General features: G+C 71.9%; 102 protein-coding genes, 1 pseudogene and 1 riboswitch (1 of these 104 cut by a window edge). Of the genes and pseudogenes, 47 read left to right on the top strand and 56 right to left on the bottom strand.

Translation table 11 applies throughout. The features are described 5' to 3' along the window. The 3 genes in view from trmFO to gluQRS are tightly spaced (at most 22 nt apart) and all read left to right on the top strand, a layout consistent with a single transcriptional unit that may run on beyond the window. Window positions 1-437 carry the end of a methylenetetrahydrofolate--tRNA-(uracil(54)-C(5))-methyltransferase (FADH(2)-oxidizing) TrmFO gene (gene trmFO, locus DRV84_RS07285; RefSeq protein ID WP_115979227.1) on the top strand. The gene continues 919 nt to the left of window position 1, outside the view, so 437 of the gene's 1,356 nt are visible here — the last part of the coding sequence; its start codon lies off the left edge, out of view; the stop codon is at window positions 435-437. A 22-nt stretch (window positions 438-459) separates the two neighbouring features. Further along, on the top strand, window positions 460-1,074 hold the full coding sequence (locus DRV84_RS07280) for a class I SAM-dependent DNA methyltransferase (RefSeq protein WP_115979226.1): 615 nt from the start codon (window positions 460-462) through the stop codon (window positions 1,072-1,074). Next, a complete protein-coding gene (gluQRS, locus tag DRV84_RS07275) occupies window positions 1,071-1,970 on the top strand; it encodes a tRNA glutamyl-Q(34) synthetase GluQRS (RefSeq protein ID WP_115979225.1) in 900 nt (299 codons plus the stop codon). Before DRV84_RS07280 ends, gluQRS begins: the two co-directional genes overlap by 4 nt. 45 nt (window positions 1,971-2,015) lie before the next feature. Here the strand turns inward: gluQRS and hisI are convergent, their stop codons facing one another. Next, window positions 2,016-2,372, bottom strand: coding sequence for a phosphoribosyl-AMP cyclohydrolase (hisI, locus tag DRV84_RS07270; protein ID WP_115979224.1), 357 nt, complete (start codon window positions 2,370-2,372; stop codon window positions 2,016-2,018). A gap of 66 nt (window positions 2,373-2,438) precedes the next feature. Here hisI and DRV84_RS07265 point away from each other — a divergent pair, with 66 nt between their 5' ends. Further along, window positions 2,439-2,891 carry an iron-sulfur cluster assembly scaffold protein gene (locus DRV84_RS07265; protein WP_115979223.1) on the top strand — a complete coding sequence of 151 codons (453 nt, stop codon included), beginning with the start codon at window positions 2,439-2,441 and terminating at the stop codon, window positions 2,889-2,891. 235 nt (window positions 2,892-3,126) lie between these two features. Here the strand turns inward: DRV84_RS07265 and DRV84_RS16145 are convergent, their stop codons facing one another. The 5 genes from DRV84_RS16145 to sciP form a co-directional block, all read right to left on the bottom strand. Then, window positions 3,127-3,249 carry a hypothetical protein gene (locus tag DRV84_RS16145; protein ID WP_275668736.1) on the bottom strand — a complete coding sequence of 41 codons (123 nt, stop codon included), beginning with the start codon at window positions 3,247-3,249 and terminating at the stop codon, window positions 3,127-3,129. Window positions 3,250-3,352: 103 nt separating this feature from the next. Continuing rightward, window positions 3,353-5,443 (bottom strand): ATP-dependent DNA helicase RecG, encoded by a 2,091-nt coding sequence (gene recG, locus DRV84_RS07260; protein WP_115979222.1) that lies wholly within the window; start codon window positions 5,441-5,443, stop codon window positions 3,353-3,355. After that, a complete protein-coding gene (ligA, locus tag DRV84_RS07255) occupies window positions 5,440-7,719 on the bottom strand; it encodes an NAD-dependent DNA ligase LigA (RefSeq protein ID WP_115979221.1) in 2,280 nt (759 codons plus the stop codon). Before ligA ends, recG begins: the two co-directional genes overlap by 4 nt. Window positions 7,720-7,804: 85 nt before the next feature. After that, window positions 7,805-8,536 (bottom strand): response regulator transcription factor CtrA, encoded by a 732-nt coding sequence (gene ctrA, locus DRV84_RS07250; RefSeq protein ID WP_115979220.1) that lies wholly within the window; start codon window positions 8,534-8,536, stop codon window positions 7,805-7,807. A gap of 107 nt (window positions 8,537-8,643) precedes the next feature. Then, on the bottom strand, window positions 8,644-8,916 hold the full coding sequence (gene sciP, locus DRV84_RS07245) for a CtrA inhibitor SciP (protein ID WP_115979219.1): 273 nt from the start codon (window positions 8,914-8,916) through the stop codon (window positions 8,644-8,646). A gap of 120 nt (window positions 8,917-9,036) precedes the next feature. On the opposite strand from sciP, the gene mnmA reads away from it, so the two are divergent. Then, window positions 9,037-10,182, top strand: coding sequence for a tRNA 2-thiouridine(34) synthase MnmA (gene mnmA, locus DRV84_RS07240; RefSeq protein WP_115979218.1), 1,146 nt, complete (start codon window positions 9,037-9,039; stop codon window positions 10,180-10,182). Window positions 10,183-10,388: 206 nt separating this feature from the next. On the opposite strand, the gene DRV84_RS07235 is transcribed toward mnmA, so the two are convergent. The 4 genes from DRV84_RS07235 to DRV84_RS07220 are packed head-to-tail and all read right to left on the bottom strand — an operon-like array spanning window position 10,389 to window position 14,664. Further along, entirely contained in the window at window positions 10,389-11,597 is a 1,209-nt protein-coding gene (locus tag DRV84_RS07235) for a beta-ketoacyl-[acyl-carrier-protein] synthase family protein (protein WP_115979264.1), read from the bottom strand. Window positions 11,598-11,605: 8 nt separating this feature from the next. Beyond that, entirely contained in the window at window positions 11,606-11,884 is a 279-nt protein-coding gene (locus DRV84_RS07230) for an acyl carrier protein (RefSeq protein WP_115979217.1), read from the bottom strand. A gap of 38 nt (window positions 11,885-11,922) precedes the next feature. After that, entirely contained in the window at window positions 11,923-13,020 is a 1,098-nt protein-coding gene (gene lpxD, locus DRV84_RS07225; RefSeq protein WP_115979216.1) for a UDP-3-O-(3-hydroxymyristoyl)glucosamine N-acyltransferase, read from the bottom strand. Between the two features lie 30 nt (window positions 13,021-13,050). Continuing rightward, window positions 13,051-14,664, bottom strand: a complete 1,614-nt coding sequence (locus tag DRV84_RS07220; RefSeq protein WP_115979215.1) for a L,D-transpeptidase family protein — start codon at window positions 14,662-14,664, stop codon at window positions 13,051-13,053. 319 nt (window positions 14,665-14,983) lie between these two features. Here DRV84_RS07220 and mepK point away from each other — a divergent pair, with 319 nt between their 5' ends. From mepK to DRV84_RS07205, 3 genes are all read left to right on the top strand, one after another. Further along, complete coding sequence (gene mepK / locus DRV84_RS07215) at window positions 14,984-15,556, top strand: peptidoglycan L,D-endopeptidase MepK (RefSeq protein ID WP_115979214.1); 573 nt, start codon at window positions 14,984-14,986, stop codon at window positions 15,554-15,556. 274 nt (window positions 15,557-15,830) lie between these two features. Next, complete coding sequence (locus DRV84_RS07210) at window positions 15,831-16,688, top strand: HTD2 family dehydratase (RefSeq protein ID WP_115979213.1); 858 nt, start codon at window positions 15,831-15,833, stop codon at window positions 16,686-16,688. 1 nt (window position 16,689) lies between these two features. Continuing rightward, window positions 16,690-17,925: a CoA transferase gene (locus tag DRV84_RS07205; RefSeq protein WP_192881404.1), complete on the top strand. Its 1,236-nt coding sequence runs from the start codon at window positions 16,690-16,692 to the stop codon at window positions 17,923-17,925. Here the strand turns inward: DRV84_RS07205 and DRV84_RS07200 are convergent. From DRV84_RS07200 to DRV84_RS07180, 5 genes are all read right to left on the bottom strand, one after another. Beyond that, window positions 17,910-18,599, bottom strand: coding sequence for an ABC transporter ATP-binding protein (locus tag DRV84_RS07200; protein WP_115979212.1), 690 nt, complete (start codon window positions 18,597-18,599; stop codon window positions 17,910-17,912). The two genes, DRV84_RS07205 and DRV84_RS07200, sit on opposite strands and share 16 nt — an antisense overlap. Then, window positions 18,599-19,357 carry an ABC transporter ATP-binding protein gene (locus DRV84_RS07195; RefSeq protein WP_115979211.1) on the bottom strand — a complete coding sequence of 253 codons (759 nt, stop codon included), beginning with the start codon at window positions 19,355-19,357 and terminating at the stop codon, window positions 18,599-18,601. The genes DRV84_RS07200 and DRV84_RS07195 overlap by 1 nt, the downstream gene beginning before the upstream one ends. Continuing rightward, a complete protein-coding gene (locus DRV84_RS07190; protein WP_115979210.1) occupies window positions 19,350-20,333 on the bottom strand; it encodes a branched-chain amino acid ABC transporter permease in 984 nt (327 codons plus the stop codon). Before DRV84_RS07190 ends, DRV84_RS07195 begins: the two co-directional genes overlap by 8 nt. 1 nt (window position 20,334) lies before the next feature. Beyond that, window positions 20,335-21,255 (bottom strand): branched-chain amino acid ABC transporter permease, encoded by a 921-nt coding sequence (locus DRV84_RS07185; RefSeq protein WP_115979262.1) that lies wholly within the window; start codon window positions 21,253-21,255, stop codon window positions 20,335-20,337. A 96-nt stretch (window positions 21,256-21,351) separates the two neighbouring features. Beyond that, window positions 21,352-22,491 (bottom strand): ABC transporter substrate-binding protein, encoded by a 1,140-nt coding sequence (locus DRV84_RS07180; protein ID WP_115979209.1) that lies wholly within the window; start codon window positions 22,489-22,491, stop codon window positions 21,352-21,354. 303 nt (window positions 22,492-22,794) lie between these two features. On the opposite strand from DRV84_RS07180, the gene guaA reads away from it, so the two are divergent. The 7 genes from guaA (at window position 22,795) to DRV84_RS07145 (ending at window position 29,766) form a co-directional block, all read left to right on the top strand. Next, window positions 22,795-24,360 (top strand): glutamine-hydrolyzing GMP synthase, encoded by a 1,566-nt coding sequence (gene guaA / locus DRV84_RS07175; RefSeq protein WP_115979208.1) that lies wholly within the window; start codon window positions 22,795-22,797, stop codon window positions 24,358-24,360. A gap of 84 nt (window positions 24,361-24,444) precedes the next feature. Further along, the gene (locus tag DRV84_RS07170) at window positions 24,445-25,317 is read left to right on the top strand and encodes a DMT family transporter (protein WP_115979207.1); all 873 of its coding nucleotides are present in this window, start codon (window positions 24,445-24,447) and stop codon (window positions 25,315-25,317) included. Window positions 25,318-25,465: 148 nt separating this feature from the next. Next, window positions 25,466-26,329: an ATPase gene (locus DRV84_RS07165; protein WP_115979206.1), complete on the top strand. Its 864-nt coding sequence runs from the start codon at window positions 25,466-25,468 to the stop codon at window positions 26,327-26,329. Window positions 26,330-26,370: 41 nt separating this feature from the next. After that, the gene (locus DRV84_RS07160) at window positions 26,371-27,294 is read left to right on the top strand and encodes a homoserine O-succinyltransferase (protein WP_115979205.1); all 924 of its coding nucleotides are present in this window, start codon (window positions 26,371-26,373) and stop codon (window positions 27,292-27,294) included. Beyond that, a complete protein-coding gene (locus DRV84_RS07155) occupies window positions 27,284-28,237 on the top strand; it encodes an alpha/beta fold hydrolase (RefSeq protein ID WP_192881403.1) in 954 nt (317 codons plus the stop codon). The genes DRV84_RS07160 and DRV84_RS07155 overlap by 11 nt, the downstream gene beginning before the upstream one ends. A 40-nt stretch (window positions 28,238-28,277) precedes the next feature. Continuing rightward, a complete protein-coding gene (gene ppk2 / locus DRV84_RS07150; protein ID WP_115979203.1) occupies window positions 28,278-29,156 on the top strand; it encodes a polyphosphate kinase 2 in 879 nt (292 codons plus the stop codon). Continuing rightward, complete coding sequence (locus DRV84_RS07145; protein ID WP_115979202.1) at window positions 29,149-29,766, top strand: TetR/AcrR family transcriptional regulator; 618 nt, start codon at window positions 29,149-29,151, stop codon at window positions 29,764-29,766. The genes ppk2 and DRV84_RS07145 overlap by 8 nt, the downstream gene beginning before the upstream one ends. A 58-nt stretch (window positions 29,767-29,824) precedes the next feature. Here the strand turns inward: DRV84_RS07145 and rpsI are convergent, their stop codons facing one another. The 8 genes from rpsI to dusB form a co-directional block, all read right to left on the bottom strand. Beyond that, entirely contained in the window at window positions 29,825-30,310 is a 486-nt protein-coding gene (rpsI, locus tag DRV84_RS07140; protein ID WP_115979201.1) for a 30S ribosomal protein S9, read from the bottom strand. Beyond that, window positions 30,310-30,774, bottom strand: coding sequence for a 50S ribosomal protein L13 (gene rplM, locus DRV84_RS07135; RefSeq protein ID WP_115979200.1), 465 nt, complete (start codon window positions 30,772-30,774; stop codon window positions 30,310-30,312). The genes rpsI and rplM overlap by 1 nt, the downstream gene beginning before the upstream one ends. Before the next feature lie 169 nt (window positions 30,775-30,943). Next, window positions 30,944-31,921 carry an SLAC1 anion channel family protein gene (locus DRV84_RS07130; protein WP_115979199.1) on the bottom strand — a complete coding sequence of 326 codons (978 nt, stop codon included), beginning with the start codon at window positions 31,919-31,921 and terminating at the stop codon, window positions 30,944-30,946. Between the two features lie 358 nt (window positions 31,922-32,279). After that, complete coding sequence (gene ntrX, locus DRV84_RS07125) at window positions 32,280-33,704, bottom strand: nitrogen assimilation response regulator NtrX (protein ID WP_115979198.1); 1,425 nt, start codon at window positions 33,702-33,704, stop codon at window positions 32,280-32,282. Further along, window positions 33,701-35,968 (bottom strand): sensor histidine kinase NtrY-like, encoded by a 2,268-nt coding sequence (locus DRV84_RS07120; RefSeq protein ID WP_420852968.1) that lies wholly within the window; start codon window positions 35,966-35,968, stop codon window positions 33,701-33,703. Before DRV84_RS07120 ends, ntrX begins: the two co-directional genes overlap by 4 nt. 111 nt (window positions 35,969-36,079) lie before the next feature. After that, entirely contained in the window at window positions 36,080-37,462 is a 1,383-nt protein-coding gene (locus tag DRV84_RS07115; protein WP_115979196.1) for a response regulator, read from the bottom strand. Beyond that, window positions 37,462-38,538, bottom strand: a complete 1,077-nt coding sequence (locus DRV84_RS07110) for a two-component system sensor histidine kinase NtrB (RefSeq protein WP_115979195.1) — start codon at window positions 38,536-38,538, stop codon at window positions 37,462-37,464. Before DRV84_RS07110 ends, DRV84_RS07115 begins: the two co-directional genes overlap by 1 nt. Then, the gene (gene dusB, locus DRV84_RS07105) at window positions 38,535-39,521 is read right to left on the bottom strand and encodes a tRNA dihydrouridine synthase DusB (protein WP_275668735.1); all 987 of its coding nucleotides are present in this window, start codon (window positions 39,519-39,521) and stop codon (window positions 38,535-38,537) included. Before dusB ends, DRV84_RS07110 begins: the two co-directional genes overlap by 4 nt. A 175-nt stretch (window positions 39,522-39,696) precedes the next feature. On the opposite strand from dusB, the gene DRV84_RS07100 reads away from it, so the two are divergent. From DRV84_RS07100 to DRV84_RS07090, 3 genes are read left to right on the top strand one after another with little or no spacing between them, the layout of a single operon-like run. Continuing rightward, a complete protein-coding gene (locus DRV84_RS07100; RefSeq protein WP_115979193.1) occupies window positions 39,697-40,821 on the top strand; it encodes a bifunctional 2-C-methyl-D-erythritol 4-phosphate cytidylyltransferase/2-C-methyl-D-erythritol 2,4-cyclodiphosphate synthase in 1,125 nt (374 codons plus the stop codon). Next, window positions 40,818-41,315 (top strand): phosphatidylglycerophosphatase A family protein, encoded by a 498-nt coding sequence (locus DRV84_RS07095; protein ID WP_115979192.1) that lies wholly within the window; start codon window positions 40,818-40,820, stop codon window positions 41,313-41,315. The genes DRV84_RS07100 and DRV84_RS07095 overlap by 4 nt, the downstream gene beginning before the upstream one ends. A gap of 11 nt (window positions 41,316-41,326) precedes the next feature. Beyond that, window positions 41,327-41,803, top strand: a complete 477-nt coding sequence (locus DRV84_RS07090) for a CinA family protein (protein ID WP_115979191.1) — start codon at window positions 41,327-41,329, stop codon at window positions 41,801-41,803. Here DRV84_RS07090 and DRV84_RS07085 read toward each other — a convergent pair. After that, window positions 41,761-42,252, bottom strand: coding sequence for a type II toxin-antitoxin system RatA family toxin (locus DRV84_RS07085; protein WP_115979190.1), 492 nt, complete (start codon window positions 42,250-42,252; stop codon window positions 41,761-41,763). The genes DRV84_RS07090 and DRV84_RS07085 overlap by 43 nt on opposite strands. Before the next feature lie 74 nt (window positions 42,253-42,326). Here DRV84_RS07085 and hpt point away from each other — a divergent pair, with 74 nt between their 5' ends. From hpt to DRV84_RS07060, 5 genes are all read left to right on the top strand, one after another. Continuing rightward, window positions 42,327-42,863 carry a hypoxanthine phosphoribosyltransferase gene (gene hpt / locus DRV84_RS07080; protein ID WP_115979189.1) on the top strand — a complete coding sequence of 179 codons (537 nt, stop codon included), beginning with the start codon at window positions 42,327-42,329 and terminating at the stop codon, window positions 42,861-42,863. Beyond that, window positions 42,863-43,051 (top strand): hypothetical protein, encoded by a 189-nt coding sequence (locus DRV84_RS07075; protein ID WP_115979188.1) that lies wholly within the window; start codon window positions 42,863-42,865, stop codon window positions 43,049-43,051. Before hpt ends, DRV84_RS07075 begins: the two co-directional genes overlap by 1 nt. A 104-nt stretch (window positions 43,052-43,155) precedes the next feature. After that, the gene (locus tag DRV84_RS07070; protein ID WP_115979187.1) at window positions 43,156-43,623 is read left to right on the top strand and encodes a c-type cytochrome; all 468 of its coding nucleotides are present in this window, start codon (window positions 43,156-43,158) and stop codon (window positions 43,621-43,623) included. 9 nt (window positions 43,624-43,632) lie between these two features. Beyond that, window positions 43,633-44,514, top strand: coding sequence for a cytochrome c (locus tag DRV84_RS07065; RefSeq protein ID WP_115979186.1), 882 nt, complete (start codon window positions 43,633-43,635; stop codon window positions 44,512-44,514). 140 nt (window positions 44,515-44,654) lie between these two features. Continuing rightward, the gene (locus tag DRV84_RS07060; protein ID WP_115979185.1) at window positions 44,655-45,659 is read left to right on the top strand and encodes a GlxA family transcriptional regulator; all 1,005 of its coding nucleotides are present in this window, start codon (window positions 44,655-44,657) and stop codon (window positions 45,657-45,659) included. Between the two features lie 95 nt (window positions 45,660-45,754). Here DRV84_RS07060 and DRV84_RS07055 read toward each other — a convergent pair whose 3' ends face one another. Further along, window positions 45,755-46,885: a PQQ-dependent sugar dehydrogenase gene (locus tag DRV84_RS07055; RefSeq protein WP_115979184.1), complete on the bottom strand. Its 1,131-nt coding sequence runs from the start codon at window positions 46,883-46,885 to the stop codon at window positions 45,755-45,757. A 143-nt stretch (window positions 46,886-47,028) separates the two neighbouring features. Here DRV84_RS07055 and DRV84_RS07050 point away from each other — a divergent pair, with 143 nt between their 5' ends. From DRV84_RS07050 to DRV84_RS07025, 6 genes are all read left to right on the top strand, one after another. Further along, entirely contained in the window at window positions 47,029-48,210 is a 1,182-nt protein-coding gene (locus DRV84_RS07050) for an ABC transporter substrate-binding protein (RefSeq protein WP_115979183.1), read from the top strand. Window positions 48,211-48,304: 94 nt separating this feature from the next. Continuing rightward, entirely contained in the window at window positions 48,305-49,093 is a 789-nt protein-coding gene (locus DRV84_RS07045; RefSeq protein WP_115979182.1) for an ABC transporter ATP-binding protein, read from the top strand. Then, complete coding sequence (locus tag DRV84_RS07040; protein WP_115979181.1) at window positions 49,090-49,914, top strand: ABC transporter ATP-binding protein; 825 nt, start codon at window positions 49,090-49,092, stop codon at window positions 49,912-49,914. The genes DRV84_RS07045 and DRV84_RS07040 overlap by 4 nt, the downstream gene beginning before the upstream one ends. Before the next feature lie 102 nt (window positions 49,915-50,016). Continuing rightward, window positions 50,017-51,027, top strand: coding sequence for a branched-chain amino acid ABC transporter permease (locus DRV84_RS07035; RefSeq protein ID WP_115979180.1), 1,011 nt, complete (start codon window positions 50,017-50,019; stop codon window positions 51,025-51,027). Beyond that, window positions 51,024-52,358 (top strand): branched-chain amino acid ABC transporter permease, encoded by a 1,335-nt coding sequence (locus DRV84_RS07030; RefSeq protein ID WP_115979179.1) that lies wholly within the window; start codon window positions 51,024-51,026, stop codon window positions 52,356-52,358. Before DRV84_RS07035 ends, DRV84_RS07030 begins: the two co-directional genes overlap by 4 nt. A 379-nt stretch (window positions 52,359-52,737) precedes the next feature. Continuing rightward, window positions 52,738-53,349, top strand: a complete 612-nt coding sequence (locus DRV84_RS07025) for an invasion associated locus B family protein (protein ID WP_115979178.1) — start codon at window positions 52,738-52,740, stop codon at window positions 53,347-53,349. A gap of 12 nt (window positions 53,350-53,361) precedes the next feature. Here the strand turns inward: DRV84_RS07025 and lpxB are convergent, their stop codons facing one another. From lpxB to pyrH, 13 genes are all read right to left on the bottom strand, one after another. Then, on the bottom strand, window positions 53,362-54,513 hold the full coding sequence (gene lpxB, locus DRV84_RS07020) for a lipid-A-disaccharide synthase (RefSeq protein ID WP_115979177.1): 1,152 nt from the start codon (window positions 54,511-54,513) through the stop codon (window positions 53,362-53,364). Beyond that, window positions 54,513-55,409: an LpxI family protein gene (locus DRV84_RS07015; RefSeq protein ID WP_115979176.1), complete on the bottom strand. Its 897-nt coding sequence runs from the start codon at window positions 55,407-55,409 to the stop codon at window positions 54,513-54,515. Before DRV84_RS07015 ends, lpxB begins: the two co-directional genes overlap by 1 nt. A gap of 4 nt (window positions 55,410-55,413) precedes the next feature. Continuing rightward, on the bottom strand, window positions 55,414-56,199 hold the full coding sequence (gene lpxA / locus DRV84_RS07010; RefSeq protein WP_115979175.1) for an acyl-ACP--UDP-N-acetylglucosamine O-acyltransferase: 786 nt from the start codon (window positions 56,197-56,199) through the stop codon (window positions 55,414-55,416). Further along, window positions 56,196-56,666: a 3-hydroxyacyl-ACP dehydratase FabZ gene (gene fabZ, locus DRV84_RS07005; RefSeq protein WP_115979174.1), complete on the bottom strand. Its 471-nt coding sequence runs from the start codon at window positions 56,664-56,666 to the stop codon at window positions 56,196-56,198. The genes lpxA and fabZ overlap by 4 nt, the downstream gene beginning before the upstream one ends. A 59-nt stretch (window positions 56,667-56,725) precedes the next feature. Further along, entirely contained in the window at window positions 56,726-57,400 is a 675-nt protein-coding gene (locus tag DRV84_RS07000) for an OmpH/Skp family outer membrane protein (protein ID WP_115979173.1), read from the bottom strand. Between the two features lie 4 nt (window positions 57,401-57,404). Further along, window positions 57,405-59,726: an outer membrane protein assembly factor BamA gene (gene bamA, locus DRV84_RS06995; RefSeq protein ID WP_115979261.1), complete on the bottom strand. Its 2,322-nt coding sequence runs from the start codon at window positions 59,724-59,726 to the stop codon at window positions 57,405-57,407. 101 nt (window positions 59,727-59,827) lie between these two features. Beyond that, complete coding sequence (locus tag DRV84_RS16140) at window positions 59,828-59,962, bottom strand: hypothetical protein (RefSeq protein WP_273524586.1); 135 nt, start codon at window positions 59,960-59,962, stop codon at window positions 59,828-59,830. A 75-nt stretch (window positions 59,963-60,037) separates the two neighbouring features. Further along, window positions 60,038-61,381 carry an RIP metalloprotease RseP gene (gene rseP / locus DRV84_RS06990; RefSeq protein ID WP_115979172.1) on the bottom strand — a complete coding sequence of 448 codons (1,344 nt, stop codon included), beginning with the start codon at window positions 61,379-61,381 and terminating at the stop codon, window positions 60,038-60,040. Between the two features lie 10 nt (window positions 61,382-61,391). Beyond that, the gene (gene dxr / locus DRV84_RS06985) at window positions 61,392-62,567 is read right to left on the bottom strand and encodes a 1-deoxy-D-xylulose-5-phosphate reductoisomerase (RefSeq protein WP_115979171.1); all 1,176 of its coding nucleotides are present in this window, start codon (window positions 62,565-62,567) and stop codon (window positions 61,392-61,394) included. Then, window positions 62,564-63,352 carry a phosphatidate cytidylyltransferase gene (locus DRV84_RS06980; RefSeq protein ID WP_115979170.1) on the bottom strand — a complete coding sequence of 263 codons (789 nt, stop codon included), beginning with the start codon at window positions 63,350-63,352 and terminating at the stop codon, window positions 62,564-62,566. Before DRV84_RS06980 ends, dxr begins: the two co-directional genes overlap by 4 nt. A gap of 4 nt (window positions 63,353-63,356) precedes the next feature. Next, window positions 63,357-64,118, bottom strand: a complete 762-nt coding sequence (locus DRV84_RS06975; RefSeq protein WP_115979169.1) for an isoprenyl transferase — start codon at window positions 64,116-64,118, stop codon at window positions 63,357-63,359. A gap of 4 nt (window positions 64,119-64,122) precedes the next feature. Next, window positions 64,123-64,689: a ribosome recycling factor gene (gene frr, locus DRV84_RS06970; RefSeq protein ID WP_115979168.1), complete on the bottom strand. Its 567-nt coding sequence runs from the start codon at window positions 64,687-64,689 to the stop codon at window positions 64,123-64,125. A gap of 53 nt (window positions 64,690-64,742) precedes the next feature. Continuing rightward, on the bottom strand, window positions 64,743-65,471 hold the full coding sequence (pyrH, locus tag DRV84_RS06965) for a UMP kinase (protein WP_115979167.1): 729 nt from the start codon (window positions 65,469-65,471) through the stop codon (window positions 64,743-64,745). A gap of 107 nt (window positions 65,472-65,578) precedes the next feature. On the opposite strand from pyrH, the gene miaA reads away from it, so the two are divergent. The 6 genes from miaA (at window position 65,579) to DRV84_RS06935 (ending at window position 74,121) form a co-directional block, all read left to right on the top strand. Next, the gene (gene miaA, locus DRV84_RS06960) at window positions 65,579-66,475 is read left to right on the top strand and encodes a tRNA (adenosine(37)-N6)-dimethylallyltransferase MiaA (protein WP_192881405.1); all 897 of its coding nucleotides are present in this window, start codon (window positions 65,579-65,581) and stop codon (window positions 66,473-66,475) included. Between the two features lie 119 nt (window positions 66,476-66,594). Continuing rightward, entirely contained in the window at window positions 66,595-67,413 is an 819-nt protein-coding gene (locus DRV84_RS06955) for an AraC family transcriptional regulator (protein ID WP_115979165.1), read from the top strand. Window positions 67,414-67,595: 182 nt separating this feature from the next. After that, window positions 67,596-69,266, top strand: a complete 1,671-nt coding sequence (locus DRV84_RS06950; protein ID WP_115979164.1) for an ABC transporter substrate-binding protein — start codon at window positions 67,596-67,598, stop codon at window positions 69,264-69,266. Window positions 69,267-69,373: 107 nt separating this feature from the next. Next, window positions 69,374-70,438 (top strand): ABC transporter permease, encoded by a 1,065-nt coding sequence (locus DRV84_RS06945; protein ID WP_115979163.1) that lies wholly within the window; start codon window positions 69,374-69,376, stop codon window positions 70,436-70,438. A gap of 15 nt (window positions 70,439-70,453) precedes the next feature. After that, window positions 70,454-71,920, top strand: a complete 1,467-nt coding sequence (locus tag DRV84_RS06940; protein ID WP_115979162.1) for an ABC transporter permease — start codon at window positions 70,454-70,456, stop codon at window positions 71,918-71,920. Window positions 71,921-72,036: 116 nt separating this feature from the next. Continuing rightward, window positions 72,037-74,121, top strand: a complete 2,085-nt coding sequence (locus DRV84_RS06935) for a dipeptide ABC transporter ATP-binding protein (protein ID WP_115979161.1) — start codon at window positions 72,037-72,039, stop codon at window positions 74,119-74,121. A 30-nt stretch (window positions 74,122-74,151) separates the two neighbouring features. Here the strand turns inward: DRV84_RS06935 and DRV84_RS06930 are convergent, their stop codons facing one another. After that, window positions 74,152-74,739, bottom strand: a complete 588-nt coding sequence (locus DRV84_RS06930; RefSeq protein WP_115979160.1) for a lytic transglycosylase domain-containing protein — start codon at window positions 74,737-74,739, stop codon at window positions 74,152-74,154. Between the two features lie 124 nt (window positions 74,740-74,863). On the opposite strand from DRV84_RS06930, the gene ssb reads away from it, so the two are divergent. Together ssb and DRV84_RS06920 are read left to right on the top strand one after the other, a co-directional pair. Further along, window positions 74,864-75,343 (top strand): single-stranded DNA-binding protein, encoded by a 480-nt coding sequence (gene ssb, locus DRV84_RS06925; protein WP_115979159.1) that lies wholly within the window; start codon window positions 74,864-74,866, stop codon window positions 75,341-75,343. A gap of 146 nt (window positions 75,344-75,489) precedes the next feature. Then, entirely contained in the window at window positions 75,490-76,572 is a 1,083-nt protein-coding gene (locus DRV84_RS06920) for a site-2 protease family protein (RefSeq protein ID WP_115979158.1), read from the top strand. A 293-nt stretch (window positions 76,573-76,865) separates the two neighbouring features. On the opposite strand, the gene aroB is transcribed toward DRV84_RS06920, so the two are convergent. Together aroB and DRV84_RS06910 are read right to left on the bottom strand one after the other, a co-directional pair. Further along, window positions 76,866-77,981 carry a 3-dehydroquinate synthase gene (gene aroB, locus DRV84_RS06915; protein ID WP_115979157.1) on the bottom strand — a complete coding sequence of 372 codons (1,116 nt, stop codon included), beginning with the start codon at window positions 77,979-77,981 and terminating at the stop codon, window positions 76,866-76,868. Further along, window positions 77,978-78,523 (bottom strand): shikimate kinase, encoded by a 546-nt coding sequence (locus DRV84_RS06910; RefSeq protein ID WP_115979156.1) that lies wholly within the window; start codon window positions 78,521-78,523, stop codon window positions 77,978-77,980. Before DRV84_RS06910 ends, aroB begins: the two co-directional genes overlap by 4 nt. A gap of 110 nt (window positions 78,524-78,633) precedes the next feature. Between DRV84_RS06910 and DRV84_RS15775 the strand changes: the two genes are divergently transcribed. From DRV84_RS15775 to DRV84_RS06895, 4 genes are read left to right on the top strand one after another with little or no spacing between them, the layout of a single operon-like run. Further along, complete coding sequence (locus DRV84_RS15775; protein ID WP_192881402.1) at window positions 78,634-78,783, top strand: hypothetical protein; 150 nt, start codon at window positions 78,634-78,636, stop codon at window positions 78,781-78,783. After that, a complete protein-coding gene (locus tag DRV84_RS06905) occupies window positions 78,773-80,314 on the top strand; it encodes a hypothetical protein (RefSeq protein WP_239995011.1) in 1,542 nt (513 codons plus the stop codon). Before DRV84_RS15775 ends, DRV84_RS06905 begins: the two co-directional genes overlap by 11 nt. Further along, on the top strand, window positions 80,311-81,243 hold the full coding sequence (locus tag DRV84_RS06900; RefSeq protein ID WP_115979155.1) for a tyrosine recombinase: 933 nt from the start codon (window positions 80,311-80,313) through the stop codon (window positions 81,241-81,243). Before DRV84_RS06905 ends, DRV84_RS06900 begins: the two co-directional genes overlap by 4 nt. 58 nt (window positions 81,244-81,301) lie before the next feature. Further along, window positions 81,302-82,618, top strand: a complete 1,317-nt coding sequence (locus tag DRV84_RS06895; protein WP_115979154.1) for an HlyC/CorC family transporter — start codon at window positions 81,302-81,304, stop codon at window positions 82,616-82,618. A gap of 9 nt (window positions 82,619-82,627) precedes the next feature. On the opposite strand, the gene DRV84_RS06890 is transcribed toward DRV84_RS06895, so the two are convergent. The 4 genes from DRV84_RS06890 to cysS all read right to left on the bottom strand — a co-directional run bounded on the left by DRV84_RS06890 (window position 82,628) and on the right by cysS (window position 87,029). Further along, the gene (locus DRV84_RS06890) at window positions 82,628-83,401 is read right to left on the bottom strand and encodes a squalene/phytoene synthase family protein (protein WP_192881401.1); all 774 of its coding nucleotides are present in this window, start codon (window positions 83,399-83,401) and stop codon (window positions 82,628-82,630) included. Between the two features lie 5 nt (window positions 83,402-83,406). Further along, the gene (locus DRV84_RS15770) at window positions 83,407-83,721 is read right to left on the bottom strand and encodes a DMT family transporter (RefSeq protein ID WP_192881400.1); all 315 of its coding nucleotides are present in this window, start codon (window positions 83,719-83,721) and stop codon (window positions 83,407-83,409) included. Window positions 83,722-83,779: 58 nt separating this feature from the next. After that, window positions 83,780-85,402: a citramalate synthase gene (cimA, locus tag DRV84_RS06885; protein ID WP_115979152.1), complete on the bottom strand. Its 1,623-nt coding sequence runs from the start codon at window positions 85,400-85,402 to the stop codon at window positions 83,780-83,782. A 151-nt stretch (window positions 85,403-85,553) separates the two neighbouring features. After that, window positions 85,554-87,029: a cysteine--tRNA ligase gene (gene cysS, locus DRV84_RS06880; RefSeq protein ID WP_115979151.1), complete on the bottom strand. Its 1,476-nt coding sequence runs from the start codon at window positions 87,027-87,029 to the stop codon at window positions 85,554-85,556. A 446-nt stretch (window positions 87,030-87,475) separates the two neighbouring features. Here cysS and DRV84_RS06875 point away from each other — a divergent pair, with 446 nt between their 5' ends. Continuing rightward, window positions 87,476-88,666, top strand: a complete 1,191-nt coding sequence (locus DRV84_RS06875) for a DEAD/DEAH box helicase (protein ID WP_115979150.1) — start codon at window positions 87,476-87,478, stop codon at window positions 88,664-88,666. A gap of 269 nt (window positions 88,667-88,935) precedes the next feature. Here the strand turns inward: DRV84_RS06875 and DRV84_RS06870 are convergent, their stop codons facing one another. From DRV84_RS06870 to metZ, 8 genes and pseudogenes are all read right to left on the bottom strand, one after another. Next, the gene (locus DRV84_RS06870) at window positions 88,936-90,402 is read right to left on the bottom strand and encodes an NAD-dependent succinate-semialdehyde dehydrogenase (RefSeq protein ID WP_115979149.1); all 1,467 of its coding nucleotides are present in this window, start codon (window positions 90,400-90,402) and stop codon (window positions 88,936-88,938) included. A gap of 126 nt (window positions 90,403-90,528) precedes the next feature. After that, window positions 90,529-91,716, bottom strand: coding sequence for a methionine adenosyltransferase (metK, locus tag DRV84_RS06865; RefSeq protein ID WP_115979259.1), 1,188 nt, complete (start codon window positions 91,714-91,716; stop codon window positions 90,529-90,531). Window positions 91,717-91,757: 41 nt separating this feature from the next. Further along, a pseudogene (gene metH, locus DRV84_RS06860) lies at window positions 91,758-95,458 on the bottom strand (methionine synthase). 134 nt (window positions 95,459-95,592) lie between these two features. Next, a complete protein-coding gene (locus tag DRV84_RS06855) occupies window positions 95,593-97,284 on the bottom strand; it encodes a glycine/sarcosine N-methyltransferase (RefSeq protein ID WP_115979148.1) in 1,692 nt (563 codons plus the stop codon). 424 nt (window positions 97,285-97,708) lie between these two features. Then, complete coding sequence (locus DRV84_RS06850) at window positions 97,709-100,807, bottom strand: efflux RND transporter permease subunit (protein ID WP_205026727.1); 3,099 nt, start codon at window positions 100,805-100,807, stop codon at window positions 97,709-97,711. 13 nt (window positions 100,808-100,820) lie between these two features. Beyond that, window positions 100,821-101,969, bottom strand: coding sequence for an efflux RND transporter periplasmic adaptor subunit (locus DRV84_RS06845; protein ID WP_115979146.1), 1,149 nt, complete (start codon window positions 101,967-101,969; stop codon window positions 100,821-100,823). A 92-nt stretch (window positions 101,970-102,061) separates the two neighbouring features. Then, window positions 102,062-103,156, bottom strand: a complete 1,095-nt coding sequence (gene folE2, locus DRV84_RS06840; RefSeq protein WP_115979145.1) for a GTP cyclohydrolase FolE2 — start codon at window positions 103,154-103,156, stop codon at window positions 102,062-102,064. A gap of 165 nt (window positions 103,157-103,321) precedes the next feature. After that, complete coding sequence (metZ, locus tag DRV84_RS06835; protein ID WP_115979144.1) at window positions 103,322-104,503, bottom strand: O-succinylhomoserine sulfhydrylase; 1,182 nt, start codon at window positions 104,501-104,503, stop codon at window positions 103,322-103,324. 64 nt (window positions 104,504-104,567) lie between these two features. After that, window positions 104,568-104,645: riboswitch (SAM riboswitch) on the bottom strand. Between the two features lie 114 nt (window positions 104,646-104,759). On the opposite strand from metZ, the gene DRV84_RS06830 reads away from it, so the two are divergent. Continuing rightward, a complete protein-coding gene (locus tag DRV84_RS06830; protein WP_115979143.1) occupies window positions 104,760-105,671 on the top strand; it encodes an alpha/beta hydrolase in 912 nt (303 codons plus the stop codon). A 22-nt stretch (window positions 105,672-105,693) separates the two neighbouring features. Continuing rightward, window positions 105,694-106,401 (top strand): glutathione S-transferase N-terminal domain-containing protein, encoded by a 708-nt coding sequence (locus DRV84_RS06825; protein ID WP_115979142.1) that lies wholly within the window; start codon window positions 105,694-105,696, stop codon window positions 106,399-106,401. A 137-nt stretch (window positions 106,402-106,538) separates the two neighbouring features. Here DRV84_RS06825 and DRV84_RS06820 read toward each other — a convergent pair whose 3' ends face one another. Continuing rightward, window positions 106,539-107,159 carry an inner membrane-spanning protein YciB gene (locus DRV84_RS06820; RefSeq protein ID WP_115979141.1) on the bottom strand — a complete coding sequence of 207 codons (621 nt, stop codon included), beginning with the start codon at window positions 107,157-107,159 and terminating at the stop codon, window positions 106,539-106,541. Between the two features lie 75 nt (window positions 107,160-107,234). Here DRV84_RS06820 and DRV84_RS06815 point away from each other — a divergent pair, with 75 nt between their 5' ends. After that, window positions 107,235-107,780, top strand: a complete 546-nt coding sequence (locus DRV84_RS06815) for an MgtC/SapB family protein (protein WP_115979140.1) — start codon at window positions 107,235-107,237, stop codon at window positions 107,778-107,780. A gap of 240 nt (window positions 107,781-108,020) precedes the next feature. Here DRV84_RS06815 and ftsY read toward each other — a convergent pair whose 3' ends face one another. Then, on the bottom strand, window positions 108,021-109,343 hold the full coding sequence (gene ftsY, locus DRV84_RS06810; protein WP_115979139.1) for a signal recognition particle-docking protein FtsY: 1,323 nt from the start codon (window positions 109,341-109,343) through the stop codon (window positions 108,021-108,023). Between the two features lie 380 nt (window positions 109,344-109,723). Between ftsY and DRV84_RS06805 the strand changes: the two genes are divergently transcribed. Both DRV84_RS06805 and DRV84_RS06800 read left to right on the top strand, forming a co-directional pair. Beyond that, entirely contained in the window at window positions 109,724-110,575 is an 852-nt protein-coding gene (locus tag DRV84_RS06805) for an isochorismatase family protein (protein WP_158547764.1), read from the top strand. Between the two features lie 102 nt (window positions 110,576-110,677). Then, window positions 110,678-111,076, top strand: a complete 399-nt coding sequence (locus tag DRV84_RS06800; protein ID WP_115979137.1) for a hypothetical protein — start codon at window positions 110,678-110,680, stop codon at window positions 111,074-111,076. A 58-nt stretch (window positions 111,077-111,134) separates the two neighbouring features. Here DRV84_RS06800 and DRV84_RS06795 read toward each other — a convergent pair. Next, the coding region (locus tag DRV84_RS06795) for an exodeoxyribonuclease VII large subunit (RefSeq protein WP_275668733.1) at window positions 111,135-111,532 on the bottom strand (398 nt) is incomplete at its 5' end.

Here is a 111,532-nt window from a genome sequence, read left to right as displayed (position 1 = left end):
AGGAGGCGCGATTCGCCCGCCTCGGCGGCATCCACCGCAACACCTTCCTCAATTCGCCCACGCTCCTCGACGACCAGCTCCGCCTGCGCGCGTTGCCCAACATCCGCTTCGCCGGGCAGATCACCGGGGTGGAGGGCTACGTCGAGTCCGCGGCGATGGGCCTCCTCGCCGGGCGCCTCGCCGCGGCCGAGATCCTCGGTCAGGCGCTGCCCACCGCGCCGGCCGACAGCGCCATGGGCGCGCTCGTACATCACATCACCGGCGGCGCGGAGGCCAGGACCTTCCAGCCGATGAACGTGAACTTCGGTCTCTTCCGCCCGGTCGAGGGCCTCAAGGGCGGGCGCAAGGGCCGGCGGGAGCGCTACCGCGCCTACACCGACCGCGCCAAGGCGGCCTGGCGCGCGTGGCTCGCGGGGGCGGCGCTGGACGCCGCGTGACGCGCCGGTTAGGCTCGCGTGCATGACACAGGGATTTCTCGACAGAGTGTATCGCACCCAGGGCGCCGAGGAGACCCGGCGCCTCTACGACGACTGGGCGACGCAATACGACGCCGATCTGCGCGCCGCCGGCTACGCCACGCCGCGCCGCGTCTCCGAGGCGCTCGCCGGCGCGATCGACGACCCCGCGCGGCCGATCCTCGACTTCGGCTGCGGCACCGGCCTCTCCGGCGAGGCGCTGGCCGAGGCGGGTTTCACCACGATCGACGGGGTGGACGTCTCCGAGGGCATGCTGGACGTCGCCCGCGCCAAGGGCGTCTACCGCGCCCTCGACGCCGTCGGCGACGACGACGCGATGACCGACCGCGCCGGGCGCTACGCCGCCGCCGCCGCCATCGGCGTCATCGGCTCGGGCGCCGCGCCGCTCGCCGCCTTCGACCGCGTCTGGGCGCTCCTGCCCGCGGGCGGGCTCTTCGCCTTCTCCTTCAACGACAACACGCTGCAGGACCCGGCCTTCGAGGCGCATGTGACCGCCCTCGTGGAGCGCGGCGCCGCGCGCGTGCGCCACCGCGAGCACGGGCCCCACGTGCCGGCCGAGGGCGTGGGCGCCCTCGTCTACGTCCTCGAGAAGGCGTGAGCCTCCGCACCCGCTTCGCCCCCTCGCCCACCGGCCCGCTGCACCTCGGCCACGCCTATTCGGCGCTGCTCGCCCACGACACGGCCCGGGCGGCGGGGGGCACCTTCCTCCTGCGCCTCGACGACCTCGACCAGAGCCGCGCGCGCCCGGAATGGGCCGCGCTGATCGAGAGTGACCTCGCATGGCTCGGGCTCACATGGAACGGCCCGGTGCTGCGCCAGTCCGACCGCCTGCCGCGCTACCGCGCCGCGCTCGCCGCGCTCTGGGACCGCGGCCTCCTCTACCCCTGCCACTGCAGCCGCCGCGACATCGAGGCCGCCGCCTCCGCGCCGCAGGAGGGCGCGCCCCTGCACGGCCCCGACGGGGTGATCTACCCCGACACCTGCCGCCCGGCGCAGCCGCCCGGGGGCCCGCTCCCCGAGGGGGTCGCGCTCCGCCTCGACATGACCCGCGCCGCGGCCGCGGCGGGGCTCGACGTGACGCCGCTCTGCTACCAAGAGACCGGCGTCGCGGACCCTCCGGGGCCGCTCGGCCCCGACCATTTCACGCGCGCGATCGGCGACGTCGCCCTCGCCCGCCGGGGCCTCGGCGCGTCCTACCACCTCGCCGTCGTGCTGGACGACGCCGATCAATCCGTCACCCATGTGATCCGCGGCGCCGACCTCGCGTCCGCGACGCCGATCCACGTCCTGCTGCAGCGCCTCCTCGGCCTGCCGACGCCGATCTACCACCACCACCGCCTGATCCGCGACGAAACCGGCCGGCGCCTCGCCAAGCGCGACGACGCCCGCGCCATCGCCGCCTATCGGGCCGAGGGCCGCACGCCGGCCGATCTCCGCGCGCTGGTGCGCCTCTCCCCGCCCCATCATCTTGGCCCAAATACTCTCGGGGGGTGAGGCGGCGAAGCCGCCGAGGGGGGCAGACAGCCCCCCTCCTCCGGCTCACCCGGGCGCCATGATCTCCACCTCCGCGCCGTCCCGCACCGCGGTGTAGAAACAGCTCCGCCGCCCGGTGTGACAGGCCGGCCCGGTCTGGCGCACCCGCAGGAGCAGCGTGTCGCGGTCGCAGTCGAGGCGCATCTCCACGAGCTCCTGCACGTGCCCCGAGGTGGCGCCCTTCTCCCAGAAGGCCTGCCGCGAGCGCGACCAGTAGGTGACGCGCCCGGTCTCCAGCGTGCGCGCCACCGCCTCGGCGTTCATCCAGGCGAGCATCAGCACCTCGTCCGTCTCGGCGTCCTGCGCGATGGCGGGGATGAGGCCGCGCGCGTCGTAGCGCAGCGTCGCGGGGTCGAAGGACATGGCATTTTCCTTTGGCAATCGCTCGGGCGGCGCCTAAGTATGCGCGAAAGACCCGATGGGGAAGCCATGAGCGCCGAGTCCGACCTGATCCAGCTCTATTCCGGCCGCATCCTCGCGCTCGCGGCCGACATCCCGCATACCGACCGCCTCGACGCGCCCGACGCCAGCGTGAAGAAACGCTCGCCGCTCTGCGGCTCCACGGTGACCGTGGACGTCACGCTCGAGGACGGGCGCATCGCTGCCTTCGGGCAGGACGTGAAGGCCTGCGCGCTCGGGCAGGCCGCCGCGGCGGTCGTGGGGCAGAACGCCATCGGCCGCACCCGCGCCGAGATCGAGGCGGCGCGCGACGCGCTCCGGGCGATGCTGAAATCCGACGGCCCCGCGCCGCCCGCGCCCTTCGACGGGCTCGAGGTGCTGCGCCCCGCGCGCGACTACAAGAACCGCCACGCCTCGATCCTCCTTGCGGTCGAGGCGACGGCGGAGGCCGTGGCCGAAGCCGAGGCGGCGCGCTGCGTCTGAGCCGCCGCGCCCGGCCCGCGCGCGGCTCGAGCCCGGGGCCGGCAAGACAGGGGCCGGCGAGACAGGCCGCCCGGCGCGACCGCTATCCAGCCAAAAAAACTACTCAACAAAAAAAACCGCCGCGCGTCCCGTGGGACGGCGGCGGAAAGGGACGATCCGCTTGGGGACAGGCAGACCCGGCGGCGCGCTCGGGGACAGGCGCGCCATGCCGCCGGGCCGCGGATCGCGAGGCAGCTCAGAGCGGTCCGGGCAGATGCAGCGCCCCGATCAGGAGCACCGTCAGCGCGACGAGGCCGGCCATGTCGGCGACGACCGCCCCCGGGGCGCGGCGAAGGATCGTTGCGAGGTGGGTCATCATCGCGGTCGCTCCATCTGCATTCGTGTTATCGATTTGTTCTCATATCTCGACCGCGACGTAAAGAACTTTTTGCGAACATCCGCGAACGAAGGCGGAATGACCCTCAGCCCACCGACAGCAGCCGGATCGCCTCGTCCTGGCGCATGAGCCAGAGGAGCACGCGCGCCGCCTCGCCGCGCGCGCTGCGCAGCTCCGGGTCGTCGGCGAGGAGCCGCCGCGCGTCCGACTGCGCGACGGACATGAGCCCCGCCTGCCGCTCCATGTCCGCGATGCGGAACCGCGGCAGGCCGGATTGCGCCGTGCCGATCAGGTCGCCCGCGCCCCGGATCTCCAGATCGACCTCCGCGATGCGGAACCCGTCCTCGGTGTCGCGCAGCGTCGTCAGCCGCCGCGCCGCCGTTTCGCCGAGGGGCGGCTGGTAGATCATGAGACAGGTCGAGGCGCCCGCGCCGCGCCCGACGCGCCCGCGCAGCTGGTGAAGCTGCGCGAGACCGAAGATCTCGGCGCGCTCGATCACCATGATCGTGGCGTTCGGCACGTCCACGCCCACCTCGATCACCGTGGTCGCCACGAGGACGCTCGTCTCGCCGCGCTGGAAGCGCGCCATGGCGGCGTCCTTCTCCTCGGCCGGCATCTGCCCGTGGACGAGGCCGACGACCCCTTCCCCGAGCGCGGCGCGCAGCCGCTTGAAGCGTTCCTCGGCCGCCGTGAGGTCCACCGCCTCGCTCTCGTCGACGAGCGGGCAGACCCAGTAGGCCTGCCGCCCCTCGGCGACCGCGCGGCGCAGGTGCTCGACCACCTCGCCCATGCGCTCGGTCGAGACCATGGCGGTGCGGATCGGCTGGCGCCCCGGCGGTTTCTCGTCCAGCACGCTCACGTCCATGTCGCCGTAATGCGCGAGCGCGAGGGAGCGCGGGATCGGCGTCGCCGTCATCACGAGCATGTCGGCGCCCGCGCCCTTGCGCCCGAGTTCCAGCCGCTGGCGCACGCCGAAGCGGTGCTGTTCGTCCACGATGGCGAGGCGCAGATCGTGGAAATCCACGTCCTTCTGAAAGACGGCATGCGTGCCGACGAGCACCTCGATTTCGCCGGCGGCGAGGGCGCGCAGCTTCTCCGCCCGCGCCGCGCCCTTGTCGCGCCCGGTCAGGAGCGCCATGCGCACGCCGGCCGCCTCGGCGAGCGGGGTGAGCGCCTCGAAGTGCTGGCGCGCGAGGATCTCGGTGGGCGCCATCATCACGCCCTGCCCGCCCGCCTCCACCGCGATCGTCAGCGCGAGGAAGGCCACCAGCGTCTTGCCCGCGCCCACGTCCCCCTGCAGGAGCCGGCTCATCCGCTGCGGGCTGCGCATGTCGTCGGCGATCTCGGCGAGCGCGCGGGTCTGCGCGCCCGTGGGCCGAAAGGACAGGCTGTCCAGCACCTTGCGCTGCAGCGTTCCGGTGCCGTGCGTCTCCCGCCCGCGGCCGCGGCGCACCCGCGCGCGGGCGAGGCCGAGGGTCAGCTGATGCGCCATCATCTCGTCGTAGGCGAGGCGTTCGCGCGCGGGATGCGTGGCGGCGAGGTCCGCCTCCCCCTGCGGCGCATGCGCGCTTTCGAGCGCGGCGCGCCAGTCGGGCCAGCCGGCCTCGGCTTTCTGCAGCGGGTCGATCCACTCGTCGAGCTCCGGCGCGCGGGCGAGCGCGGCCTCGGCCGCCTTCGCCATCGTGCGCTGCGTCAGGGCGCCGGTCAGCGGATAGACCGGCTCCACCTCCGGGATCTCGGCGGCGGCCTCGGGCGCGACGATGTGGTCGGGATGCACCATCTGCGCCATCCCGTCGTAAAGCTCCACCCGCCCGGAAACGAGGCGCCGCGCCCCCGGCGGCAAGACCCGCTGCAGGTAATCCGGGCGCGCGCGGAAGAAGACCAGCTGAAACGCGGTCTCGGCGTCCTCGACCTCCACCCGGTAGGCGCCGGTCTTCGTCCGCGGCGCGCGGTGCGCGCCGACCGTCACCTCCACCGTCAGCACGCGCGGCAGGTCCGCGCCCCGGATCGTCGCGCGGCGGCGCCGGTCGATCACCGAATGCGGCAGCGTGAAGAGCAGGTCGCGCGGCCGCGCGATGCCCCCCTTCTCGAGCGCCTGCGCCGTCTTGGCCCCCACGCCGGGCAGCGTGTCGAGCTCCGCGAAAAGCGGGAAGAGCGGCTCCGGCCGCCCGCTCATGCCTGCCCGATCAGCGCGAGCCAGCCGTCCTCGTCGAGGGTCTCGACGCCGAGCTCGGCGGCCTTCTTCGCCTTCGACCCGGCACCCGGCCCGGCGACGAGGAGATCGGTCTTGGACGAGACCGAACCCGAGACCTTCGCGCCGAGGCTCTCGGCGCGCGCTTTCGCCTCGGCGCGGGTCATCTTTTCCAGCGTGCCGGTGAAGACGACCGTCTTGCCGGCGACCGGGCTGTCCTCGGTCGCGGGCTGTTCGGCCGGCTGGACGTCGAGATGCGCGGCGAGCCGGTCGATCGAGGCGCGCTCGCGCTCCTGCGCGAGGCTCTTGACGAGCGACCGCGCGAGCACCGGGCCGACCCCGTCGACCGCCATCAGCGCCTCCCACGCCGGCCCCTCCTCGCCGGCGGCGGCGTCCATCGCCTCGAGGAAGGCGCCCCATGTGCCGTAGGTGCGCGCGAGAAGCTGCGCCGCCGTCTCCCCCACGTGGCGGATGCCGAGGGCGAAGATCAGCCGCTCGAGCGGGATCGCGCGGCGCGCCTCGATCGCGGCGAAGAGGTTGGCGGCGCTCTGCGCGCCCCAGCCGTACTGCCGGGCGAGCGGCGTGCGACTCCTTTCGGCGAAGCGCGCCGCGACGGCCTCGCGCTCGAAGGTCTCGAGCCCGAGCGCGGCGGCCAGCGCCGCGCGCGCCTCCGCGCGTTCCTCGCCCTCGAGGCGGTCGAGCACCTCATCGGCCGTTATGAGCGCCTTCTCGCCGGCGGCGTCGCGCGCGGCGAGCGTGAAGATGTCGGCCGGCTCGCGGATCCAGGCGAGGCGGTAGAACGCCTCCACCTGTTTCGCGCCGAGCCCCTCGATGTCGAAGGCGCCGCGCGAGACGAAGTGCTTGAGCTTCTCGATGGCCTGCGCCGGGCAGATCAGCCCGCCGGTGCAGCGGCGCACCGAATCGCCCTCCTCCCGGATCGCGTCGGAGCCGCAGGCGGGGCAGGTCCTGGGGAACTCGTAAGGCACCGCGTCGGCGGGCCGGCGCGCGAGGTCGACATCCGCGATCTTGGGGATCACGTCGCCCGCGCGGTAGATCTGCACCCAGTCGCCCGCGCGGATGTCGCGCCCCTCGCGGATCGGGTTACCGTCGGCGTCGCGCCCGGCGATGTAATCCTCGTTGTGCAGCGTCGCGTTGGAGACGACGACGCCGCCCACCGTCACCGGCGTCAGCCGCGCGACCGGCGAGAGCGCGCCGGTGCGGCCCACCTGAATGTCGATCGCCTCGAGCCGGGTCCAGGCGAGCTCGGCCGGGAACTTGTGCGCGAGCGCCCAGCGCGGCGTGGTCGAGCGGTAGCCGAGCCGCTCCTGCAGGGTCAGGTCGTCGACCTTGTAGACGACGCCGTCGATGTCGTAGCCGAGCGTCGCGCGCTGCTGCTCGATCGCCGCGTAATGGGCGAGCATCGCGTCGGGGCCGTCGCAGAGCGCGGTGAGCGGGTTGACCGGAAAGCCCAGCGCGCCGAGCCGCGCGATCGCCTGCATCTGCGTCGCGGCGAGCGGCGCGGAGAGCTGCCCCCAGCCGTAGGCGAAGAAGCGCAGCGGGCGGGCGCGCGTCACCTCCGGGTCGAGCTGGCGCAGGCTGCCGGCGGCGGCGTTGCGCGGGTTGGCGAAGCGCTTGTCGCCGCGCTCGGCCTGACGGGCGTTCAGCGCCTCGAACTCGGCGTGGCTCATGTAGACCTCGCCGCGCACTTCGAGGATCTCCGGCGCGCCGTCGAGGCTCTCGGGGATCTCCGCGATGGTGCGGACGTTGCGCGTGACGTCTTCGCCCTCCGTGCCGTCGCCGCGCGTGGCCGCCTGCACCAAGCGCCCGCCCTCGTAGCGGATCGAGAGGCTGAGCCCGTCGATCTTGGGCTCGGCGGTGAAGGCGAGCGGGTCCTCCGGGCCGAGGTTCAGGTAGCGGCGCACGCGCGCGTCGAACTCGGCGATCTCCTCGCGCTCGAAGGCGTTCTCGAGCGAGAGCATGCGCACCGCGTGGCGCACCTTGGCGAAGGCCTCGGCCGGGCGCGCGCCCACCCGCTCGCTCGGGCTGTCGGGGCGCTTGAGCTCGGGAAAGCGCGCCTCGATCTCGGCGTTGCGACGCTTGAGCCGGTCGTAGGCCGCGTCGCTCATCCGGGGGGCGTCGGCGACGTAGTAGGCCTCGTCCGCGCGGGCGAGCTCCGCGGCGAGGCGTTCGAGCTCTTCGGCGGCCTCCGCGGCGCTCAGCGCCTCGACGGGTGTGTCCTGCGCGGGCGTGTCCTCGGCCACGGTCCTCTCCTCGCCCCGTTGCTCAGGGGCGGAGTGATAGGACCGTGGCGCGCGGGCGTCCAGTGGCCGCCGCCCCGCGCGGCCCTCACGCGCTCGCCGCGACGGAGCCGGAGGCGGCGGCGCCGGGCGCGACCGGCGCGGGCTCGGGGTCGCGCAGGACGTAGCCGCGGCCCCAGACCGTCTCGATGCAGCTCGCCTCGCCCGTGGCTTCGGCGAGCTTCTTGCGCAGCTTGCAGATGAAGACGTCGATGATCTTGAGCTCCGGCTCGTCCATGCCCCCGTAGAGATGGTTGAGGAACATCTCCTTGGTCAGCGTGGTGCCCTTGCGCAGGCTCAGAAGCTCCAGCATCTGGTACTCCTTGCCGGTCAGGTGCACCGGCTTGCCGTCGACCTCCACGGTCTTGGCGTCGAGGTTCACGGCGATCCGGCCCGTCCGGATGATCGACTGCGAATGCCCCTTCGAGCGGCGGATGATGGCGTGAATGCGCGCCACGAGTTCCTCGCGGTGGAAGGGTTTTGTCAGGTAGTCGTCCGCGCCGAAGCCGAAGCCCTTGAGCTTGCTGTCGGTGTCGTCGGAGCCCGAGAGGATCAGGATCGGCGTCGATATGCGCGCGAGCCGCAACTGCCGCAGCACGTCGTGGCCCGTCATGTCCGGCAGGTCCAGATCGAGAATGATCAGGTCGTAGTCGTAGAGCTTGGCCAGATCGACCGCCTCCTCGCCGAGGTCCGTCGCGTAGACGTTCAGATCGGCATGGGTCAGCATCAACTCGATGCTCTTCAAGGTCGTCGGATCATCTTCAACAAGCAGCACGCGCATCCCGGCCCTCCGCTTCTTCGCTCGGCATCGAAACGCAAGGTGAACAAAAAAGGTTAACCCAGCGTTACGCCCGGAAAGCTTAGCTCCTTCGATATATTTTTCAACCTTTAGTTGTTGTTGCGCCTCTTCGTCGCCTTAAGCGCGTTCTCGCCGCCGCTTTCGGTGGCGCGCATCCATTCCGCGAGCTCCTCCTCGCTGAGCGCGTAGCGCGCCATGGCCTCCTCGGGCGTGATGAGGCCATGGCGCACCGCACGCATCACCGCCGCCTTGCGCGACGCGACCCAGCGCCGGGTGTCCGGCGGCGGCAGGTCGGCGCGCGTCATCACGCGGCCGTCGGGCAGGGTCACGGCGCGCGGGCCCTTCACCTTGCGCAGATACATTGGGCTCCTCCGGGTTGCTCGGCACGAGACTTGCCCGGAGGCCTTAACGCCGCCTGAAACGCGGCCTTGAGAATGCGGCGGATTTTCCTATATTCCGCGCACTTTCCGAAAGGTCCGATCATGTCGCTCGACGCCGCACAGCCCCTGAATTCCCTCGGCCTGCCCAAGCCGCCGGCGGAGACCCGCGTGGTGGTGGCGATGTCGGGGGGTGTCGACAGCTCCGTCGTCGCCGCGATGCTCGCCGAGGAAGGCTACGACGTCGTGGGCGTGACGCTGCAACTCTACGACCACGGCGCGGCGCTCGCCAAGAAGGGCGCCTGCTGCGCCGGCCGCGACATCCACGACGCGCGCCGCGTCGCCGAGACGCGCGGTTTCCCGCATTACGTGCTCGACTACGAGAACGTCTTCCGCGAGGCGGTGATCGACGAGTTCGCCGACAGCTACCTCGGCGGCGCGACGCCGGTGCCCTGCATCCGCTGCAACGAGCGGGTGAAGTTCCGCGACCTGCTCGAGACGGCGAAGGATCTCGAGGCCGACTGCATGGCCACCGGCCACTACATCCGCCGCGAAGCGGGCCCCGCCGGGCCGGAGCTGCACATGGCCGCCGACGGCGCCCGCGACCAGAGCTATTTCCTGTTCTCCACCACGCGCGAGCAGCTCGACTACCTGCGCTTCCCGCTCGGCCACCTCGCCTCGAAGGACGAGACCCGCGCGCTCGCCGCGCGCTACGGACTCCCGGTGGCCGAGAAGCCCGACAGCCAGGACATCTGCTTCGTGCCGAACGGCGACTACGCCGCGGTGATCGAGAAACTGCGCCCCGGCGCGGCCGAACCGGGCGAGATCGTGCACGCCGACGGCCGGGTTCTGGGCGAGCACAAGGGGATCATCCACTACACCGTCGGCCAGCGCCGCGGGCTCGGCATCGGCGGCCTCTCGGAGCCGCTCTACGTCGTGAAGCTCGACGTCGAGACGCGCCGGGTGATCGTCGGCCCCAAGGAGATGCTCGCCACCCGCCGGGTCCCCGTGCGCGAGGTGAACTGGATCGGCGACGGCGGCTTCACCGACACGGCCGAGCGCGAGATCTCGGTCAAGGTGCGCTCGACGCGCGCGCCGTCGGAGGCGATCCTGCGCCCGCTCTCGGAGACGGAGGCGGAGGTGGAGCTCCTCTCGCCCGAAGAGGGCGTGAGCACCGGGCAGGCCTGCGTCTTCTACGCGACGGGCGGGACCCGCGTGCTCGGCGGCGGCTGGATCTGGCGCGGTCGCTGACGCGACGCGCCGCGGCAGGGGGCGCTGCCCCCTCTTGGCCTGACGGCCAATTCACCCCCGGAGTATTTGTACCAAGAGGATGGACCCTGTCAGGCGTTCCCATCATCTTGGCAAAAATACTCCGGGGAGCGCGAGGGGCAGCGCCCCTCGCCCGCACGCGGTGCCAGAAGGCGTGCGGCCGCAAGGCCGCGCCGCCCAGCCGCGGCTCAGATGTGGCGCAGGGCGAGGACGGCGTTGAGGCCGCCGAAGGCGAAGGCGTTGGAGAGGGCGACCTCGATCTCGGCCTCGCGGGCGGCGTTGGGGACCACGTCGAGCGCGCATTCGGGGTCGGGCTCCTCGTAGCCGATGGTCGGTGCGACGACGCCGTCGCGCACGGCCATGATGCAGGAGAGGAGTTCGACGGCGCCGGTGCCGCCGATCAGGTGGCCGTGCATCGACTTCGTGGAGGAGATCATCAGCCGGTCGGCGTGGGCGCCGAAGACGTCGGCGACGGCGGCGCATTCGGTCTTGTCGTTGGCCAGCGTGCCGGTGCCGTGGGCGTTGATGTAGCCGACGGTCGCGGGGTCGATGCCGCCGTCACGCAGGGCGCCGGCCATCGCGCGCGCCGCGCCCTGCTTGGAGGGCATGACGATGTCGGCGGCGTCGGAGCTCATGGCGAAGCCCGCGACCTCGGCGAGGATCTCGGCGCCGCGGGACTGCGCGTGCTCCATGTCCTCGAAGACGAAGACGCCGGCCCCCTCCCCCTGCACCATGCCGTTGCGGTTGGCGCTGAAGGGGCGGCAGGCGTCGCGGCTCATCACCCGCAGCCCCTCCCAGGCCTTCACGCCGCCGAAGCAGAGCATGGATTCAGAGCCGCCCGTGACCATCACGCGGCTCATGCCGAGGCGCACCATCTGGAAGGCCTGCGCCATGGCGTGGTTCGAGGAGGCGCAGGCGGTGGAGACCGTGAAGGACGGGCCCTTCAGGTTGTACTCCATCGCGACGTGGCTGGCGGCCGCGTTGTTCATCAGCTTCGGCACGACGAAGGGGTGAACGCGGTTCTTCCCCTCTTCGTAGACGTGGCGGTAGTTCTCGTCCCAGGTGCCGACGCCGCCGCCCGCGGTGCCGAGCACCACGCCGGACCGCGCCGCGAGCTCGCCGGCGAAGTCGAGGCCGGCCTGCGCGATGGCCTCGCGCGCCGCGATCAGGGTGAACTGCGTGAAACGGTCGTAGAGGGCGAGCTGCTGGCGGTTGAAATGCGCCTCGGCGGCGAAGTCGCGCACCTGCCCGCCGATGCGCACGGCGAGGCGGTCGACGTCGCGGATCTCGAGCGGGCCGATGCCGCAGCGCCCCTCGCGCATCGCCTCGAGCGTGGCGGGCACGCTGTGTCCGAGCGGGTTGATGGTCCCCGCCCCGGTGATCGCCACCCGGCGCAGTCCAGTGGTCATGCGCCGCCCGCGCGCCCGTGCTGCTCGGCGATCAGCCGCTCGATCCCGGCGACGATGGCGTCGACCGAGGAGATGTCGAAATCGCTCTCCTCGGGGGCGTTGGCGTTGAAGGGCACGGAGATGTCGAAGGCCTCCTCGATGGCGAAGATGCTCTCGACGAGGCCGAGGCTGTCGATGCCGAGATCCTCGAGCGTCGCGTCGGCGCGCACGTCGGAGGGCTCGAGCACGGCCTGCTCCGCGATGATGCCGATCACCTTGTCGCGGACGTCCGTCATCCTGCCGATCCCTTCGCTGTCCATCTGCGCCGCCCGATCTAGTCGCTCGCGCCGGGCTTTGAAACAGCTTTCTTGAGCGCCGCGATCTCGCGCGCGAGGCGCGGCAGGCGGCGCAGCGCCTTGTAGCTCTCGACGTGCGTCTCCATGCGCGTCGCGGGATAGCCCATCATCACGCGCCCCGCCGGCACGTTGGACAGAACCTTGGTCCCCGCGGCGATCACCACGTTGGCGCCGACGGTCACGTTGTCGGCCACGCCCGCCTGCCCGCCCATGACCACGTGATCGCCCACGCGCGCCGAGCCGGCGACGCCCGAGTGCCCGGCGAAGACGCAATCCCGCCCGATCACCGCGTTGTGGGCGATCTGCACGAGGTTGTCGAGCTTGGTGCCGTCGCCCACGACCGTGTCGCGGATCGTGCCGCGGTCGATGCAGGTGGCGGCGCCGATCTCCACGTCGTCGCCGATGCTTACCGCGCCGAGCGAATGGATGCGCGCCCAGCTCTGGGCGGCGGGCGCGGGCGCGTCCTCGGCGCCGAGGGTAGCGCGCGCGCGCTCGGCCCCGGATTCCTCCGGCGTGACGAAGGAGAAGCCGTCGCTGCCGACCACCGCGCCGGGCTGCGCGACGAACCGCGCGCCGATCCTCACCCGCGCGCCGATGCGCACCCCCTCGCGCACGAGGCCGTCCGCCCCGATCTCGGCCCCGGCGCCGACGTAGGCCTGCGGCCCGATCACCGTGCGCGCGCCGATGCGCGCGCCCGCCTCGATCACGGCGAGCGCGCCGACGGTGACGTCCGGCCCCAGCTCGGCGCGCGGGTCGATCACCGCCGAGGGGTGCCGGCCCGGCGGAAAGCCCGGGCCGCGGTCGAGCGCCGCGGTCAGCCCGGACATCGCGAAGCGCGGGCGCGGCGGGCAGATCGCGCCCGACAGCCCCAGCGCCTGCCAGTCCGCGCCGTCCCAGAGGAGCGCGGCGCGCGCCCGGCCCTCGCTCAGACGTTCGGCGTAGGCCGGCGTCGAGGCGATGGCGAGTTCCTCCGGCCCAGCCTCCGCGGGTTCCGCGGCGCCGACGATCGGCAGCGTGGCGTCGCCCTCTGCGACGAGGCCGAGCGCCTTGGCGAGCTTTCCGAGGGTGTGGGCCATGTCATCTCCGCACGACGTGCGGCGTCACCCCTAGCCCTCCGCGTCCGCGATCGCCACCCCCCGCGCGGCGAGCGCCGTCCAGATCTTCGCGTCGCGGCCGTAGATGTCGGGCCGGAACGCGAGGCGACCGTCGGGCCGCGCCCGCACGGTGCGATAGATCAGGTGGACGGGCACGTGGCGGTCGAGATCGATCTGCGTCTCGCGGCCGGTCTCGAGCACCGAGTGAAAGAGGCCCTCGGGGTCGTCGGTCTGCGGGCGCAGCAGCTCGTAGGCGAACTCGAAGGGCTCCTCGAGGCGGACGCATCCGCTCGAGTAGGTGCGGGTGTGGCGGTCGAAGAGGTGCTTTTCCGGTGTGTCGTGCAGGTAGATCGCGTGTTCGTTGGGGAACATGAACTTCACCAGCCCGAGCGCGTTGCGCGGCCCCGGGGGCTGGCGCACGTTGAAGGGGAAATTCCGCGCGTTGTAGGCGTTGAAGTTGACCGCGCTCCGGCTGACCACGCGGCCGCCGCCGTCCATGAGCTGCAGGTAGGCGGCGGCGTTCGGGTCGCGCTTCATCTTGGGCAGGTAGTCGCGCGCGAGAATGGAGCGCGGCACGTACCACGACGGGTTGACGACCATGTGCTCCATCTCGTCGGAGAACTCGGGCGTGTGCTTGCCCGCCGGGCTCCGCGCGCCGACGACGGCCTTGGTGCGGAAGGTCACCTTGCCGTCGTCCATGATCCGCGCCGAGAAATCCGTGAGATTGACGAGGATGTGGCGCGCGCCGCGCTCGCGGGGCAGCCAGCGCTCGCGCTCCAGCGCGACGAGGACCGAGCGCAGCCTCGCCTCGGCGGGCGTGTTGAGCGCGCGCAGCGTCGCCCCGCCCGCGATGCCGTCCACCTCGAGGCCGTGCGCCTCCTGAAAGCGGCGCACCGCCTCCACCACCGCCGCGTCGTAGCGCGCGGTGGCGGTGCGCCCGAGATACCCCATCGCGATCAGACGGTCGCGCAGCGCGACCACTTGCGCGCCGCTGTCGCCGGGCTCGAGCCGCCGGGCGCGCACCTCCGGCCCCCAGCCGCCCGCGCGCACGATCTCGCCGAGTTCCAGCCGCGCCTTCATCAGCCGCGTGTATTCCGCGCTCTGCGGGGCGAGGCCGCGCAGGTGGACCGCCGGGCGCTCCGCCCCGGCGACCGCGCGCAAGGCGGCGGCGAGATCGGGCCGCGGCGCGGTGCGCTCGATGTCGGTGTCGATCTCGGAGGGGGTCAGCAGCCCCGCCCCGAGCCGGCGCGCGTAGCTCAGGAACTGCGCGGTGAGCGCCGCCTCCACCCGGGCGAGATCGCCCGCGGTGCGCGCCGCCGCCATGCGCGCCGTGAGCCCGTCGAGGTCCGCCGCGGGCAACCCGTGCAGCGGCAGGCCGCGCAACGCCTCGAAAAGCGCCGCGCGCCGGCGCTCGGCCGCGGCGGTGTCGGCCGTCCAGATCGGCGCGAAGGCCCGGTCGCGATAGACCTCCGACGCCACGGGGCGTTCGGCCACCGCCTCGGCCAGCGCCTGTCTGAAGGCCACGCCGGCCGGCTCGGCGGCCGCGACCGGCGCCGCGAGCGCCAGCACGAGCGCGGCCACCCGCAGACGGCGAAGCGGCAGGGACAGCGTGGCTGGCAGCGGCATGGCGTTCGCTCCGGTCTGGGGCCGGCGCCCTCGGGCGTCGGCGGTGAGTAGCACCCCCGTTGAGCCGCGCGGGCGCGGCGCTGTCCATTCACAAGTTCCGGCGCGGCCCGGCTTCGGGCTTGCGCGCGACTTCCCTGCAACGCTCGGCAACCGGGCTCGCTTGGGCAGATTCCCGCCGACCACGCCTCTTTACGGGATTTTAGACCGAATCGGGCTTTCTGTGCACATGACGCTTATGCAATCTTTCTTCCCAATCGGGGACGACGAACAGCGCCGCGCAACGTCGCGGCAGGGCAGACGAGACAGGACAGGCACCATCATGACGCATGACTCCAGCGCCCGCGCGGTGACGCGCCGCGGCCTGTTGGCCGGGTTCGCCGCGACGACGATCACCGCGGCACCGGGCTTCGCCAACGCCGCCGGGTTCCTGCGCGGCGCCGGCGACATCCGCCGCCTCCGCATGTATTCCGGCCGCACAGGGGAGCGGATCGATACCATCTACTGGATCGAGGGGGAGTACATCCCCGAGGCGATCGCCGAGATCAATCATTTCATGCGCGACTGGCGCAACGGCGAGGTCAAGGCGATCGACCCGCGCACCATCGACCTGATGACCGCCGCGCACAAGATGCTCGACACCTCTGAGCCCTACACCCTCGTCTCGGGCTATCGCAGCCCGGAGACCAACGCGATGCTCCGCCGCCGCAGTTCCGGCGTGGCGAAGAATTCGCGCCACATGCGCGGCGAGGCGGCGGATCTGCACCTGCGCTCGCGCTCGGTGAGCCAGATGGCGCGCGCCGCGATGGCCTGCCGCGCGGGCGGCGTGGGCAAATACACCGCCTCGGACTTCGTGCACATGGATTGCGGTCCGGTGCGCAGCTGGGGACGCTGAGCCGCGCGCACGCCCGGCCTAGGCCCGCGCCCGCCCCCGCTGACGCCATGCATCCACCACGGGGCGCCAAGCGCGCCGCGACAGTCCTATCGGGCCTCCGCCCGTCAGGCACCGATCCATCGAGCAGCGGCACAAGATCCCGCCGGCCTCCGCGCCGGCGGGGCGCCGCCTCCGGTCCGGGCCTGAGTGCGCGCAATATCTGTGCACATAAGTATTCCTAGGCGACACAATCTGTCTCCGCTATGCAGGCCCCGCAACGGACGAGAGGGGCGGCATGGCACGCGACGAGGTCGAGGGCTGGATCGGGCGCACGCGGGAGGATCAGGACATGGCGAGCGCCGCGGCGCTCTCGATGCTGGCGGCGACGCTCTCGGACCTGCCCGGCGCGCTGCCCGCCCCGCCCGAGGCGGGCGCGCCCCTGCCGCCGCTCTGGCACTGGGCGCTCTTTCACCCGGCCGCGCCGATGGACGGGCTCGGCCCCGACGGGCACACGAAGCGCGGCGGCTTCCTGCCGCCCATCGATTACGCGCGGCGCATGTGGGCGGGCGGCGCGCTGACCTTCCACGCGCCCCTGCGCGTGGGCGACACGGTGACGCGCCGCTCGACGATCGCCGGCATCCGCGAGGTCGAGAACGACCGCGGCGGCATGGTCTTCGTCACCGTCGAGCACGCGCTCCACGGCCCCGCGGGCCTCGCCGTCGAGGAGCGGCAGGACATCGTCTACATGCCGATGCCCGACCGCTTCACGCCGCCGAAGAAGACCCCGGCCCCCGCCGCGCCGGAGGCCGAGCTCACCCTGCCAATGCCCGAGACGCGGCTCTTCCGCTTCTCGGCGGCCACCTTCAACGCGCACCGCATCCACTACGACCTGCCCTATACGCAGGAGGTGGAGAAATACCCCGGCCTCGTCGTGCACGGGCCGATGCAGGCGCTCTGTCTGATGGCGCTCGCCGTGGCGCAGGGGGGCCGCGCGCCGGACCGCTTCCGCTTCCGCGGCGTGCATCCGCTCTTCGCCGGGGCGCCGATGCGCGCGCTCGCCTGGGCGGAGGACGACGGGCCGGGGCTCGCCCTCTGCGCCGCGGCGGCGGAGGGACACATGACCATGCGGGCGACCGCGGAGTGGGGGGAGTGACATGGGAATTCTGACCGGCATGCGCGTCGTCGAGGGCTCGGCCTTCGTCGCCGTGCCGCTCGCGGGGATGACGCTGGCGCAGATGGGCGCCGACGTGATCCGCTTCGACCGGCTCGAGGGCGGGCTCGACGCGAAGCGCTGGCCCGTCGCGCCCAACGGGCGCTCGCTCTTCTGGGCGGGGCTCAACAAGGGCAAGCGCTCGGTCGCGGTGGACATGAAATCGCCCGAGGGGCGCGAGCTCGTCACCCGCATCGTCACCGCGCCGGGCGAGGACGCGGGGCTTTTCCTGACGAACCTGCGCGTGCGCGGCTGGATGGATTACGAAAGCCTCAGCCGCCACCGCCCGGACCTCGTGATGCTCACGCTCACCGGCGACCGGCACGGGCGGCCGGCGGTGGACTACACGGTGAACCCCTCGCTCGGCTTTCCCGACACGACCGGGCCGGAGGGCTCCACCGAGCCGGTGGCGCATGTCCTGCCGGCCTGGGACTGCATCGCCGGCAATCTCGCCGTCGCGGGCCTCTTGGCCGCCGAGCGCCAGCGCCTCAAGACCGGGCGCGGGCAACAGGTCGAGGTCGCGCTGAAGGACGTGGCGGCGGCGATGCTCGGCCACCTCGGCATCATCGGCGAGACGGCGCTCACGGGCGAGAGCCGGCCGAAGGCGGGCAACGCGCTCTACGGCGCCTACGGGCAGGATTTCCTCTGCGCCGATGGGCGGCGGGTGATGGTCGTGGGCCTCACGCGCCGGCAGTGGCAGGGCCTTCTGAAGGCGACCGGCACGGGCGAGGCGATGGACCGCCTCGCCGCGCGCCTCGGCGCCGATCTCGGCAAGGAGGGCGAACGCTTCCGTCACCGCCACGCGATCACCGAGATCCTCGCGCCGTGGTTCGCCGCGCGCGCCGTCGCCGACTTCGCCGAGAGTTTCGACGCCCACGGCGTCACATGGTCGATCTTCCGCGATTTCCGCACCGCGCTCGACGAGGACCCGGACCTCTCGCCCGAGAACCCGATGTTCTCGATGCTCACGCAGCCCGGCATCGGCACCTATCCCGTCCCGGCGAGCCCGCTGGAGTTCTCGGCCGCCGAGCGCGACGCGCCCGCCCCCGCGCCGGAGCTCGGGGAGCACACCGAGGAGGTGCTCGCCGACGTCGCGGGCCTCGGCTCGGGCGAGATCGGGCGGCTCTTCGACGCGGGCGTCGTCGGCGGGCCGTCGCGCGTCGGTCAGACGCCGAGGTAGCGATCGGTCACGTCGCGCCCAAGATCGGCCATCCCGCCCTGCCAGACGGTGCGCCCGCGCTCGAGGATCACGGCGCGGTCGGCGACGCGGGCGAGCTCCTTCAGCGACTTGTCCACCACGAGGAGCGCGAGGCCGGTCTCCGCCTTGAGCCGGGCGATCGCGCGCCAGATCTCCTGGCGTACCACCGGCGCGAGGCCCTCGGTCGCCTCGTCGAGGATCAGGAGCCGCGGATTGGTCATCAGCGCGCGCCCGATGGCGAGCATCTGCTGCTCGCCGCCCGAGAGCGAGGCGGCGCGCTGGTCCCGCCGCTCCGCGAGCCGGGGGAAAAGTTCGGCCACCGACGCGCGGTCCCACGGCCCCGGCCGCGCGGCGGCGAGGAGGTTCTCCTCCACCGTGAGCGGCGCGAAGCAGCGCCGCCCCTCGGGCACCAGCCCGACGCCGAGCCGCGCGACCCGGTGCGCAGGCCACCGCGTGATGTCGCGTCCCTCGAAGGTCACGCGCCCCGCCCGCGCCGGCATCATCCCGCAGGCCACGCGGATCGTCGTCGTCTTGCCCATGCCGTTGCGGCCCATGAGCGCGACGACCTCGCCCGCGCCGAGCGCGAGATCGACGCCGAAGAGCGCCTGGCTCGCGCCGTAGGCGGCCTCGATCCCCTCGAGCGCGAGAAGCGCCATCAGATCGCCTCCGCGTCGTCGCCGAGATAGGCGCGGCGCACCACGGGGTCGGCGCGGATCTCCTCCACCGTGCCGCTGGCGATGATCTCGCCGTAGTCGAGCACGCTGATCCGGTCGGCGAGGCTGAAGACCGCGTCCATGTCGTGCTCGACCAGCAGGATCGGCGCCTCGTGGCGCAACCGATCCAGAAGGCGCGTCATCTCCGCCGCGCCCTCCGCGCCCATGCCCGCCATCGGCTCGTCGAGCAGGAAGGCGCGCGGCGCCAGCGCGAGCGCCATCGCGATCTCGAGCTTGCGCCGCTCGCCGTGGCTCAGGTCCTGCGCCCGGACGGCGAGGCGGTCGTCGAGGCCCACGCGCCCGGCCGCGGCGCGGGCCGTCGCGGTCATCTCGCGGTCCTTCAGCACGGCGCGGAAGAGGTGATACGACGTGCCCCGCGCGCCCTGCAGCGCGAGCACCACGTTCTGCAGCACCGTGAACTCCGCGATCACCGAGGAGATCTGGAAACTCCGCCCCAGCCCCATCCGCGCGCGGCCGACGGTGTCGAGCGCCGTCACGTCCCGCCCGAGGAAGCGGATCTCGCCCGCGTCGGGCGCCATGTTGCCGGCGATCTGCTTGATGAGCGTGGATTTACCGGCGCCGTTCGGCCCGATCAGCGCGTGGATCTCGCCCGGCAACAGGGTCAGGTTGATGTCGCGGCTCGCCCGCAGCGCGCCGAAGCTCTTGCTGAGCTTGCGGATCTCGAGGACGGGCTCAGTCATGCGCGACCTCCCGCCCCGCGAGCGAGCCGATGAGCCCGCCGCGCGCGAAGAGCACGACGAGCAACAGGAGCGCGCCCACGAAGGCCAGCCAGTAGTCGCTGACGCCGCCCAGCCAGTGCTCGAGCAGGACGAAGAGCGCCGCCCCCGCGACGGGCCCGTAAAGCCGCGCGACACCGCCGAGGATCACGAGGACCATGATCTCGCCGCTGGTGTGCCAGCTGAACATCGTGGGGCCGACGAAGCGGTTCAGATCGGCCATCAGCGCCCCGGCGAGCCCGGTGATCATGCCCGAGATCACGAAGGCGGCGAGGCGGATGCGGAAGGGCCGGATGCCCACCGTCTCGACCCGCTCGGCGTTCTGCCGCGCCGCCTGAAGCGCGAGCCCGAAGGGCGAACGCGCGATGCGCCAGCTCACGAAGAGGCCCGCCATCAGGAGCGCGTAACAGATCACGAACAACTGGATCGGGTCGAGCGTGTTCAGCCCCGGAAAGTCGTTGCGGACGTAGATCGCCATCCCGTCCTCGCCGCCGTATTTCGGCCAGCTCACGAAGAGGTAGTAGAACATCTGCCCGAAGGCGAGCGTCGCCATGATGAAATAGGCGCCCGAAGTGTGCAGCGTGAGCATCCCGATCAGAGCCGCCGCGAGCCCCGAGGCGACGAGCGCCACCGCCCAGATCACCAGCATCTGCTTGGTGCCCTCGAACACGAAGGGCCAGGTGAAGATCGGATCGTAAGTCTGTGCGTGGAAGGCGAGAATCCCCATCGCGTAGCCGCCCAGCCCGAAATAGGCCGCGTGCCCGAAGGAGACGAGCCCGCCGAGCCCGAGCGCGAGGTTCAGCCCCACGGCCGCGAGCGCGAGGATCGCCACCCGGGTGGCCAGCGTGATGGTGAAGATCTCGCCCGTGACATGCGCCCAGAGCGGGATCGCCAGAAGCCCCGCGGCGAGGCCCGCGTTGATGATCGTCTCGCGCCGCATCCTACGCCGCCGCCCCGAAGAGCCCCTGCGGCCGCGCGATGAGCACGCCCGCCATCAGGATGTAGATCAGCATCGAGGCGAGCGCCGAGCCGACGGTCGTCGCCGCCGAGGCCTCCATCACCGTGCCGAAGGCGATGGGCAGCAGCGTGCGCCCCAGCGTGTCGATCAGCCCCACGAGCAGCGCGCCGACGAAGGCGCCCTTGATCGAGCCGATGCCGCCGATGATGATCGTGACGAAGGCGAGGATCAGCACCGGCTCGCCCATGCCGACCTCCACCGACTGGATCGCGCCGACGAGCGCGCCCGCCATGCCCGCGAGCGCCGCGCCGAGGGCGAAGACGAGCGTGTAGAGCTTCGAGATGTCCACGCCGAGGGCCGCGATCATCTCCCGGTCGGCCTCGCCCGCGCGGATCCGGATGCCGAGGCGCGTGCGCGCGATCAGCCAGAAGAGGAAGCCCGCGACGGCGAGCCCCACGGCGATGATGAAGAGCCGGTAGAGCGGATAGTCGATCCCGCCGGGCAGCGTGACGGGCCCCGAGAGCGCCTCGGGAATGTCGAGGTAGAGCGGGAAGGAGCCGAAGAGCCAGCGCGTGCCCTCCGAGAAGATCAGGATCAGCGCGAAGGTGGCAAGCACCTGGTCGAGATGGTCGCGCCGGTAGAGCCGCCGGATCACCACGATCTCCACGATCGCGCCGGCCATCGCCGCCGCCGCGAGGCTCGCGATCAGCCCGAGGAGGAAACTGCCGGTCGCCGCCGCGACGCTCGCCGCGGCGAAGGCGCCCACCATGTAGAGCGCGCCGTGCGCGAGGTTGATGAGCCCCATGACGCCGAAGACGAGCGTCAGCCCGGCGGCCATCAGGAAGAGCATCACCCCGAACTGCAGGCCGTTCAGCACCTGCTCGATGAAGAGGATCGTCGTCATCGCCCCCTCGCGCACGTGGTCGGGCCGCGGCGCCGCCCCGTCCGCCACGGCCCGCGCGCGGGCGCGCCGCGGGACGCCCCCGCGGCGCGCGCCGGATCAGAGATCGCAGTCCGCGCCGTAGACGTCGCTGTGGTCCTGCAGGCTCGGCCCGACGACCACGTTGGTCCAGACGCCGTCCCGCTCGACCACCTCGCGGACGTAGATGTCCTGAATCGGGTGCTGGTTCGCGGCGAAGCGGAACGCGCCCCGCACGCTCTCGAACTCCGCCGCGCGCAGCGCCTCGCGGAAGGCGTCGGCGTCCGAGACGTCGGCCGTCTCCATCGCCGACAGCAGGAGTTGCGCCGCGTCGTAGCCCTGCGCGGCGTACATCGAGGGCGTGCGGTCGTAGGCCGCGCGGAAGCTCTCGACGAAGGCCGCGTTCGCCGCGGTGTCGAGGTCGGGCGACCACTCGGAGGTGTTGCGCACCCCCGCCGCCGCGTCGCCCACCGCCGGCAGGATCGTCTGGTCGAAGCTGAAGCCCGGCCCGATCAGCGGAATGTCCACGCCCGCGTCGGCATACTGCTTCAGGAACGAGATCCCCATCCCGCCCGGCAGGAAGAAATAGGCGACGTCGGCGTCACTCGCGCGGATCTGCGCGATCTCGGCGGCGTAGTCGGTCTGCCCGAGCCGGGTGTAGACCTCCGAGACGACCTCGCCCTCGTAGAAGCGCTTGAAGCCCGTGAGCCCGTCCTGCCCAGCCGGGTAGTTGGGCGCCATGATGAAGGCGCTCTCGTAGCCCGCGTCGTTGGCGTGCGCGCCCGCGGCCTCGTGCATGGCGTCGTTCTGCCAGGCGACGTTGAAGTAGTTCTCGTGGCAGCCCCGCCCGGCGAGCTGCGAGGGCCCGGCGTTGGGCGAGATATAGAACTTGCCCTGATTGACCGCCGAGGGCACCACGGCGAGCGCGATGTTGGAAAAGACGATGCCCGTGAGCACGTCCACCTCCTCGCGCTGGATGAACTCGTCGGCGACCTGCACGGCCACCTCCGGCTTGCGCTGGGTGTCCTCGACGACGACCTCGACGTCGTCGGCGCCGGCCTCGCCGAGGGCGAGAAGGAACCCGTCGCGAATATCCACGCCGAGCCCGGCACCGCCGCCCGACAGCGTGCTCAGGAACCCGACCTTCAGATCCGACGCCTGCGCCCCGGCGGCGAGCGCCAGCGCGCAGGTCCCGGCCAGCAGCGATCGCAAGACTGTCATTCACGCCTCCCCGTTGTCCGCTCCGCGCCGACCCCGGCGCCCGGGGACTGTCCGCCGACCACCCGCCGGCGTCAAGCAGGAAGGCCGCGGCCCCGCCCGCGCGGGAGGGGCGAGGGGCGCTGCCCCTCGCGCTCCCCGGAGTATTTCCACCAAGATGATGGGAGGGCGCCGGTCCATCATCTTGGTGCAAATACTCTCGGGGGGTGAATTGGCCGAAGGCCAAGAGGGGGGCAGACAGCCCCCTTCCGCCCCACGGCGCCGAGGGCGCTTGCGCCGGCCGCGCGTGCGGCGTAACCACCGCGCATGGACCACGCCCGCCAGCACGACCGCCTGCTCATCGTCGATTTCGGCAGCCAGGTGACGCAGCTCATCGCGCGCCGCCTGCGCGAGCTCGACACCTATTGCGAGATCCATCCCTTCCAGCACGTCACGGAGACCTTTCTCCGCGACTTCGCGCCGAAGGCGGTGATCCTCTCGGGCGGGCCGGCCTCGGTGCCCGACGCGGGCAGCCCGCGGCCCCCGCAGGCGGTCTTCGAGCTCGGCGTGCCCGTTCTCGGCATCTGCTACGGCCAGCAGGTGATGATGCAGATGCTCGGCGGGCGCGTGGAGCGCGGCGCCGGCACGGCGGAGTTCGGCCGCGCCTCGGTGACCCCGGCGGGCCGAGGGCTCGACCTGCTGGAGGGCTGGTTCGCGGAAGGCCCGGAGCAGGTCTGGATGAGCCACGGCGACCATGTGGCCGCGCTCGCCCCCGGCTTCGAGGTCTTCGGCACCTCCCCCGGCGCCCCCTTCGCCATCACCGCCGACCCCGAGCGGCATTTCTACGCCGTGCAGTTCCACCCGGAGGTGCATCACACGCCGAACGGCCGGCAACTCTACGCCAACTTCCTGAAGATCGCCGGCTTCACCGGCGACTGGACGATGGGCGCCTACCGCGCTGAGGCGATCGCGAAGATCCGCGCGCAGGTGGGCGACGCGAAGGTGATCTGCGGCCTCTCGGGCGGCGTGGACAGCTCCGTCGCCGCGGTCCTCCTGCACGAGGCGATCGGCGATCAGCTGACCTGCGTCTTCGTCGATCACGGCCTCCTGCGGGAGGGCGAGGCGGCGGAGGTCACGGGCATGTTCCGCGACCACTACAACATTCCCCTCGTCCACGCCGAGGAGCAGGACCGCTTCCTCGACGCGCTCGAGGGCGTCTCCGACCCCGAGGAGAAGCGCAAGACCATCGGCCGGCTCTTCATCGACGTCTTCCAGGAGCACGCGGGCCGGATCGAGGGGGCGGAGTTCCTCGCGCAGGGCACGCTCTATCCGGACGTCATCGAGTCCGTGAGCTTCGCCGGCGGGCCGTCGGTGACCATCAAGAGCCACCACAACGTGGGCGGGCTGCCGGAGAAGATGGGGCTCGCGCTCGTCGAGCCGCTGCGCGAGCTCTTCAAGGACGAGGTGCGCGCGCTCGGCCGCGAGCTCGGCCTGCCGGACTGGTTCATCGGCCGTCATCCCTTCCCCGGACCCGGTCTCGCCATCCGCTGCCCCGGCGAGATCACCCGCGACAAGCTCGAGATCCTGCGCCGGGCCGACGCCGTCTACATCGACCAGATCCGCCGTCACGGGCTCTACGACGAGATCTGGCAGGCCTTCGCGGCGCTCCTGCCGGTGCGCACGGTGGGCGTGATGGGCGACGGGCGCACCTATGACTACGCCTGCGCGCTCCGCGCGGTGACCAGCGTCGACGGCATGACGGCGGACGTCTACCCCTTCTCGCACGACTTCCTGACCGAGACCGCGACGCGGATCATCAACGAGGTCCGCGGCATCAACCGGGTGACCTATGACATCACCTCGAAGCCGCCGGGCACGATCGAGTGGGAGTGACGCGCTGCCGGGCGCGTCCATGACCGCCGCCCGCGGTCCGGTCCCGGCGCGGGTGTGTCCACGGACCCGGACGGGGCGCGGCGCATGAGCCCGACGCTCAGGGCGGCGCTCTGGATGGCCGGCACGGTGGCCTCCTTCACCGGCATGGCGGTGGCCGGGCGCCAGCTCGGCGGCACGCTCGACACCTTCGAGATCATGTTCTACCGGAGCCTCGTGGGCCTCGCGATCGTGGTGGCGGCCGCGGCCTGGACCGGGCGGCTCGCGGAGGTGCGCACGCGGCGGATCGGGCTGCACGCGGCGCGCAACCTCGCGCATTTCACCGGGCAGAACCTCTGGTTCTTCGCGATCCCGCTCATCCCGCTCGCGCAGCTCGTCGCCTTCGAGTTCACCTCGCCGATCTGGGTGGTGCTGCTCTCGCCGCTGATCCTCGGCGAGCGGCTCACGGTGATGCGCCTCGTCTCGGCGACGCTCGGCTTTCTCGGCATCCTGATCGTCGCGCAGCCCGGCGCCGCGCCCCTCTCGGTGGGCCAGATCGCGGCGGCGGGCGCGGCGGTGGGCTTCGCCTTTTCGGCGGTCTTCACGCGCCGGCTGACGCGGAGCGAAACGATCACCTGCATCCTCTTCTGGATGACCGCGATGCAGTCGGTCTTCGGCCTCGTCACGGCCGCGGCGGATCTCGACGTCGCGGTGCCGCCGCTCTGGGCGGCGGGCTGGCTCGTGGTGGTGGGGATCGCGGGGCTCTCGGCGCATTTCTGCCTGACGACCGCGCTCTCCCTCGCGCCGGCGGCGGTGGTCATGCCGATGGACTTCGCGCGCCTGCCGGTGCTGACGGCGGTGGGCATGGCGCTTTACGCCGAGGATCTGCAATGGGCGGTTCTGATCGGCGCGGCGGTGATCTTCGCGGCGAACTACCTCAACATCTGGGCCGAGACGCGCGCGCGGCGCGCGCTGCCCTGAGCCGGGCGCAAGGCGCTTGGAAGCGCCTTGCCCGGGGCGGTCGACGACCGCCCCGGGCCAAGGGCCTTGCAAGGCCCTTGGCCCCCGCCCTCTGGTCCCGGCGCGCGCTGCCCGCTAGAGACGGGGCGACAGCGGGACGGAGCGCGGGATGCTTTACGACACGGTGGCGGACTGGCGGGGCGCGGCGCACAAGCGGGTGCTGCTCTTCGGCATGTCGGGGCTCGGCAAGACGCGGCTCGCGAGCCTCCTGCGCGAGACGGGCGACTGGTTTCATTACTCCGTCGATTACCGCATCGGCACGCGCTACATGGGCGAGCACATCGCCGATCTCTTCAAGCGCGAGGCGATGCAGGTGCCCGTCCTGCGCGAGCTGCTGATGTCGGATTCGATCTCGATCGAATCCAAGATCCGCTTCCACAACCTCGCGCCGCTCTCGACCTACCTCGGCAAGCCGGGCGATCCGGCGAAGGGGGGGCTGCCCTTCGACGAGTACATGCGCCGGCAGGAGGAGCACCGCGCCGCCGAGATCGCGGCGATGCAGGACACCGCGCGCTTCATCGAGCGGGGCGAGGCGATCTACGGCTACCCGCATTTCATCTGCGATTCGAGCGGCTCCTTCTGCGAGGTGGTCGACCCGTGGGACCCGGAGGACCCGCTCCTGCGCCAGCTCGAGGAGTCGCTCCTGCTCGTCTGGATCGAGGGGACGGAGGCGCACACCGAGGCGCTGATCCGCCGTTTCGACCGGGCGCCGAAGCCCATGTACTACCAGCCCGAGTTCCTGCGCGAGCGCTGGGCGGCCTATCTCGCCGAGACGGGGCTCGCCGAGGACCGGGTGGACCCGGACGCCTTCGTGCGCTGGGCCTATGCGCAGGCGCTCGCCCATCGTGCGCCGCGCTACCGCGCGCTCGCCGCGCGCGGCGTCACCGTGCAGGCCGACGAGGTGGCGCGCGTCGCCGACGCCGCGGACTTCGAGGCGCTCATCGCCCGCGCCCTTGAGACCCGGGGCGAATAGCCGTATCTCACCGCTTTCCCGCCACCGACCGGACCCGCGCGATGCCGATCAAGCTGCCCTCGGACCTGCCCGCCTTCAGAGTGCTCACGCGCGAGGGCGTCATGGTCATGTCCGAGGACGCCGCCGCGCGGCAGGACATCCGGCCGCTGCGCATCGGGCTTCTGAACCTGATGCCCAAGAAGATCCAGACGGAGAACCAGTTCGCCCGGCTGATCGGGGCGACGCCGCTGCAGATCGAGCTCGTGCTCATCCGGATGACCGAGCACCGCACGCGCAACACCGCCGCCGAGCACATGGAAAGCTTCTACCGCCCCTTCGCCGAGGTGGAGGCGAGCGGCGAGAAGCTCGACGGGCTGATCATCACCGGCGCGCCCATCGAGCATCTGCCGTTCGAGGAGGTCACCTACTGGGACGAGCTGCGCCGCGTCTTCGACTGGACGCGGGCCCACGTCCATTCGACCTTCGGCGTCTGCTGGGGCGGCATGGCGATGATCCACCACCTGCACGGCGTGCAGAAGCACCTGCTGGAGGAAAAGGCTTTCGGCTGCTTCCGCCACCGCAACCTCGCCCCCGCCTCGCCCTACCTGCGCGGCTTCTCGGACGAGCTCCTGATCCCCGTCAGCCGCTGGACCGAGATGCGTCAGGGCGAGATCGACGCGGTCGAGGGGCTGACGACGCTGATCGGCTCGGACGAGGTCGGTCCCTGCCTCGTGGAGGACCCGGGGCACCGCGCGCTCTACGTGTTCAACCACCTCGAATACGACCGGGATACGCTCAAGCAGGAATACGACCGCGACGTGGCCGACCACATCTCGACGCGCATCCCGGTGAACTACTTCCCCGAGGACGACCCGTCGCGCCCGCCGTCGAACCGCTGGCGCAGCCACGCGCATCTCCTCTACGGTAACTGGATCAACGAGATCTATCAGTCCACCCCCTTCGAGATCGACGCCATTGGCGCTTAAGGCGGGTCTCTGGCTGCTCCTCGCCCTCGCGCTTCTCGCGGCGGCGACGCTCTGGCGCGCCCGCGCGCACGAGGCGCGGGCGGAGGCGCGCTGGCCGCCCTCGGGCCGCATCGTCGCGGTGGAGGGCCACCCGGTGCACGTCCGCGAGATGGGCGCGGGCCCGCCCCTCGTGCTCATCCACGGGGCGAGCGGGAACCTGCGGGATTTCACCTTCTCGCTGGCCGAGCGTCTCGCCGCGCGCTACCGGGTCATCGCGCTCGACCGGCCCGGCCTCGGCTACACGCCGCGGCTGGGCGACGGGGGCGCCTCGATCACGGTGCAGGCGGGGCTCCTGATGCGGGCGGCCGGGAAGCTCGGCGCGGAGCGGCCGATCCTGCTGGGCCACAGTTACGGCGGCGCGGTGGCGCTCGCCTGGGCGGTGCATCATCCGGACCGGCTCGCGGGGCTGGTGCCGCTCGCCGCGGCCTCGAACCCGTGGGAAAGCGATCTCTCGCTTTACTATCGGCTGACCTCGCATCCGTGGCTCGGGCCGGTGGCGGCGGCGCTCATCTCGGCCTGGGTGCCCGACCGCGTGGTGGAGGAGGCCGTCGCCGAGGTCTTCGCCCCGCAGCCGGTGCCCGAGCGCTACGCGGCGCATTTCGGCCCCGGCCTCACCCTGCGCCGCGCGACGCTGCGCGAGAACGCGCTGCAACGCGCCGCGATCAACGCCGAGATCCGCGACCTGCACACACGCTACGGCGCGATCGAGGTGCCGGTCGAGATCCTGCACGGCGACGCCGACACCACCGTGGGTCTCTCGATCCATTCCGAGCCGCTCGCCGAACAGATCGAGGGCGCGCGGCTGACGGTGCTCGAGGGCGTGGGCCACATGCCCCACCACGCCGACGAGGACGCGGTCGTCGCAGCGGTGGACCGGGCGGCGGCGCGGGCCGGATTGCGCTGAGCGGCGGCGCTCCCCATTATCGGGTCAAAAGGACGCGGCGATGCCCCTGCCCTTCGACGGCGCGATCACCGACTACTACGAGACCGAGGCGCCGGAGGCCGTGCGCGCCGCGATCGCGCGCGCCGGGGGCGACAGGAACCGCCTGATCGGCGCGGGCTTTCCCTACGCGCGGCGCATGCAGAAGGCGCACTACAAGAGCCGCCTCGCGGCGCTGCAGGTCGAACTCGCCAAGCTCCAGCGCTGGGCACGCGACGCGGGCGCGCGGGTCGCCGTGCTCTTCGAGGGGCGGGACGCCGCCGGAAAGGGCGGCACGATCAAGCGCTTCCGCGCCGAGATGAACCCGCGCATCGCGCGCCTCGTCGCGCTCTCCGCCCCCTCGGGACGCGAGGCGATGGAATGGTATTTCCAGCGCTACGTGCGCCAACTGCCCGCCGCGGGCGAGATCGTGCTCTTCGACCGCTCCTGGTACAACCGCGCGGTGGTCGAGCATGTCTTCGGCTTCTGCACAGCGGCCGAGCGCGCGCATTTCTTCCATCAGGTGACCGACTTCGAGAAGATGCTCGTGGACGACGGCATCGTGCTCGTGAAGCTCTGGCTCGACGTCTCGCGCGCGGAGCAGCTCCGCCGTTTCCTCGTGCGCGAGCGCGACCCGGTGAAGCAATGGAAGGTCTCGCGCATCGACGTGGAGGGGCTGCGCCTCTGGGAGGCCTACAGCGACGCCATCCGCGAGACGCTGGGGCGCACGCACACGGCGAAGGCGCCCTGGTGCGTGGTGCGCTCGGACGACAAGCGCCGCGCGCGGCTCGAGGCGATCCGCGCCGTGCTCGCCCGGCTCGATTACGCGCACAAGGACGCCGAGGCGATCGGCGTGCGCGATCCGACGATCCTCGGCGGGCCGGAGCTCTGGCGCGATGGCTAAGCGGGGCTATCACCACGGCAACCTGCGCCAGGAACTCGTGGCCGCCGCACTCCGACTGATCGAGGCGCGGGGGCCGCAGGGCTTCACCCTGTCGGAGGCCGCCAAGCAGGCGGGCGTCACGCCGGCGGCCGTCTACCGCCATTTCGAGGGGCGCGAGGACCTGATCGCCGAGGCCGCGCGGCAGGGCTACGAGATCTTCGCCGAGGTCATGGGCGCGGCCTACGAGACGGGCCAGCCCTCCGCCCTCGCCGCCTTCGAGGCGACGGGACGCGCCTATCTCGCCTTCGCGCGGCGCTATCCGGGCCACTACATCGCAATGTTCGAAAGCGGCATCTCGATCCAGCGCACGCCCGAACTCGCCGCCGCGGCGGACCGCGCGTGGGGCGTGCTGCAACGCGCGGCCGAGGACCTCTCGCAGCACATCCCGCCCGAGAAGCGCCCGCCGCCGGCGATGTTCTCGGCGCACGTCTGGGCGATGAGCCACGGTGTCGTGGAACTCTTCGCGCGCAACTCACCGGGCACGCAATCGCCCTTCCCGGCCGAGGAACTTCTCGAAAGCGGCATCGGCGTCTACCTGCGCGGCCTCGGCTTGATCCCGCCGGACGAGTGACGGGCGTACGAAAAAAGGGCCGCCCGCGGGCGGCCCCTTGCATGTCCGGGAGGACGCCTCAGCGCTTCGAGAACTGGAAGCTGCGGCGGGCCTTGGCGCGGCCGAACTTCTTGCGCTCGACGACGCGGCTGTCGCGGGTGAGGAAGCCCGCGGCCTTCAGCGCCGGGCGCAGCGCCGGGTCGTAGTACTGCAGCGCGCGCGAGATGCCGTGCTTCACCGCGCCGGCCTGCCCCGAGAGGCCGCCGCCCTTGACGGTGCACATCACGTCGAACTGGTCCTCGACGCCGGCCACCTGGAAGGGCTGGCGCAGGATCATCTGCAGCGCGGGCCGCGCGAAGTACTCGTTGATCGGCTTGCCGTTCACCTGCACCTTGCCGGAGCCCGGCTTGATCCAGACGCGCGCCGTGGCGTCCTTGCGCCGGCCCGTCGCGTAGGAGCGGCCGAGCGCGTCGCGCACCGGCTCGCGGGTGACGGCCGTCTCCTCGGCCGCGGGGGCGTCGGCCACCGCGTCCAGCCCTTCGAAGGATTTGATTTCGTCCGCCATTACGTCGCCATCCGGGTGTTCTTGGAGTTCATCGCGGTCACGTCCAGCTTCTCGGGCTGCTGCGCCTCGTGCGGGTGCTCGGCCCCGGCGTACACGCGCAGGTTGCCCATGATCTGACGCGAGAGGCGGTTGCCGGGCAGCATCCGCTTGACGGCCTGCGTCACCACGCGCTCGGGGTGCGCGCCGGTCAGGATCTGGTCCTTGGTGCGGGACTTGATGCCGCCGGGGTAGCCCGTGTGCCAGTAGAAGTGCTCGTCACGCTTCTTGCCCGTGAGCTGCACCTTGTCGGCGTTGATCACGATGACGTTGTCGCCGCAGTCCATGTGCGGGGTGAAGCCCGGCTTGTGCTTGCCGCGCAGCCGGGTGGCGACGATCGAGGCGAGCCGGCCGAGCACGACGCCTTCGGCGTCGATCACGATCCATTTCTTCTCGATGTCCGCCGGGGTCGCTGAATAGGTCTTCATCCGGGGGTGTTCCTCGTATTCTGTCGCGCGTCCGCGCGGGCCTCTCGCCCCCGCGGTCGGGATGGTGGGGTTATACGGGCGCGGCGCGCACAGTCAAGCGCGCGGCGCCGCGTTTTATATTGCAAAATCAAAGCCTTGCGAATATGGTATAATTATACCCCATCCGCGCCTACTCCGGCTTGCAGATCTCCCGCCGCGCGACGGCCTGCCCGGTGCGCCAGAGAAGCCCCACGACCACCGCGCCGAGGAGCGCGAGCGCGCCGGTCCCGATCCAGACGTGCGCGGGCGAGTCCGCCAGCGCGCCGTGCCGGAAGGAGGCGATGGAGAGCGCCGCGATCGGGAAGGAGAGCGCCCAGAAGCTCAGCGCGAAGGGCAGCCGGGCGAGCTTCGGCACCTGCACGGCGACCAGCGCGGCGAAGACATAGGCCGCGTTGAGCAGGATGCGCGCGAAGGGGTCCACCCCGCCCGTCAGCTGCACCCAGGCGAGGTAGGCGACCGCCGGCGGCGCGATCAGTATCACCAGCGTCGGGAAGAGCCGCGCCGGGACCGGGTCGTGAAAGACGAGCCGGTTGAAGACGAGCGTCAGCAGCACGATCCAGAAGACGAGCCCGGCCGAGAAGAAGAGCCAGGAAATCTCGACGTAACCCAGCGGCACGCCCGCCACCGGCACGATCACGTTGCCCACGGCCGGGATGAACCACGCCGGCGTCAGGTGGCCCACCTGAAAGCTCCGGTGCCCGATCCAGCCCGAGACCACGGCGAGCGTCAGCACCGCCTGACCCGCGGCGCCCGCCCACCAGACCGCGCGCGCCGCCCCCGGATAGGTCGCCAGAAGCCCCGTCGCGATCAGCAGGAGCGAGATCGAGATCGCCGGGAAGAAGGCGAGGCGCACGGGATGATGCCACTCCCAGGAGACGGCGTCGGCATGGCGCAGCCACTTCGTGAGATAGAGGACCGCGATCCCCGCGAAGGCCGCCACCGCGATCCAGAGCACCGCCTCCGAGGCGCGCGCGAGCGCGGGCCACGGCACGCTCCCCGCGTGCAGCGCGAGGCTGAGGCCCATCAGCCCCATCACCATCGCGAAGAAGCTGATCGGGAAGTTCTCCAGCCGGTCGTGCGTCCCGGGCTCTGCCGTGGCGTCCTGCATGCGTCGCGCTCCTCTCGTTGCTGCCGTGCGTCGCCCGGAAGCTGCGCCGCTGCATTGAGCCAAATCAACCCGGCGTCGCCCCGGCGCGACGCGCGGCCGCAGGCGGCGTGCGCGCCACGCGCCCCGGGGCCGCGCGTGGCGGATGTCTTGCCGGGCCAAGGGCCGGGGGTCATCCACTGGGCGACAAGGGGTGTCCACGCCATCCGCTCCGCGCGCCGTGTGCCGTTGCGCCAAGCTACCCAAGCGCGCGGGCGGGCCGATGGCCTTAGTGCGGGCGCAGTGAGCGAGGCGCTCTGGCTGCCTCAGGCGCGACCTCGCCCTGCCCGCCCCCCTCCGGCGGCTCGGGGGAGGCCCGTGCTCAGCCCGCCTGGCTGACCGCGGGGGCGTCGTCGTCCTCCTCGTCGGCCCCGGCCGGGCGCCCGCTGCGCGCGGTGACCACGCCGAGCGACTTGAGCTTGCGGTGGAGCGCGCTGCGCTCCATTCCGACGAAATTCGCCGTGCGCGAGATGTTGCCGCCGAAGCGGTTGATCTGCGTCAGTAGATACTCCCGCTCGAAGGCCTCGCGCGCCTCGCGCAGCGGCAGGGTCGCCACCTCGCCCGAGAGCACCACGCGCCCCTCGCCGTCGCGCGGCTGCGGCTCCTGCGGCAACTCGCGCGCCTCGATCGGGCCGCTCCCGTCGCCGAGGATCAGCACCCGCTCGACGAGGTTGCGCAGCTGGCGCACGTTGCCGGGCCAGAGCATCGTCTGCATGAGCGCCAGCGCCTCGCCCGAGAGCTCGCGCAGGGGCAGGCCCTGCGTCGCGTTGGCCTCCTCGATGAAATGCTGCGCGAGCAGCGGGATGTCGTCGCGCCGCTCCTCGAGCGAGGGCACCGCGATCGGCACGACGTTCAGCCGGTGGAAGAGCTCCTCGCGGAAGCGGCCCGCGGCGATCTCGGCCTCGAGGTCGCGGTTGGTCGAGGAGATCACCCGCAGGTCGACGCGCACCTTGTCCGCGCCGCCGAGCCGCTGGAAGGTCTGGTCGACGAGCACGCGCAGGATCTTGGATTGCGTGCCGGGGGGCATGTCGGCCACCTCGTCGAAATAGACGACGCCGCCGTGCGCCTCCTCCAGCAGGCCGGGCTCCACGCCGCGCTCGGGCGTCTCACGGCCGAAGAGCACCTCCTCCATGCGCTCGGGCGCGATGGCGGCGCAGTTCACCGTGACGAAGGGCGCCTGCGCGCGGGCCGAGCGGGCGTGGATGTAGCGCGCGGCGACCTCCTTGCCGCAGCCCGCGGGGCCGGTGAGCATCACCCGGCCGTTGGATTTCGTCACCTTGTCGAGCTGGCCCATGAGCGTGCGGAAGGCCGCGCTCTCGCCGATCATGCGCGCCGCGCGCGTCTCGCGGCGCTTCAGCGCCTGGTTCTCGCGCCGGAGCCGCGAGGTCTCCATCGCGCGGCGGATCACCACGAGAAGCTGGTCGATGTTGAAGGGCTTCTCGATGAAGTCGTAGGCGCCCTGCTTGATTGCCGCGACGGCGATCTCGATGTTGCCGTGGCCCGAGATGATGACCACCGGCACGTCCGGGTTGTCGCGCTTGACCGTCTTGAGGATGTCGATGCCGTCCATCCGGCTGTCCTTGAGCCAGATGTCGAGGATCAAAAGCCCCGGCGGCTCGGCGTTGATCGCCGCCATGGTCTCTTCCGAGTTGGCGGCGAGGCGGACGGAAAAGCCCTCGTCCTCGAGGATGTCCCCGATCAGTTCGCGGATGTCGCGCTCGTCGTCGACGATCAGAATGTCGCTCATGCGTCCCCCCTTATCTCTTCCGGTTCAATGTCTTGTTCCGCGCGCGCCGGCAGCGGCAGGCGGATCGTCGCCATCGCGCCGGCGCGGCTCTGTCCTTCGAAGACGGGCGCGTCCTCGAGCGTCAGCGCGCCGCCGTGATCCTCGATGATCTTCTTGACGATGGAGAGGCCGAGGCCCGTGCCCTTCTCCCGCGTGGTGACGTAAGGTTCGAAGAGGCGCGCGCGGTCCTCGGGCAGGCCGATGCCGCTGTCGGCGATGCGGATCACGGCCTCCCGCGGGGCGGCCTTCATCTCGACGCGGATCACCGCCGCGTGGTCCTCCGGCGCGCCCGCCGCGCGCAGGCTCTCGATCGCCTCGCCCGCGTTCTTCAGGAGGTTGGTCAGCGCCTGCCCGATCATCGTGGCGTCGAGATCGGCCGTGACCGGCCCCGCCGGGATCGCCGTCTCGAAGCGCACCTCCGGCTGCCCGGCTTCCTGCATCTCGACCGCGTCGCGCAGGAGCTGCGCGAGATCCTCGCGCCGGCGGTCGGGCTCGGGCATCCGCGCGAAGCGCGAGAACTCGTCCACGATGCGGCGCAGGTCGTCGGTCTGGCGCACGATGCGCTCGGTCATGCCACCGAGCTCCTCGGCCTCCGCCTCCCCGAGCTTGCGGCCGAACTTGCGCCGGATGCGCTCGGCCGAGAGCTGGATGGGCGTCAGCGGGTTCTTGATCTCGTGCGCGATGCGCCGCGCCACGTCGCCCCAGGCGGCCATGCGCTGCGCGGCGACGAGGTCGGTGACGTCGTCGAAGGCGACCACGTAGCCCTCGAGCCCGCCGTCCTCGCGCCGGCGCGGCGCGATGCGGACGAGGAGGTTCTCCATCCGGCCGTCGCGGCTGACCTTCACCTCGTCCTGCGCGACCTCGGCGCGGCCCGAGCGCACGCGCTCGAAGACGGGGCCGAACTCCGGCACGGCGAGGCCGATGGGCAGCGCGCGCCGGCTTTCCTCCCAGCCGAGGAGCTTCTCGGCCGAGCGGTTGACGAAGGTCACCCGGCCCGAACTGTCGAGCCCGACGACGCCCGAGGTGACCGACGACAGCACCGAATCGAACAGGCGCCGCCGGTCCTCGATCTGGCGGGTGTTCTCCAGCAGCGTCTCGCGCTGCGCGTGAAGCTGGCGCGTCATCTGGTTGAAATAGCGCCCGAGCATCGAGATTTCGTCGTCGCCCTCCTCCTCGCGCACCTGCACGTCGAGATCGCCGGTGCCCACCCGCTGCGCCGCCGCCGTCAGCCGCCCGACGGGGCGCGAGAGGCGCTCGGCGAACCAGAGGCCGAGCCAGACGGCGGCGAGGATCAGGATCACCGCGAAGCCGAGGTAGAGCAGCCCGAACTCGAACAGAACGCGCCCCCGCTCGTTCTCGAGCTGCTGGTAGAGGCGCACGGTCTCCTGCGTCTCGTCGAGAAGGCTCAGGAGCTCCCCGTCCACCTCGCGGCTGACGTAGAGCCAGCGGTCGGCGAAGGCGTCGAGGGGCACGAGCGCGCGGAACTCGTTGTTGTCCCAGTCCTCGACGATCGCCACGCCGGCCTCGCGCGCCTCGGCGAAGGCGCCCTCGGGCGGGTCCTCGAAGTCGAAGAGATAGGAGCGCTCGCCGCGCGCCCGGATCTCGCCCGCGCCGTCGATCACGAAGGCCTCGCGCAGGCCGCGCTGGATCTGCCCCTGCGCCTGCCCGAGCAGGACCCGCAGGCCCCCGTCGCTCATCAGGACGCGCGCCTCCGCCGCCGCGTCGAGGAAATCGGCGAGCGCCCGCGCATCGGTGGCGAGATCCTCGCGGTGCTCCTCCTCGTAGGCCTCCGCCGCGGCGAGGCTGGAGCCGAGGACGCTGCGCACCCGGTCCGAGAACCAGCCCTCGAGCCCGATGTTGACGGTGAGCCCCGCGAAGACCGCCACCGTGATCGTCGGCAGGAGCGCCATGATCGCGAAGACGAAGGTGAGGCGCAGGTGCAGCCGCGAGCCCGCGGAATGCGCGCGCCGCGCGGCGACCATCCGCGCCACCCGCTGAAAGACGAGCGCCGCGACCGCGAGCACATAGACCAGATCGGCCAGCAGCACGAGGCGCAGCGACCACGCCCCGGCGCCCTGATCGAGCGGCCCGAGCACGAGGAAGGTCGCCAGCGCCAGCACCGGTCCGAGCAGCACGAGCCCCAGCGTCGCGGCGTTCTGCACCCGCCGCTGCCGGCTGAGCCGGCTCAGCCCGTTCCACGATAGACGCTGTGCCCGCAACGCCACGAACTGCCCCCGCCCCTGTCGGGCGCGCGTCGCGCGCCACCGCTAAATCTGGTGGCGTGGCGCGACGTGCCGCCCGGCACGCCACGGCATCGCCACGGGTCTGTTGCCCTTTTACATCAATTTGCGGCGGCGTGTCACCTGAATCTCGAGGTCGTTGATCTTCTTGCGGAGGGTATTGCGGTTGATCCCGAGCAGATCGGCGCATTTCGCCTGATTGCCGCCCGTCGCCTCGAGCGTGATCTCGATGAGCGGCGCCTCCACCTCGCGCAGGATGCGGGGGTAGAGCCCGGGCGGCGGCAGGGCCGAGCCGTGCAGGTCGAAATACCGCCGCAGGTGGCGCGCGACGGAGGCCGAGAGCTTCTCGTTCTCGCCGCCCGCCTGCCCGCGCAGCACCGGCTCGGTCTCGGGCTGGTCGCCGAGGATCTGCTCCACCTCGCTCCGCGTGATCTCGTCGGCGCGCGAGGTGAGCACGAGCCGGCGCACCGCGTTCTCGAGCTGGCGGACGTTGCCGGGCCAGCTGTAGGTGCGGAAGAGCTCCTGCGCGTCCTCCGACAGCTGGCGCCGGGCGAGGCCGTCGCGCTCGGCCCGGGCGAGGAAATGCTCGGTCAGGAGCGCGATGTCCTCCACCCGCTCGCGCAGGCTGGGCACGTGCAGGGTCGCGCCGGTCAGGCGGTAGTAGAGATCGCGGCGCACGCGCCCCTCCTCCATCGCGCGGGCGAGATCGCCCTGGCTCGTCGCCATGAAGCGCGGCGCATGCTCGCCCGGCGCGTCGATCATCCGCACGAGGCGGGCCTGCACTTCGTCCTCGATGTCGCCGATCTCGTCGATGAGGAGCGTGCCGCCCTTCACCCGCGCGAGCACCCGCTGCGGGCCCTCCAGCTCGCGCAGGTCGGCGCCCGTGACGGTGACGAAGGGCAGTGTGCGCCGGTCGGAAAAATCGTGGATTGTCCGCGCGATGAGCGACTTTCCGGTGCCGGATTCGCCGGTCACCAGCACCGGCAGGTCGGCGTTCATCACCTTGGCCACCAGCCGGTAGAGCGCCTGCATCGCCGGCGTGCGCCCGACGAGCGGCAGCTCGCCGTCCTCCCCCGGCGCAGGTTCTTCGGCGGGCGCGGGCGCCGGAGCGTGGCGCCGCGTCTCGAGCGCCTTGGAGGTGCGCTTCATCAGGTCCGGCAGGTCGAAGGGCTTCGGCAGGTAGTCGTAGGCCTCGGCTTCGGCGGCCTGAATGGCGGTCATGATGGTGTTCTGCGCGCTGATGACGATAACCGGCAGGCCCGGGCGATCCTCGGCGATCTTGGGCAGCATCTCGAGGCCGTTGCCGTCGGGCATCATCACGTCCGAGATCACCACGTCGCCCTTGCCCTCGACCACCCAGCGCATGAGCGTCGTGAGCGACGAGGTGGCGTGCACCTTGCAGCCCGCGCGCGTCAGCGCCTGGGTCAGCACGGTGCGGATCGTGCGGTCGTCGTCGGCGACGAGAACGGTACCGTCCATCAGTCAGTCTCCCTTGAGGCGCGCGGGGCGCGGGGCAACGAAATGCGGAACACGGTGCGCCCCGGCGTCGAGGAGACCGAGATCCAGCCCCCGTGGTCCGAGACGATCTTGGAGACGAGCGCGAGGCCGAGCCCGGTGCCGTTCTCGCGGCCCGAGACGAAGGGATCGAAGATGTCGCCCTCGAGCCCGGCGGGCAGGCCCGGCCCGTCGTCGATCACTTCCACCTGGAGCGGCAACGCCTGCCCGTCGCCGTCGGAGCGGCGCAGCTGGAAGCTGTGCTCGTAGTAGGTGTGCAGGCGGATGGTTCCGCCTTCCGCATCAGCGGCTTGCGCGGCGTTCTTGATCAGGTTCAGCAGCACCTGCAACAGCTGGTCCGGATCGCCGTGCGCGAGCGGCAGCGAGGGGTCGTAATCCTCCACGATCCGCATGTGCGCCGCCACGCCGAGGAGCGCCGAGCGCCGCGCGCGGTCGAGCACGTCGTGCAGGTTCACCGGCTGCATCGCCGGCGGCTTGGTGTTGCCGAACTCCTCCACCTGCTCCAGAAGCTTCAGGATGCGCCGCGTCTCGGCGACGATAAGGTCCGTGAATTCAAGGTCCTCCGCCCCGAGGTTCATCGATAGGAGTTGCGCCGCCCCGGTGATGCCGGCGAGCGGGTTCTTGATCTCGTGCGCGAGCATCTGCGCCATGCCGATCGCCGATTGCGCCGCCGACTTCACCGACTGGCTCTTGGTCATGCGCCCGGCGAGCTCGCGCGGGGAGATCACGAGGATCATCGCACCGCTCCCGCCGCCGAGCGGGCCGATCTGAAGGTTGCACTGCACCGGCGCCCGCTCGCCCGTGCCCACGTCCACGTCGTTGACGAAAAGCGGCGTGCCGTGCGCCCGCGCGCGGCGGAAGCTCTCCTCCATCGGCGCGTCGACCATCAGGCGATCCCAGACGGGCTGCCCGACGAGAGAGCGCGCCGAGACGTTGAAGAAGCTTTCGGCGGCGGTGTTCGCGCTGGCGATGCGGTCCTCGGCGTCGAGCACGAGGCCCGGCACCGGGAGCGCGCCCCAGATGGCGGCGTCGTCCATCATGCCGCCACCTGCGCGCCGGGTCCGGCCGCCAGCGCCTCGGGCAGCAGGCGCGGCACCTCCTCCGGCGCGGCGGTCAGCACGCGGCGGCGCAGCTCCGGCGCCGTGCCCGCGCGGTCCATGTACCAGCCGAGGTGCTTGCGCACGACGCGCGCGCCGATCTCCTTGCCGTGAAAGGTGAGCGCTGCCTCGTAATGCCTTGCCACCATGTCTGAAAATGCGGCGCCTTGGGGCGCCTCGGGCGGTGTGCCGCCGGTCAGCGCGGCGGCGATCTCGGCCACGCGCCAGGGCGCGCCCTGCGTGCCGCGCCCGATCATGACCCCCGCCGCGCCCGAGGCCGCGAGGGCGGCGCGCGCGTCGGCCGGCGTCACGATGTCGCCGTTGGCGACGACGGGGATGCGCACCGCCTCCACCACCCGGCGGATCGCACGCCAGTCGGCCCGGCCCTTGTAGAACTGGCAACGCGTGCGCCCGTGGATGGTGATCATGGCGATGCCCGCCGCCTCGGCCCGCCGGGCGATCTCGGGCGCGTTAAGCGCGTCCGCGTCCCAGCCGAGGCGCGTCTTGAGCGTCACCGGGACCGACACGGCGCCCACCACCGCCTCGATCAGGCGCAGGGCATGGTCCGGCTCGCGCATGAGCGCCGAGCCCGACATCCCGCCGACCACCTTCTTGGCCGGGCAGCCCATGTTGACGTCGAGGATCGGCGCGCCGTTGGCCTCCGCCATGCGGGCGGCCTCGGCCATCCAGCGCGGGTCGCGCCCGGCGAGCTGCACGGCGGTGTCCGCCCGCCCGAGGCCGAGCGCCGCGCGCTCGCGCACGCCGGGCTTGGCCTGCACGAGCTCCTGGCTCGCCACCATTTCCGAGACGACGAGCCCGGCGCCGAAGCCGGCCACGAGATCGCGGAAGGGCCGGTCCGTGATTCCCGCCATCGGGGCGAGGAGCACGGGGGGCTCGAGTCGTCGGTCGCCGAGGTTCAAGATCACCTGCCTAATCCTTGTGCATACTCTCAGGCCTAGGCGATACAGCGCCGCGCGGCAAGTAATCCGCCGGGTCCGGGCTGCGCGGGCGTGTCCTCCGCCTAATTCTTGTGCAGCGCATCCGGGCCTTGCCTCCGCGCCCTGTCGGGATAGACAGGGGCCGAGCCACACGGGATCCGCGATGCACGCAGCCGCTCTCATCGTCGCCGCCGGACGCGGCCGCCGCGCGGGGGGCGGGCTGCCGAAGCAGTGGCGCCCGCTCGCCGGGCGGCGCGTCGCGGACTGGACCGTGGCGGCCTTCGCCGCGCATCCGGGCATCGCCGAGGTGCTTCTGGTCGCCCATCCCGACGACGCCGCGCACATCCCCGAGGGCCTGCGCTGGGTCCCCGGCGGCGCGACGCGGGCGGATTCGGTGCGCGCGGGGCTCGCCGCGCTGGCGGAGAGCGGGGCGCGTCACGTGCTCATCCACGACGTCGCGCGGCCCTGCGTGCCCGGCACCGTGATCGACGCAGTGCTCGACGCGCTGACCCGCCACGACGGCGCGGCGCCGGCGCTGCCGGTGACCGACGCGCTCTGGCGCGGGGCGGAGGGCCGCGTCACAGGCGCCGTCGCGCGCGAGGGGCTCTACCGGGCGCAGACACCGCAGGGCTTCGCCCTCGACGCGATCCGCGCGGCGCATCGCGCGCACCCCGGCGACGCCGCCGACGACGTGGAGGTGGCGCGCGCCGCCGGCCTCGAGGTCGCCATCGTCCCGGGCGCCGAGGCCAATCTGAAGATCACCCACACGGAGGATTTCGCGCGTGCGGAGAAATACTTGCGAGGCGGCATGGACGTAAGGACAGGCAACGGCTACGACGTCCACGCCTTCGGCCCGGGCGACCACGTCACGCTCTGCGGGGTCCGCATCCCGCACGACCGCGGGCTGAGCGGGCACTCGGACGCCGACGTCGGGCTCCACGCGCTGACCGACGCGATCTACGGCGCGCTCGCGGACGGCGACATCGGGCGGCATTTCCCGCCCTCCGATCCGCAGTGGAAGGGCGCCGACAGCCGCGTGTTCCTGCGCCACGCCGCGGGCCGCGCGGCCGAGCGGGGCTATCGCATCGCGAACCTCGACGTGACGCTCGTCTGCGAACGCCCGAAGATCGGGTCGCATGCCGCTGAAATGCGAGACGAAATCGCCCGCGAGACCGGCTCCGATCCGGACCGCGTCAGCGTCAAGGCCACCACGAGCGAGCGGCTGGGCTTCACCGGCCGCGAGGAAGGGATCGCGGCGCTCGCCACCGCGACGCTGGTGGCGCCGTGACGCTGGCCCGCGCGATCGCGACGCTCTTCGGGCTGGGCTACCTGCGGCCCGGGCCGGGCACATGGGCCTCGCTCGCGGCGCTGCCGCTCTTCTGGGCGCTGCACGTGCTGGGCGGCTTTCCGGCGGTGGTCGTCGCCACGCTGGCGGTCACGGCGCTCGGCTGGTGGGCCGTCGTCGCCGAGGCGCGCGCCGGCGGGCCGCAGGACCCGCCCGAGATCGTGGTGGACGAGCTCGCCGGGCAGTGGCTCGCGCTCTGGCCGGTCTCGGCGGGCGCGATGGTCTCGGGCGCCGCGGCGCTCGATCTGTGGCCCGGCTGGATCGCGGGCTTTGTCCTCTTCCGCGCTTTCGATATCCTGAAGCCGGGGCCGGTGGGCTGGGCCGACCGGCGGCCGGGCGCGACGGGCGTCATGCTGGACGATCTGCTCGCCGGGCTCTTCGCCGCGCTGGGAACCGTCGCGCTCGCCGCGCTGTTCCATCTCTGGCTCATGGGTTGAGGGAGGCCGCGATGACGCAACCCGATCTTTTGCTGATCCGCTACCGCGACGCGGGGCTGCGCATCGCGACGGCGGAGAGTTGTACCGCCGGCCTGCTCTCGGCGCGCATCACCGAGGTCGCGGGGTCGTCGAAGATCTTCGACCGGGGCTTCGTCACCTACACCAACCGCTCGAAACAGGAGCTTCTCGGCGTGGCGGAGGCGACGCTCGGCGCGCATGGCGCCGTCTCGGAGCCGGTGGCGCGCGAGATGGCCGAGGGCGCGCTCGCGCGGTCGGAGGCGGACGTCGCCATCGCGATCACCGGCATCGCCGGGCCGGGCGGGAGCGAGGTCAAGCCCGAGGGCCGCGTCTGTTTCGGCCTCGCCACGCGGGGGGCGGAGACGCGCACGGAGACGCAGGACTTCGGCGCGCTCGGACGCGAGAACGTCCGCCGCGCCGCCGTCGATCACGCCATGTCGCTGCTCGACGCGGCGGCGGGCACCCCGTAGAGATCGCCCGCCCGCGCCTCGAAGGCGCGCACGATCCGCTGCATCGCCTCGTAGAAGAAGAGCCCCGCGGCGCGCTGCAGCATCCGGTTCTTGAACTCGAAATCCACCTGAAAGTGGACGACGCAGCCCGCCTTGGCCGCCTCGAAGCGCCATTCGGAGTGCAGGTGCTTGAACGGGCCGTCGAGGTAGTCGGTCTTGATGACCTTCTCGACCGGCCAGAGTTCCACCCGGCTGCCGAAGCGCTCGCGGAACACCTTGAAGGAGACGACGAGATCGGCGTGCATCAACTCGCCGTGCTCGCCGCCCGGCCCGCTCATCGGCTCACGCGAGCGCACGCGCGCCGCGGCGGTCCAGGGCAGGAACTCGGGGTAGCGGCCGACGTCCGCGACGAGATCGTACATCTGCTGCGGCGTGTAGGGCAGCGTCCGGCTTTCGGAATGGGCAGGCATGGTGCGGCCGGGTTTCCTCCGTGACAGTGGCGGGTGATGTCGTATGCTCCGGCCGCCGATTCAAGGGGGACCGCATGGGGCAGCGTCCATATGTCATAGACGAGATGATCTCGGCCAAGTCCATCGCGGCACGGATCGAGACGCTCGCGCACGAGATCGAGGCCGCCTACGAGGGCACCGACAAGCTGGTGGTGGTGGGGCTCCTGCGGGGCTCCTTCGTCTTTATCGCCGACCTGGTGCGCGAGCTGCGCCTGCCGGTGGAGGTGGACTTCCTCGAGGCGTCCTCCTACGGCAATTCCATGGAGAGCTCGCGCGAGGTGCGCATCCTCAAGGACCTGCGCGGCGAGATCGAGGGGCGCGACGTGCTGGTTGTCGAGGATATCGTGGACACCGGCCACACCCTCGCCCACGTCATGACGCTGCTCGGAGCGCGGCGGCCGAAGCGGCTGCGCGCCATCGCGCTGCTGGACAAGCCGACGAAGCGCGAGGTGGAGGTCACCGCCGACTGGACCGGCTTCGAGATCCCGGACGAGTTCGTGGTGGGTTACGGCATCGACTACGCGCAGCACGACCGCAACCTGCCCTTCATCGGAAAGGTGCGCTTCACCTGATGCTGCCGATGCAGTGGTTCCTGCGCATGTATCGCTGGGCGCGGCATCCGCCGTCGAAGGCGATGCGCTGGACCGTGGGCATCGTGATCGTCGCCGCGCTCGCCATCGCGGGGCTCGAGGCGCTCTTCGGCACGCCCGCGTGGATGGAGCTCGCGCCGCGCCCGCGCGGGCTGCCGGTCGTGCGCTGATGCGCGCCGGTGCAGGGACCGCGTGCGCAGAATGCGTTATGCGTTCGTCGTCTTCATGTGGCACGCTGCGTGCATCGTGTACGTCCGAACAGGGGAGACGACAGATGAACCTCAAGGCCAAGATCCTCACCGCCGCCGCGGCGCTTTCGCTGGTGGCGCCCGCCGCCATGGCGCAGGACGACTTCGAGGCGCAGCTCAAGGCGCGGCAGGGGCAGTTCCGCATCATGGCGCTCAATCTCGGCGTGCTCGGCGGCATGGCGCAGGGCAAGATCGACTACGACGCCGAGCGCGCGCAGACCGCCGCCGACACGCTCGTCGCCGTGACCGAGATCGACCAGTCGCTGCACTGGCCCGAGGGGAGCGATTCCTTCGCCATGAACGGCACGCGCGCCGAGCCCTCGATCTGGGACGACAACGCCGATTTCCTCGCCAAGTGGGAGGATCTGGGCGCCGCCGCGCGCGAGATGCAGGCGGTCGCGGGCGACGGTCGGCAGGCCGTGGGCGCCGCGCTGCAGAACGTCGGCGGCACCTGCAAGGCCTGTCACGACGCGCACCGCACGCCGGACAGCTGATCGCGCGCGATGCGGCGATTTCTCACCATCCTGATCGGGCTCGCCGCCGTCCTCGCGGCGGCGGGCTGGGTCCTGAGCGCGCCGTCGCGCCTGCCGGCGGCGGCGACCGAGGGCGTGACCGGCGACGCCGCGGCGGGCGAGCGCATCTTCCTCGCCGGCGGCTGCGCCTCCTGCCACGCGGCCGCGGACGCCGAGGGCGCCGAGCGCCGCGTGCTCGCCGGGGGCGCCCCGCTCGAGACGGACTTCGGCACCTTCGTCGCGCCCAACATCTCCCCCGATCCGGAGCACGGCATCGGCGACTGGAGCTTCGCGGAGTTCGCCGACGCCATGCTGCGCGGCGTCTCGCCCGAGGGGCGGCACTACTACCCGGCCTTTCCCTACACCTCCTACACGAAGATGGAGATGCAGGACGTGGCCGATCTCTGGGCCTTCCTGCGCACCCTGCCCGAGGCCGACGCCGAGAGCGCGCCCTCCGAGGTGGCCTTTCCCTATTCCCTGCGCCGCGGGATCGGGCTCTGGAAGCGGCTCTACCTGCGCGACGATTTCGTGATGGCGCACGCCGGCACCGAGGCGCTCGAGCGGGGGCGCTACCTCGTCGAGGCGCTGGCGCATTGCGGTGAATGCCACACGCCGCGCGACCGCTTCGGCGGGCCGGACACGGCGCGCTGGCTCGCGGGGGCGCCGAACCCCTCCGGCGAGGGGCGCATCCCCGACATCACCCCCGCCGCGCTGGGCTGGAGCGCCTCGGACATCGCGTGGTATCTCGAATCGGGGTTCACGCCGGATTACGACTCCGCCGGCGGCAGCATGGCCGACGTCGTCACCAATCTCGCGGCGCTCGAGGCGGCCGACCGGGAGGCGATCGCGGCCTACCTTCTCGCGCTCGAGTGAACGGCCGTTACGTCCGCGCATAACGCCGCTATTGACGGGCGGCGCGGAACGCTGTCCATCTTGCAAAATGCCGCGGGCATCCCCTTGTACGCGGGGGTGACTCGCCCCTGCGGTCGGCTTGCGAGAGGATGGATAGGACGATGAGCACGCCCCGTCAGACAGTGCGCCTCGCGAGCGTTCCGCTCCGCCCGCGCTCCTTCGTCTTCGTGCCGCTGGAGAACTTCTCGCTGCACTGTTTCTCCTCGGCGGTGGACTGCCTGCGAATCGCCAACCGCATGGCCGACCGCGAGCTCTACACCTGGCGACTGCTGTCCGAGGACGGCGCCGACGTGACCTCCTCGGCCGGGATCACCTTCCGCGTGGACGGCGACCTCGAGGCGCTGACGCGCGAGGACACGCTGATGGTCTGCGGCGGGCTCGACGTGCGCAAGGCGACGACGAAGCGGCTGCTCTCGTGGCTCCGGCGCGAGGCGCGCAAGGGTCTTACCGTGGGCGGGCTCTGCACGGCAGGCTACCCCATGGCGGCAGCCGGCCTTCTCGACGGCAAGCGCGCCACGATCCACTGGGAAAACCAGGACAGTTTCGCCGAGGAATTCGACGAGGTCGCGCTCACGAAATCCATCTTCGTGATCGACGGCAACCGCATGACGACCGCGGGCGGCACCGCCTCGATCGATCTCATGCTCAAGATCGTCGCGAACGACCACGGCGAGGAGCTCGCCAACGCGGTGGCCGATCAGCTGATCTATTCCACGATCCGCACCGATCAGGACAGCCCGCGCCTCTCGATCCCGACGCGCATCGGGGTGCGCCACCCCAAGCTCAGCCGCGTGATCCAGATGATGGAGGCCAACATCGAGGAGCCGATCAGCCCCGCGGTGCTCGCGCGGGAGGTCGGCATGTCCACCCGCCAGCTCGAGCGGCTCTTCCGGCGCTACCTCAACCGCTCGCCGAAGCGCTACTACATGGAGCTTCGCCTGCAGAAGGCGCGCAACCTGCTGATGCAGACCGACATGAGCGTAATCAACGTGGCGCTCGCCTGCGGCTTCGCGAGCCCCTCGCATTTCTCCAAGTGCTACCGCGCGCATTACGACACGACCCCCTACCGCGAGCGCGGCAGCCAGGCGGCGCGCCTGTCGATCTGACGGGCGGGCTCCGCCCGGCGACGACAGCCCGGGGGGTGCGTGCTTGCACGCACCGCCGCAGAGGCCCCACCGCGGTGCGTGGCAGACCACGCAGCTTACCGGGCGGGCGTCATGCGGTAGATCGCGCCCTCGGCCTCCGAGATGAACCAGAGCGCGCCCTGCGGCCCCTCGGCCACGTCGCGCACGCGCCCCGTCGCGGGGCCCGCCAAGCGGTCGATCTCGCGCAGGGGATCGCCGCCGACCTGCGCGATGAAATCCGAGTTGAGCGACCCGGCGAAGATGTGCCCCTTCCACTCGGGCCAGAGCGCGCCGGAATAGATCGCCATGCCCGAGGGCGCGATCGAGGGGTCCCAGTAGAACTTCGGCTGCGCCATGCCGGGCTTCGCCGTGCCCTCGCCGATCTTCGCGCCGGAGTAATGCGTGCCGTAGGAGATCACGGGCCAGCCGTAGTTGACGCCGCGCTCGACGCGGTTGATCTCGTCCCCGCCGCGCGCGCCGTGCTCGTGCAGCCAAAGGCGCCCCTCGGCGTCGAGCGCGAGGCCCTGCGGATTGCGGTGGCCCCAGGACCAGATCTCGGGCAGCGCGTCGTCGTGCCCGACGAGCGGGTTGTCCGCGGGCACCGAGCCGTCGCGCGCGATGCGCAGGACCGAGCCGTTGTGCATGGACAGATCCTGCGCCGAGGGCCGCTCGCCCCGGTCGCCGATGGTGAAGAAGAGCGTGCCGTCCGGCGCCTCGACGAGGCGCGAGCCGTAGTGCCGCCCCGTGCGCCCGCCGGGCTCCATTTCGAAGAGCACGCGCAGATCCGTCAGCCGCTCCGCCCCTTCGGCGAGCCGGGCGCTGGCGACCGCGGTGCCCGTGCCGCCGCCCTCGATGCGGGTGGCGAAGGTAAAGACGATCTCGCGGCGCTCGGGAAAGTCGCGCGGCACCAACACGTCGAGGAGCCCGCCCTGCCCCACGGCCGCGACCTCCGGCAGGCCGTCGATCCGGGTGCGCGCGCCGTCCGCCGCCACACGCCAGAGGAGGCCCTCGCGCTCGGTCACGAGAAAGCCGCCGCCGGGCAGGAAATCGAGCGCCCAGGGGGTGCGGAAGCCCTCCGCCATCCGCTCCAGCGCGGCTTGGCCGGCGCGCGTCTCGATCTCGCCCGCGGGCGCGCCGGCACGCGCGGGTCCGCATACCGCGCCGGCGAGCGCCACGGCCACGACGGCCGCCGTCACAGAAATACGCATCGCAGCCTCCCTTTTGCCCAGCAAGATAGCCGCGGCGGCGCGCCGCGCCAGACCCGCGCGCGCCCGCGCGGATCGGACTTTTCAATCGTGATCGGAAATTCTAGTGTCCCGCCGGACGTTCCGTCCAATCAGGGAGTCGAGACATGAGAAAGCTTCTGCTCGCCAGCGCGGCCTCCGTCATCGCCGGCACCGCCGCGGCCGAGGATGTCCCGATCGGGGTGATCCTTGGCTTCACCGGCCCGATCGAGTCGCTCACGCCGCACATGGCGCAAAGCGCCGAGCTCGCCATGGAAGAGATGAACGAGAGCGGCAATTTCCTCGACGGGCACACGCTCGTGCCCGTGCGCGCGGATTCCACCTGCATCGACAGCGCCGCCGCCACCGCCGCCGCCGAGCGGCTGATCACCGACGACGGCATTGTCGCGATCATGGGCGCCGACTGTTCCGGCGTGACCGGCGCGGTGCTCTCCAACGTGGCCGTGCCGAACGGCGTGCCGATGGTCTCGCCCTCGGCGACCTCGCCCGCGCTCTCGACAGCGGAGGACAACGGCCTCTTCTTCCGCACCGCGCCCTCGGACGCGCGGCAGGGCGGCGTGATCGCCGACATCCTGATGGATCGCGGCATCGAGGAAGTGGCCGTCACCTACACCAACAACGACTACGGCAAGGGCCTCGCCGACAGCTTTCAGGCCTCCTACGAGGAGATGGGCGGCGAAGTGACGCTCTCGGCGCCGCACGAGGACGGCAAGGCCGACTACTCCGCCGAGGTGGGCGCGCTCGCGTCGGCCGGCGGCGAGGTGCTCGCGGTCTTCGGCTACTCCGACCAAGGCGGCAAGGGCATCATCCGCTCGGCGCTCGACACCGGCGCCTTCGACCGCTTCGTGATGGGCGACGGCATGTACGGCGACGAGCTGCTCGCCGATCTCGGCCAGTTCATGGAGGGCTCCTTCGGCGCCGTGCCCTGGAGCCAGGGCGAGGGCACCGAGGCCTTCACGGCGCTCACCGAAGAGGCCGGCGTCAACGGCGAGAGCTCCTTCACCCGCGAGAGCTACGACGCCGCCGCGCTGATCGGCATGGCGATGATGGCCGGCGGCGAGGCGACGCCCGAGGCCGTGGCCGCGAACCTGATGGACGTCGCCAACGCCCCGGGCGAGGAGATCCTGCCCGGCGAGCTCGGCCGCGCGCTCGAGATCCTCGCCGAGGGCGGCGAGGTCGACTACGTCGGCGCCTCGAACGTCGAGCTGATCGGCCCGGGCGAGGCCGCGGGCACCTACCGCGAGTACGACGTCACCGACGGCGACTACGAGACCGTGCAGTTCCGCTGAGCCGGCGCTGCGACGAGCCAGGAAGCAGCCCGGGGCGATCCCCGGGCTGTTTCTTGAAGAGGAAGACCGCGGAGCACGCGGCGCGGGGGTGGCGATGATCGAGGTTCACGACCTTCACAAGCATTTCGGCGGCTTCCACGCCGTCGACGGGGCGAGCCTGCGGATCGCGCCCGGCTCGATCACCGGGCTGATCGGGCCGAACGGCGCGGGCAAGTCGACGCTCTTCAACGTGATCGCCGGCGTGCTGCCGCCGACCTCGGGCCGGGTGACCATGGCCGGCGAGGACATCACCGGCCTTCCGCCGCACGCGCTCTTTCACAAGGGGCTGCTGCGCACCTTCCAGATCGCGCACGAGTTCCACTCGATGACGGTGCTCGAGAACCTGATGATGGTGCCCGGGGGGCAGGCGGGCGAGTCGCTCTGGACCACGTGGGTCGCGCGGGGCCGCATCCGCCGCGAGGAGGCCGAGATCGCCGCCCGCGCGCACGAGGTGCTGGAGTTCCTGACCATCGACCATCTGGCCGACGAGAAGGCCGCGAACCTCTCCGGCGGGCAGAAGAAGCTGCTCGAGCTCGGGCGCACGATGATGGTGGACGCCAAGATCGTCTTTCTCGACGAGGTGGGCGCGGGCGTGAACCGCACGCTGCTCAACACCATCGCCGACGCGATCCAGCGGCTGAACGCGGAGCGCGGCTATACCTTCGTGGTGATCGAGCACGACATGGATTTCATCGGCCGCATCTGCGATCCGGTCATCTGCATGGCCGAGGGCAAGGTGCTCGCCGAGGGCACGCTCGACGAGATCAAGGCCGACGAGCGCGTGATCGAGGCGTATCTGGGGACCGGCCTCAAGAACAAGGCCAAGACGGAGGCGGAGGCATGAGCGGCCCGGCCTACGACGACCGCGGCAACAAGGACCGCACCATCACCAAGGCGGGACAGGTCGGGCAACTGCGCGCCGCGGACAACCGCGACGCCCGGCCCGTTCACTCGCGCGACGCCTTCCTCATCGGCGACGGCATGACCGGCGGCTACGGGCGCGGGGCGGACATCCTGCACGACTGCACCATCGCCGTCGAAAAGGGCCAGATCGCGGTGATCGTCGGCCCCAACGGCGCGGGCAAGTCCACGGCGATGAAGGCCGTCTTCGGGATGCTGAGCATCCACACCGGCTCCGTCCGCCTTGGGGGCGAGGACATCACGCGGCTCGCGCCGCAGGCCCGCGTGCGCAAGGGCATGGGCTTCGTGCCGCAGAACGCCAACATCTTCACCTCCATGACGGTGGAGGAAAACCTCGAGATGGGCGCCTTCATCCGGACTGACGACTATTCCGATACGATGGCGCAGGTTTATGACCTCTTCCCCATCCTCAAGGAAAAGCGCCGCCAGCCGGCGGGCGAGCTATCCGGCGGGCAGCGCCAGCAGGTCGCGGTTGGCCGCGCGCTGATGACGGAGCCCACGGTGCTGATGCTCGACGAGCCGACCGCCGGCGTGAGCCCGATCGTCATGGACGAGCTCTTCGACCGCATCATCGAGGTGGCGCGCACCGGCATCTCGATCCTGATGGTCGAACAGAACGCGCGCCAGGCGCTGGCGATCGCCGATCAGGGCTACGTGCTGGTGCAGGGGCGCAACGCCTACACCGGCACCGGAGAGGAGCTGCTCGCCGACCCCGAGGTGCGGCGCAGCTTTCTCGGTGGATGAGGCCGGTGGCGCCCCTGGCGGCAATCGCCGCCGCCCGCACGACGCCCTCTCTATCACGGCACCTGCGAGGCCGCGCCTCGCCCCGAGCGGAGTGACCGACGCATGGACTTCCTGAACGCGCTCGTCGCGCTCTCCAACTTCGTGATCGTCCCGGCCGTCGCCTACGGCAGCCAGCTCGCCCTCGGCGCGCTCGGGGTGACGCTGATCTACGGCATCCTGCGGTTTTCCAACTTTGCCCACGGCGACACGATGGCCTTCGGCACCATGGGCGTGATCCTCGCCACGTGGTGGTTGCAGGGGCTGGGCGTGAGCCTCGGGCCGTTGCCCACCGCGCTCCTCGCCCTGCCCGCGGGCATCGCGATCTGCGCGGCGCTGGTGCTGGCGACGGACCGGGTGGTCTATCGCTTCTACCGGGCGCAGCGGGTGAAGCCGGTGATCCTCGTCATCGTGTCGATGGGGGTGATGTTCGTCTACAACGGGCTCACCCGCTTCGTCATCGGGCCGGGCGACCAGAGCTTCGGCGACGGCTCGCGCTTCGTGATCTCGGCGCTCGATTTCCGCGCCATGACCGGGCTTCAGGAAGGGCTCGCAATCCGCACGAGCCAGGCGATCACGCTGGTCACGGCGATCGTCGTCGTCGCGATCCTCTTCTGGTTTCTCAATCGCACGCGCACCGGCAAGTCGATGCGCGCCTATTCCGACAACGAGGACCTCGCGCTTCTCTCCGGCATCAACCCCGAGCGGGTGGTGCTGGTGACCTGGCTGATCGTCGCGGCGCTCGCCACCGTGGCGGGCACGCTCTACGGGCTCGACAAGAGCTTCAAGCCCTTCACCTATTTCCAGCTCCTGCTGCCGATCTTCGCCTCCGCGATCGTCGGCGGCCTCGGCAGCCCGGTGGGCGCCATCGCCGGGGGCTTCATCATCGCCTTCTCGGAGGTGACGATCACCTACGCCTGGAAGAAGGTGCTGGGCCATCTCCTGCCTGAGAGCCTCGAGCCCGACGGGCTCGTGCAGCTTCTGGCGGTCGATTACAAATTCGCGGTGAGCTTCGTGATCCTGGTCGTTGTCCTGCTGATCCGGCCCACCGGTCTCTTCAGGGGGAAGGCGGTATGAGCGAGCGCATCCACTCCGGCGCCGGCGGGACCGACCGCGCGCGCACGGTCCTCCTCTTCGTGCTGGTGGCCGTGCTGATCCTCGGCACGGGTTTCGTGCAGAGCTGGAACACCGCGCTGGTGATCCTCAACATGGGGCTCGTCAGCGCGATCATGTCGCTCGGCGTCAACATGCAGTGGGGCTTCGCCGGGCTCTTCAACGTGGGCGTCATGGGCTTCGTCGCGCTCGGCGGCCTCGCCGCGGTGCTCGTCGGCATGCCGCCCGTGCCCGAGGCCTGGGCCGCCGGCGGGCCGCGGATCATCGGCGCGCTTCTGCTCAGCGCGGGGGTGATCGCGCTCGCCGTGACGCTTTACAAGCGGATGACGCCGGGCCGCCTGCGCGCCTTCCTCGTCTTCGCCGTCGTCGTCGTGGGCTTCTTCGTCTATCGCGGGCTTCTCGACCCGGCGAAGGAGGCAGTGGAATCGGTCGACCCCGCCGCGACCGGCTATCTGGGCGGGCTCGGCCTGCCGATCGTGCTCGCCTGGCCGGTGGGCGGGCTGCTGGCCGCCGGCGCGGCCTGGGTGATCGGCAAGGTCGCGCTGGGGCTGCGCTCGGACTACCTCGCCATCGCGACGCTCGGCATCGCCGAGATCGTCATCGCCATCCTCAAGAACGAGGACTGGCTCTCGCGCGGGGTCAAGAACGTGATCGGCCTGCCCCGCCCCGTCCCCTACGAGGTGGACCTGCAACAGGACCCGGCCTTCGTCGAGCGGGCGGCGAGCCTCGGCATGGACCCGGCCACCGCCTCCTCGATCACGGTGAAGCTCGGCTACAGCGCCTTCTTCACGGTGGTTCTGGTCATCATCCTGATCGCCGCGCAGCTCGCGCTCAACTCGCCCTGGGGGCGCATGATGCGCGCGATCCGCGACAACGAGACCGCGGCCGAGGCGATGGGCAAGGATGTGACCGGGCGCCACCTGCAGATCTTCATCCTCGGCTCGGCGCTCCTCGGCCTCGCGGGGGCGATGATGACGACGCTCGACGGGCAGCTCACGCCGGCGAGCTACCAGCCGCTGCGCTTCACCTTCCTGATCTGGGTGATGGTGATCGTCGGCGGCTCGGGCAACAACTTCGGCGCGGTGCTCGGCGGGTTCCTCGTCTGGTGGCTCTGGGTTCAGGTGGAGCCGATCGGGCAAGGGGTCATGTCCCTCGTCACCGCCGGCATGGCCGAGGACAGCGCCGTGCGCGATCACCTCATGGACAGCGTGGCGCACATGCGGCTCCTGACCATGGGGGTGGTGATGCTGCTGATGCTGCGCTTCGCGCCGCGCGGGCTGCTGCCCGAGCGCTAGGGCTGCGAACCTCGCGTTAACCCGCATCTGCGACCGTGGGGCGTGCCGGGTTGCCGTGCCCGGTGCGGTCTTTCCCTGTCGACCTGGCCGCGCCCTCGGGCGCGGCCTCTTTTTCGGGCAGGCGCCCCGCCCTGCCACGGCCGTGCCGCATTCCCCGGCATTGACTGTTGACGCTCATGTGAAGACTTCGTAGCGTTAACCCAATGACAGGGCCGGCCGGTCCGACGGGGGGGTGGCAACACCGGGAAAAGGGGGCCTCGGCCCCCTTTTTCTATGGCCGGTTTCCATGTCCGGCGCGCGCCCGGTTTCGGCGCTGACACCCGGCGCGCCGCGTGCTATGCGCCGGGCGACCGCAACAGGAAACCGGGACGCCCCTGCCATGCAGAGCACACGCCTACCGCTGACCCTCGCCGCCCTGGCCGCCCTCGCCGCGCCGCTCGCCGCGCAGGAGGCCGACGCGCCCGCCGACGGCGCCGCCGGGGCCGAGCCCGCGCAAACGGACACGCCCGGCGCGGACCTCAGCCTCGGCACCGCGGACGTCGGCTCCACCTACGTCGAGGAGGAGGTCGGCGACTGGCAGATCCAGTGCATCCGCACCGAGCAAGGCGAGGACCCCTGCACGCTCTACCAGCTCCTGACCGACGAGCAGGACAACCCGGTGGCCGAGGTCAGCATTTTCCGCCTGCCCGAGGGCGGGCGCGCGGAGGCCGGCGCCACCGTCATCGCGCCGCTCGAGACGCTCTTGACCGAACAGCTCCGCATCGCCGTCGACGGGGGTCAGGGCAAGCGCTATCCCTTCTCCTTCTGCAATCCGGTGGGCTGCTACGCGCGGATCGGTCTCACGGCCTCGGACGTCGAGGCCTACAAGCGCGGCGCGGCGGCGCAGGTCACCATCGTGCCCTTCGCGGCGCCCGATCAGACCGTGACGCTGGAGATGTCGCTCACGGGCTTCACCGACGGCTACGACAAGATCTCGGTCCTCGAGAACTGAGCGCGCGGGCCGTCAGGCCCGCCCCAACCCGTCCAGAACCGCGCGCGCGGCGCGCAGCCCCGGCGGATCGCCCCCGGCGCCGAGGCGCGCCATGGTCGCCGCCATCGCCCGTTGCTGCGGGCCGGGGGCGTCGAGCACCTCGCCGAGCGCCGCCGCGATCGGGCCGGGCCGACAGTCCCGGCCAAGAAACTCCGGCACCGTGCGCGTGCCCGAGACGAGGTTGACGAGCGTCACCGTGTCCACCCGCAGCATGCGTCCGATGATCTGGTGCGAGATCCAGCCGCCGTCGTAGGCGATCACCATGGGCGTGCCGGCCGCCGCCAGCTCGAGCGAGACGGTGCCGGAGGCGGCGAGCGCCACGTCGGCGGCGGCGAAGGCCGCGCGCTTCTCGGCCGCCGCGCCCGCCTTGCGCGGGTCGATCAGCACCGGCGCCCCCGGCCAGTCGGCGACCGCCGCGGCGACCGCGCCGGCCACGTCATGCGCCGCCGGCACGACGACGCACAGCCCCGGCCGCGCCTCGGCGAGCTGCGCGAGCGCCGCGCGGAACACCGGCGTCAGCCGCGCAACCTCCGACCGGCGCGACCCCGGCAGGGCGAGGACGAGCGGCCCCTCCCCGACCCCGTGGCGCACGCGAAAGGCCGCGGCCGCATCCGCGCCGGCCTGCGGTGCGGTGACGACCGGGTGGCCGACGAAATCGCAGCGCATCCCGGCGGCTTCCATGTAGGGCGGCTCGAACGGCAGGAGCGCGAGCACCTGATCGACATGCGCGGCCATGCGCTCGGCGCGTTTCGGCCGCCACGCCCAGACCGTCGGCGCGACGTAGTGCACCGTGCGGATATCGGCGCGCGCCTTGACGCGCTCGGCCACGCGCAGGCTGAACTCCGGCAGGTCGATGGTGATCAGAACGTCCGGTCGGGCGGCCACCACCGCCTCCGCCGTCTCGGCGATCCGGCGCTTCAGCGCGCGGTAGCGGGCGAGGATCTCGACCACGCCCATGACCGAGATTTCCTCCATCGGGAAGTGGCTCTCGAGCCCCCGGGCCGTCATCTCGGGGCCGCCGATGCCCTCGAAGGCCACCCCCGGCACGAGGGTGGCGAGCCCCTCCATCAGCGCCGCGCCGAGCCGGTCGCCGGAGGCCTCCCCGGCGATGAGAAAGACGCGCATCAGCCGCGCACCCAGAGAAAGAGCCCCGCCCGATCGAGCGCCGCGACCGTCGCATCCCGGTCGAGCACCATGACGCCGCCCGCCTCGATCACGATGCCGGCGAGCCCGGCGGCGGCCACGGCACCGGCCGTGCGCGGGCCGATGGCCGGCAGATCGGCGCGGCGGTCCTGATCGGGCTTCGGCACCTTGTAGAGAAGGCCCGCGCGCGCGGCCTCCTCGCCGCCCTGCCCCGAGAGCCAGTCCGCCGCCCCGCCGAGCACGTCGCCCATCATGTCGGCGGCCCAGCTGAAAGGATCGCCCGGAGCGTCCCCCGGCCCCGGCGCCGCGGGCGGCGCGAGGCGGGCGAGCATGGCGTCCGTGCCCTCCGGCCCCTCGCGGGCGAGCACCCGGTCGCCCCGGATCGCGCAGGCCTGCCCCTGATCGGCGGCGCCCATCTCGGCGACGACCTCGGCGCCGAGGCGCGCCTCGGCCTCCGCGCCGGGGCCGGGGCGCGCGGCGGTCAGGACGCCCGCCGGGGGCAGGAGCGCGGGCGCGGCCTCATGCGCGGCGACGACCTCGAAGCCCTCGCCCTCCAGAATCGCGATGAGCGCGCGCAGCGCCCCGTCGTCGCCGAGGCGCAGCGCATCGCGCAGCCGCGGCACGAGTGGCAGCGTCGCGTCGTCGAGCGCGCCGAGATCGATCTCGGGCCGGCGCACGCCGCCGCAGAGGCAGACCCGCGTCACCCCCTGCGCCTTGAGCGTGGCCATCAGCCCGCCGAGCTGCTCGACGCGGAAGGTCATGTCGGGCGCGAGCCCCTCCGGCGCGTGGCCGCTCAGCGCGCAGACAAGCGGCCGGCGCGCCTGCGCCGCCGCGACGGCAGCGGGCAGCGTCCCCTCCCCTGCGATCAGCGCCAGCATCCGCTCACCCCGGCGTCAGGAACGACCGGTCGCTGCCGGCGAGCACGAAGTCCACGATCTCGCGGACGTAATCGCTCTGCGTCTCGTCGCCGAGCCGCCGCGCGCGGTCCTGAAAGGCGCCCTCGCCCTGCGCGAGCATCTGGAAGGCGGCGCGCAGCGCGGTGATGTCCGCGCGCGAGACGCCCCGGCGCTTCAGCCCGACGAGGTTCAGCCCGTCGAGCCGCCCGCGCGGCGCCTGCACGAGGCCGTGCGGGATCACGTCGTTGGTGACCATGGTCACCGCGCCGATGATCGCGCCGCGCCCGATGCGCACGAACTGATGCACGCCGGAGAGCCCGCCGACGATCACCTCGTCCTCGAGCACGCAGTGCCCGGCGAGCGCGGCGTTGTTGACGAGGATCACCCAGTCGCCGATCTGCACGTCGTGGGCGACGTGGCAGCCGGCCATGAAGAGCCCGTCGTCGCCCACGCGCGTGACGCCGCCGCCGCCCTCGGTGCCGCAATTCATGGTGACGTGCTCGCGGATGCGGTTGCGCGCGCCGATCTCGAGGCGGGTCTTCTCGCCGCGATACTTCAGGTCCTGCGGCACCTCGCCGATCACCGCGAAGGGGAAGATCAGCGTCTCGGCGCCGATGCGCGTGGCGCCGGTGACGACGACGTGGCTGCGCAGCTCGACGCCCGGGCCGAGCTCCACCTCCGGCCCGACGTGGCAGAAGGGGCCGACGACGCAGCCCTCGCCGAGCGTCGCGCCCGGCTCGACGACGGCCGACGGATGGACCTCGGCGCTCAAGCTGCGGTCCCGTCGCCCTGGTCGAACATCGCCGAGAACTCCGCCTCGGCGGCGAGCTCTCCGGCGACCTCGGCGCGGCCGGCGAACTTCCAGACCTTGCCGCCGGGCTTGCCGCGCAGCGTCTCGATCCGCATCTCGAGCACGTCGCCCGGGATCACCTTGCGGCGGAACTTCGCCTTGTCGATGCCCATGAAGTAGAGAAGCAGGCGCTGATCCTCGAGCCCGAGCGCGACGCCCACCATGACGCCGGCGGTCTGCGCCATCGCCTCGACGATGGTGACGCCGGGCATGATCGGGTGGCCGGGGAAATGGCCCTGGAAATGCGGCTCGTTCGCGGTGACGTTCTTGATGCCGGTCGCGGCCTGCGTGCCCTCGATCCCCTCGACCCGATCGACGAGCAGGAAGGGATAGCGATGCGGCAGAATGCGCTGGATGCGCTGTATATCGGCGGTGAGAGGCTCGGTCATCGGGGGCTCCGGGAGAGGTCGCGTCCTGCTAGCAATCCGCGCGGAGCGGGGCAAGCCGCTCAGGGTGCGTCGGCCCCGGGCGGCGCGACGGCCGGGCCGTCGGGCGCGCCCTCGGCGGGCGCCTCGCCCGGCGTGGCCGGCGCGATCTCGGGCGTCTCCGGGATCTCGGGCGAGATGGTCGCGTCGATCCGCGCGCGGGCGGCCTCGGTGATGTCCACGGCGTCGAGGCTCATGAAGACCGAACGCGCCTCCACGATCACCGCCGCGCCGCTCTCGCGCATCATCTCCTCGAGCACTGGCCGCGCCGCCCGGATGAAGGTGCGCCGGGCCGCGTCGCTGCGCGCGGCGAGCGCGCGGGCCTTCGCGTCCTGCTCGCGCCGGATGCGCATGACGCGGCGGTCGAAGGCCTCGGCCTCCTGCCGGAAGGCCTCGGGCGCCATCTCCGGCCGGCGCTCGGTCAGCGCGCGCTCCTCGGCGGCGAGCTCCGCCTCGATGTGGCGGTTCTCGGCGGCGAGCGCGGCGCCCTGCTCGTCGAGCGCCTCGGCGACGCGGCGGCCGTAGGCGGACTCGGCGTAAAGCCGATCCGGGTCAATGGTGAGCACCGGGCTCTGGATCGTGCCGGTGACGAAGCCGCCGCGCTCCTGTGTCTGCGCCGCCCCGGCGGCCGCCACGGCCACCAGAAGCGCGGCGATCAGCCGTGACGGCCGCCGCAGGCGGAGCGCGGCGCGGACCATCGCCTCAGAAGTCGGTCGAGATGGTCAGGTCGAAGTTCTGCGCCTCGTCCTGCGGGCGCTTCTCGATCGCTTCGGAGAAGTTGAAGCGCAGCGGGCCGATCGGCGTGTCCCAGAAGAGCGAGAGGCCGATCGTCTGGCGCAGCGAGAAATCCTCGTAGAGGATCGTGCCTTTCGGATCGTCGAGGCTCCAGAGCGACCCGGCGTCGTAGAAGACGCCGCCGCTCACGCCGATTTCCTCGGGCAGGCCGAGCGGAAACTCTGCCTCGAACCGCGCCACTGCGTACATCTCGCCGCCGAGCGCGTCGTCGATGTCGGTGCCGACCTCCCGCGGGCCGATGCCGTCGAGGGTGAAGCCGCGCATCCGCCGCGGGCCGAGGAAGAAGCGATCCGTCACCCGGCTCGACCCGTCGGTGTAGTTGAGCGCGCCCCCCTCGAGGGTGGCGCGCAGGGTCACCTCCTCGTTCCAGACGCGGCGCTGCGCGACGGCCCGGGCGCGCGTCTCGACGTAGGTGCTGTCGCCGCCGAGGCCCCCGAAGTCCTGCCCGAATTCCAGCAGGATGCCCGCGTTCGGGTCGAGCCCGGTGCGGCGCGTGTCGTAGCTGAGCGTATAGCCGACGGAGCTCTTCCACTCGTCGCCGCGGTCGACCTCGTCGCTGATGGTCTGCCCGAGATTGCCGCCGGGGTCCGAGAGCTCGGTGTATTCGGCGGTATAATTCAGCGCGAGGCGCGTGTTCTCGGCGATCGGGAAGCCGAGCGAGGGGCGCAGGCGCCCGATCGCGGTGTCGTACCGCGCCAGAAGGTTGTCCGTCTCACGGTAGGAGACGTTGAAGCCGAACCGCAGGTCGCGCCCGAGGAAGGCGGGCTCGCTGAAGCCGAGTTCGTAGACGCGGTCGTCCGCGCCCGTCGACACCTCGAGCGAGAAGCGCTGCCCGCGGCCGAGGAAGTTGCGCTCCTGGAAGCGCACGACCGCGCCGAAGCCCGATGTGCTGGAGTAGGTGCCGCCGAAGGTGAGGCTGCCGGTCGGCTGTTCCTCGACGTCGACGTCGACGATCACCTGTTCTTCGCTCGAGCCCTCGCGCGCCTCGACGTCGGCGGAGGCGAAGAGGCCGAGCGCGCGGATGCGTTCCGCGGCCGCGCGGATTTCGCGGGGGTTGAACGGATCGCCCTCCGCGATGCGGAACTGGCGCCGGATCACCCGGTCGAGCGTGGCGGTGTTGCCCTCGATGTCGATCCGCTCGACGAAGACGCGCGGGCCGCGCTCCAGCCGATAGGCGATGTCGAGCGTCTGGTCGCGGTCGTTGCGCGTCACCTCGGGCTGCACGCGGACGAAATCGAGCCCCCGCTCGACCGCGAGCCGCTCGAGCCGCGCGATGTCGTCGTCCACCCGCGCGGGCGAATAGACCTGCCCGGGCCGGGTGCGCACCGCCTCCTCGAAGGCCGCGAGATCGACGGCGGGCAGATCGCTCGTGACGGTGAGCGCGCCGAACCGGAAACGCTGCCCCTCTCGGACGTTGAAGGCGACGAAGTAGCCGTCCCGCTCCTCCGCGAGCTCCGCGTTGACCGCGGTGATCTCGAAGTCGACGTAGCCGCGCGAATTGTAGAAATCGGTCAGCAACTGCCGGTCGAACTCGATCCGGTCGGCGATGAGCGTGTCCGACTGGATGAACGCGCGCAGGACGCCGGCCTGTTTCGTCTGAAGCACCCGGCGCAGCCGGCGATCGGAGAAGGCGTCGTTGCCGACGAAGCCGATCCGCTCGATCTCGACCACGTCGCCCTCGAACACCTCGAAGACGAGATCGACGCGGTTCTCGCTGCGCTCGATCACCCGCGGCGTGACGCGGGCCGCGATCCGACCCTGCGCCTCGTAGGCCTCCACGATGGTGGCGACGTCCTCTTCCACCTGCGACGGGTTGAAGACCCGGCGCGGCTGCACCGAGATCAGCTCGCCGAGACGCTCGTCGGCGATGCGGCGGTTTCCCTCGAAGGCAATCTGGTTGATGGTCGGATATTCCGCGACGCGGATGACCAGCCGCTCGCCCTCCGGCTCGATCTCGACCGTCTCGAACAGGCCGCTGTCGAGAATGCGGCGATAGGCCTCGTTCAGCTCGGCGCTTGAGACGGTTTCACCGCGCGCGATCCCCGCGTAGCTCAGGATGGTGCGCGGCGCGATGCGCTCGTTGCCCTCGATCGCGACGGAGGTGAAGCGGAAGTCCTGCGCCTGCGCCGGCGACGCCATCAGGACGGGGCCGAGCGCGAGCGGTGCCGCGACGAGCCAAGCTGCCGTATACCCGCCGCGCAGCGACGCGGCCCCCCATCGCTTCTGCATCGCGCCCATCCGTTCCGATATCCTGCACAAGGTGGTATCGGCATCGGGGTGGGTTGTCAAAGCCGCGTCGCCGCCCTGTCCGCGCAGGCCCCGCCCGCCGCTCAGATCAGGGCGAGGAACGCCCCGAGCCCGAGACCCACCAGCAGCGCGAGGGGATAGGCCAGCCAGTCCCAGTTGAGCGCCACGAGCGCGCCGAGCGTTCGGCCGCCGTGGCGCAAGGTGTCCGTCGTCTGCATCCCGTGTCCGCCTGTCATGTCGCTCGGCCGACAGCCTACCCCGCCAATGTGGCGGGATTTCGGCGCGCGACCCGGTCAGGGGCAGAAGAGATCGTTGAACACCGCGAAGGCCATGAGCGACAGGATCGCGACCAGCCCCGCGCCCATCAGCGCCTGAAGCGCGCGGTCCGAGGGCGGACGCCCGGAGATGGCCTCGTAGGCGTGAAAGACGAGGTGGCCGCCGTCGAGCACTGGCACCGGGAAGAGGTTCAGAAGCCCCACGGCCGTCGAGAGCACCGCGATGAACCAGATGAAGCTCATCGCCCCCTGGCTCGCCATGGCGCCCGAGGTCTCGGCGATGCCGATGGGCCCCGACAGGTTGCAGGAGCTGATCGCGCCGGTGACCATGTGCCAGAGACCCGAGAGCGAGCCCTGGATCACCGTGCCGACCTGCGCCACGCCGCCCCAGAGCGCGGTGAGCGGCCCGACCATCTCGGTCGCCGGCTCGAAGACCATGCCGCCGATGATGCCGATGCGCCAGTGCGTCTCGAAGCCGCCGCCGGGCTGCGGCTCGTCGGTGCGCTTGGGCTCGAGCGTGCGTTCGAGCGTTTCGCCGTCGCGCCAGACGGTGAGCGCGAGCGCCGCGCCCTCGGAGGTCTCGACGATCTCGCGCAGGTCGTCGAAGGCGGCGATCCGGTCGCCGTTCACCTCGGTGATGACGTCGCCCGGGCGCAGCCCCGCGGCGAGCGCGGCCGACTGCGGGATCACCTGCGTCACGATCGGCGGATAGGGATAGGGCCCCGTGACCGTGACCTCCCGGCCGTCGCGGGAGACGCGATAGGGCAGCTCCGGCGCGCGCGGCAGCGCGTCCGAGAACCGCTCGAAGCCCTCCGTATCGCCGAACGAGGGCACCGCCATGTCCGCGATCTCGAGGATGCGGTCGCCCTCCTGAAGCTCGTTGGTCATCGGCACCGGCCGCAGGTCGCCGACGGTGAGCGGCTCGGCGATCTCGCCGCGCGCGAAGATCACCGCCGCGAAGACCACGACCGAGAGCGCGAAGTTGAAGATCGGCCCGGCGGCGACGGTCGCCGAGCGCGCCCAGAGCGGCGCGCCGGCCATGGTGTGGCGCTGCTCCTCCGGGCTCATCCCGGCGAGCGCCTCCGCGTCCGTCCCGCTCGCCGCGTTGGAATCGCCGAGGAACTTGACGTAGCCGCCGAAGGGCAGCGCCGCGATCTGCCACTGCGTGCCGCGCTTGTCGGTGCGCGACCAGATGACCGGCCCGAAGCCGAGCGAAAAGACCTCCGCCTCGATCCCCGACCAGCGGCCGACGATGTAATGTCCGTATTCATGGATCGCCACGATCACCGACAGGGCGACCACGAAGGCGAGAATCGTCCAGATCAGCCCGCCGAATTGCGGGACAAGGCTCAGCGCGTCCAAATCGACCTCCTCAAACAGCACGTTCCGAAATCACGCGCCATGCCGTGTCGCGGGCATGGGCGTCGACGTGCAGGACGGTATCTAGGTCGAACCGGGCATCAATGCGACCCGGCTCTGACGAAAGACGGGTAAGCACCTCCTCGACCACCTCCGCCATCTGGAGAAAGCCGATCCGTTCGGCGATGAAGCCATCGAGCGCGACCTCCTTCGCGGCGTTGAAGGCCGCCCCCGACAGTCCGCCCTGCGCCATGACCTCCCGCGCGAGGCGGAGCGCCGGGTAGCGCGCCGCGTCCGGGGCGCGGAAGGTCAGCTGTCCGAGCGCCGCGAGGTCCAGCCGCTCGACGGGCAGCGCGCGCCGTTCGGGCCAGTTGAGCGCATAGCCGATGGCGTGGCGCATGTCGTGCGGGCCGACATGCGCCATGAGCGCGCCGTCGGCGAACCCCACGAGCGCATGCACGATCGATTCGGGATGCACGAGCACCTCGATCCGCGCGGGATCGACGCCGAAGAGCTCCCGCGCCTCGATCACCTCGAGCGCTTTGTTGAACATCGAGGCGCTGTCGATGGTGATGCGCTGGCCCATGTCCCAGTTGGGATGGGTCGCGGCCTCGGCCGGGGTGGCCTGCGAGAGCCGCTCCAGCGGCCAGTCGCGGAAGGCCCCGCCCGAGGCGGTGATGACGATGCGCTCGACCGCCGCGCGGTCCTCGCCGACGAGGCCCTGAAAGATGGCCGAGTGCTCGCTGTCCACCGGCAGGACGGTGGCGCCGTGGCGCCGCGCCGTCTCCATCACCAGCGGGCCGGCGCAGACCATGCTCTCCTTGTTGGCGAGCGCGAGCGTCGCCCCCTGCTCGAGCGCCCGGAGCCCCGGGGCGAGGCCCGCGGCGCCGACGATGGCCGACATCACCCAATCCGCCGGCCGCTCCGCCGCCTCGATCAGCGCTCCCTGCCCCGCCGCCGCCTCCACGCCGGAGCCCGCGAGCGCGGCGCGCAGATCGTCGAGGCAGTCGTCATGCGCCGTCACGGCGATCTCGGCGCCCACGCGGCCTGCGTCCGCGGCGAGCTGCGCGACGTTGCACCCGCCGGTCAGCGCCACGACCTCGAAGGCGCCGGGCGGCGCCCGATAGATCAGGTCGAGCGTGTTCTGCCCGATCGAGCCCGTCGCGCCGAGGATCGAGACCCGCCTCATGGCGCGACCCCCGGCGGGAAGGTCACCACCTGCTCGGCGATCAGCACGAAGAGCGAGGCGCCCAGCATCCCGTCGAAGCGGTCCAGCAGGCCGCCGTGCCCCGGCAGGAGCGCCGAGCTGTCCTTCACGCCCAGGTGTCGCTTCATGGCGCTCTCCGCGATATCCCCCATCTGCGCCGCCATCGCGACGGCGACCGAGACGCCGATCAGCCCCGCGCCCGCGCCGGTCGCCCCGGCGAGCGCCGCGCCCACCGCGCCGCCGCCGATCCAGCCCGCGACGGTACCGGACCACGTCTTCTTGGGGCTGACGCGGGGCCAGAACTTCGGCCCGCCGAGCGCGCGCCCCGCGAAATAGCCCGCCACGTCGCTCGCCACCACGACGGCGACCAGCCAGAGCATCCAGAGCGCGCCGAAATCGTCGCGCACGCCCATCATGCCGAACCCCGCGAGCGAGACGAGCGCGGTGAAGCCCATGCAGAGCCCGCGCGCCCGCGCGATCAGGGCGAAGCCCGCCACCGCCGGCGCGAGCAGCACCGGCAGCGCGAGGCCCGGCGGCAGGTAGATCGCGGCGAGCACCGCCGCCCCCGCCGCCGCGCCCAGCCCGCGGCGCACGGCCCTAGGGGCGTCGAGCATCGCGCCGAGCTCCCAGATCATCACACCGCAAACGAGGGCCACGAGGACGTGAAAGGCGTGCCCGCCGGCCCAGATGCCGGCGGCCCCCACCGCGACGAGCCCCGCCCCGGTGGCGAGGCGCGTGCCGAGATCCCCCCAGGCGGCGCCGCTCATCCGCTCACCGCGCCGCCGCGCCCTGCGCCGGCACGCCGCCGAAGCGCCGGTCGCGCCGGCCGTAGCTCTCGAGCAGGCGGCGGAACTCCTCGCGCGTGAAATCGGGCCAGAGCGTGTCGACGAACTCGTATTCCGAATAGGCCGACTGCCAGAGCAGGAAGTTGGAGATGCGCGCCTCCCCGCTGGTGCGGATCACCAGATCCGGGTCCGGCAGCACGCAGGTGTCGAGATACCGCGGCAGCGTCTCCTCGTCGACGTCTTCGGGGCGAAGCCGCCCGCGGCCCACGTCCTCGGCGAGGCGCTTGGTGGCGCGCGCCACCTCGTCCCGGCCGCCGTAGTTGAGCGCCACCGTGAGGTTGGTGCCGGCGCACCCGGCGGTCATCGCCTCCAGCTCGTCCATCAGCCCGGTCAGCTTGGCGTCGAGGCGCACGCGATCCCCGATGAAGCGCACGCGCACGTCGTTCGCCAGCAGCGCGCGCGCCTCGCGGCGGATGTAGCCGCGAAAGAGGTTCATCAGGCCCGCCACCTCGGCCTGCGTGCGCTTCCAGTTCTCGGTCGAGAAGGCGAAGACGGTCAGGTATTCGACGCCGTAGTCGGGGCAGGACTCCACGATCTCGCGCACGCGCTGCGCGCCGGCATGGTGGCCGAAGAGACGCGGCCGTCCGCGCTGCGTCGCCCAGCGGCCGTTGCCGTCCATGATGATGGCCACGTGGCGCGGGCCGAGGCGCGTGCGCCCGGCGGCGGAGTCGGCGGCGTCCTCGGGCATCCGCTCAGACCTGCATGATTTCGGCCTGCTTGGTCTCGAGCGCCTCGTCCACCGCCTTGATGTAGCGGTCGGTGAGCGCCTGCACCTCCTCCTCGTAGAGTTTCTGCTCGTCCTCGGACAGGCCGGCCGACTTGGCCTTCTTGATCTGGTCCATCCCGTCGCGGCGCACGTTGCGGATCGCGACGCGCGCGCTCTCGGCGTATTGCGCGGCCACCTTGCCGAGCTCGCGGCGGCGTTCCTCGTTCAGCTCGGGGATCGGCAGCATGATGATCGTACCGTTGAGCTGCGGATTGATGCCGAGCCCGCTCTCGCGGATCGCCTTCTCGACCTTGCCGACGAGGCTCTTGTCCCAGACGTTGACGGTGATCATCCGCGGCTCGGGCACGTTGACGGTGCCGACCTGGTTGATCGGGGTCTTGGTGCCGTAGGCCTCCACCATCACCGGCTCCAGCATGGAGGCGGCGGCGCGGCCGGTGCGCAGGCTCGCCAGCTCGCTCTTGAGGGAGGTCATCGCCCCCTTCATGCGCCGCTCGAGGTCGTCGGTGTCGATTTCCGTATCGTCGTCTGCCATCGCTCTTTTCTTTCTGTCAGAGGCGGCGCGCGCCGCGCCGCGTCAGCCTATCGTCAGCCGTGGACCATTGTATAGGCGCCCTCGCCCGCGAGGATGCCGCGGAAGCCCCCCGGCTCGTCCAGCGAGAACACGATGATCGGGAGCGCGTTGTCCCGCGCGAGCGCGATCGCCGAGGCGTCCATGACCTTCAGGTGATCGGCGAGCACCTGATCGTAGGTGATCCGGTCGTAGCGCACCGCCTGCGGGTTGGTCTTGGGATCGGAATCGTAGACGCCGTCCACCTGCGTGCCCTTGAAGATCGCCTCGCAGGCCATCTCGTTGGCGCGCAGAGTCGCGGCGGTGTCGGTGGTGAAATAGGGGTTGCCCGTGCCGGCCGCGAAGATGCAGACGCGCTTCTTCTCGAGGTGGCGCACCGCGCGGCGGCGGATGTAGGGCTCGCAGATCTGGTCCATCGGGATCGCGCTGATCACGCGGGTGAAGACGCCGAGGCTCTCGAGCGCGGACTGCATCGCCAGCGCGTTCATCACCGTGGCGAGCATCCCCATGTAGTCGGCGGTGGTGCGCTCCATCCCCTGCGCGGCGCCCTGCAGGCCGCGAAAGACGTTGCCGCCGCCGATCACCATGCAGATCTCGACGCCCATCTCGTGCACCGCCGCCACCTCGCGCGCGATGTGCTCCACGGTGGGCGGGTGCAGCCCGTAGGAGGTCTCGCCCATGAGCGCCTCGCCCGAGATCTTGAGCATGACGCGCCTGTAGGTGGTCTTGGGGGGCTCTGCGGCCATGTTGCGCGCGCTCCGGGGCAGCCTTAGGATCGCGCGCAAAATGTCGCAAAAGCCGGCCGGGTTCAATCCGGCCCGGACGCCGCCCGCGCCGCACCGCCGAAACAGGCATCAACCCCTTGGACACGAACGACATTCCCGCCGATCGCCACGTCCTTATCGCCGGCCCGACGGCGAGCGGAAAGTCGGCGCTCGCCCTCGGGATCGCCGAGCGGCAGGGCGGCGTGATCGTCAACGCCGACGCGGTGCAGGTGCACCGCGCCTGGCGGGTGCTGAGCGCGCGGCCGTCCGAGGACGAAGAGGCGCGCGCGCCGCATGCCCTCTACGGCCACCTCGCGCCCGAAGAGGAGTATTCCGTCGGCCAGTGGCTGCGCGATCTCGAGCCGCTCCTCGCCTCCGGCGCGCGGCTGATCCTCGTCGGCGGCACGGGGCTCTATTTCTCCGCGCTGACCGAGGGTCTCGCCGAGATCCCGCCCGTGCCGGCGGAGGTGCGCGCGCGGGCGGCCGAGCGCCTCGCCGAGGGCGGCGCGCCGGCGCTCCTCGCCGGGATCGACGCGGAGACGGCGGCGCGCATCGACCGGGCCAACCCCGCGCGCGTGCGCCGCGCGTGGGAGGTGCTGCACGCCACCGGGCGCGGCCTCGCGCAGTGGCAGGACGAGACCGGGCCGCCGCGCCTGCCGCTCGACAGGACGGTTGCCGTGCGCGTCGACGCGCCCCGCGACTGGCTCGCCGAGCGGATCGCGCGCCGCTTCGACGCGATGCTCGCGGCGGGCGCGCTCGACGAGGCGCGCGCGCTTCTGCCATATTGGCGCCACGATCTGCCGGCAGCGAAGGCCATCGGCGCGCCGGAGCTGGTGGCGCACCTGCGCGGCGACATGACCCTGGACGAAGCCCGGGAGCGCGCCGTCACGGCGACGCGCCGCTTCGCCAAGCGCCAGCGGACGTGGTTCCGGGCGCGGATGGGCGCCTGGCACGGGATCGACGCGCGGACGATCCCGCGCGCCTGATTCCGCGGCGACGCCCGGCCGGCGTGAGCCGATTTGCGCCGTCAAAAAGAAACGCGGGTTGGCAACCCGGGGGGCGATGCGCCATGCAGGGGTCGGGGACACGAGGAGGCGAGCGAGGCATGAGCTTCATCCGATCGCTCAGCGACCACCGCGCCGCCGCGCGGTGCCTGACACTGGCGCAGCTCGCGCCGCGCGGCGCGTGGCAACTCGCGCTCCTGCACGAGCGGGCGCAGCACCTGCTGATCTGGACGACCAAGGGACAGGGCCGCGTCACCGTCGAGGGGGTGCGCCGCGGCGTCTCGGTGCACAACGCGATCTTCGTGCCCGCCGGCACGCTCTTTTCCTACGAGATCGGCGCGCAGGGATTCGGCCTCGCCCTCGAGGTGCCCGCGTCGCTGCCGCTCGGCCTGCCGGGCGAGGCGCATCACCTGCGCCTGCGCGACAACATGGCGCAGGCCGAGATCACCGCCATCCTCGAGGCGATGCAGCGCGAGCAGAGCCGGGGCGACCCGCTCGCCGCCGAGGCGCAGGCCGCCCATGCCGCGCTCGCCTCGGTCTGGCTGCGCCGGCGGATCGAGGCGCGGCCCGCGCGCGCCACGGCGCAGGACGGGACCGAGCGGCTGGCGCAGGATTACTGCCGCCGTGTCGCGGCGGATTTCCGCTCCGGGCGTCTGCCCGGCGACTACGCCGCGGAGCTCGGCGTGGCCACGCGCGAGCTCGAGCGCGCCTGCCGCGAGAGCGCCGGGCGCGACGCGGGCGCGATCCTGACCGAGCGCGTGCTGCACGAGGCGCGCTCGATGCTCGCCCGGCCGGGCATCGACGCCGCCGACGCGGCCGAGCGCCTCGGCTTCGCCGGGCCGGGCTACTTCGAACGCTTCCTCGCCTACCACGGCGGCCGCGCGCCCCGCCCGGCGCGGCGCGCCACAGCGAGCGCTTGATTTCCCGGCGCGTGTCGTTTTTCTTCGCTTCCCATGTCGCTTTCGGACATCGAAGCGGCTAAAGCAGACGTTGACGCGGCGGCGGAATAGTTGCCGAATGCGTTTGTGAGGCCGCGCGACGGCCGATGAGCCCCGCGGGCCGCGGCCTGTGGGGATGCCGAAGGACAACACGGGAGACACGAATGACCCACCCGACCATCAACGGAAAGCCCGTGCATCCGGCCGCCCGGATGTATGCGCGCGAATTCCGTGAGGGCAAGCTGAGCCGGCGCGAGTTCCTCGCGCGCACGACGAGCCTCGGCGTGACCGCGGCCGGCGCCTACGCGCTCGGCGGGCTCGCCATGCCGAACGCCGCGCAGGCGCAGGAGGCCCGCGACGGCGGCACGCTGCGCGTGCAGATGGAGGTGCGCGCGCTCAAGGACCCGCGCACGGCCGACTGGTCGCAGATCGCCAACATCTACCGCGGCTGGCTCGACTACCTCGTCGAGTATCAGGCCGACGGCACCTTCAAGCCCATGCTGCTCGAAAGCTGGGAGATCAACGAGGACGCGACCGAGTACCGCCTGAAGGTGCGCGAGGGCGTGACCTGGAACAACGGCGACGCCTTCACCGCCGAGGACGTGGCGCACAACATCCGCCGCTGGTGCGAGCGCGACGTGGAGGCCAACTCGATGGCCGCGCGCGTCTCCTCGCTGATCGACGACGAGACGGGCCTCGCGCGCGACGGCGCGATCGAGGTCACCGGGGAGCACGAGGTGGTGTTGCGCCCCTCGGTGCCCGACATCACGCTCATCGCGGGCTTCGCCGACTACCCCGCCGCCGTCGTCCATCAGAGCTACAACGGCGAGAACCCGGTCGATGTGCCGATCGGCACGGGCCCCTTCCTGCCCGAGAGCCACGAGGTCGGCATCAAGTCGGTCATGGTGCGCAACACGGACCACACGTGGTGGGGCACCGAGGTCTATGGCGGCCCGCATCTCGACCGGGTGGAATACATCGACTTCGGCACCGACCCGGCCTCCTGGCTCGCGGCCATCGAGGCCGAGGAAGTGGACATGCTCTACGAGTCCGTGGGCGAGTTCATCGAGATCATGGACTCGATCGGCCTGACCAAGTCCGAGGCGGTGACGGCGAACACGATCTGCGTGCGCCCGAACCAGGCGGCCGAGGTGGACGGCATGCGCCCCTACGAGGATGCCCGCGTGCGCCGCGCGCTCGCGATGGCCGTGGACAACCAGGTCTGCCTCGAGCTCGGGTATTCGAACCTCGGCACCGTGGCGGAGAACCACCACGTCTGCCCGATCCATCCCGAATACGCCGACATCGGCCCCGCGCCCTACGACCCGCAGCAGGCGATGGCGCTCATGGAAGAGGCCGGCATGGCCGACTTCGAGCATGAGCTCGTCTCGATCGACGACGACTGGCGCAAGAACACCACCGACGCGGTCGCCGCGCAGCTGCGCGACGCAGGGATGAACGTGCGCCGCACGGTGCTGCCGGGCTCGACCTTCTGGAACGACTGGACGAAGTTCCCCTTCAGCTCCACGAACTGGAACATGCGCCCGCTCGGCGTGCAGGTGCTCGCCCTAGCCTACCGCTCCGGCGAGGCCTGGAACGAGACCGCCTACGCCAACCCGGAGTTCGACTCCAAGCTCGCCGAGGCGCTCTCGATCGCCGACGCGGACCAGCGCCGCGAGGTGATGGCCGAGATCGAGCAGATCCTGCGCGACGACGGCGTGGTCATCCAGCCCTACTGGCGCTCGATCTACCGTCACTTCACCGAGGAGGTCGTGGGCGCGGACATGCACCCAACCTTCGAGATCCACACCTACAAGCTGGGTCTGGCGGCCTGACGACCGCCTCAGGCGGGGCGCGCCACGGTGCGCCCCGCCCCGACAACAGAACAATGGCGCGATAGGCCGCCCGCCGATCCGCCGCGGCAGCATCGACAGGGGTGCGCATGGGACTGTTCTTTCTCAGGCGGCTGGGGGTCATGATCCTCACCGCGCTCTGCCTGACCTTCATCGTCTTCTTCCTGACGAACCTCTATCCCAACCTCGAGAAGCTCGCGAAGACGCAGGGCAACATGCGCATGACCGACGCCGAGGTCACGCAATGGCTCGACAACCGCGGCTACCTCGAACCCGTCGCGCTCAAGTACGCGCAATGGCTCGGCGTCGCGCCCGGCTGGACGCGCGAGGCGGCCTCGGGCGGCGAGACGGTCGTCACCGGGCGCTGCATCGACGGCCAGGCGACGCCGGCCGAGGCCGCCGAGGCGCCGCGCTTCTGCGGCGTTCTGCAGGGCGACTGGGGTTATTCCACGGTCTTCCGCGAGAACGTCGCCGGCATCATCGGCACGCGGCTCGGCCTGACGGGATACCTGATGTTCTGGGTGATCCTCCTGATGGTGCCCGCCGCGCTCCTCGTCGGGGTGCTCGCCGGCATGAACGAGGGGTCGCGCACGGACCGCACGCTCTCGACCTTCGCGATCACCACGACGGCGACGCCGGAATACGTCTCGGGCGTGATCCTGATCGCGGTCTTCGCCTCCTCCGCCGTGGGGCTCCGATGGTTCAAGGGCACGGCGACCTCGGCGATGGAGAATCCGACCTTCGAGAACTTCTTCCTGCCGGTGCTGACGATCTCGCTCTACGGGATGGGCTACATCGCGCGCATGACGCGCGCCTCCATGGCCGAGGTGATGACGGCGCAATACATCCGCACCGCGCGCCTCAAGGGCGTGAGCTTTCCCAACATCGTGCTGAAACACGCGCTCCGGAACGCGCTGATCGCGCCCTTCACGGTGATCATGCTGCAGTTTCCGTGGCTCCTGAACGGCGTGGTGATCGTCGAGACGCTCTTCAACTACAAGGGCTTCGGCTGGACGCTGGTGCAGGCGGCGGGCAACAACGACATCGAGCTCCTGCTCGCGGTCTCGGTCGTCTCGGTGATCGTGGTGCTCGTGACGCAGCTGATCTCCGACATCGGCTACGTGTATCTCAACCCGCGCATCAGCGTGACCTGAGGGGAGGGCAGGACCATGGAACCGCTCACCTGGACCGGCGACCTCGGCCCCGTTCTGACGCCCTTGATGATGGCCGCGGTCGCGGTCTTCGTCCTCGCGCTCGTCGCGAACTGGGGCCTCTCGCTCGCCGGCGTCAAATCGGGCGAGATCGCCTACGAGAACGGGCAGGCGGTGCTCGTCGCCCGCTCGCCGCTCGACTACTCGGCGCTCGCGATGAAATACGCGATCCTGCTCTTTCTCGCGTGCTGCGTCGCCTACATCCTCGCCGGCATGCTGATCGCCGATCCGCGCACCGCCGGGATCATAGGCACCGTGGCGGGCCGCTTCGCGCCCGTCTGGATCGCGCTCGCAGCGACCTTCGCGCTCTCCATCGCGTTCAAGCGCCGGCTGGGCCTCTACGGCAAGCTTTTCGACAGCACGATCGGCATGATCGGCTTCGGCATCGTGATGTTCTGGGTCTTCGCCGCGATCTTCGGCGGCCCGCTCGGCCTGATCGTCACGCATGACGCGCTCGACCAGATCTCGGGCCTGAAGAACGAGCCGCCGGGCGCCGTGGTCCCGAACGCCGCAGCGGACGGGCTCTACCCCTATTACCTCCTCGGCGGCGACAACCTCGCGCGGGACGTCTTCTCGCGCATGGTCGAGGGCGCCTGGGAGGTGATGAAGATCGCCCCCTTCGCCACGCTCTTCGCCTTCATGGTCGGCATCACGCTCGGACTGCCGGCGGGCTTCTACGGCGGGCGGCTGGACACGGTGCTGTCGTTCCTCGCCAACCTCATCCTCGCCTTCCCGGTGATCCTGCTCTTCTACCTGCTGGTCACGCCCGAGATCGTGGCCACCGGCATCCCGGTCTACATGGCGGCGGTGCTCTTCCTCTTCCCGATCCTCTTCATCGCGGTGATGATCAACTCGCGCTACTACACGCGCCCCGCGGTGCGCACCCCGGTGCTCGCCGTGCTGCTCGTCGGGCTCGGCTGGCTCTACCTCTCGCTCGTGCACCAGCCGGGCACGCGGATCGACTTCCTCGGGCCGCTCACCTTCCTCGACCTCTTCGACATCCCCGGGGGCATCCTCGTGGTCTTCGTGGCGGTGATGTTCGTGAACTCGCCCACGGTGTTCCGCATCGTCCGCGGCCTGACCATGGACATCAAGACGCGCGACTACGTCGCCGCCGCGCAGACCCGCGGCGAAGGGGTCTGGTACATCATGCTCTGGGAAATCCTGCCCAACGCGCGCGGCCCGCTGATCGTCGATTTCTGCCTGCGCATCGGCTACACGACGATCCTGCTGGGGACGCTGGGCTTCTTCGGCCTCGGCCTGCCGCCGGAGTCTCCCGACTGGGGGTCCACGATCAACGAGGGCCGCAAGCTCCTGTCGATCTACCTCCACCCCGCCCTGCCGCCGGCGCTCGCGCTCTTGAGCCTCGTGCTCGGGCTCAACCTGCTGGCCGACGGCCTGAGGGAGGAAAGCCTGCGCGACTGACGCCCGGGGGACGCGTCCCCCGCTTCTTCTTGGATGAAAATATCCCGGGGGTCCGGGGGCAGCGCCCCCGGTCCCGCACCGGCCACCGGATCAACCGCTCCGAAAGGGAGAGCGCCATGGAACACTGGGACCACGACGGCCCGATCCTCGAGATCGACCGCCTCTCCATCAGCTTCTTCACCCGGCTGCGCGAGATCCCGGCCGTGATGGATTTCTCGGTCACCGTGCAACCCGGGGAGGCCGTCGGCCTCGTGGGCGAATCGGGCTGCGGCAAGTCCACCGTCGCGCTCGGCGTGATGCAGGACCTCGGCGTGAACGGAAAGATCGTCGGCGGCTCGATCACCTACAAGGGCCGCGACCTCGGCGCGATGAGCCAGGACGAGCTCCGCCAGATCCGCGGCAAGGAGATCGCGATGATCTACCAGGAGCCGATGGCCTCGCTGAACCCGGCGATGAAGATCGGCCGCCAGCTTATCGAAGTGCCGATGATCCACGAGGGGCTCTCCGAGAGCGACGCCTGGGCGCGCGCGCTCGAGGTGGTGGGCGACGTGAAGCTGCCCGACCCCGAGCGCATCATGAAGAGCTACCCGCACCAGCTCTCGGGCGGGCAGCAGCAGCGCATCGTCATCGCCATGGCGCTCATGTCGAAGCCCTCGCTCCTGATCCTCGACGAGCCGACCACCGCGCTCGACGTCACGGTCGAGGCCGCGGTCGTCGATCTGGTGAAGGATCTCGGGCGCAAGTACGGCACCTCGATGCTCTTCATCAGCCACAACCTCGGCCTCGTGCTCGAGACCTGCGACCGCATCTGCGTGATGTACTCCGGCGAGGCGGTGGAGCGCGGCGACATCGAGACCGTCTTCAACAAGATGCGCCATCCCTACACGCAGGCGCTCTTCCGCTCGATCCCGCTGCCCGGCGCGGACAAGACCGAGCGCCCGCTCAAGGCGATCCCCGGCAACTTCCCGCTCCCGCACGAGCGCCCGCCGGGCTGCAACTTCGGCCCGCGCTGCGACTACTTCCGCGCGGGCGTCTGCGATCAGGGCCACATCTACATGGAGGACGTGGACGCCTCCGGCACGCACGAGACCCGGTGCCTGCGCTGGCGCGAGATCGACTGGGACAAGCCCCTCATCCCCGAGGAGCACCGCGAGAAGCCCGAGGCGGGCCGCGTCGTGCTCAAGTCCGAGGACCTGAAGAAATACTACGAGGTCGCCGCCAACGCCCTCTTCGGCGGCGGCGAAAAGCGGGTGGTCAAGGCCAACGAGACGCTCAGCTTCGAGGCGCGCGAATCCGAGACGCTCGCCATCGTGGGCGAATCGGGCTGCGGCAAGTCCACCTTCGCCAAGGTTCTGATGGGCCTCGAGACCGCGACCGACGGCACCATCACCCTCGACAACAATTCGATCGAGCACATCCCGATTCAGGAGCGCGACACCCAGACCATCGCCGACATCCAGATGGTCTTTCAGAACCCCTTCGACACGCTGAATCCCTCGATGACCGTGGGCCGGCAGATCATCCGCGCGCTCGAGGTCTTCGACTACGGAGAGACGGAGGCCGACCGGCGCGACAAGATGCTCGAGCTTCTCGACCTCGTGAAGCTCCCGCGCGAATTCGCCGACCGCATGCCGCGCCAGCTCTCCGGCGGCCAGAAGCAGCGCGTGGGCATCGCCCGCGCCTTCGCCGGCGGCGCGCGCGTCGTGGTCGCGGACGAGCCGGTCTCGGCCCTCGACGTCAGCGTGCAGGCCGCCGTCACCGACCTCCTGATGGAAATCCAGCGCGAGCAGAAGACGACGCTTCTCTTCATCGCGCACGACCTCTCCATCGTGCGCTACCTCTCGGACCGGGTGATGGTCATGTATCTCGGGCACGTGGTCGAGATCGGCACGACCGAGCAGGTCTTCGCGCCGCCCTATCACCCCTACACCGAGGCGCTCCTCTCCGCGGTGCCCATCGCCGACACCCACGTCGAAAAGACGCGCATCCTGCTCGAGGGCGACATTCCCTCGGCGATGAACCCGCCCTCGGGCTGCCCCTTCCAGACGCGCTGCCGCTGGAAGTCGAAGGTGCCCGGCAACAAGTGCGAGACGGAGGTGCCGCCGATGGTCACCCTCGCCTCGGGCCATCAGGTGAAATGTCACCTCTCGGCCGCCGACTTCGAGGGCATGGAGCCGGTGATCAAGATCGCGGCGGAGTGATCCGGCCGGCGCGGCCGCACCGCGCCGCGCTCACCGCCCGAGGATCGCGCGCACGTAGGCCTGCGTCTCCGCGTAAGGGGGCACCCCGCCGTGCCGGCGCACCGCCTCCGGCCCCGCGTTGTAGGCCGCGAGCGCGAGGCGCCAGTCGCGGAAGGCGCGGTACTGCGCCGCGAGATAGCGCGCGCCGCCCTCGAGATTGGCGCGCGGGTCGTCCGGATCGACGCCGAGCTCCCGCGCCGTCGCCGGCATCAGCTGCGCGAGCCCCCGCGCGCCCTTGTGCGACACGGCCCGCGGGTTCCAGGCCGATTCCCGCTGCACCAACCGCAGGAAAAGCGCCTCCGGCACGCCGTGGCGCCGCGCCACTTCGCGCGCCACGCCCGCCCATGCGCCGGCGGCGCGCCCGTCGACGGCCGTCCCCGTCCCCGGCTTCGGCGGCACCTCCGCCCGGGGCGGCTGCAGGCGGACCGAGCCGCGGTACTGCTCGGCCGCCCGGCTGTCGAGCACCTCGGTCTGCGAGCGAAAGAGATGCGCCCGGCTCTTGGACGACAGAACGTCCGCCGCGGCCACCCCCGGCAGGGCGAGCGCGGCGACGGCGAGCGGGGCATGAAGCGAGAGCATGCGGTCCTCCCGGCGTGGGCCCTCTATTCTACCGCACCCCCGCCCGCGGCGCCAGTCACGCGTTTTAGGGTTTTCTTCACCACGACGCGGTGATGTAAGAGAGCGAAAGGCTCGGAGGGACGCAATGGCAGGCTCGGTGAACAAGGTCATCCTGATCGGCAATCTCGGCCGCGACCCGGAGGTGCGGACCTTCCAGAACGGCGGCAAGGTCTGCAACCTGCGCGTCGCCACCTCCGAGACATGGCGCGACCGCAACACGGGCGAGCGCCGCGAGAAGACCGAGTGGCACAGCGTCGCCATCTTCAACGAGGCGCTCGTGCGCCTCGCCGAGCAATACCTGCGCAAGGGCTCCAAGGTCTATCTCGAGGGCAAGCTCGAGACCCGCAAGTGGCAGGACCAGTCCGGGCAGGACCGCTACTCGACCGAGGTCGTCCTGCGCCCCTACGCGGGCGAGATGACCTTCCTCGACAGCCGCGACGGCGGCGGGGGCGGCGGCGGTGGCGGCGGCTACGTCGGCCCGCCGGACGACGGCGGCTACGGCGGCGGCGGCCCCTCGGGCGGCGGCGGCGGCGGGCGCGACTACGACGACGAAATCCCCTTCTGAACGCCCGCGCCGGCCCGGCGCCCCATCATCTTGGCGCAAATACTCTCGGGAGGTGAATTGGCCGCAGGCCAAGAGGGGGGCAGACAGCCCCCCTCCCCCGCCGCCGGGCCCTTTGCTTCGCCCCCGCGCGTGCCTAGATCATCCGCATGACATGGTCCTTCTCCATCGGTCGGCTCTTCGGCTCCGAACTCCGGGTGCACGCCACCTTCTTCCTGCTCCTCCTCTGGGTGGGGCTCGTGGCCTGGGCCGACGGCGGCTGGCCGGCGGCGGTCGAGAACATCCTCTTCGTGGGCGCGCTCTTCGCCTGCGTCGTCGCGCATGAGTTCGGCCACGCGCTCACCGCGCGCCGCTACGGCATCCGCACGCCGGACGTGACGCTCCTGCCCATCGGCGGGCTCGCCCGGCTGGAGGCGATGCCCGAGAAGCCCGGGCAGGAGATCCTCGTCGCCCTCGCCGGCCCGGCGGTCAACGTGGTGATCTGGGCCGCGCTCGTGCTGATCCTCGGGGCCGAGACCTGGGCCGCCTCGCTCGAGAACCTCGCCGATCCGGAGGCGAGCTTCCTCGCCCGGCTCGCCGCGGTGAACCTCTTCATCGCGGTCTTCAACCTGCTGCCGGCCTTCCCGATGGACGGCGGGCGGGTCCTGCGCGCCGCGCTCTCCGCCGTCACCGACCGGGTGCAGGCCACCCGCATCGCCGCCTACGCCGGGCAGGCGCTGGCCTTCGGGCTCGGCCTTCTCGGCCTCGTCGGCGGCAACCCGGTGCTCCTGCTGATCGCCTTCTTCGTCTTCATCGCCGCGGGCGCGGAGAGCAACGACGTGGCCATGCGCGATCTCGCCCGCCGCATGCAGGCGCGCGACGCGATGATCACCACCTTCGACAGCCTCTCGCCCGAGGACACGGTGGGCGCTGCCGGCAAGGCGCTCATCCGCACCACGCAGGGCGAATTTCCGGTGCTCGACGCTGAGGGGCGGCTCCTCGGCGTGCTCACGCGCAACGCCATCTTTCAGGAAAGTGCGGAGGGCCACGCCACCCGACGTGTCACCGAGGTCATGCAGACCGACATCCCGGCCGTCAGCCTCGCCACCGGGCTCGAGACGGTCTTCGATGCGATGCACCGCCAGAACGCGCCGGCGGTCGCCGTGGTGCGCGAGGGCGGCTACCTCATCGGCTACGTCACGCGCGAGAACCTCGGCGAGCTCATGGTCCTGAACGGCCGCCGCGGCCGCTGAGCGTTAGCCGCGACGGCCCGGTCCTCCCGCCCCGGCTCGGCCAAACCCAAATCGCGCGCCCCGCTCCGGCCGGTGCGACCCACGGTCCGAACCGCGCCCTTCACGACGCCTGTGCCTCTGCTGCGCGACGTCGCGCACTGAGGCGGCGGCCAGCGGTCTCTGCCCCCGATCGCTCCGGGCGGCCTGCGAGACCACCGCCGAGATCCCGAACAGGAGCCGCTCGCCCGGCTCTCATCCACGGCCGCCGGGACCGGCGGACCCGCCCTGCCCGTGCGGCCTGCGGCCCCCCCGCCTCAGCGCGCGGCGAGCGCGGCCTCCAGCACGGCGCGCAGGTCGGCCTCGGGCACGTCCTCGGCCACGAAGGCCTCCCCGATCCCCCGCGCGAGGACGAAGCGCAGCCGCCCGTCCATAACCTTCTTGTCCTGCGCCATCAGCGCGATCAGCCCCCCGGCGTCCGGCAGCGGCCCGGGGATGTCGGCGAGGTCGGTCACCATACCCATCGCGCGGAAATGCGCGCGCACGCGCGAGGGGTCCTCCTGCGGACAGAGCCCGAGCCGCGCGGAAAGCTCGAAGGCCAGCGTGCAGCCCGCCGCGACCCCCTCGCCGTGCAAGAGGCGGTCGGAATAGCCCGTCGCCGCCTCGAGCGCGTGGCCGAAGGTGTGCCCGAGGTTCAGCAGCGCGCGCTCGCCCTGCTCGGTCTCGTCGCGCGCGACGATCCCGGCCTTCATCGCGCAGGAGCGACGCACCGCCTCCACCCGCGCATCCGCGTCGCCGGCGGCGAGGGCCGGGCCCGTCGCCTCGAGCCACGCGAAGAAATCCGCGTCGCCCAGCAGCCCGTATTTCGCCACCTCGCCGTAGCCCGCCAGCAGATCGCGCGGCGGCAGCGTCTCGAGCGCCTCGATATCGGCGAGCACGCGGCTCGGCTGATGGAAGGCGCCGACGAGGTTCTTGCCCTGCGCCGTGTTGATCCCGGTCTTGCCGCCCACGGAGCTGTCGACCTGCGCCAAAAGCGTCGTCGGCACCTGCACGAAGCGCACGCCGCGGCGCAGGATCGCGGCGGCGAAGCCCACCAGATCGCCGATCACGCCCCCGCCGAGCGCGATCACCACGTCGCGCCGCTCCACCCGCTCGGCGAGCAGCCATTCGACCACCTCGCGCAGGCGGTCCCAGCTCTTGCTGGCCTCGCCCGGCGGCACGGCGAGCGTGCGCGCGGCGATCCCCGCGGCCTCCAGCCCGGCGGACAGCGTCGCGCCGTGGCGCTCGGCCACCGCCGCGTCGGCGAGGATCCAGACGCGCGGCCGCGCGAGGAGCGGCGCGATCTCCTCGCCCGCGCGGGCGAGGAGCCCGACGCCGATACGGATGTCGTAGCTGCGCGCGCCAAGCGCGACATGCACGGTTTCGATGGTCATCGCGCCTCCAGCACGTCGGGCCGCGTCAGAAGCGCGGCGATCACCCGCTCGGCCGTCGCCTCGACGCTGCAGCCGGGGCCGGCCTCCACGGTCAGCTCGGCCCTCGCATAGACCGGCGCGCGCTCGGCGAGAAGACGCTCCAGCGTCGCGCGCGGATCGGGCGTGGCGAGGAGGGGCCGGCCCTCGCCGTGGCGCACCCGCTCCCAGAGCACCTCGGCGGGCACCTTCAGCCAGACGGCGACGCCGCGCGCGGCGATGGCGGCGCGATTCGCCTCCGCGAGGAACACGCCCCCGCCGGTGGACAGGATGCAGGGCCGCCCGTCGAGCAGCCGGCTCAGCACCTGCGTCTCCTTGGCGCGGAAGAACCCCTCGCCGTCGCGCGCGAAGATTTCGGCCACGGTCATGTTCGCGGCGCGCTCGATCTCGGCGTCGGAGTCGAGGAAGGCCACGCCGAGGCGCTGCGCGACGACGCGGCCCACGGCCGTCTTGCCCGCGCCCATCATGCCGACCATCGCGACGGTCTTCTTGAGGTGCCATCCCATCGCCCCCAAGTCGGCCGGGCCGCCGGGAAATGTCAATCGCTCGCGTGGAAGGACGTGAACTCGGACGGCGGGCGGTATATAAGAAGCGAAAACGGGCAGGACAGGCGAAGATGTGGCGGATCCTCAAGTGGCTGGTCTATCTCGCGGCGCTCGGCGCCGTGGCGCTCGTGGCCTATGCCTACATCGGCCCCTATTTCGGCGCCGATTTCTCCGCCCCGCGCGAGGAAGTGCGCGCGCCCGTCGCGATCGATGTGGAGTGAGCGGGCCGCGCGCGGCCTCGCGCTGATCGCGGCGCTCGCGCTGGCGCCGCTGCCGGCCGGGGCGCAGCTCGGCGAGGGCGCGCCGCTCTCGGCGATCGAATGGCTGGAGCGGCAGGGGCGCGACGCGCCGCGCGCGGGTGCGCCGCCGGTGGCCGACAGCGCCGGCGTGCCGGAGGTGCGCGTGCGCCCGCTCCGCGAGGGACCGGCCGCCGACGCCGTCGGGCTTCTCCCGCCGCGCGTGACCGGCTTTCCGCCGACGCTCTGGTCCGAAAGCCGCGCCGGGGATCTGGTGCGCCTCGTCGGGGCGCAGCGCGTGTCCCGTCAGCCGGCGATGCAGGAGCTCCTTTATGCGCTCCTGCTCGCCGAGGCGCTGCCGCCCGCCGGCGCCGGCCCCGAGGCGCGGCTCCTGCGCGCGCGGCTCGACACGCTGGCCGAGCTCGGCGCCGTCGCCCCGGCCGAGGCGCTCGTCGCGCGCGCGGGCGCCGCGACACCGGCGCTCTTCGCGCGCTGGTTCGACCTCTCGCTCCTGCTGGGCGACGCGTCGGCGCCCTGCGCGGCGCTCCGCGCGGAGATGACGCTGTCGCCGGATCTCGCGCCGCGCGTCTTCTGCCTCGCGCGGGGGGGCGACTGGGCGGCCGCGGCCTCGACGCTGGACGCGGCGCGTGCGCTCGGGGCGATCGGCGAGCCGATGGGCGACCTGCTCGCCCGGTTCCTCGACCCCTCCGGCGCGAAGGGGCCGGAGCTGCCGCCCTCCCCCGATCCCTCGCCGCTCGAGGTGCGCCTGCGCGAGGCGGTGGGCGCGCCCCTGCCCGTCTCGGCGCTGGCGCGGCGCTTCGCGGTCATGGCGCTCGACGGGGACGCGGGCTGGCGCGCGCAGATCGCCGCGGCGGAACGGCTCGCGCGGGTGGGCGCGGTCTCGGAGAACCGCCTGCTCGGCATCTACACGGCGCGCGCGCCGGCCGCCTCCGGCGGTCTCTGGACCCGGGTCGCGGCGGTGCAGGCGGTGGACGCGGCGCTCGCCGCGGGAGACGCGGAGGCGGCGGGCCACGCGCTGCGCGACGCCTGGCCGCTGATGCGGGAGGCCGGTCTGGGCGCGCCCTTCGCGCGGCTCTTCGCGGCCGAACTGGCGACGCTGCCGCTCTCACGCCGCGCGCGCGAGGTCGCCTTCGAGGCCGCGCTGCTGTCGCCCGACTACGAGCGCCTCGCGCGGCGCGTCACGCCCGAAAGCGCGCGCGACCGCTTCCTCGCCGCGCTCGCCGCCGGCACGCCGGAGCGGGCCGCCGCGCCCGACGCGCGCGCAGAGGCGGTCGCGCGTGGCTTCGCCGCCGCCCCGCCGGCCCGGCTCGCCCGCATGATCGAGGCCGGGCGCCTCGGCGAGGCGATCCTCGAAGCAATGCGGCTCTACGGCGCGGGGCGCGCGGGCGATCTGCCCGATCTGGCGGATGCGCTCGCCACCTTCCGCGCGGTGGGGCTCGAGGATATCGCGCGGCGCGCGGGCCTCGAGGCGCTGCTGCTGGGGCCCGGGCGATGAGCGACGCGCGCTGGATCGACGCCTTTCTCGAGGCGCAGGCGGCCGAGGCCGGCGCGGCGGAGAACACGCGGGCGGGCTACGGGCGCGACCTCGCCGCCTTCGCACGCTGGCTCGCGGCGCGGGGCGGGTCCTTCGCTACCGCGGGGCGGGGCGAGATCGAGGGCTACCTCGCCGACTGCGAGGCCGAGGGCCTCGCGCAGTCCACCCGCGCGCGCCGGCTCTCGGCGATCCGGCAGCTCTACCGCTTCGCCTTCTCCGAGGGCTGGCGGGGCGACGATCCGGCGGCGGCGCTGCGCGGGCCCGGCAAGCGGCGGAGCCTGCCCGCGACGCTGGAGCACGCGCAGGTGGACGCGCTCCTCGCCGCGGCCGAGGCGCATGGCCGGACGGAGGACGACCGCGCGCGCACGCGCTGCCTGATGCAGCTTCTCTACGCCACCGGCATGCGGGTGAGCGAGCTCGTGTCCCTGCCCGCGGAGGCCGCGCGCGGCGATCCGCGGATGCTGCTCGTGCGCGGCAAGGGCGGGCGCGAGCGGATGGTGCCGCTCTCGCCGGGCGCGCGCGCCGCGCTCGCCGACTGGCTCGCCCGCCGCGACGCGGCAGAGGCCGAGGCCGCCCGCGCCGCGCGCCGGGCGCCCTCGCGCTTCCTCTTTCCGTCGCGGGGCAAGGCGGGGCACCTGACGCGCCACCGTTTCTGGGGCATCGTCAAGGAGCTCTGCCGCGCGGCCGGGATCGACCCCGGAAAGGTCTCGCCGCATACGCTGCGCCACGCCTTCGCCACGCATCTTCTGGAGGGCGGCGCGGACCTGCGCGCGATCCAGACGCTTCTGGGCCACGCCGATCTCTCGACGACCGAGATCTACACGCATGTCCTCGACGCGCGGCTGCGCGCGCTCGTGCTGACCCATCATCCCCTCTCGCGCGAGGCTTGATCCCGCCGCCCGGCGCCCCGCATAACCAATCGACAGCGATCAACCACGGACCCCACCCATGGACCCCTCACAGACCGCGATCGACGGCGCCCTCTGGCTGACCGGCGGGGCGATCCTTCTGCTGCTCGTCATGTCGGGCTTCTTCTCCGGCTCCGAGACGGCGCTGACGGCCGCCTCGCGCGGGAAGCTGCGCTCGCGCGCCGACAAGGGCTCGAAGGGCGCCGCGCTCGCGCTTCGGATCACCGAGGACAACGAGCGCCTGATCGGCTCCGTGCTGCTCGGCAACAACCTCGTCAACATCCTCGCCGCCTCGCTCGCCACGGCGCTCTTCACTCAGCTCTTCGGGGAATCGGGCGTGGCGCTCGCGACGCTGGTGATGACGCTCCTGGTGCTGATCTTCGCCGAGGTGCTGCCCAAGACCTACGCGATCACCAACGCCGAGGCGGCGGCCTCCCTCGTCGCGCCGGTGATCCGCCTCGTGGTGCAGCTCTTCGCGCCGGTGGTGGGCGCCGTGCGCCTCCTCGTGCGCGGCATCCTGCGGCTCTTCGGCGTGCAGACCGACCCCGACAGCCACATCCTCGCCGTGCGCGAGGAGATCGTCGGCGCGCTGCAGCTCGGCCATGCCGAAGGCGCCGTCGAGAAGGAGGACCGCGACCGCATCCTCGGCGCGCTCGACCTCGGCGAACGCACGGTCGAGGAGATCATGCTGCACCGCTCCCGCATCGAGATGCTCGACGCCCACGCCGAACCCGCCGAGATCCTGCGCCAGTGCCTCGAGAGCAGCCACACCCGCCTGCCGGTCTACGAGAACGACCCCGAGAACATCGTCGCCGTGATCCACGCCAAGGACCTGCTGCGCGCGCTCTACCGCCGGATGGAGGCCGCCGAGCGCGAGGTGGGGCTCGCCGAGGTGCTCGCCGAGTTCGACCTCTCCGAGGTCTCCATGACCCCCTATTTCGTCCCCGACACCACGACGCTCGACGACCAGATGCGCCAGTTCCTGCGCCGGCGCACCCATTTCGCGCTGGTGGTGGACGAATACGGCTCGCTCGAGGGGCTGATCACCCTCGAGGACATCCTCGAGGAGATCGTGGGCGAGATCACCGACGAGTTCGACCCGGCCGCCGACATGCCGGTGCGCAAGGCCGACGACGGCAGCTTCCTCGTGGACGGCGCGATGACGATCCGCGACCTGAACCGCGCGACCGACTGGGCGCTGCCCGACGAGGAGGCCAACACCGTCGCCGGCCTCGTCATCCACGAGGCGCAGACGATCCCCACCGTGGGTCAGGTCTTTTCCTTCCACGGCTTCCGCTTCGAGGTGGCCGGGCGCAAGGACAACCGCCTCACGCGGCTCAAGATCCGCAAGCTGTGAGCGCGCGGCTCACCAGCGCCCAGAGGCCGCCGCGATCAGCGCGAGGCGCTCGCGCAGCGGGTTGGGCGCGAGCCGGCCCTCGGCCACGCGGGCGGGCGCGGCCGCGGCGCGCGCGAGGATCGCGGCGCTGCCCGCCAAGTCGATGAGCGCCGCCCGCGCCTCGCGCGAGACCGCCGCCCGGCGCTTGCGCGCCTGTCCGAGCCGGCCGAGCCCCTCCTTCGCGAGGCGCGCGACCGCCTCGCCCCGGCCGTCGGGCAGGGGCAGCCGCCCCCGCGCCTCGAGCTCGGGCACCGCCGAGAGCCACGCGGCGAGCCCCTGCGCCTGTCCGGCCGCGCGCACGACGTCCTCCTCGGCCGCGCCGAGCGCGCGCGCCGCGACCCAGTGGAGCGTGCCCGCCGTCGCGTCGAGATAGTCCCAGAGCGCCGCCTCGTCGGCGAAGGGCGCGCGCTCGAGGTCCGCGCGCCGCGCCGCGACCAGCGTGTCGAGCAGCCGCGCGCCCTCCGCGTCGAGCGCGCGGGCGAGCGGCTGCACCACCTCGTGGCGCCGCGCCGGCTGGCCCTCCGCGATCTCCTCGAGCGCCTCGCGCCACCATTGCAGGCGGATCTCGGCGAGCATCGGCTCCGAGACGACCCAGGGCGCGCGCGCCACCTCGAGGTTGAAGGCGTAGAGCGGAAAGAGCACGCCGCGCGCGGACGGCCGCGCCGCCATCGCCGCGCGGAAGCGGTCCGGGTCGCCGCGGCGCACCAGCTCCGCGCAGGCGCCGAGATCGTCGCGCCCCGCCACGCCGCTCAGCCCGCGACCCTGAGGCCGGCGATCCCGGCGAGGATCAGCCCCACGCTCGCGATGCGGAGCGGCGTCAGCGCCTCGCCGAGCCAGAGCGCGCCGACGAGCACCGCGCCCACCGCGCCGATGCCCACCCAGACCGGGTAGGCGGTGCCGAGGTCGATCGCCCGCATCGCGTAGGCCAGAAGCCAGAAGCCCGCGACCATCGCCGGGATCATCACCGCGATCCAGACCGGCCGCGTCAGCCCGTCCGAAAGCTTCAGCGCCGTAGACCAGACGACCTCCAGCCCCCCGGAGACGATCAGTGCGAGCCATGCCATCCGCGGTCCTCCTTGCCCGGGCGTGGACCTAGCGCGCCGGCCCGGGGCCGACACCCGGTCAGCCCGGCGCCGGCGCGTCGCGCGAGAGCTTCCAGACGATCGCGTCGAGCAGCGCCTCGAAGCTCGCGTCGACGATATTGGCCGAGACGCCGACGGTGGACCACCGCCGGCCATGCCCGTCCTCGCTGTCGATCATCACGCGGGTGACGGCCTCAGTGCCTCCCTGCGTCACGCGCACCTTGAAATCGACGAGGCGCATGTCGTCGATCGCGGGCTGATACGGCCCGAGGTCCTTGGCCAGCGCCCGGGCGAGCGCGTTGACCGGGCCGCGGTCGCCGCCCGCGGCGTCCATCGACTCGCTCACCGAGAGCTTTTTCTCGCCGTCCACCTTCACCACGACCACCGCCTCCGAGAGGCTCACCATCCGGTCGTGCTTGTTCTTGCGCCGCTCGACGGTGACCTTGTAGCGCTTCACCTCGAAGAAGTCGGGCAGCCGACCAAGCGCGCGCCGCGCGAGGACCTCGAAGCTCGCCTGCGCGGTGTCGTAGGAGTACCCCTGCGCCTCGCGCGCCTTCACCTCCTCGAGGATGCGCGGCAGCGCGGGATCGTCGCGCGCCACCTCCAGCCCGGCCTCCGCGAGCCGTCCGCGCAGGTTCGAGAGCCCCGCCTGGTTCGACATCGGCACCACGCGCGCGTTGCCCACGCGCGCCGGATCGACGTGCTCGTAGGTCGCCGGGTCCTTCAGGATCGCGCTCGCGTGCAGCCCCGCCTTGTGCGCGAAGGCCGAGGCGCCGACATAGGCCGCCTGCCGGCGTGGCACGCGGTTCAGCGTCTCGTCGAGCATGCGGCTCGTCCGCGTGAGCCCCTCGAGCGCGCCCGCGCTCACCCCCGTCTCGAAGCGCTCGCACCACGGCGCCTTGAGCGCGAGCGTCGGGATCAGCGCGGTGAGGTTGGCGTTGCCGCAGCGCTCGCCGAGCCCGTTGAGCGTGCCCTGAACCTGCCGCACCCCCGCCTCCACCGCGGCGAGGCTGCCGGCCACCGCGGTCTCCGTATCGTCGTGGGTGTGGATGCCGAGCCGCTCCCCCGGCACGCCGCCCGCGATCACCGCCTCGACCGCCCGCGCGATGCCGCCGGGCAGCGTGCCGCCGTTCGTATCGCAAAGCACGACCCAGCGCGCCCCGCCCTCCAGCGCCGCCGCCACGCAGGCGCGCGCATAGGCCGGGTCGACGGCGTGCCCGTCGAAGAAATGCTCCGCGTCGAAGACCGCCTCGCGCCCCTCAGCCACCACATGCGCGACCGAGCGGCGGATGCTCTCGAGGTTCTCCTCGCGCGTGATGCCGAGCGCGCGCTCCACGTGATAGGCATGCGCCTTGCCGACGAGACAGACCGTCCCGGTGCCCGCGTTCAGCACCCGCGCGAGCACGTCGTCGTTCTCCGCCGAGCGGCCCGCGCGCTTGGTCATGCCGAAGGCCGTCATCCGCGCCCGCGTCGCCGGCGCCGCCTCGAAAAAGGCGCTGTCGGTCGGATTGGCCCCCGGCCAGCCCCCCTCGATGTAATCGACCCCGAGCGCGTCGAGCGCCTCCGCGATCCGCACCTTCTCGGCGACCGAGAACTGCACGCCCTGCGTCTGCTGCCCGTCGCGCAGCGTCGTGTCGTAAAGGTAAAGCCGCTCGCGCATCACGCTCCCCGCCGCTCGCGGCAGCAGGCCCCATCATCTTGGCCCAAATACTCTCGGGGGGTGAATTGGCCGCAGGCCAAGAGGGGGGCTGACAGCCCCCCTCGCCCCCGGCCGCCGCACCCGCGGCGGCAAGCCCCCGGCCCTGCCGCCCGCATCAGGCGCGCTCCGTGGCGGCGAGCCGCGCCACCGCCGCCGGGTCATGGGTCGCCTGCCGGATCAGGAAGGGCCCCGCCGGCAGGATGCGCACCTCGACGCCCGCCGCGACGAGCCCCGCCTTGAGCGCGTCGGCCTCGGCGAAATCCCCGCTCTGTTTCGCCGCCGCGCGCAGCTCGGCGAGCCGCGCCTCGCAGGCGGCGAGGGCCGGGTCGGCGTGCGCACCCGGCTCCGCGTCGTAAAGCCGCGCGTAATCCCCCGTGCTCGCCGCGCCGCGCAGGTCGAGCCCGAGCAAGTCGAGGCTCGCCACGATCCGGTCCAGCACCTCCCCGGTCATCTGCTTGCGCTTCAGCCCGAGCCAGCCCCGCAGCTCGGCGAGCGCGCCGGGCGTGTCCAGATCGTCGGCGAGGCGCGCGACCACCGCCTCGATCGGCGCGCCGGGTGCGCGCGCGGCGAGCGCCGCGGAGCCGCGCTTGCCGAGCGCCTCGCAGATCTCGGCGCGCACCGCGCGCGCCGTCTCGACGCGGGTGGCGTTCAGGTCCATCGGCGCGCGGTAGTGCGACAGCAGGAAGGCGAGGCGGATCTCCTCCCCCGTCACGGGGCCGAACTCCGTCCGCCCCTCCAGAAGGTCGCGCACCGTGAAGAAGTTGCCGAGGCTCTTCGACATCTTCCGGCCCTCGACCAGCAGCATCTCGTTGTGCAGCCAAAAGCGGGCGAAACTGCCCTCGGGATGCGCGCAGCAGCTCTGCGCCACCTCGTTCTCGTGATGCGGGAACATCAGGTCCGCGCCGCCGCCGTGGATGTCGAAGCTCGCCCCCAGAAGCGCCTCGGACATGGCCGAGCACTCGATGTGCCAGCCGGGCCGCCCCCGGCCCCAGGGGCTCTCCCAGCCGGGCTCGTCGGCCGCGGACGGCTTCCAGAGGACGAAATCCATCGGGTCGCGCTTGTAGGGCGCGACCTCCACCCGGGCGCCGGCGATCATGTCCTCGACCGACCGGCCGGAAAGCGCGCCGTAGTCGGGAAAGCTCGCCACCGAGAAGAGCACGTGACCCTCGGCCGCGTAGGCGCAGCCGCGCGCAATCAGCGCCTCGATCATGGCGATCATCTGCGCGACGTAGTCGGTGGCGTGCGGCTCCTCGTTCGGGCGCAGCACGCCGAGGGCGTCCATGTCCGCGTGATACCACCCGGTCGTGCGCCGCGTCAGATCCTCGATCGCCTCGCCGTTCGCCCGCGCGCGGTCGATGATCTTGTCCTCGACGTCGGTGATGTTGCGCACGTATTTGACGTGGCCCGCCCCGTAGACGTGACGCAGGAGCCGGTAGAGCACGTCGAAGACCACCGCCGGCCGCGCGTTGCCGAGGTGCGCGCGGTCGTAGACGGTGGGGCCGCAGACGTACATCCGCACGTCGTCCGGGTCGATCGGCGCGAAGGGCTCCTTCGTCCGGGTGCGGGTGTTGGTGAGGCGGATCTCGGTCATGCCCTGTCTCTCTCGCGCGGTGGGGCCGCGGCGGGCTTAGCAGGGTCGTCGTGGATTGGAAACGAGGAAGACCGGCCCGCCGCGAAGGTGTCAGCGGGGAATGCAGATGCAGCGGATGATGGCGACGCCGTACATGGGGTGAGGCCTACCACGCCCCCCGCCCCCGCGTCCAGCCGACAGGCCCGCCGTTCCGGCGCCGGGCGCATCGGCGCTTGACTTTCGCCCCCCGACCGCCGATGTGGACGGTGGTCGCCGCCGTGCCGCGTGAGCATTCGGGCCTTCGCCCGCACCGGGCCGCGACCGGCTGTTTCCCAGATCACGCAGGGGGACGACGCCTTCGCGGGTCCGCGGCGCAATCCGGCGCGCGGGTGGCGCCGGGGGCGCGGACCGGCCGCCCGGGCCTCCCCGGCGGTCCCGCCGGACGCATGCGCCGGCAAGGATGACTGATGACCTTTTCCGATCTCGGGCTCGACGCCCGGCTCGTCGCGCGGCTCGACCGCCTCGGGCTCAAGACGCCCACCCCCATTCAACAGCAGGCCGTGCCCGAGGCGCTCGCCGGGCGCGACGTGCTCGGCCTCGCGCAGACGGGCACCGGCAAGACGGCGGCCTTCGGCCTGCCCCTCGTCACCGCGCTCTCGGCCGAGCGCGCGCGGCCTGCGCCGCGCACCGCGCGCGGCCTCGTTCTCGCGCCGACGCGGGAGCTCGCCAATCAGATCGTGGCCACCCTCGATGGGCTGACCGACGACCTGCGCGTGACGCTCGTGGTGGGCGGCAAGTCCATCGGCGGGCAGGCGCAGCGCCTCTCGCGCGGGACCGACATCCTCGTGGCGACGCCCGGCCGCCTGATCGACCTGACCGAGCGCCGGGCCGTCGATCTCTCGGCGACGCGCTTTCTGGTGCTCGACGAGGCGGACCAGATGCTCGACATCGGCTTCGTCCACGCGCTGCGCCGCATCGCGGGCATGCTCGCCGCCGAGCGCCAGACGATGATGTTCTCGGCCACGATGCCGCCGCAGATGGCCGAGCTTTCGCGGACCTACCTGCGCGATCCCGTCCGGGTCGAGGTCGCGCCGCCGGGACAGGCGGCCGACAAGGTCGCGCAATCGGTGCATTTCGTCCCCCGCGAGGGCAAGCAGGCGCTGCTGGTCGAGCTTCTGGGCGGGGCCGGCGAGGGCCGCGCACTCGTCTTCTCGCGCACCAAGCACGGCGCCGACCGGCTGACGAAACAGCTCGAGCGCGCGGGCTTCGCCGCTGCGGCGATCCACGGCAACAAGAGCCAGGGCCAGCGCGACCGCGCCCTCGAGGGGTTCCGGCGCGGGGCCACGCGCGTGCTGGTGGCGACCGACGTCGCCGCGCGCGGGCTCGACATTCCGGACGTCGCGCATGTCTTCAACTTCGACCTGCCGACGGTGCCCGAGACCTACGTGCACCGCATCGGCCGCACGGCGCGCGCCGGGCGGGACGGGCAGGCGATCGCGCTCTGCGCGGCCGACGAGATGGAGGCGCTCACGGGGATCGAGAAGCTCCTCGGCGGGCCGGTGGCGACCGCCGGCGGCGCGCGCTGGCCCGAGCCGAAGAAGGCCGCGCCCCCGCAGCGCCGCCGCCGCCGCAAGCCCCAGCGCCGTCAGGCGGCCTGAGCGCCGGCGCGGCGCGGCCTGACACCGACGGCCCGGCCCGGGGGCACCCCCGGGCCGGGCACCGGGCCGCCCCTTCGCCGGTTAACCGGCGCGCGACGCCTGCACCCGGCCTGCGCCGGGTCGCCTCACGACCGGCTGCATCGGGGGCGCCGGACGGCTCTCACGACCGGGCGGAGTGTGGCGGGCCCCTGACCTGAGCCCGCGAGACTCACCCGCGCGCGCGTCGACGGACGGAATGGCGTTGCCGGGTCACCGCGAACAGCCGCGCCTCAGCGCCAGTCGCGGCAGACGTATTTGATCTCCATGAACTCCTCCATCCCGCGGCGCGCGCCCTCGCGGCCGAGGCCGGATTGCTTCATGCCGCCGAAGGGGATCGGCGCGCCGGTGACCTTGGTGCGGTTGACCGCGACCATGCCGAACTGCAGCGCGCGAGAGAGGCGGTAGATCCGCCGCGGGTCGAGGCTGTGGACATAGGCGACGAGGCCATATTCGCTCGCGTTGGCGCGGGCGACGACCTCCGCCTCGTCGTCGAAGGGCGTGAGCGGCGCGACGGGGCCGAAGGTCTCCTCGGCCATGATGCGCGCGGTGTCGGGCACATCGGCGAGGACCGTCGGCGCGTAGAAGAGATCGCCCGCGGCGTGCCCCTCGCCCCCGCAGAGGACGCGCGCGCCCTGCTCCACCGCGTCGCGGACATGCGCGGCCTGTTTCTCGACGGCGCGGGCGTTCATCAGCGGGCCGATGTCGGGATCGTCGAGGCCGGGGCCGACGCTGAGCGCCGCGACCGCCTCCGTGAAGCGCGCGGCGAAGGCGTCGTAGATGCCGCGCTCGACGTAGATGCGGTTCGCGCCGAGGCAGTCCTGCCCGGAGGTGGCGAACTTCGCCTTGAGCGTCTCGGCCACCGCGTGATCGAGATCGGCGTCTGCGAAGACGATCACCGGCGCGTGCCCTCCGAGCTCGAGGACCAGCCGCTTCACCGTCTCGGCCGATTGCCGGTAGAGAAGCCGCCCGACCTCCGTCGAGCCGGTGAACGAGAGCGCGCGCACCCGCGCGTCGGCGGTCCAGGGCGCGACGACCTCGGGCGCCTCGCCGGTGACGATGTTGAGCACGCCCTCGGGGAGCCCCGCGCGCTCCGCGAGCACGCCGAGCGCGAGCGCCGAGAAGGGCGTCTCGGCGGACGGGTGGGCGAGCACCGGGCAGCCCGCGGCGAGCGCCGCGGCGGCCTTGCGCGTCAGCATCGCCGAGGGGAAGTTCCACGGCGTCACCAGCGCCGCGACGCCCGCGGGCTCGAGCCAGAGCTCCACCTCCGCGTCGGGCAGATGCGAGGTCACGCCCTCGATGTTGGGGCGCTTCGCCTCCTCGGCGTAGAACTCGACGAAGGAGGCGGCGTAGTCGATCTCGCCGCGCGCCTCCGAAAGCGGCTTGCCCTGCTCGAGCACCATGATCCGCGCCAGATCCTCGCGCGCCTCGGTCATCAGCTCGAACCAGCGGCGCAGGATGGCCGATCGCTCCTGCGGCAGCCGCCCGGCCCAGTCGGCGAAGGCGCGGTCGGCGGCGGCCACCGCCTCGCCCGACTGCTCGCCCGAGAGCGCGGCTATGGTGCCGATCTCCTCCCCGGTGGCGGGGTCGGTCACGGCGAGGGTCCCGGTCCCCGCGATCCAGATGCCCGCGACGAGCGCGCGGTCGCGCAGGAGCCCGGCGTCCTCGATCCCGGCGCGTGCGGCGGCGGCTGCGTGCATGTCGTCTCCTCCCAAGGGGTGTCGGCGCAGGTGTCGCACCGCGGCGCCCCCGGTGCAAATGCCGAGGGCGCCGCGCGATGCGCGACGCCCCCGATGGTCGGTGTCACCGGCGCGCGGCCGGCGCGATCACTCCGCGGCGACCGAGTGGCCGAAGGCGCGGGCGAGCTCCGGCGCGAGGTCCGTGCGCTCCCAGCCGAAGCCGCCGTCGGCGTCCGTGGGCCGGCCGAAGTGGCCGTAGGCCGCGGTGCGCGCGTAGATCGGCTTCAGCAGGCCCAGCTGCTCGCGGATGCCGCGCGGCGTCAGGCGCACCATTTCGCGCAGAGTCTCGCCGAGCTTGGCCTGATCGACCTTGCCGGTGCCGAAGGTCTCGACGTAGACGGCGACCGGCTCCGGCACGCCGATCGCGTAGGCGAGCTGGATCTGGCACTTGTCGGCGAGGCCGGCGGCCACGACGTTCTTCGCCAGATAGCGCGCGGCGTAGGCCGCCGAGCGGTCCACCTTGGTCGGGTCCTTGCCGGAGAAGGCGCCGCCGCCGTGCGGCGCCGCGCCGCCGTAGGTGTCCACGATGATCTTGCGGCCGGTGAGGCCCGCGTCCCCCTCGGGCCCGCCGAGGACGAAGCGCCCGGTCGGGTTCACGAAGAGGCGGTCGTCGGGCACCGTCCAGCCCTCGAGCAGCGCGTCGTCGAGGTACTGCTTGACGAGCGCGCGCACCTGGTCGCTGCTCACGTCCTCGTCGTGCTGGGTGGAGACGACCACGGCGTCGATGCCCACCGGCTTGCCGTCCTCGTACTTCAGCGTCACCTGGCTCTTGGCGTCGGGGCCGAACTCGGGGCGCTTGCCCGCCTTCCGGTCCTCGGCCATGTTGCGCAGGATGCGATGCGCGAACTGGATCGGCGCGGGCATGAGCTCTTCGGTCTCGTTGCAGGCGTAGCCGAACATGATGCCCTGATCGCCGGCGCCTTCCTCGCCCTTGTCGCCTTCGTCCACGCCCTGCGCGATGTCGCCGGACTGCGCGTGCAGGCGGTTGATCACCTCAACGTTGCGCCAGTCGAAGCCGAGCTGGTCGTAGCCGATGTCCTTGACCGCCTCGCGCACCAGGTCCTCGACCGAGCGCAGCACGCTGTCGGGTCCGCGCACCTCGCCCGCCACGGTGACGTGGTTGGTCGTCGCCAGCGCCTCGACCGCCACGCGGGCGTCGTCGGGCGCCTCGCGCAGGTAGGCGTCGAGGATCGTGTCCGAGATCCGGTCACAGACCTTGTCGGGGTGCCCCTCGGACACGGATTCGCTGGTGAAGAGCCAGGTGTTGGCCATGATGATCGATCTCCCTGTGATGATCGGGGGTCTGGCGCGGCCGCTCAGGCGGATTTCCTGAGCGGCGGGGCGCCGGGGGTGTAGGCGAGATTCGGCGCGAGCCAACTCTCCGCCTCGTCGAGGGTCATGCCCTTGCGGGCGGCGTAATCCTCGACCTGATCGCGCCCGATGCGGCCGACGCCGAAATAGGCGGCCTCCGGGTGCGCGAAATAGAGGCCCGACACGGCCGCGGCGGGCCACATCGCGCAGCTTTCGGTGAGCTCGAGCCCGGCGGTGCGCGGCGCGTCGAGCAGGTCGAAGAGCGTGCGCTTCTCGGTGTGCTCGGGACAGGCCGGGTAGCCGGGCGCGGGCCGGATGCCACGGTAGCCCTCGCGGATGAGCTCTTCGTTCGAGAGCGTCTCGTCGGCGGCGTAACCCCAGATCTCGCGGCGCACGCGCTGGTGCATGGCCTCGGCCATCGCCTCGGCGATGCGGTCGGCGAGCGCCTGCACCATGATCGCGTCGTAGTCGTTGCCGGCCTGCTTGTAGCTCTCGGCGATGCCGTGGACCTCGGGCCCGGCGTTGACCGCGAAGCCGCCGATCCAGTCCTGCCCATGCGGCAGCACATAGTCGGCGAGGCAGTGATTGGCGCGGCCCTTCCGCTTCTCGGTCTGCTGGCGCAGCATGCGGAAGCGCGCGCGCTCGCGCCGGCGGTCCTCATCGGCCCAGATCACGATGTCGTCGCCGTCACGGTTGGCCGGCCAGAGCGCGAGCGCCGCGCGCGGCGAGAACCAGCCCTCCTCGGCGATGCGGCCGAGCATGTCCTGCGCATGACCGTAGAGCTCACGCGCCGTCTCGCCCCGGTTGGGATCGTCGAGGATCGCCGGGAAGGTCTGGCGCATCTCCCAGGTCCAGAAAAAGGGCGACCAGTCGATGTAGTCGAAGAAGTCCTCGGCCTTCAGGTCGTCGAGCTGGATGAGCCCCGTTTGGTTGGGCGTCTCGGGAACGTGATCGCCCGGATCGACCGGGTTGGCGCGCGCGGCGGCGAGCGGCACGGTGGGGCGCTCGGCCCGGCCCGCCTGTCCGCCGGCGAGTTTGCCGTATTCCTCCGACACCTCGGCGAGGAACTGCGGCTTGCGGTCCTGCGACAACAGGCGCGAGACCACGCCCACCGCCTGCGAGGCGTCGTCGACATGCACCACGCCGTGCTCGTATTCCGGCGCGATCTTGATCGCCGTGTGCTTCTTGGAGGTGGTCGCGCCGCCGATCAGGAGCGGCACCTCGAAGCCCGCGCGCGTCATCTCGGAGGCGACCTCGACCATGCGGTCGAGCGAGGGGGTGATCAGACCCGAAAGGCCGATCACGTCGACGTTCTCCTCCTTCGCCTTGGCGATGATGTCCTCGGTCGGGATCATCACGCCCATGTCCACCACGTCGTAGTTGTTGCAGGCGAGCACGACGCCGACGATGTTCTTGCCGATGTCGTGGACGTCGCCCTTCACCGTGGCGAGCAGGATCTTGCCCTTGGCGGAGGTGTCGCCCGAGAGGCGCTTCTCCTCCTCCATGTAGGGGATGAGGTGACCCACGGCCGTCTTCATCACGCGGGCGGATTTCACCACCTGCGGCAGGAACATCTTGCCCTCGCCGAAGAGCTCGCCGACGACGTTCATGCCGTCCATGAGCGGGCCCTCGATCACCTCGAGGGGCTTGTCGGCCTTCTGCCGCGCCTCCTCGGTGTCGTCGATGACGTGATCGGTGATGCCGTGGATCAGCGCGTGGGAGAGCCGCTCCTCCACCGGGGCCTCGCGCCACTTCGGGTCGGACTTCTTCTGCGCCTCGCCGGAGTCCTTGTACTTGTCCGCGATCTCGAGAAGCCGGTCGGTCGCGTCGTCGCGGCGGTTGAACAACACGTCCTCGACCCGCTCGCGGAGCTCGTCGGGGATGTCGTCGTAGACCGTGATCTGCCCCGCGTTGACGATCGCCATGTCCATGCCGAGCGGGATGGCGTGGTAGAGGAAACACGAGTGCATCGCCTCGCGCACCGGGTTGTTGCCCCGGAACGAGAACGACACGTTCGAGAGCCCGCCCGAGATGTGGGCGTGCGGCATCTCCGCCTTGATCAGCTTGATCGCCTCGAAGAAGGCGTTGGCGTAGTCGTTGTGCTCCTCGATGCCCGTGGCGACCGCGAAGATGTTCGGGTCGAAGATGATGTCCCACGGCGCGAAGCCGGCCTTCTCGGTGAGCAGGTCGTAGGCGCGCTTGCAGATCTCGAACTTGTGCTGCGCGGTCTCGGCCTGACCGTTCTCATCGAAGGCCATGACGACGACCGCGGCGCCGAAGCGGCGGATGGTCCGCGCCTGCTCGAGGAACTCCGCCTCGCCCTCCTTGAGCGAGATCGAGTTGACGACCGAGCGGCCCTGCACGCACTTCAGCCCCGCCTCGATCACCTCGAACTTCGAGCTGTCGATCATGACCGGCACGCGGGAGATGTCGGGCTCCGCCGCGATCAGGTTGAGGAAGGTGCGCATCGCCTTCTCGGCGTCGAGCAGCCCCTCGTCCATATTGACGTCGATGATCTGCGCGCCGTTCTCGACCTGATTACGCGCGACCTCCAGCGCCTCGTCGTACTGATCGTTCATGATCAGCTTCTTGAACTTCGCGGAGCCGGTGACGTTCGTGCGCTCGCCGATGTTGATGAAGCTGCCCGTGCTCATGCCGCGGCCCCCTGCCCCTTTTCGAAGATTTCCAGCCCCGAGAGCTGTAGCCGCCGGGCCGTCTCGGGGATCTTGCGCGGCGGCTTGCCCTCCACCGCCTGCGCGATGGCGCGGATGTGCTCCGGCGTGGTGCCGCAGCAGCCGCCCACGATGTTGACGAGCCCCGCCTCGGCCCATTCGCCGAGGTGCGACGCCGTCTCTTCCGGGGTCTCGTCGTAGCCGCCCATCTCATTCGGCAGCCCCGCGTTCGGATAGGCCGAGACGCGCGTGTCCGCGATATCCGACAGCGCGCGGACGTGCGGGCGCATCTCCCCCGCGCCGAGCGCGCAATTGAGCCCGACGGAGAAGGGCCGCGCGTGGCTCACCGAGACCCAGAACGCCTCCGGCGTCTGGCCCGTCAGCGTGCGCCCCGAGCGGTCGGTGATCGTGCCCGAGATCATCAGCGGCGGCACCTCCATCTCCTCGCGCAGGAGGTCGATGGCGTAGAAGGCCGCCTTGGCGTTCAGCGTGTCGAAGATCGTCTCGACGAGCAGCAGGTCGACGCCCCCCTCGATCAGCGCGCGCGCCGCCTCGCCGTAGGCCTCGGCCAGATCGTCGAAGGTGATGGCGCGGTAGCCCGGGTCGTTCACGTCCGGGCTGATCGAGGCGGTGCGGTTCGTCGGCCCGAGCGCGCCGGCCACCCAGCGCGGGCGCTCCGGCGTCGCGGCGGCGTCGGCCGCTTCGCGCGCGAGCCGCGCGGCCTCGCGGTTCATCTCGCCCACGAGATGCTCCATGGCGTAGTCCGCCTGGCTGATGACGTTGGCGGAGAAGGTGTTGGTGCAGACGATGTCGGCCCCCGCCTCGAGAAAGTCGGTGTGAATCCGGCGGATCATGTCCGGCGCGGTCAGGCACAGAAGCTCGTTGTTGCCGCCCACGTCCTGCGACCAGTCGGCGAAACGCTCGCCGCGGTAGGTCGCCTCGTCGGGCTTTTCCGCCTGGATCATCGTCCCCATCGCCCCGTCGAGGACGAGGATGCGGCGATCGGCGTGTTCGGCGATATCGGTAACGGGCATGGATTACTCCCTTGCGGTCCGGGCCGCGGCCCGGTCGCGGGCCTGTCTACAGGTCGCGCGGGGCCGGGGCATCCGCGGATGCTTCATGATCATCATGCAGAGGATCGAAGCGCGCGGGCGCCCCGGCGGCCGGATCAGTCGGGCTTGCGGAAGACCTGGATGCCCCAGGCGAGGTTGCCCGCGTCGGCGGCCTTCACCCAGTTCTCGAGCCCCACGGCCATCTTGTCGAGATACTCCGCCGAGGCGCCGCTCTCGATCAGCTTCTCGCGGTTGGCGAGCATGTCCTCGCGCACCCGCGCGTAATGGGCGCGCAGGTTGTGGGTCAGGTCCTCCTGCTCGACCGTTTGGAAGCCGAGCGCCTCGGCCGCCTCGCGGTAGAAGCGGAAGGAGCCGAGCGAGGGCAGCTGGAGCCGGTCGTAAACGGCCTGCAGCCCGGCCGGGTCGGCGTCGTCCGCCTGCATCGGGTCGGTGAAGACGAAGAGCCCGCCGGGCTTGAGCACGCGCCACACCTCGCCGAGCACCGTCTGGCGCTGATCCGAGTGCAGGATCGCGTCCTGGCTCCAGACGATGTCGTAGCTCGCGTCCGGCTCGGGGATGTTCTCGAAGACGCCGTGCACGACGCGGATCGTGTCCGAGAAGCCCTGCGTGCGGTTGCGGTGGCGGTTGGTGTCGTTCTGCACCTCGGAGATGTTGAGGCAGGTCGCCTGCCCGCCGCGCTGGCCGATCAGGCGGCGCATCGCGCCCCCGTAGCCCGCGCCGATGTCGAGCACGCGCGTGTCGGCCGAGACCTCCGGCAGCTTGGCGATCATGCGATCGACCGTGACGTCGGAGGCCTCCTTGATGTCCTTCGTCTGCTCGTAGCAGCCCACGTGCAGGTCCTGCCCGCCCCAGACGGTCGAATAGAAGGCGTCGGCGCTCTCGCTGTCGTAGTAATCCTCGGCGACGTCGCGGACGTCGGCCTCGCCCGCCTCGCGGGCGCCGCCGCCCCAGCGCGCGACGTGCAGCGTGGATTTCTCGGCGACGTGGATGAAGAAGTCCGGCTCGTCCTCGGCGTAGGTCTCCTGAAAGTCGCCGTAGGTGCGCACCCGGGCGAAGCCCGCCTCGGTCAGCAGGCGGCGCACGTAGTTCTTGCGGATCGGGCACATGTTGAGCGTGTAGTCCGAGCCGTCCGGGAAGGAATACTTCATCCGGCAGAGGCCCTCGTCCACGTGCTCCGGCTCGGCGGTGACGCGGTCGCCGCAGTAGTAATACTTGTGCTTCGTCGAGAAGCCGTGATCGAGCATCGCGTCGTAGTTGCGCTGGTCGAGGATCAGGATGCCGTCGTGCTTCAGCGCGGCGTAGAACTCAGCGAGCGCGCGGCGGCGGTCATGCTCTTCGTGCAGGTGCGTGAAGGAATTGCCGAGGCAGATGATCGCGTCGTACTTGCCCTGGATGTCGCGGTTGAGCCAGCGCCAGTCGGCCTGCACGGTCTTGAGGATCAGCCCGCGCGCCTGCCCGTTCTCGAAGGCCTTGGCCACCATCGCCGCCGAGCCGTCGGCGGTGGTCACGTTGAAGCCCGCCTCGGTCAGCCGCACCGAGTGGAAGCCGGTGCCGGCCGCCACGTCGAGCACCGTCTCCTTGCCGCGGGCGCGCAGGATGTCGATGAAGAACTGCCCCTCGCTCTCGGCGCGGCCGCGCCAGTCGATGAGCTCGTCCCACTTCTCGACGAAGGACATCACGTATTCGCCGCGGTAGAGGTCCGTCTCGCGGTCGGCGAGCGGGTCGTCGCCGTAGGCCTGTTCGTCGAGATCCAGCTCGAAATTCTGCACCTTGGCTGCGTCGGCCATGCGGGTCTCCCTGTGCGCTCGGCGCCGTACGCGGCGGCCGGAGGCTCCGGCGGCCGCGCGACGCTCGATGGTCCCTGTCGTTCGCCCTCGCTCCGGCCGGTGGGACACGCGCTCACGCTGTCGCGGGCGCTCCGGTGTCCGGGCCGCGCGGCGCCGGGCGTCTCGCCTCCGGCGCCCGCGGCGTGGCCGTCGGGCAGATGACGCCGCGTCCTCGTGACGCGGCCCTGCGATGGACCCGAGTCATAACGACTGTTTGCGACAGTTCAATGATGTTTTGCGACATCGACGCTGCAGCGCGGCTAACCCCCGCTTCCTGCTCAGGAATTGATCGATGCGCGCGCCGCCCGGCGGCGCGGGGGGCGCCGCCGGCGGATGGGTCGGGCAGGTCGCTGGAGGGGAAGCGCTCCACGGGGGCGCGCGCCGGTCAGCCGGCGAGCGCCTCCTCGAGCTCGCGGGTCAGGCGTCGCGCCTCTTCCGAGCGCGGCTTCGAGAAGCGCGCGAGCAGCAGATAGGCCACCGGCGTCAGGTAGAGCGTCGCCAGCGTGGCGAGGCCGAGGCCGCCGACGATGACCCAGCCGAGCGCGCTGCGCGCCTCGGCGCCCGCCCCCGACGAGAGGATCAGCGGCAGACCGCCCAGAACGGTCGAGGTCATCGTCATCATCACCGGGCGCAGGCGGATCGTCGCCGCGTCGAGGATCGCATCGCGCACGCCCGATCCCGTCTCGCGGCGCTGGTTGGCGAACTCCACGATCAGGATGCCGTTCTTCGCCATGATGCCGATCAGCATGATCAGCCCGATCTGCGAATAGACGTTGAGGCTCTGCCCCGTGAAGAGGAGCGCGAAAGCCGCGCAGGCGAGGCCGAGGGGCACCGTCGCCATCACCACCACCGCCGAGACGAAGCTTTCGAACTGCGCCGAGAGCACGAGGAAGACGACCGCGATGGCGAAGCCGAAGACCGCGAGGATGCCGGCGTTCGTCTGGTCGAGCGTAGCAGCCTCGGCCAAGGGCACGATGCGGTTCTCCTCGGCGAGCACGTCCTCGCCCACCGCCTCCACCCGCGCGAGCGCGTCGCCGAGGGCGAGCTCGGGCGTGAGCGAGGCGGTGATCTCCACCGCGCGCTGCTGTCCCTCGCGGCCGAGCTCCGGCGCGACGGCCTCCTCGGTCAGGCGCACGAAGCTCGCCATCGGCACCATCTGCCCCGAGCCCGCCTGCACGAAGATGTTCTGCAGATCGCCCGGGTCGTTCACCGGATCGGCGGTCGAGAGCATCTGCACGTCGATCGCCTCGTCGCCGACGAAGACCGAGCCCACGGTGAGCCCGTTCAGCACCGCGCGCAGCGCACCCCCGAGCCCGGTGATGTCGATGCCGAGGTCGGCCGCGCGGGTGCGGTCGATCTCCACCGAGAGCTGCGGGCGCGTGAGCTCGTAGTCGAGGCGCACGCTGCCGAAGGCGGGCTCCTCCTGCATCCGCGCGACGAGGCGCTGCGCCACCTCGCCGAGCTGGTCGTAGGCGTCGCCCGTGATCGCGAAGCTCAGGCCCCGCCCCGCGCCCCGGATGCCGAGGGAGTTCGGCTGGATCGCGAAGGCGCGCACGCCGACGATGCCGCGCAGCTTGCCATTGATCTCTCCCACGATGGCGTCCTGGCTGCGCGCGCGCTCGCCCCAGTCCGAGAGCGAGAACACCATGAACCCCCGGCTGTCGGAGCCGAAGCCGGCGATGGAGAAGACGTTCTCGATCTCGCCCGTCTCGCGCAGGGGCGCCACCGCCGCCTCGATCTCGCGCATCTTGTCGAGCGTGTAGTCGAGCGAGACGCCCTGCGGCGCGCGCACGCTCAGGAGCGCGACCGCGCGATCCTCGCGCGGGGTGAGTTCCTGGCGGATGCCGTCGACCACGAAAACCGCCGTCGCCGCGAAGAGCGCCGCGGCGACCACGACGACGAGCGGCGCGGCGAGCGCCCAGCGCAGCGTGCGCGCGTAGAGCGCCACCAGCGCGCCCCCCACCCGGGCGACCGGCCCGCGCCGGGGCGCGCCCGCCTCCGACGTCAGCAGCCGGCTCGCCAGCACGGGGCAGAGCGTCAGCGCCACGAGGCTCGACAGCGCGACAGCCATCGCCAGCGTGAAGCCGAACTCGCGGAAGAGCCCGCCCGCCTGCCCCGGCAGGAAGCTCAGCGGCACGAAGACCGCGGCGAGCGTCGCCGTCGTGGTGACCACCGCGAAGAAGACCTGCCGCGCGCCGAGCACCGCGGCGGCGCGCGCGCCCATCCCCTCGGACCGGCGGCGCACGATGTTCTCGAGCACGACGATCGCGTCGTCCACGACGAGCCCGGTGGCGAGCACCAGCGCCAGAAGCGTCAGGATGTTGACCGAGAAGCCCACGACCCAGATCGCGGCGAGCGTGCCGATGAGCGCGACGGGCATCGTCACCGCCGGGATTAGCGTCGCCCGCCCGTCGCGCAGGAAGACGAAGATCACCGCCACCACGATCAGCGTCGCCGCGGCGAGCGTCTTGACAACTTCACGGATCGCGTCCTCGATGAAGATGGCGTCGTCCGAGGTGACGAAGATCGCCACGTCCTCGGGCAGCGTCCGGTCGAGCTCGGCCACCGTGGCGCGCACGGCCGCCGAGATGTCGAGCGTGTTGCTCCCGGCCTGCCGGATCACCCCGATGCCGACGCCCGTCTCGCCGTTGGCGCGCAGCACCGTCTCGTCCGGCGCGGGGCCGAGGGTGACCGTCGCCACGTCGCCGAGCGCCACGTTCTCGGCGAGCTTCAGGTCCTCGAAATCCGCCGGCACGGTCAGCATCGCCGTGGTGCGCACGTTGATCGAGGAACGCGCGCCGGAGAGATCGCCGGCGGCGGCGTTGAAGCCCGCGTCGCCGAGCGCCGCGCGGATATCGGCCAGCGTCAGCCCCCGGCTCGCCAGCGCGGCGAGGTCCACGTCCACCCGGAAGATCGGCGCGCGGTCGCCGTAGACCTGCAGGTCGGCCACCCCCTCGATCGAGATCAGCCGGTCCTCGACCCGGTCCTCGACGATGCGCGTCAGATCCTGCGGCGCGCGGGTGGGCGAGGTGACGGCGACGCGCACGACGGGCTGCGCGTCGGCGTCGGCCTTGACCACCTCGGGCTCCTCGGCCTCTTCCGGGAGCTGCCCCGCGATGCGCGCCACCGCGTCGCGCACGTCGGTCGCGGCGACGTCGACATCCACGCTCTCGTTGAACTCGAGCGTCACGCGGCTGCGCCCGAAGCGGGAGTTCGACGAGATCGCGCGGATGCCCGCCACGCGGCCCACGGCCCCCTCGATCCGCCCGGTCACTTCCTGATCGAGGGTCTCGGGCGCGGCGCCGGGAAACTCCGTCGTCACCGTGACCACCGGGCGGTCCACGTTGGGCAGCTCGCGGATCTCGGCGCCGAGGAGCGCGGCCACCCCCGCGAGCACGATGAGCGCGCTCAGGACATAGGCGAGGATCGGGCGGCGCACGAAAAGTGCGGTGCCGCCCTCGGCGGTGCGGTTGGCGCTCTCCATCATCGCGGCACCCTCAAAGCTTGCGCTGCGCCGGGGCGGCGCGCGCCGCCTGCGGCTCGGCCACGCGGACCTCCGCGCCGGGGCGCAGGCCCTGCACGCCCTCGGTGACCACGCGCTCGTCCGGGGCGAGATCGCCCTCGACCAGCACCCGGTCGGCGTCGCGCTGGCGGATCGTCACCGGCACGCGGGTCGCCGTCCCCTCGCGCACCGCCCAGACGTAGGACCCCTCGCCCGACCATTGCACGGCGAGCGGATCGACCGCCGGCAGCGTCTCGCCGGGGAAGTCGAGCGCCACCTCGAAGGCCATGCCGCCGCGCAGGAGGTCGGCGTCGTTATCCACGCGCCCCTGCACGCGCAGGGTCCGGCTCGCCGGATCGACGAGCGCGTCCACCGCCCGCACCTCGCCCGCGAGCCGGCGGTCGGGCAGCGCGAGCGGCCGCGCCTCGAGCGCCATGCCCGGCGCGACCCGGCTCGCCACACGCTCGGGCACGCGGAAATCGATCAGGATTTCGGAACGGTCGGTAATCGTGATCAGCGTGTCGCCGGCGCGCACGCGGTCGCCCACCTCGATCCCGGGCACGCCGGTCCAGCCGGCGATGGGCGCGCGCACGCGCCGCTCGGCGAGGTCGTATTCCGCCTCGCGCACGGCGAGCTCGGCCTGGCGCAGCGCGAGCTCTGCCTCGCGCCGGCGCACGTCGGTGACCGCGCCCGTGTCGCTCAGCCGCTCCAGCCGCCCGGCCTGATCGCGGGCGTCGTCGAGGGTGAGCCGCGCGCGCTCGAGCGCGATGCGCTCGGCCTCGTCGTCGAGGCGCACGACGAGCGCGCCTTTCTCGATGCGCGCGCCCGGCGCGACGCCGATCTCGACGATCTGGCCCGTCGCCTCGGCGCGCAGTTCAACCCGGCGCAGCGCCTCGCCGTCGCCGATGGCGACCACGCGATCGCCGATGCGCCCCTCGCCCACCGGCGCCGCGACCACCGTGGCCGGCCCGCCGCCACCCCAGCCGCCGCCGCCGCCGGCGTCCTCCGCCTCGGCATGCTCGACGCCCACGAGGTCGAGCACGCCGATCCGGTCGAGAAAGGGCATCGCGGCAGGCACATAGGCGATCCAGAGCGCCACGGTGCCCGCGATCACGCCGAGCGAGAGGAAAAGTTGCCGGAGCATGCGCGCGTCCCGTGATTACGAACGACGTCACGATATAGCGCGCCCCGCGCGATGTCACACGCGCGCCGGCGTCACGCCCCCGTGAGGCGGGCTCAGCCCGGGTGAACCAGCGTGCCGAAGAGCCGCGGGTCGAGGCTTTCGCCGGCGAAGGTCTCGCCCTCCGTCAGCACGGAGACCGCGTCGTGGCTGTGCAGGCTTTCCTGGTGGCTCGCCACCACGCGGAAGTCGCCCACGCGCGCGTCGCGCTCCAGCTCGGCGGCGAAGAGGCGCGCGGCGTCCTCCACGAAGATCGGGTTGGCGGCGTTGAGCTCGGCGAAGGCCTGCTCGTCCTCGCGCTTGACCATGACCTGCGTCTCGGTCGGCACGGCGGCGCGGCACATCTCGACGAGGTCCTCGAACCAGAGGCAGCCATCCTCGGTCAGTTCCACCGAGATGCGCGCCACCGAGCGCTGCGAGTGGGGCGTCGCCAGTTGCCCGCGCTCGCGCCGCGCGTGCTCCGAGAGTTCCAGCGAACAGGGGCAGGTCGAGGAATAGACGTAGTCGAGGTGCAGGATGCGCCGGCGCACGCCCGCGCGCTCCACGAGTTCGAGCGCGATGTCGTAATACTGATACCCCGCGAGGCCCGAGCGCAGGCTCTCCACCTTCATCGGGAAGGAGGCCCGCATCTGGATGCGCGCGTCGAGCGTCTCGAGGTCGGTCTTGTAGTCGTCGAGCGCCGCCTCGATCACCGCGAAGCTCACCACCCGCTCGGCGTGGGTGTAGAAGCTCCGCATGATGCGGCTCATGTTGATGCCCTTCTTCTCGGCGTCGAGGCTGACGGTGCCCGTCACCGAGGTCTCGAGCGTCATCTCCCCGCCGCCGCGCGTGGCGAAGCGGATGGGCAGGCGGAAGTTGGAGATGCCGACGTGCTGGATCGGCCGGCGCGCGCCGCGGATCAGCGCGGCGGGGCCGTTCTGCAGATCGGGCAGCGTCGCGCGATAGGCGGCGTCGGCCGCGAAGCCCTCCGGGTAGACGCGCGAGAGGTCCGGATAGCCGCCGTCGCCGGACAGGAGCCGCCGCATCATGGGGTCGAGGGCGTCGATCTCCGCGTCGCTCGCGTGCTCCATCCACCGGCGGAGCTTGGCGAGCGCGGCCTCGGCCTCGTCGCGGTCGGGCGTCCGGTCGAGATCGGAAATCTGGATGTTCATGGCGTCCTGCCCTCTCGTCCCTGTCCGGTGCCGCAAGATAGGTCGCGGACGGCGGGAAATCCAACTTTCACGAAAATTTCGTCGCTTTGCCTGCGGATTGCGCCGGCCCGGCCCGCCGCGCGCCGCTCCGCGCCGAGCGCCCGCTCGGGCGCGAGACGCGCCGCCTCAGGCCGCGTCGAGGGCGGCGCGCAGATCGGCGATCAGGTCGTCCGCATCCTCGAGCCCCGCCGAGAGCCGCACCAGCCCCGGCGTGATGCCGAGCGCGGTCTTCTGCACCTCCGGCAGGCGCTGATGCGTGGTGGTCGCCGGATGCGTGGCGATCGACTTCGCGTCGCCCAGATTGTTCGAGATCAGCACGATCCCGAGCGCGTCGAGCATCCGGAAGGCCGCCGCCTGCCCGCCCGCGAGCTCGACGGCGAGGAGCGTGCCGCCCGTCCCCATCTGCCGCTGCGCGAGCTCGAACTGCGGGTGCGACGGCAGGCCCGGGTAGATCACCCGCGCGAGCTTCGGGTGCCCCTCGAGCGCGGCGGCGATGCGCGCCGCGGTTTCCGCCTGCGCGCGCACGCGCAGCTCGAGCGTCTCGAGCCCCTTCAGCATGACCCAGGCGTTGAAGGGCGAGAGCGCGCCGCCCGTGTGCTTCATGTAGGCCTCGACCGGGCCGCGCACGATCTCGCGCGGGCCGAGGATCACGCCGCCCAATGTGCGCCCCTGCCCGTCGATGTGCTTGGTGGCCGAATAGATCACGATGTCCGCGCCCTGCGCCACCGCGCGCGAGTAGACCGGCGTGGCGAAGACGTTGTCCACCACGACGAGGGCGCCCGCGGCATGGGCGATCTCCGCCACGGCGGCGATGTCCACGACCTCGAGCGCCGGGTTGGAGACCGATTCGAAGAACACGAGCCGCGTGTCCGGCCGCACCGCCGCGCGCCAATGGTGGAGATCGGTCCCGTCGACGAAGGTGACCTCCACGCCGAAGCGCGCGAGCACCTCCTCGAGCACGTAGAGGCAGGAGCCGAAGAGCGCGCGCGCCGCCACCACGTGATCGCCCGCCCGCGTCAGCGCCATGAGCGCGCCCGAGACGGCGGCCATTCCGCTCGCCGTGGCGAAGCCCGCCTCGGTGCCCTCGAGCGCGGCGATGCGGTCCTCGAAGGTGGCGACGGTGGGATTGCCGTAGCGCGCGTAGATGAACTCGTCCGGGCCGGCGTCGCGGAACCGAGCCTCCGCCGCCTCGGCGCTCTCGTAGACGAAGCCCTGCGTGAGGTGCAGCGCCTCGCTCACCTCGGCGTATTGCGAGCGGCGCGCGCCGCCGTGCACGAGCCGCGTGCGCGGCTTCCAGTCCTCGGCCATTCCCTGTCTCCCGGAGCGCTGCGCCCCCCTGACGTCGCCTGCGAGGCGCGGCCGAGCGACCGGGGGCGGGTCCGGCCCGACCTCTTCAGCGGTGTCTTTCGCGTGGCCCGCAATCCGGCGACGCGTCGCCACGCCGGTGCGCTTAAGCCCCGCACCACGGCCCGTCAACCGCGTCACGCGGGCGTCATGCCGACGTCACCCGGCCTTCGCAGAGGCACGCTAGGAGCCCCACAACATCTGGTAGGGTCAAGGGGCGATGACGCTCATCCGGGTCGATGCCGTCGAGGACCGCCCGCAGCTGCACGGCCTGGGCGAGGCGCCGGGCGCCCTGCTCGCCGAAGCCGTCCGCGGCACGCGCGGTCCGGTCGTGGTGATGATCCACGGCTACAAATTCGTCCCCGGCCATCCGGTCCGCTGCCCGCACCGGCACATCCTCGGGCTCGAGGCGCGGCGCGACTGCTGGAAGGCGGTGAGCTGGCCGCGGGCCCTCGGTTTCGCGGGCGCGAGCGCCGAGGAGGGGCTCGGCCTCGCCTTCGGCTGGCACGCCCGCGGCACGCTGTGGGAGGCGTGGCGCCGCGCCGAGGCCGCCGGGGTCGCGCTCGCGCAGGTCGTCGAGGTGCTGCGCGCCGCCGCGCCGGTGCGGCCGGTGCATGTCGTCGCCCATTCGCTCGGCGCGCGCGTGGCGCTCGCGGCGATGACGCGCGCGGCCGAGGGCGCCTTCGGCCGGGTCCTGCTGCTCGCGGGGGCGGAGTTCGCCGGCGCCGCCGAGGCCGCGCTCGCGGCCCCCGGCGGGCGCGGGGCGGAGCTCGTCAACGTCGCGAGCCGCGAGAACCTCCCGTTCGATCTCATGCTCGAGGCGCTGATCGCGCCGGCCCGGCCGGGCGACGTGACCCTCGGACGCGGCCTCGCGCCGGGGCCGCGGCGGGCGACGCTGCGCCTCGACGACGCGCGGACGCTCGCGGCGCTCGCGGGCCGGGGCTTTCGCGTGGCGCCGCCCGCGCGGCGGATCTGCCACTGGTCGGCCTACCTGCGACCGGGCGCGCTCGATCTCTACCGTGCGCTCCTGCGTGCGCCGGAGCGCGTGCCGCTCGCCGCGCTCGCGACGGCCTCCGGCCGGGCGAGCGGTGCCCGCGCCCCCTTGCCATCGCCCGCGGCCGCGCCATCCTGACGCACCAGCGAAAGGAGGCGCCATGACCACGCCCATCGACCTGTACTACTGGCCGACGCCCAACGGCTGGAAGATCACCATCGCGCTGGAGGAGATGGAGCTTCCCTACAAGCTGCATCTCGTGAACATCGGCAAGGGGGACCAGTTCGACCCCGAGTTCCTCAAGATCGCGCCCAACAACCGGATGCCCGCGATCGTGGACCCCGAGGGCCCCGACGGCGCGCCGATCCCGATCTTCGAATCCGGCGCGATCCTGCAGTATCTCGCGCGCAAGACCGGCCTTTTCGGCGGTCCCACGGAGCGCGACCGGATCGCCGTCGACCAGTGGCTGATGTGGCAGATGGGCGGCCTCGGCCCGATGGCGGGGCAGGCGCATCACTTCATCAAGTACGCGCCCACCATGGACCCGCCGCAGGACCTGCCCTACGCCAAGGACCGCTACCGCAACGAGACCGGGCGCCTCCTGCGCGTGCTGGATACGCGGCTCGGCGAGAGCGAATACGTCGCGGGCGATTTCTACTCCATCGCGGACATGGCGATCTGGCCCTGGGCCTCGCTCTGGGAGGGGCAGGAGCAGACGATCGAGGACAAGCCGAACCTCGCGCGCTGGCTCGACCTCGTGGCGGCGCGCCCCGCCGTCCAGCGCGGCCGCGCCGTGGCCGAGGAGAGCCGCGGCGCCGGCGCGACCGACCGCGAGGCGCAGAAGATCCTCTTCGGGCAGAAGGGCTGAGGCGCGCGGCGGGAGGGGGGCTGTCTGCCCCCTCTTGGCCTGACGGCCAATTCACCCCCCGAGGATATTTGACCCAAGAAGAAGCGCCGGGGCGTGCGCCGCCGGAGCGAAGAGGCCCGAAAGGGCCGATGCGCGGCTCAGCCCTTCCCCTCGTCCTCGATGTGGTGCTGCAGCGCGACGATCTGCCACCAGAGGAAGACGAAGAGGGCGATCGGGAAGCCGAAGGTCTCGATCTTGACCCAGGCGTCGGTGGACATGGTGCGCCAGACGATCTCGTTGCCGACCGCGAGCGCGGCGAACATGCCGGTCAGCCTGCGCGTCAGGATCGTCCAGCCCTCGGCCCGCATCGGCAGCGCCTCGGCGAGGACGTAGGCGAGGAGGCTGCGCCCCATCAGGAGCCCGAGGCCGAGGAGCGCGGCGAAGAAGCCGTAGACGATCGTCGTCTTCATCTTGAAGAAGCGCTCGTCGTTGAACCAGGCGGTGAGCGCGCCGAAGACGACGACCATCAGCGCGGTGAAGACCTGCATCCGCGAAAGCCGCCCCGTCAGCCACCAGAGCGCGGCCATGGAGGCGAGCGTGATCGGCACGAAGGCCACCGTGGCGACGATGAAGCCCGAGTACTCGGTGCCCGCGACGGTGAAGACCTCGTCGCGCAGGCGCAGGTAGAGGACGAAGAAGAGGAGCGGCGGCCCGAGTTCGAGCGCCTGCTTGAGCCAGGGGGAGACGGGCGTCGGGTCGGGGGCGCGGTTCTCGGTCATGGATGTCCCCTACCACGGTGCGGGCGGCGATCAAGGCCGCTTGCCAGCGCGCGCCGCCTGCGCGACGCTCGCGGCATGGAGCCGTCTCTCGCCGATCTCGCCCGCGCGGTGACCGAGCCGCGCGCCCCGCTCGACTCTCCGGGCACGCTCTCCTTCGCGGAGGCGGGGCTCCGGATGGGGGCGGCGCTGTTCTTCGGCGGGCTCATGGGCTGGGAGCGGGAGTATCACGACAAGGCCGCGGGCCTGCGCACGCACATGACCATCGCGCTCGCCGCCTGTCTCTTCACGCTGGTGGCCTTCGACCTGATGACGCTCGACGGGATCGCCGAGGAGAGCCTGCGCTTCGACCCGATCCGCCTCGTGGAGGCGGTGACGGCGGGGGTCGCCTTTCTCGCCGCCGGCATGATCATCCTGCGCGGCGACCGGGTGCGCGGGCTGACCACGGGGGGCGGCATGTGGCTCGCCGGCGCGGTGGGGCTCGCCTGCGGGGCCGGGAGCCTCGGCCTCGCGGCGCTGGCGACGGTGGCGGCGCTCGTGGTGCTCTGGCTCCTGCGGTTGATCCCGCCGCCGCTGACGCGGCCGCACGACCCGGCGGAGCGGGAGGACGATCCGGAGGAGTGAGCGGGCGTCGCGGGCCGTGGGTGCGGGCGCGGCTGGCGCGGGTGAGGTGCGGTCGCGGCGCGACAGTGCGGGTGCGGCGCGCTCGACCGGCGGGCCTGTCTGCCGTGGCCGTCCGGCGCCGCCGGGCTGGCGGCAGGGTCTGGCGAGCGCGCCACATGGCCCGCGCCGGCTTGGGGCGGCGCCGCCCCTGCACCCTTTCCGCCGCAGGTCGTGGGCGCGTCGTGCGGGCCGCGCGCCGCCTCAGCGCGCCTCCAGCCCCGTGAGCGCGGCGGCGAATTCCTCCGGGTCGAAGGGGGCGAGGTCGTCGATCTGCTCGCCCACGCCGATGGCGTGGATGGGCAGGCCGAAGCGGTCGGCGAGCGCGACGAGCACGCCGCCCTTCGCGGTGCCGTCGAGCTTCGTCATCACGAGGCCCGAGACGTCGGCGATCTGGCGGAAAACCTCGACCTGGGCGAGCGCGTTCTGCCCGGTCGTCGCGTCGAGCACGAGGAGGGTGTTGTGCGGCGCCTCCGGGTCCTTCTTGCGGATCACGCGGACGATCTTGGCGAGTTCCTCCATCAGGTCCTGCCGGTTCTGGAGCCGCCCGGCGGTGTCGATCAGCAGGAGATCCGCGCCCTCGTCCTGCGCGCGGGCCATCGCGTCGAAGGCGAGGCTCGCCGGGTCGGACCCCTCGGGCGCGGTGAGCACCGGAACGCCCGCACGCTGGCCCCAGACCTGAAGCTGTTCGACGGCGGCGGCGCGGAAGGTGTCGCCGGCGGCGATCACCACCTCCTTGCCGGCGGCCTTGAACTGGCTCGCGAGCTTGCCGATCGTCGTCGTCTTGCCCGAGCCGTTGACGCCGACGACGAGCACCACCTGCGGGCGCTTGGCGTAGATCGGCAGGGGCCGCGCCACGGGCTCCAGCACGCGCGAGATCTCGGCGGCGAGCAGGCGCTTGATCTCGTCGACCGAGAGCTTCCGGCCGAGCCGGCCCTCGGCCATGTTCGACGTCACGCGCAGCGCGGTGTCGACGCCCATGTCGGCGGCGATCAGGAGCTCCTCGAGGCTTTCGAGCATGTCGTCGTCGAGGGTGCGGCGCATGACGGGCTGCGCCTCGCGCCGGCCGAAGAGGCGCCCGAAGAGGCCCCGGCCCTCCTGCGGCGGCATCTCGTCCGGGGCGCCGCCGGGGATCTCGACGGGCTGCGGCCCCGGCGTAGGCTCGGAGGGGGCGGGCCGGCCCGGCGGCTCCGGCGCGGGCGTCGGGTCGTCGGGCTGCGGCTGCTCGGGCGGCGCGAAGGGCGGCGCGCCCGGCTCCTCGGGGGGTGTCGTGGGCTCGCGTTCGGGCTCCGGCTCGGGGACCGGCTGCGGCTCGGGCTCGCGTTCGGGCTCCGGCTCGCGCTCGGGGATCGGCGCGGGCTCGGGCGCGGGCTGCGGCTCGGGGTGCTGGGGATGCTCCGGCTCGCGCTGCGGCGCGGGCTCGGCGGGCTCGACCGCGCCGCCCTCCTCGACGATCGCCTCGAGCCCCTCGTCGAGCTTCGAGGAGGACTTGAAGAGCCGGTCCTTCAGCTTGGAAAAGAACGCCATGGCGGGCCTCCGACGGTTTCGCCTCAGGTAACCCCTGCGGGGTCCGGATGGAAGGGCGCGCGCGGCCCGGTCGGTTCCGGATTTGCGTGCTCGGACGCCATCATGCGTCGCGTCGCCCTCGCCGTTCCGGCGGGGGCGGCTGGAGGACGGCGCGCCCGGCCTGCCACAGAGCCAGCCGGTGATGGCGACCGTCGCGCGGCCCGAGCGGGGGCCGCCCTCGGCGAAGAGGGCGACACGCGCCGCCGGCCCAGCCGTTGATCGCCCGGCCGACATGGCGCAGCATGGTTCCCGTGTTTCAGTCGCGGTCGATCCGGTGGACCTCGCGCCATCGCGTGCCGTTGTCCGCCGGAGCATTCAGGGAGAATTCAGGGAGCACCATAATGTCATCCGACACCTCCGACGTTCCGACCCTCCGCGAGGCGCTGCAGCGGCCGTGCAAGCACCGGGACATGGCCCTCGCGCTGGAGCCGATGCCCAATTACCGGAACACGCCGGGCGGGCCGAACGACACGCCCATCTCGTTCTGGGCGGCGTGGAACCTCGAGGACCGGCCGCGCCGCATCGCGCTGCTGCTCGACGACTGCCAGGAGGAATACCGCCCCTACGCCGGCGAGATCCTGCCCAATCTGGAGAAGATCCTCGGCGCCTTCCGCGCCGCCCGGTCCGCGCATGACGGGGTCTGCATCGCCTGGAGCGCGTGGAGCCGGCGGTTCGACGACGGCATCTCGAACGCGATGGACCGCTGGTACGGCCCGCGCGGCCTGCGCCCGGACACGCCCGAGAACGCGGCCTATGTCTTCACCGGCGCGGCCGGCCTCGAACCGCTGGCCGAAATCGCCCCGACGCAGGCGGAGCGCGACGCGGGGTGGTTCTACCACGGCAAGCACCTCGACATGTTCTGGACCTTCGACGAGACCGGCGCCTCCTATCTCGACGAGAAGCTGAAGGCGCATGCCATCGACACCATCGTGATCGTCGGGCTCTGGACGGACGAATGCGTGCTGAGCACCGCCTATGCCGGCAACTCGCGGGGCTACGACGTCGTCGTGGTCGGCGATGCCGTGGACACGGCGACCGACAACCAGAAGATCGCGCTGACGGTGGCCAACAGCACCGTGGCCAAGGTGCTCACCACGGACGAGGTCGTGCAGTACATGGAGACGGGGTTCGTCCCCGGGACGCCGGGCGCCGTCAAGGGCACGCGCTTCCCGGACGGCCGCAAGGAGGGCTGAGGCGCGGCGGACGGCCACGCCTCCGATCCCGCGCGCGGTGCGCCATGGGCCGGAGCGCGCGGCGGTCTGTCATTCGCAGCGCCGCTCTGGCACACTGGCACCATGCTACGCTCGATCCTCGCTCTCGCCCTCGCCCTCGTCGCCCTGCCGCTCGGCGCCGAGACGCCGATGACCGCCGAGGAGTTCGACGCCTACACGCGCGGCAAGACGCTCTATTACGGGCAGAACGGCCGGCCCTACGGCGTGGAGGAATACCGCGAGAACCGCGAGGTGACCTGGTCCTTCCTGGACGGGCGCTGCCTCGACGGGCGGTGGTACGAGGACGCGCGCGGCATGATCTGCTTCGTCTACGAGGACGGGAGCGGCCCGCAGTGCTGGCGCTTCTTCCGGGGGCCGGACGGGCTGCGCGCGATCTTCGAGGACGAGAGCGCCGTGCCGCTCTACGAGGCCGAAGAGGGCGAGGAGCCGATGCAGTGCCTCGGCCCCGAGGTCGGCGTCTAGGCGCGCCTGCGGCAGGCGGCGCTCATCGGCCCTGCCGGGCCTCTTCGCGCGGCCCGGCTCAGAAGAGCTCGCCCTGCTCGGGCGGCTCGCCGCCGGCGCCGCCGCGCTTGCCGCCGCGGCCCGAGAGCGCGAGGCGGCCGTCGGCGAACTCGATCTCCAGCGCGCGGGCCTGCGCGGCCTCGGCCTTGCGGGTGAGCACCGCGCCGTCGCCGCGCACCACGGCGTAGCCCCGCGCGAGCGTCGCCCGGTAGCCCAGCGTCTCGCGCAGGCGGTCGGCGGCGTCGAGGCGGCCGCGCCGCTCGGCGACGAGGCGGGCGAAGGCGGCGTCGAGCCGCGCGCCCTGATCGGCGAGGCGGCGGCCCTCGCGCGCGATCTCGGCCTGCACCGGGCGCAGGGTGAGCCGCCCGCTCCGCGCCTCGAGCGCCTCGCGCGCCGCGGCGACGCGCCGCCCGAGCG

Source organism: Rhodosalinus sediminis (assembly GCF_003385555.1).
GTDB lineage: Bacteria > Pseudomonadota > Alphaproteobacteria > Rhodobacterales > Rhodobacteraceae > Rhodosalinus > Rhodosalinus sediminis.
Note: the sequence above shows the minus strand (reverse complement) of the source record. Positions and strands in the feature narration are given on the sequence as shown.

Excerpts from the sequence above, each read along its gene's own strand:
- DRV84_RS07280 (WP_115979226.1), top strand. The coding sequence starts at position 460 with ATGACACAGGGATTTCTCGACAGAGTGTATCGCACCCAGGGCGCCGAG.
- hisI (WP_115979224.1), bottom strand. The coding sequence starts at position 2,372 with ATGTCCTTCGACCCCGCGACGCTGCGCTACGACGCGCGCGGCCTCATC.
- DRV84_RS07265 (WP_115979223.1), top strand. The coding sequence starts at position 2,439 with ATGAGCGCCGAGTCCGACCTGATCCAGCTCTATTCCGGCCGCATCCTC.
- DRV84_RS16145 (WP_275668736.1), bottom strand. The coding sequence starts at position 3,249 with ATGATGACCCACCTCGCAACGATCCTTCGCCGCGCCCCGGGGGCGGTC.
- recG (WP_115979222.1), bottom strand. The coding sequence starts at position 5,443 with ATGAGCGGGCGGCCGGAGCCGCTCTTCCCGCTTTTCGCGGAGCTCGAC.
- ctrA (WP_115979220.1), bottom strand. The coding sequence starts at position 8,536 with ATGCGCGTGCTGCTTGTTGAAGATGATCCGACGACCTTGAAGAGCATC.
- sciP (WP_115979219.1), bottom strand. The coding sequence starts at position 8,916 with ATGTATCTGCGCAAGGTGAAGGGCCCGCGCGCCGTGACCCTGCCCGAC.
- mnmA (WP_115979218.1), top strand. The coding sequence starts at position 9,037 with ATGTCGCTCGACGCCGCACAGCCCCTGAATTCCCTCGGCCTGCCCAAG.
- DRV84_RS07230 (WP_115979217.1), bottom strand. The coding sequence starts at position 11,884 with ATGACGGACGTCCGCGACAAGGTGATCGGCATCATCGCGGAGCAGGCC.
- lpxD (WP_115979216.1), bottom strand. The coding sequence starts at position 13,020 with ATGGCCCACACCCTCGGAAAGCTCGCCAAGGCGCTCGGCCTCGTCGCA.
- DRV84_RS07220 (WP_115979215.1), bottom strand. The coding sequence starts at position 14,664 with ATGCCGCTGCCAGCCACGCTGTCCCTGCCGCTTCGCCGTCTGCGGGTG.
- mepK (WP_115979214.1), top strand. The coding sequence starts at position 14,984 with ATGACGCATGACTCCAGCGCCCGCGCGGTGACGCGCCGCGGCCTGTTG.
- DRV84_RS07210 (WP_115979213.1), top strand. The coding sequence starts at position 15,831 with ATGGCACGCGACGAGGTCGAGGGCTGGATCGGGCGCACGCGGGAGGAT.
- DRV84_RS07205 (WP_192881404.1), top strand. The coding sequence starts at position 16,690 with ATGGGAATTCTGACCGGCATGCGCGTCGTCGAGGGCTCGGCCTTCGTC.
- DRV84_RS07200 (WP_115979212.1), bottom strand. The coding sequence starts at position 18,599 with ATGGCGCTTCTCGCGCTCGAGGGGATCGAGGCCGCCTACGGCGCGAGC.
- DRV84_RS07195 (WP_115979211.1), bottom strand. The coding sequence starts at position 19,357 with ATGACTGAGCCCGTCCTCGAGATCCGCAAGCTCAGCAAGAGCTTCGGC.
- DRV84_RS07190 (WP_115979210.1), bottom strand. The coding sequence starts at position 20,333 with ATGCGGCGCGAGACGATCATCAACGCGGGCCTCGCCGCGGGGCTTCTG.
- DRV84_RS07185 (WP_115979262.1), bottom strand. The coding sequence starts at position 21,255 with ATGACGACGATCCTCTTCATCGAGCAGGTGCTGAACGGCCTGCAGTTC.
- DRV84_RS07180 (WP_115979209.1), bottom strand. The coding sequence starts at position 22,491 with ATGACAGTCTTGCGATCGCTGCTGGCCGGGACCTGCGCGCTGGCGCTC.
- guaA (WP_115979208.1), top strand. The coding sequence starts at position 22,795 with ATGGACCACGCCCGCCAGCACGACCGCCTGCTCATCGTCGATTTCGGC.
- DRV84_RS07170 (WP_115979207.1), top strand. The coding sequence starts at position 24,445 with ATGAGCCCGACGCTCAGGGCGGCGCTCTGGATGGCCGGCACGGTGGCC.
- DRV84_RS07165 (WP_115979206.1), top strand. The coding sequence starts at position 25,466 with ATGCTTTACGACACGGTGGCGGACTGGCGGGGCGCGGCGCACAAGCGG.
- DRV84_RS07160 (WP_115979205.1), top strand. The coding sequence starts at position 26,371 with ATGCCGATCAAGCTGCCCTCGGACCTGCCCGCCTTCAGAGTGCTCACG.
- ppk2 (WP_115979203.1), top strand. The coding sequence starts at position 28,278 with ATGCCCCTGCCCTTCGACGGCGCGATCACCGACTACTACGAGACCGAG.
- DRV84_RS07145 (WP_115979202.1), top strand. The coding sequence starts at position 29,149 with ATGGCTAAGCGGGGCTATCACCACGGCAACCTGCGCCAGGAACTCGTG.
- rpsI (WP_115979201.1), bottom strand. The coding sequence starts at position 30,310 with ATGGCGGACGAAATCAAATCCTTCGAAGGGCTGGACGCGGTGGCCGAC.
- rplM (WP_115979200.1), bottom strand. The coding sequence starts at position 30,774 with ATGAAGACCTATTCAGCGACCCCGGCGGACATCGAGAAGAAATGGATC.
- DRV84_RS07130 (WP_115979199.1), bottom strand. The coding sequence starts at position 31,921 with ATGCAGGACGCCACGGCAGAGCCCGGGACGCACGACCGGCTGGAGAAC.
- ntrX (WP_115979198.1), bottom strand. The coding sequence starts at position 33,704 with ATGAGCGACATTCTGATCGTCGACGACGAGCGCGACATCCGCGAACTG.
- DRV84_RS07115 (WP_115979196.1), bottom strand. The coding sequence starts at position 37,462 with ATGGACGGTACCGTTCTCGTCGCCGACGACGACCGCACGATCCGCACC.
- DRV84_RS07110 (WP_115979195.1), bottom strand. The coding sequence starts at position 38,538 with ATGATGGACGACGCCGCCATCTGGGGCGCGCTCCCGGTGCCGGGCCTC.
- DRV84_RS07100 (WP_115979193.1), top strand. The coding sequence starts at position 39,697 with ATGCACGCAGCCGCTCTCATCGTCGCCGCCGGACGCGGCCGCCGCGCG.
- DRV84_RS07090 (WP_115979191.1), top strand. The coding sequence starts at position 41,327 with ATGACGCAACCCGATCTTTTGCTGATCCGCTACCGCGACGCGGGGCTG.
- DRV84_RS07085 (WP_115979190.1), bottom strand. The coding sequence starts at position 42,252 with ATGCCTGCCCATTCCGAAAGCCGGACGCTGCCCTACACGCCGCAGCAG.
- hpt (WP_115979189.1), top strand. The coding sequence starts at position 42,327 with ATGGGGCAGCGTCCATATGTCATAGACGAGATGATCTCGGCCAAGTCC.
- DRV84_RS07075 (WP_115979188.1), top strand. The coding sequence starts at position 42,863 with ATGCTGCCGATGCAGTGGTTCCTGCGCATGTATCGCTGGGCGCGGCAT.
- DRV84_RS07070 (WP_115979187.1), top strand. The coding sequence starts at position 43,156 with ATGAACCTCAAGGCCAAGATCCTCACCGCCGCCGCGGCGCTTTCGCTG.
- DRV84_RS07065 (WP_115979186.1), top strand. The coding sequence starts at position 43,633 with ATGCGGCGATTTCTCACCATCCTGATCGGGCTCGCCGCCGTCCTCGCG.
- DRV84_RS07060 (WP_115979185.1), top strand. The coding sequence starts at position 44,655 with ATGAGCACGCCCCGTCAGACAGTGCGCCTCGCGAGCGTTCCGCTCCGC.
- DRV84_RS07055 (WP_115979184.1), bottom strand. The coding sequence starts at position 46,885 with ATGCGTATTTCTGTGACGGCGGCCGTCGTGGCCGTGGCGCTCGCCGGC.
- DRV84_RS07050 (WP_115979183.1), top strand. The coding sequence starts at position 47,029 with ATGAGAAAGCTTCTGCTCGCCAGCGCGGCCTCCGTCATCGCCGGCACC.
- DRV84_RS07045 (WP_115979182.1), top strand. The coding sequence starts at position 48,305 with ATGATCGAGGTTCACGACCTTCACAAGCATTTCGGCGGCTTCCACGCC.
- DRV84_RS07040 (WP_115979181.1), top strand. The coding sequence starts at position 49,090 with ATGAGCGGCCCGGCCTACGACGACCGCGGCAACAAGGACCGCACCATC.
- DRV84_RS07035 (WP_115979180.1), top strand. The coding sequence starts at position 50,017 with ATGGACTTCCTGAACGCGCTCGTCGCGCTCTCCAACTTCGTGATCGTC.
- DRV84_RS07030 (WP_115979179.1), top strand. The coding sequence starts at position 51,024 with ATGAGCGAGCGCATCCACTCCGGCGCCGGCGGGACCGACCGCGCGCGC.
- DRV84_RS07025 (WP_115979178.1), top strand. The coding sequence starts at position 52,738 with ATGCAGAGCACACGCCTACCGCTGACCCTCGCCGCCCTGGCCGCCCTC.
- lpxB (WP_115979177.1), bottom strand. The coding sequence starts at position 54,513 with ATGCGCGTCTTTCTCATCGCCGGGGAGGCCTCCGGCGACCGGCTCGGC.
- DRV84_RS07015 (WP_115979176.1), bottom strand. The coding sequence starts at position 55,409 with ATGCTGGCGCTGATCGCAGGGGAGGGGACGCTGCCCGCTGCCGTCGCG.
- fabZ (WP_115979174.1), bottom strand. The coding sequence starts at position 56,666 with ATGACCGAGCCTCTCACCGCCGATATACAGCGCATCCAGCGCATTCTG.
- DRV84_RS07000 (WP_115979173.1), bottom strand. The coding sequence starts at position 57,400 with ATGGTCCGCGCCGCGCTCCGCCTGCGGCGGCCGTCACGGCTGATCGCC.
- bamA (WP_115979261.1), bottom strand. The coding sequence starts at position 59,726 with ATGCAGAAGCGATGGGGGGCCGCGTCGCTGCGCGGCGGGTATACGGCA.
- DRV84_RS16140 (WP_273524586.1), bottom strand. The coding sequence starts at position 59,962 with ATGCAGACGACGGACACCTTGCGCCACGGCGGCCGAACGCTCGGCGCG.
- dxr (WP_115979171.1), bottom strand. The coding sequence starts at position 62,567 with ATGAGGCGGGTCTCGATCCTCGGCGCGACGGGCTCGATCGGGCAGAAC.
- DRV84_RS06980 (WP_115979170.1), bottom strand. The coding sequence starts at position 63,352 with ATGAGCGGCGCCGCCTGGGGGGATCTCGGCACGCGCCTCGCCACCGGG.
- DRV84_RS06975 (WP_115979169.1), bottom strand. The coding sequence starts at position 64,118 with ATGCCCGAGGACGCCGCCGACTCCGCCGCCGGGCGCACGCGCCTCGGC.
- frr (WP_115979168.1), bottom strand. The coding sequence starts at position 64,689 with ATGGCAGACGACGATACGGAAATCGACACCGACGACCTCGAGCGGCGC.
- pyrH (WP_115979167.1), bottom strand. The coding sequence starts at position 65,471 with ATGGCCGCAGAGCCCCCCAAGACCACCTACAGGCGCGTCATGCTCAAG.
- DRV84_RS06955 (WP_115979165.1), top strand. The coding sequence starts at position 66,595 with ATGAGCTTCATCCGATCGCTCAGCGACCACCGCGCCGCCGCGCGGTGC.
- DRV84_RS06950 (WP_115979164.1), top strand. The coding sequence starts at position 67,596 with ATGACCCACCCGACCATCAACGGAAAGCCCGTGCATCCGGCCGCCCGG.
- DRV84_RS06945 (WP_115979163.1), top strand. The coding sequence starts at position 69,374 with ATGGGACTGTTCTTTCTCAGGCGGCTGGGGGTCATGATCCTCACCGCG.
- DRV84_RS06940 (WP_115979162.1), top strand. The coding sequence starts at position 70,454 with ATGGAACCGCTCACCTGGACCGGCGACCTCGGCCCCGTTCTGACGCCC.
- DRV84_RS06935 (WP_115979161.1), top strand. The coding sequence starts at position 72,037 with ATGGAACACTGGGACCACGACGGCCCGATCCTCGAGATCGACCGCCTC.
- DRV84_RS06930 (WP_115979160.1), bottom strand. The coding sequence starts at position 74,739 with ATGCTCTCGCTTCATGCCCCGCTCGCCGTCGCCGCGCTCGCCCTGCCG.
- ssb (WP_115979159.1), top strand. The coding sequence starts at position 74,864 with ATGGCAGGCTCGGTGAACAAGGTCATCCTGATCGGCAATCTCGGCCGC.
- DRV84_RS06920 (WP_115979158.1), top strand. The coding sequence starts at position 75,490 with ATGACATGGTCCTTCTCCATCGGTCGGCTCTTCGGCTCCGAACTCCGG.
- aroB (WP_115979157.1), bottom strand. The coding sequence starts at position 77,981 with ATGACCATCGAAACCGTGCATGTCGCGCTTGGCGCGCGCAGCTACGAC.
- DRV84_RS06910 (WP_115979156.1), bottom strand. The coding sequence starts at position 78,523 with ATGGGATGGCACCTCAAGAAGACCGTCGCGATGGTCGGCATGATGGGC.
- DRV84_RS15775 (WP_192881402.1), top strand. The coding sequence starts at position 78,634 with ATGTGGCGGATCCTCAAGTGGCTGGTCTATCTCGCGGCGCTCGGCGCC.
- DRV84_RS06905 (WP_239995011.1), top strand. The coding sequence starts at position 78,773 with ATGTGGAGTGAGCGGGCCGCGCGCGGCCTCGCGCTGATCGCGGCGCTC.
- DRV84_RS06900 (WP_115979155.1), top strand. The coding sequence starts at position 80,311 with ATGAGCGACGCGCGCTGGATCGACGCCTTTCTCGAGGCGCAGGCGGCC.
- DRV84_RS06895 (WP_115979154.1), top strand. The coding sequence starts at position 81,302 with ATGGACCCCTCACAGACCGCGATCGACGGCGCCCTCTGGCTGACCGGC.
- DRV84_RS15770 (WP_192881400.1), bottom strand. The coding sequence starts at position 83,721 with ATGGCATGGCTCGCACTGATCGTCTCCGGGGGGCTGGAGGTCGTCTGG.
- cysS (WP_115979151.1), bottom strand. The coding sequence starts at position 87,029 with ATGACCGAGATCCGCCTCACCAACACCCGCACCCGGACGAAGGAGCCC.
- DRV84_RS06875 (WP_115979150.1), top strand. The coding sequence starts at position 87,476 with ATGACCTTTTCCGATCTCGGGCTCGACGCCCGGCTCGTCGCGCGGCTC.
- DRV84_RS06870 (WP_115979149.1), bottom strand. The coding sequence starts at position 90,402 with ATGCACGCAGCCGCCGCCGCACGCGCCGGGATCGAGGACGCCGGGCTC.
- DRV84_RS06855 (WP_115979148.1), bottom strand. The coding sequence starts at position 97,284 with ATGGCCGACGCAGCCAAGGTGCAGAATTTCGAGCTGGATCTCGACGAA.
- DRV84_RS06850 (WP_205026727.1), bottom strand. The coding sequence starts at position 100,807 with ATGGAGAGCGCCAACCGCACCGCCGAGGGCGGCACCGCACTTTTCGTG.
- DRV84_RS06845 (WP_115979146.1), bottom strand. The coding sequence starts at position 101,969 with ATGCTCCGGCAACTTTTCCTCTCGCTCGGCGTGATCGCGGGCACCGTG.
- folE2 (WP_115979145.1), bottom strand. The coding sequence starts at position 103,156 with ATGAACATCCAGATTTCCGATCTCGACCGGACGCCCGACCGCGACGAG.
- metZ (WP_115979144.1), bottom strand. The coding sequence starts at position 104,503 with ATGGCCGAGGACTGGAAGCCGCGCACGCGGCTCGTGCACGGCGGCGCG.
- DRV84_RS06830 (WP_115979143.1), top strand. The coding sequence starts at position 104,760 with ATGACGCTCATCCGGGTCGATGCCGTCGAGGACCGCCCGCAGCTGCAC.
- DRV84_RS06825 (WP_115979142.1), top strand. The coding sequence starts at position 105,694 with ATGACCACGCCCATCGACCTGTACTACTGGCCGACGCCCAACGGCTGG.
- DRV84_RS06820 (WP_115979141.1), bottom strand. The coding sequence starts at position 107,159 with ATGACCGAGAACCGCGCCCCCGACCCGACGCCCGTCTCCCCCTGGCTC.
- DRV84_RS06815 (WP_115979140.1), top strand. The coding sequence starts at position 107,235 with ATGGAGCCGTCTCTCGCCGATCTCGCCCGCGCGGTGACCGAGCCGCGC.
- ftsY (WP_115979139.1), bottom strand. The coding sequence starts at position 109,343 with ATGGCGTTCTTTTCCAAGCTGAAGGACCGGCTCTTCAAGTCCTCCTCG.
- DRV84_RS06805 (WP_158547764.1), top strand. The coding sequence starts at position 109,724 with ATGTCATCCGACACCTCCGACGTTCCGACCCTCCGCGAGGCGCTGCAG.
- DRV84_RS06800 (WP_115979137.1), top strand. The coding sequence starts at position 110,678 with ATGCTACGCTCGATCCTCGCTCTCGCCCTCGCCCTCGTCGCCCTGCCG.